The organism is Limnohabitans sp. 2KL-3, from assembly GCF_001269405.1.
Classification (GTDB): domain Bacteria; phylum Pseudomonadota; class Gammaproteobacteria; order Burkholderiales; family Burkholderiaceae_C; genus Limnohabitans_A.
This window is the reverse complement of record NZ_CXON01000006.1, coordinates 115343-211158: the sequence shown is the minus strand read 5'-3', so window position 1 is coordinate 211158 and position 95816 is coordinate 115343. Positions and strand designations below refer to the sequence as shown.

The following is a 95816-nucleotide window of genomic DNA, read 5'->3' as shown; positions in this document are numbered from 1 at the left end:
AGGAGGTTGAGGGCGATGCTGCGCAAGCAGCAAAAGAGCCCGGGGATGGGGAAGAGCCAAGTTGATCACAAACGCTGGCCAAACGAGTACTTCGCGCAGTTGGGGCTGTTCACCATGACGCAGGCCCGAATGCAAGCGAGCCAATCCCGATGAGGAAACCACTGACTGGAGAGCCGTGTGCGGGAAAACTGCACGCACGGTTCGGAGGGAGGGGAGGCCTTGGCCTTTCCTACCCCTATCAAAAAAGCGTTTTTGCAAACTTCATCGGGCGGAACCAACAGTGCGTTCAGTGCTCGGCGTGGGGGCCTCGCGCTGCGGGGCAAAAGTTCCAAAGCATGTGAGATTAGGGAAATCCCCGATCAAATGTCCCATGATGAAGACTTGAATGTCCTATTGACAGGACAATGGGACTGTTTCACGATAGCGCCCCATGAATGCCCATCTGCCTTTGCCCAAATACCACCAGATTTACCTGGTGCTGCGTGAGCAATTGCGCGAAGGGCGTTTTGACGCAGGATTGCCGGGTGAGTTGGCCTTGATGGGTCAGTTTGGTGTGGCGCGTGTCACCGTGCGACGGGCTTTGGCGCAACTGGCCGAAGAGGGTTTGATCCACCGGGAGCCCGGGCGTGGCACTCGGCCCGTGTCTGCTCGTGCGCAAGAGGTTCAGATGCAAGCCTCCACCATGGCCACGGGTCAACAAGCCCGCCTGACGGGTTTGCTGGAAAACCTGGTCACCATGGGCTTGCGAACGCAGGTCAATGTCCTGTCGGTAGAGCGTTTGCGTGCGCCGGTGGATGTGGCCGCTGCCTTGAAACTGCCTGGCACCGCTTGGGTGCAAAAAGCCGAGCGTGTTCGCAGCACCCCCGAAGGCCCGTTGTCGCACATCACCACTTGGGTACCCGATGCGATTTCATCGGGTTTTGGCAAGCGCGAATTGGCGCAAAAACCCATTCTTGTGCTGCTCGAAGAGTCGGGCGTCAAAGTTGGCCGCGCCGAACAAACGATCTCGGCCCGCTTGGCCGACATGGCGCTGGCCCAGCATTTGGATGTTTCTGTCGGATCGGCCTTGCTGGCGGTGCGGCGTTTGATTTATGACGAGGACGACCGTCCCGTCCAATGGCTGCATGGCTTGTACCGACCGGACCGGTACGAATACCAGATGCAGTTATCCCGCGTTGGCAGCATTGACGCCAAGGTGTGGGTAAGCCAAGAGCTGTCCGCCAACTTTCATTGACCTACTTAAAGGATGTTCTCATGACCTCACGTCGCACTTTCATGGGCCAGTCCGCTGCTGCGGCCTCGGCTCTTGCCTTTCCATTGGTAGGCGGGGCTCAGCCCAAGCCCATCAAAGTGGGTGTCCTGCACCCCGTCACTGGTGCCTTGGCCTACTCGGGCCAGCAGTGCCGCATGGGCGCCTTGATGGCGATTGAAGACATCAACAAGGCTGGCGGCATCAAGTCGCTGGGTGGTGCCAAGATCGAAGCCATGCTGGGCGATGCGCAGTCGAGCCCCCAAGCGGGCACGGCTGAGATCGAGAAGATGAACGAAGCGGGTGTGAGCGCCGTGGTCGGCGCCTTTGCATCGGCCATTTGCCTGGCCACCACACAAGCAGCGGCCAAGTACAACCTGCCCCATGTGGTGGATGTCGGCGTGGCCGACCAGATCGTTGAGCGTGGCCTGAAAAACACCTTCCGCTTTGGCCCTGGCTACAAGAAGTGCGCCGAAGTGGCTGTGGCCAGTTTGCACGCCCTGAACACCGCCGCAGGCAAGCCCGCCCGCACTGTGATGATCGTGCACGAAGAGTCTTTGTTCGGCACAGGCACCGCCAACTTGCTGGCCAAAGAGCTGCCCGGCTACGGCTACGAGGTGAAAGAAATCATCAAGCACGCCAACCCCACGCGTGACTTCAACAACATTGCGCTGCGCATCAAGCAGGTCAATCCCGACATCCTGATTCCGGCCAACTACTACAACGAATACGCCTTGCTGGTGCGCACTTTGCAGCAGCAAAAGATCACGCCCAAGGCCATCTACTCGGTGTTGGGCGGCGCGGCGTCGAGCTACAAGTTCGTCAAGGAATTCCCCGATGCGGCCAACGGCATCATCGACTGCAATCACTGGTTCAACCCCAAGGACAAGCGCTCGGCCGAGTTGCGCAAGCGTGTGGAAGCACAGGGCCAGTTCTTCAGCTATGAAGTGTTCATGACCTACACCGCCATGATGCTGCTGGCCGATGCGATTGAGCGCGCCAAGTCGCCCGACCGCGCCGCCATCATTGACGCGCTGGCTTCGAGCAAGTTCCAAAACCACATCATGCCCTACGGCCCCACACAGTTTGTGAATGGCCAGAACATGGGCGCACAGCCTTTGATGACCCAGGTCCACAAAGGTGACATCAAGGTCATCGTGCCGCGCGACTACCGCGAGATTGAGCCTGTTTTCCCGCTCAAGGGCTGAGCTGCGCTGAACTGAAAGACCCCGATGCTGGACTTCAACATCCTGTTTCCTTCGGTGCTCAACGGCATCACCACCGGTGCCGTGTACGCGCTGATCGCGCTGGGCCTCACGCTGATTTATGGCGTGCTGCACATCATCAATTTCGCGCATGGCGCGGCCCTGATGGTGGCGCTGTATGGCGTGTACATGCTGAAGCAACACTTCGGGGTCGATCCCTACATGGCCCTGCCCATCATGGTGCCCGCCATGTTTGTGCTGGGCTATGCGCTGCAACGCGGTGTCATCAACCGTGCCAGCCACGGCAAGGATGAAAACATCCTGCTCGTCACGCTGGGCATCTCCATCGTGCTCGAAAATTTGGCACTTTTGTTCTTCAAGTCCGACACCCGCACCATCGAGACCGCCTACACCTTGACCACGGTCGAGATTGGGCCCGCCTTCATCGCGCTGCCCAAGCTGGTGTCCTTTGCCGGGGCCTTGGTGGTGTCGGCTGTTTTGTTGCTCATTGTGCAAAAGACCGATTTGGGTCGTGCCATTCGCGCTGTCTCCAAAGAAAAGCAAGGCGCACGCTTGATGGGCATCGATGTGGACCATGTGTACGCCATGTGTTTTGGTTTGGGCCTGGCCAGTCTGGGCGCAGCGGCCTGCTTTTTGATGCCGGCTTATTACGTGAACCCGCAAGTGGGCAACGGCTTTGTGCTGGTGGCCTTCACCATTGTGGTGCTGGGCGGCATGGGCAGTTTTGCCGGGGCTTTGCTGGGTGGCTTGCTGATCGGTGTGGTGGAGTCGCTGGGTGGTTTGCTGCTGGGTGAATCGCTCGGTCAGGTGGGCATTTTTGTGATTTTCATTGTGGTGCTCTTGCTCAGACCCCAAGGCTTTTTTGGAGCTAAGGCATGAAAGACTTTCGCAACATTGCACTGTTTGTGCTGTTGGTGGGCATGGTGCCTTTTCTCACCGACTCGGGCGTGATGCTCAACTTTGTCATGACCGCTTTGTACGCCTGCTTGCTCTCGCAAGCCTGGAACGTGCTGGGCGGTTTTGGCGGTCAGTTTTCTTTTGGCCATGCGCTGTTCTTTGGCACGGGCGCTTATGTGCAAGCCATTGCGCAAATGCAGTGGGGCCTGAGCCCCTGGCTGGCCTTGCCACTGGCCATGGTGTTTGCGGCAGGCGTGGGCGCTTTTGTGGGCGCGGCCTCATTCCGTTATGGCCTCAAGGGCTCTTACTTCGCGCTGGTCACGCTGGCTTTTGCCGAGGTTTTCCGCATTTTGGCGACCTCGGTGCCCTTCACGGGTGCCGGTGTGGGCCTGATGCTGCCGCTCAAGGAGTCGACTGCGAACATGCAGTTTGGCAGCCGCGCCGGTTTCATTTGGCTCATGCTGGGCTTGGTCACGTTGGCCCTGTGCATCACCGCCTGGCTGCGACATTCACGTTTTGGGGCCTATTTGCAGGCCGTGCGCGACAACGAAGACGCGGCCCGCGCCATTGGCGTGAACCCCTTCAGTGTCAAGCTGATCGCCACCGTGTTGTCGGGCGGCCTGATGGGCGCAGGCGGTGCGTTTTATGTGCAGGTGTTTCAATACATCGACCCGGGCATCGCCTTTGGCTCACACACCTCGGTCGAAGCCTTGGTGGGCGCGATTGTGGGGGGGCTGGGCACGCTGTGGGGGCCGCTGCTGGGTGCCGTGAGTCTGCACATCCTGGCCGACCTCACACGCAATTTGTTTGGCCAGCTGCCGGGCATCAACATGGTCATTTATGGCGTGGTGCTGATCGTGATCGTGATGTTTTTGCCCCGTGGCATTTCTGGCCTGGGTCTCAAAAAACCCTTGCAATTCTTGCGCGGCAGCAAGACGGATGGAGATAAACCATGAGCACGCTGCTGCAAATCGAGGGCGTGGGCAAGTCCTTTGGCGGCTTGAAGGCCGTGCAAAACGTGAGCCTGTCGGTGACCGAAGGGCGCTTGAGCGCCTTGATTGGTCCCAACGGCGCGGGCAAAACCACTTTGTTTGCCCTCATGTCGGGCTTTTTGACACCCGACACGGGCCGTGTGGTGTTTGCGGGCCAGGACATCACCGGCCAGCCGCCGCACCTGAACGCCCGCATGGGCCTGACGCGCACCTTCCAGATCGTGCAGCCTTTTGCTGCACAAACAGTGCGCGAAAACATCGCGGTGGGTGCGCACCTGCATTTGCCGCGCCGCGCCCAAGCTTTGGAATTTGCCGAATCGGTGGCGAGCCAAGTGGGCTTGACGCCTCAGCTCGACAAACTGGCGAGCGACCTGACGGTGGCGGGGCGTAAACGACTGGAGCTGGCCCGTGCATTGGCCACGCGGCCGCGCTTGCTGCTGCTGGACGAAGTGCTGGCGGGCCTGAACCCACAAGAAATTGCCGAGATGATCCCGGTGGTGCAAGGCATTGCCCAAAGCGGCGTGACAGTGTTGATGATCGAGCACGTCATGCAAGCGGTGATGAGTCTGGCGCAAGAAGTGTGGGTGCTGGCGCAAGGGCAATTGATTGCCCAAGGCACACCCGCTGAGGTGACGAACAACAAAGCCGTGGTCGAGGCTTATCTGGGCCATGGCACGGCCGAGCGTTTGCAAAAGAACGTCGCCAAAACAGTTCAGGAGGCACAGGCATGAGCGCTTTGTTGAATGTGCAGGGCCTCAAATCCGGCTACGGCGTGGTTGAGGTGTTGCGGGGTGTGGACCTGCAGGTCATGCCCGGCGAGTTGGTGGCGCTGCTCGGCAGCAATGGCGCGGGCAAGACCACGCTCAACCTCACGCTCAGCGGCCTGGTGGCCACACGCGCTGGCCAAGTGGGATTTGACGGCCAGAACATCACCGGTTTGCACTCGCGGCAGGTGGTCATGCAGGGTTTGATTCAGGTGCCCGAAGGCCGCAAGGTTTTCCCCAACCTGAGCGTGCACGAGAACTTGGAGCTGGGGGCCTTCACTCGGGGCCGTGAGCGCAAGCAGCAAAACTTGGACAAGGTCTACGACACTTTTCCGCGACTGAAAGAGCGCGTGGCCCAGTTGGCCGGCACTTTGAGCGGCGGCGAGCAACAGATGCTGGCCATTGGCCGGGGCCTGATGGCCGAGCCGCGTTTGCTGATTCTGGACGAGCCCTCGCTGGGTTTGTCGCCGCTGTTGGTGGAAGAGATGTTTGGCCTGATCTCGCAGCTGCGCAGCAGCGGCCTGGCGATCTTGTTGGTGGAGCAAAACGTGGGGCAGTCGCTGGACATCGCTGATCGGGCGTATGTGATGGAAAACGGGCAGATCCGTTTTTCTGGCACTCCGTCTGAGTTGTTGGCCAGCGACACCCTCAGGCAAGCTTATTTGGGCATGTGAGGGTCCTCTGCAGGGCAGGCCAATGCCATGGAGCTGAGCTGTCCCCATGGCACAGCCAGCGTTCGCAGGCCAGCGTTTTCTGACAACCGATTGAATTTTTGACTTGGAGGACTGCCGCATGACATACACCCCGATTTCTCAACGGCCCACAACTTCACGCCGCGCCTTGGTGCTGAGCGCAGCCTTGGCCTGTGCGGCCACCTCCGGTTGGGTGCAAGCCCAAACCCAGCCGCCCATCAAAATTTTGGTGGGTGCCCCCGCTGGCGGCACCACCGACACCATGGCCCGCACGCTGGCCACAGTCTTGGGCACGCAACTGGGCCGCACGGTGGTGGTCGAGAACAAACCTGGCGCGGGCGGCAACCTGGCGGCTGACGCCGTGGCCAAGGCCGCGCCCGATGGCAACACGCTGCTCATGAGCTTTACCAGCCACGCCATCAACGCCTCGCTCTACCCCAGCTTGCCTTTTGACCCGGTGAAAGACTTCACGCCCTTGACCATGGTGTCGACTTCGCCGTCGATTCTGGTGGCGCACCCCAAAGTCGCGGCCAACAATGTCAAGGAATTGATCACGCAGGCCAAGTCCAAGCCCGGACAGCTGAACTTTGCGATTGGCGCATTGGGCTCTTCTCTGCACATGGCCGGTGACGCCTTCAAGATGCAGTCGGGCGTGTACATCGTGAATATCCCCTACCGGGGCACAGCGCCTGCGGTGCAAGACGTGCTGGCTGGACAAGTCGATTTGATGTTCGCCGCCATTGGGAATGTGCAAGCGCACATCAAGGCCGGCAAGCTCAAGGCCTTGGGGGTGACCAGCGCCAAGCGTCTGCCCGCATTTCCCCAAGTCCCCGCCATTGGCGAGAGCTTGCCTGGTTACGAGTCGAGTGCTTGGTTTGGTTTGTTTGGCCCGGGCCGCATGAGCCCCGAGTTGACACGCCGTTTGGCCGATGCCGCCCGCGCAGCCGTTCAGTCGCCCGAGGTCAAGCGCCGCATCGAGCATGAAGGTGCCACGCCCGTGGGCAACAGCCCAGAGGAGTTTGCCCGCTTTGTCGACAGCGAAATCGTGCGTTGGCGGGCGGTGGTGCAGTACGCAGGAGCCAAGCCCGAATGAACACAAGCCCTTTACGGCCACAAACCCTGGCCCAAAAACTCATCGCCCGTGCCGCTGGCCGCAGCCATGTGGCCGTGGGTGAGGTGGTCACCTGCAACGTTGACCTGGCCATGTTCCATGACTCATCCGGCCCGCGCCGTTTGAAGCCCATGCTTGACGAGCTGGGGGCTGAGATTTGGGACAAAAACAAAGTGGTGCTGGTGCTCGACCACTATGTGCCCGCGCAAGACGCGGACGCCCAGCAGATCGTGCAGATCACCCGCGACACGGCCAAACAATGGAAGCTCCCGCATGTGATCGACAGCGAGGGCATTTGCCATGTGGTGCTGCCCGAGCGGGGCCACTTGAAGCCCGGCATGTTTTGTGTGGGCGGCGACTCCCATTCGCCCACAGGCGGTGCTTTTGGCTGCTACATGTTCGGCATCGGTGCGACCGAAATGTTGGGTGTGTGTGTGACGGGCCAAATTTGGGTGCAGGTGCCGCGCACCTTGCGCATGCACTGGTCGGGCCGGCTCCAACATGGCGTGTCGGCCAAAGACATGATGCTGCACATGGTGGGGCGCTTTGGCATGAACGGCGGGCAATACCAGGCGGTGGAGTTTGCCGGGCCTGCGGTGCAGGCACTGTCCATGGCCGAGCGCATGACGCTGTCCAACATGAGTGCCGAGATGGGGGCGCAAGCCGGCTTGATCGCAGCAGACGAGACCACCTTGCAGTACCTGCGCGGCATTGGCGTGGCGCCTGAACATCTGGCGGGGGCCGAGCAGTGGCACACCGACGAAGATGCCGATTTTGAACAGCACAGCTTTGATGCGAGCAGCCTCAGCCCGCAGGTGGCCGCGCCGCACAGCCCCGCCAACACGCGGGATGTGGCCAAGTTTGCCGACGTGATGCCGAACATTGCGTACATCGGTGCCTGCACCGGTGCCAAGCTCGAAGACCTGCGTGCCGCCGCTTCGGTGCTCAAGGGCCAGCGCGTGGCTGCGGGTGTGCAGCTCATGGTGGCACCCGCCAGCGCCCGTGAACAAGCCCAGGCCACACAAGAAGGCGTGATGCAAACCTTGCTGGACGCCGGGGCCACGGTGCTGCCCAACAGCTGCGGCGCATGTGCGGGCTATGGCGCGACTTTCCCCGAAGGCTCTACCGTGATCTCGACCACTGCGCGTAACTTCAAAGGCCGCATGGGCCCGGCCAGCGTGAACGTGTATTTGGCTTCGCCCTACACCGTGGCAGCCTCGGCTTTGCGCGGGCGCATCAGTGATGCACGCGAGGTGCTGGCATGACACAGCGCGCATGTGACAACGCACGGGTGTGGCGGCTCGGTGCCGACGTGGACACCGATGCCCTGGCCCCCGGCGCTTACATGAAGCACGGCCTGGAAGTGATCGGCTGGCATTGCCTGGAGGCGGTGCGCACCGACTTCGCATCCGGTGTGCGCGAGGGCGATGTGATCGTGGCCGGGGCCAATTTTGGCATTGGGTCATCGCGCGAACAGGCTGCCGGTGTGCTGCGGCACCTGGGCCTGGCGGCGGTGATTGCACCGTCTTACAGCGGCCTGTATTTCCGCAACGCCTTCAACCTGGGCCTGCTGCTCTTGACCTGCCCAGACGCTGACAAGATCGAAGAGGGTGAGCGTGTGGGTGTGACGTTTGAGGGCGACACCCCGGTGGTGATTCGCGCCAATGGTCAGCGCTTGGCCTGTGCCCCGATTCCTGAATTTTTGATGGACATGGTCGATGCAGGGGGCTTGCTGCCTCTGCTCAAACAAAGAAAGCCTGCATGAACCCGACTGAACGTGTAATTGAACCGGTGATGGACCCCGTGACATTGGCCGTGCTGCGCGGCCGACTCGAACAGATTGCCGACGAGATGGACGCGACGCTGTACCGCAGCGCCTTCAACCCCATCATTGCCGAGGCGCACGACGCTTGCCACGGCCTGTACGATGCCCTCACCGGAGACACCCTGATCCAGGGCAAGTCGGGCTTGCCCGTGTTTGTGGGGGCCATGGCCTTTGCCGTGCGGGCGGCCATGCGCGTGGCGGCTGAGCGCGGCGGCATGCAACCGGGAGATGTGTGGTTGTTCAACGACCCCTACGAGGGCGGCACCCACGCCAACGACTTCAAGCTGGTCAAGCCCTGCTTTCGCAACGGGCAGCTGTATTGCTTTTTGGCCTCGGCCGCGCATTGGCACGATGTGGGCGGCGCGGTGCCGGGCAACTACAACCCGGCGGCCACCGAGTGCTGGCAAGAAGCGGTGCAGATTCCGCCAGTGCGCATTTTGCGCGGTGGTGTGCTCGATGACGATGTGCTGGCCATCTTGCGGGCCAACACCCGCCTGCCCGACAGCCTGTGGGGTGACCTGAATGGTCAGCTGGCCGCGCTCGAATTGGGCGCTCGCCGTCTGGACGGCTTGCTGGACGAATACGGCGACGCCAAGGTGGCGCAGGCCTTGGTGGAGCTGCGCACCCGCGCCGTGCGCTTGATGCGCTCGCACATTGGCAGTCTGCCCGATGGCCGCTACAGCTTTGAAGACGTGCTGGACAACGATGGCGTGAAAGACGAGCTGTTGACCATCGCACTCGACATGACGGTGGCCGGTGACCGGCTGACGCTGGACTTTTCGCGCACCTCGGCGCAGTGCGCGGGTCCGGTGAACATCTCACGCGCCACAGCGGTGGCCGCTTGTTATGTGGCTTTGAAGCATGTCTTCCCCGACGTGCCCGCCAACGCGGGTGTGCTCGATGCGGTGGACTTTGTGATCCCCGATGGCCTGGTCATCAGCGCTTCGCGCCCGCGTCCGGTGGGTGGCTACACCGAAACCATTTTGCGCATGATCGATGTGATCTTCAGCGCCACGGCCCTGGCCGACCCGCAGCGGGCAGTGGCCCATGCCTACGGCACCATCAACGCCTTGTCGATCGCCGGGCACCGCACCGACGACAAGCGCAAAGGCCAGCGCTGGGTGATGTTCAGCTTCTTTGGTGGCGGGCACGGCGGCCATTCGGATGGCGACGGCTTGTCGCATGGCAATGCGCCCATCTCGACCGCCACCATCCCGCCCATGGAAATTTTGGAAGCGGCCTACCCGGTGCGCTTCACGCAATGGGCCTTGCGCCCCGGCTCGGGCGGCGATGGCCAGCACCGGGGCGGCTTGGGCGCGATTTACGAAATTGAATTGCTTGAAGACAGCGCCGAGGCTTTCATTTTTGGCGAGCGCGGCAAGTCCGCGCCCAAAGGCATTCACGGTGGCCAGCCTGCGCTGCCCAATGTGTTCGAGTATTGCCAAAACGGCGAATGGAAGACGCCACCCATGGTGTCCAAGATGTTGGGCATCCACCTGAAAAAAGGCGACCGCGTGCGCCTGCAAACCCCGGGCGGCGGCGGCTGGGGATCGCCCGCTGAGCGCTCGGCGCAAGACCGTGCCAAAGACAGCGCACTGGGTTACACCAAGGAACAAGCATGAGCGAGGCAGCAGTGAATCAGCCGCATTGGGTGGTGGGTGTGGACGTGGGTGGTACGTTTACCGACCTGTTTGTGCTGGACGAAAAAACCGGCCAGGCCCGCATTGTCAAGGTGCCGTCGACCCGAGGCGAAGAAGCCCGGGGCTTCATGAACGGCATCGCCAAAGTGACCGGCAACACCGGTGCCGATGGCGCCAAAGAGATCGCCACCATCGTGCACGGCACGACAGTGGGCACCAACGCTTTGCTGGAGCGCAAGATCGCCCGCACCGGCATCATCACCACACGCGGGTTCCGCGACGTGCTGGAGATGCGCCGCCGCGACCGCCCGCAAACCTGGGGTCTGCGCGGCAGCTACACCCCGGTGGTGCCGCGTGCTTGGCGACTGGAAGTGGACGAGCGTGTGCTGGCCGATGGCCAGTTGCACACGCCCGTGAATCTGGATCAGGTGCGCGAACAAGCCCGCGCCCTGCTGGCCGAAGGCTGCGAGGCGGTGTGTGTGTTCTTTGTGCACGCCTATGCCAACCCCGGCAACGAACAAGCCGCTGTGGCCGCCGTGCGTGAAATCTGGCCCAACAGCTATGTGACCGCCGCCAGCGAAGTGCTGCCCGAGATCCGTGAGTTCGAGCGCTGCTCCACCGCCACGCTCAATGCCGCCTTGCAGCCCGTGGTGGGCAGCTATTTGCAGCGCTTGGATGGCGACTTGCGTGCCCAAGGCTTTGGCGGTGAACTCTTGATCGTTCAAAGCAATGGCGGCGTGATGTCGCGCCAGACTGCTTGTGATGTGCCGGTACGCACCGCGCTGTCGGGTCCGGCGGCGGGCGTGATGGCCTGCGCCGAAATCGCCCGCGCTTCGGGCTTTGAAAACGTGATCACTGGCGACATCGGTGGCACCTCGTTTGACGTGTCTTTGGTGGCCGGTGGCGAAGCGGCCCTCGCCGCGCAAACCTCGATCGAGTTTGGACTGGTGGTGCGCTCGCCCATGATCCAGATCGAGACCATCGGTGCCGGTGGCGGCTCGATCGCCTCGGTCGATGCGGGTGGCATGCTGCAAGTGGGCCCCGAGTCGGCCGGCAGCATTCCCGGCCCGGCCTGCTATGGGCGTGGCAACACTCGCCCCACGGTGACCGATGCCAATGTGCTGCTGGGCCGCATTGCGGCCGACCGACCTTTGGGCGGCGGTTTGCTGCAAAAGCTCGATTCAGGTTTGTCAGAAACAGCCATTGCCCAGCATGTGGCCGAGCCCTTGGGTTTGACGGCGCTGGCGGCGGCCGAAGCGATTTTGACGGTGGCCAATGCCCGCATGGCGGGCGCGATCCGCGTGGTGTCGATCGAGCGCGGGCACGATCCGCGCCAGTTTGCCTACATGCCTTTTGGCGGCGGCGGCGGTTTGCATGTCTGCGCCATGATGCGCGAGGTGGGCGTGACCACTGGCATCGTGCCGCGTTACCCTGGCGTGACCTCGGCGCTGGGCTGCGTGATGGCCGACATGCGCCACGACGCGGTGCAGACCTTGAACGTGGCCCTGGCCGATGTGGCCTGGCCTGCTTTGCTTGAGCGCGTGGACAGCCTGGCCGAGGCTTGCCAGGTGCGCCTCGATTCCGCCGGCGTGAACTTTGTGCGGGTGGACGAAGTCATCAGCTTTGACATGCTCTACATGGGCCAGACCCACACGCTGCAAGTGCCCGTGAAGCGCGATCAGTTGAATGCGGTGGGTTTGCTGGCCGCATTTGAGTCGGCTTACCAGCACGCCTTTGGCCGCGTGCTGCAAGGCCCGGTGATCCGTGTGATGAACCTGCGTTATGCCCGCATCGGACGGCGTCCCAAGTTCGACTTGGCGGTGCTGGCGCCGCAAGGCGAAGGCCGTACCACCCCGGTGGGCGAGCAGCAGGTGTACCACCAAGGCCATTGGTGGACCGCGCAGCGCTACGAGCGCCTGAGCCTGCCCGTGGGCACCGTGGTGCAAGGCCCGGCAATTTTGGAGCAGCCTGACACGACCGTGTGGTTGGAGCCGGGCTTTGAAGGCCGTGTAGACAAACTGGGCAACCTGTTGGTGGAGCGCACCAGTGCTCAGTTGGGCTGAAGTGTGAAGGAAAGCAGTGGTGGATGAGGTGGAATTTCATTGGGCTTTTGTAGGTCGGTACCTTCAGGTCCGACATGGCTCAATGGGGCTAAGGTTGCATGTCGGGGCTGAGGTTAACGACCTACGAGGTGCTACTGCGCCTGTAGGCCGTTAGCTTTGGTTCCGAAGTTGGTGGGTTTTCACAGACTCCTGTCGGGGCTGAAGCCACCGACCTACGGGCTGATCGGGGGGCCAACATTTCAGGCTTCATCTGGCCGCATCCATGCTGCAGTCCGACAAGGTTTTGGGGGACTTGGACAACACGAGGAGAATGTATGAACTTGAAGAACGCCAAATTGGGCATGGTCATTGTGGACCTGCAAAACGATTTTCTCGCACCCGACGGCGCTTATGCCCGGGGCAACACCCTGAGCGCCGAGGCGGTGAAGCTGCCCGATCGCATGGCACCGGTGGCACGCGCCATCAAAGCCCGTGGCGGCTTGGTCACGGCCAGCCTGTTCACCCTCTGGCCCGATGCGCAGGGCGAGCCTATGATTTCGGCCCACCTCAAAGAGCGCCGCCCGTTTTTGCGCAAGGGCGACTTCGCGCCCGGCAGCCGGGGCCAGGCCAATGTGGACCTGCTCGCGCCGCTGGTCGATGTGTCGGTGTTCAAAGTGGCGTATTCGGCTTTCTTCAACACGCAACTCGACTGGGTGCTCAAAAAATCAGGCATCGACACCTTGGTGGTGTGTGGCATCGTCACCAACGGTGGCGTGGCCAGCACGGTGCGTGATGCCCATGTGCGTGATTACCACGCCATCGTCTTGTCGGACGGTTGCGCCGCCTTCAGCGAAGCCGCGCACCAGGCCGCGTTGGCCGACATGGCTTCGGTGGGTGATGTCATGGACAGCGCCACGTTTTTGAAACAACTGGGCTGACACCATGAACGCGCCGCTGCCGCAAGTTCGCCTGGCTGCTGATTTGCAAGCCGAGGACCACACACCTGTCGTGATCGTGGGCGCTGGCGCTTGTGGCCTCACGGCCGCGCTGGCATTGCACCGCTTGGGTTTGGATTGTGTGGTGCTGGAGCGCGATGCGTTTGCTGCGGGCTCTACCGCTTTGTCGTCGGGTTTTGTGCCTGCGCCTGGCACGCAAGCCCAACAGGCCCAAGGCATCACCGACAGCGTGGACTTGTTCGCATCAGACATTCAAGCTAAGGCCCACGGCCAAGCTGCAACCCACCTGGTGCAAGCCTATGCCCACAACATCGGCCCCGCCATGGACGCGCTGGCCCAACACCACGGCCTGCCCTGGCAGGTGCTGGACAACTTTTTGTACCCCGGCCACAGCGCCCACCGCATGCACGCCGTGCCCGAAAAAACTGGAGCTGGTCTCATGAGCCGCCTGCAAGCGGCGGCCGACGCCGCAGGCGTGGTGGTGCTCACACAAGCGCAAGTGACCGAGCTGTGGGCCGACGACGCACAGCGCATCCACGGTGTGGGTTTTGTCCGGCCCGATGGCCAAACTGAGCGGATCCGATGTGATGCGGTGATCTTGGCCTGCAACGGTTTTGGCGGGGCCACGGCCATGGTGAAAGAGATGCTGCCCGAGATGGCCGAGGCCACCTATGCGGGCCATGTGGGCAACGACGGCAGTGCGATCGCTTGGGGCCAACAACTGGGCGCACGCTTGGCCGACTTGGGCGCGTACCAAGGTCACGGCTCTTGGGCCGTGCCACAAGGGGCTTTGATCTCGTGGGCGCTGATGATGGAAGGCGGTGTGCAAATCAACGCCCAAGGCCAGCGCTTTCACGACGAAACCCAGGGCTACTCGGAGGCGGCGGTGCATGTGCTCGCACAGCCGGGTGGTGTGGCGTGGAATGTGTTTGACGATGCGCTGCTGGCCTTTGCGCAGGACTTTCCGGACTTTGTGGCGGCGCAAGGCGCGGGGGCGGTGCAACACGCCGCTGATGCGGTGGCGTTGGCGCAGCTGATCGGCTGCCCGCCAGACGCTTTGCAAGCCACTTTGAACGCAGTCCAACCCGGCACCGACCCTGCCACGGGCCGCACGTTCAAACGCGCCCTGCAAGCGCCGTTTCACGCCATCAAGGTGACAGGCGCTTTGTTCCACACCCAAGGGGGTTTGGACATCGACGCGCAAATCCGTGTGTTGCGCCAAGACGGCACACCTTTGCCCAATGTGCTGGCCGCAGGCGGCGCAGCGCGGGGTGTGTCGGGCCAAGAAGTCTGGGGTTATTTGTCGGGCAATGGTTTGCTCAGCGCCATCGCGGGTGGGCACATTGCGGCACACACCGCACAACAACTTTTGAAGGATTCGGCACCATGAGTCAGCCGCACAATTTGGCCCAGCGCCTGCAACAAGACCAGGCCTTGCTCGCCCCCGGTGTGTACGACGCACTCACCGCGCTGGTGGCCCAGCAAGCCGGTTTTGAAGCCGTGTACCTGTCGGGTGCATCGATCGCCTACACGCGCCTGGGCCGCTCTGACATTGGCCTGACCACCGCCACCGAAGTGGCGCAGACCCTGGCGCACATCACCGACCGGGTCAGCGTTCCCGTGATCGTGGACGCCGACACCGGCTTTGGCAATGCGCTCAACACCCAGCGCACCGTGCGCGACTTCGAGCGGGCCGGGGCCGCGATGATCCAGATCGAAGACCAGACTTTCCCCAAGCGCTGCGGGCATCTGGACGGAAAGGGCGTGGTGCCGGTGGCCGAGATGCAGGGCAAGCTGCGTGCGGCGCTGGACGCCCGCCACGACCAAAACACCTTAATTTTGGCGCGCACCGACGCGGTGGCCGTGGAAGGCCTGGCCGCCGCGCTGGAGCGGGCCGAGCGTTACCTCGAATGTGGGGTGGATGCGCTCTTCATCGAAGCCCTGCGCTCCGATGAACAGATGAACCGCGCCTGCGCCCAGTTTGCAAACCGTGTGCCGCTCTTGGCCAACATGGTCGAAGGTGGCAAGACGCCGGTGCAAAGCGCGGCCGAGTTGGGCGAGCGTGGTTTCAAGATCGTGATTTTTCCGGGCGGCACGGCGCGGGCGGTGCTGCACACCTTGCAGGGCTACTACGCGAGCTTGCACACCCACCAGACCACGCGGCCCTGGCAGGAACAGATGCTGGACTTTGATGGCCTGAACGCGGTCATTGAAACGCCTCAATTGCTGGCGTTGGGGCAGCGCTACGAAAGCGGTGAAAAGGCATGACGCCCCACATCGTTTTGCGTGGCCTGCAAGTGGGCGACATCGGCTGGGTGGCGCACCGCCAGGGCATGTTGTACGCGCAAGAATACGGCTGGGACGGCACCTTTGAGGCCTTGGTGGCCGAAATCGCCGCGCAGTTCGTGAAGAACTTTGACGCCGAATGGGAGAACGCCTGGATTGCTGAACGCGAAGGCCAGGTGCTGGGCTCCGTGTTTCTGGTCAAGGTGTCCGAGCAAGAGGCCAAGCTGCGCTTGCTGTACGTGGAACCCGACGCGCGTGGCGCGGGCCTGGGTCGGCGCTTGACGCAAGAATGCATCGCCTTTGCACAAGCCAAGGGTTACGAAAAGCTCACCTTGTGGACCAATGACATCCTGCATGCAGCCCGCCGCATTTACCAGGAGGCCGGATTCGTTTTGGTGTCTGAAGAGCCGCACCATTCTTTTGGTGCCGATCTGGTGGGGCAGTACTGGTCGCTGGACCTGCAGGCGGGGTCCAGCAATCTGCCGGATTGAGCTTGAATCCCCCTTTTGCACAGAGTGGGTCTGTCCCATTGAGAATGAAAGCTGGTTTGGGTTTGGCGTCTGTCCCAAGCGTGTCATTTCAAAGTTTGTTCACTGATATAAATAAGCAACCATTGCATACACCAGCCCTTGGGCCTGTGTGACGTGGTGGAGACAAGCCATTGACATGGAGACAAACATGGACAGAAGAAACTTTTTTCAAAACAGTGCCCTGGTCACCACCGGTGCCCTTGCCGGTTGTGCTTTGCCCGGTGTGGCCCAGAACCAGCCGAAAACGCCTTTTTCGGTGCCTGCCACTTACATCCCCATCGAAGGCAGCGACGAGATGTTCCCGGTTCGCCGCATTTATTGCATCGGCCGCAACTACGCCGCCCATGCCCGTGAAATGGGCTCGGACCCCACACGCGAGCCACCGTTCTTTTTTCAAAAACCCACCGACGCCATCCAGTACGTGAAGGCCGGCACGGTGGCCGATCACCCCTATCCGCCGCTGACCAAAAATTACCATTACGAGGCCGAGTTGGTGGCCGTGCTGCACAAGGGCGGGCGCAACATTGCCAGAGACAAGGCGCTGGACCATGTGTATGGCTACACCCTGGGGCTGGACATGACGCGCCGTGATTTGCAGCGCGGCATGGGTGACCAGAAAAAGCCTTGGGAAATCGGCAAGAGTTTTGACAAGTCGGCGCCCATCGGTGCCATCCGCAAACTCGCACAAACCGGCCACATCACCCAAGGCAGCATCTGGCTGAAGGTCAATGGTCAAGTCAAACAAAACGCCAATTTGAACCAGATGATCTGGTCGGTGGCCGAGCAGATCGCGCAGTTGTCCGAAGCCTTTGAGCTGTTCCCGGGCGACATCATTTATTCAGGCACCCCTGAAAACGTCGGGCCGGTGGTGCGCGGAGATGTGATCGAGATGCACGTCGATGGCTTTCCCAACTTGAGCGTGAAGATCGTCTGAAGCTTCAGGTTCGGGCGGGGCACCAGCCCATTTCAAGCCAGTGCGCATAGCCTGGCTTGAAGGGCCAGGCCGTGTGTTGTACCGGGGTGCCTGCAGGCAACACCGGTTCGGTCAGATGGTCCAGCCAGGGGCTGATGGCCCCCAGCTGTTGTAGCCAGGCTTGCCCTTCGGCAGTCTCCATGGCCACCCTGGCCAGGCCCTGGCGCGACACAGGCATCGCGGTGCCCGGCAGGGTGCGACCAGACATGCGGTCATGCACGCTGCCCCAAGCGACATGTTTTAAGGTTTTTTGCAGCGATCGCAAACGGCGGCTGACCGCATCCAGGGGTTCGTGGGTGAACCTCAACTGTCCCAGCAGGTTGTCGAACCAGAAAAAGGCCCCTGGCATGGCCTGGGTGCATTCGCTCAATTGGGCCAAGCCATCGCCCGTGTGCAGGTGCAGGCGCGTGCCTTGTCTTTGCAAGTGCCGACCGTGCCGCCAGCGAAACAAGGGCGCGGCCAAGGGGTCGATGTCCCAGGCGTGAACCTCGTCAAATTGCGCCAGCCAGTCGGTGGGCAACATCCAGCCCGCACTGGCGCCCAATAAAACCAGCTGTTGGCGTGGCATGGTTTGCGCCGTCAACCAGTCGGCGATTTGTGCAGACGCGCTCGCCCAGTGTGCTTGGGATCGCCAAGCGCGCCAGTGCCAATGCCATCCGCCAGTCAGGTTCATGACCGAACTTTAAACCTTGAGCGAGGTGTTTTGTCCTGCATCGGCGGGTTCAAATGATCCGCCCATGACGCCACCAGGCCCAGGCGCAGCCCCAGGACACCAGCAGCATGCCCAGCAAGGCACACAAAGCGGAGATCTCGGTACGCCGGTGCTTTTTGAGCACGATCTTGCTGCTCAGGGATTGGTAAATCTGCAGCAGGTCCTGGCGGTTGTCGGCGCTGAAGTATTCAGCCTTGGTGATCTCGGCGATTTTTTTCAGGCTGGTCTCGTCCAGCTTGACCCGCATTTGCATGCCTTGGGCTTTGAGCACGGTGCCTTGCGCTGTGCCCACACCCACGGTGTAGACACGCACCCCCAGGTCGGCGGCCACCTGCGCCATTTTGATGGGGTCTGGCCCCGCATTGCCTTGGCCATCGCTGAGCAAAACGATGGCTGCTGCGGTGTTGGAGCCGGGGGGCACTTTGGGCAGGCTGATTGGCCGTAGGGGCGCGGTGCCCGATGCTGGGCCGGTTGGGGCCGGTTTGGGTCCACCCAGAGGTGTACCCGTCGAGGCTGGCGGCGTGGTTTCGCCGTCGATCAGACCACGCACGTCCAAGCCTGAGCCGGGCAGCATGGCATGGAGCGCAATCACGATGCCGCTGCCCAGGGCAGAGCCCGGCTGCAGACTGAGTTGGTCGATGGCCTGGATGACCAGATCGCGCTGGTCGGTGGGGGCTTGCACCAAGGCCGCTGCACCCGCCACGCTGACCACGCCCAACTTGACTTGGCCAGGTTGCCCCAGCACAAAGCTTTTGGCTGCCGCCTGAGCCGCTTCGATGCGGCTGGGTTGAACATCGCCGGCCCGCATGCTGCCCGAGCTGTCGATGGCCAGCATCACGGTGTCTATGCGGCTGGGCAAGAGCAAGATGGCCTGGGGCCTGGCGATCGCCACCAGCAAGCCACCCAGACCCAGCAGCACCAGCAGCGCCGGAGCGTGTCGCGTGAAGCGGATGTTGGTCGCACCGGTGTTCATATTGGCCGAGGGCCATGCCCGCTGCACGCCACGGCGCTGCCAAGCGATGTACACGCCCAGCCACAGCGGCAAGGTGGCCAGCAGCCACAGCAGGCTCGGCCAGACGAACTGAATCGAATGCCATTCAAGCATGAACACCTCCAGCTTGAACGGGCCGCTGGCTGCCCAAAGGGGCTGCACGGCCACCGGTGCTCAACTGGCTGGCGCGTTTGCGCAGTTGTGCAAAACGCAGCAAGGCCTGGTCGAGAGCTTCGTCGGTGTTCAGCTCCAGGCAGTCCACACCGGCTTGGCTCAGGCTGCTCAGCAAAGCCGCTTCACGCTCCTGCGCATGTTGTGCAAAACGCTGTCGGAAAGCCGCATCGTTGCCATCCACCAGCAGCTGCTCACCCGACTCCGCGTCTTGCACCAGCAGCATGCCGGTGTTGTCGGGCCAGGCCATCTCCAGCGGGTCGCGCAGACGCACGGCCACCACTTCATGACGCCGGGCCAACTGGGCCAGCGGTTTTTCCCAGCCGGGTGGGCTGATGAAGTCGGACACCACAAACACCGCCGAGCGGCGTTTGAGCACCGACTGAGCCTGCATCAACCATGGCCCCAGCGCGCTGGTCTGCACGGCCTGGGCTTGGCTTGGGTTTTGGTTTTGGTTTTGGTTTTGACCCGCCTGCAGCATCTGGTGAACGATGTGCAGCAGATGCCGCCTGCCAGAGCGTGCGGGCACCACGCTGTGGGCTCGGTCTTGCCCGGTGAACAGCATCAGGCCCACGTGGTTGCCGTGTTGTGACAGCAGCTTGGACAGCACGGTCACGATGCTGCAGGCCAATTGGCGCTTGCTGGTCGGGCCCGAGCCAAACGCCACCGAGGCCGACAAGTCGACCACAAACCAAGCGGCGATTTCGCGGTCTTCCTGGTGTTCGCGCACATACGGTGTTTGCATGCGGGCGGTCACGTTCCAGTCGATGTGGCGCACGTCGTCGTGCGCTTGGTATTCGCGCAGATCGGCCAGCACCAGGCCGCTGCCGCGAAACAGGCTTCGGTAGTCGCCTTGCAGCTGGCCGTCGAGCCGTTTGAGTACGGTCCATTCCAGCCTTTGCAGCCATTGCGCTGCATTGGGCCATGGCGTGTTTGCGCTAGGTGTGTCAGACACCACAGCCTGGGGCTGGCCGCTGTCAGCGGCCGCCGTGGCCTCAGTTCGCTTCTTGCGCAGCCAGCTGAACATGGCGGTCCAGGGGGTGACTCGGTGCGGGCACGGCCTGCAGGATTTTCAGGATCAGCGCATCGGCCGTCATGCCGTCGGACAAGGCTTCGTACGACAGCACCAGGCGGTGGCGCAGCACGTCGGGCACCAGGTCGATCAGGTCTTGCGGCAGGGCGTAGGGGCGACCGCGCAAGAAGGCCAGCGCACGGGCCCCTTCGATCAGGGAAATGGTGGCGCGGGGGCTGGCACCAAAGGTCAAATAGGGCGCCAGTTCGGGCAAGCCACAGCGCACGGGGTCGCGCGTGGCGGCCACCAGTTTCACGGCGTACTGCACCAGGGCCGGGTCGACATAGCCTTGGCGGCACTGTGCTTGCAGCGCCATGAGTTGTGCGGTGTCGGCTACGGCTGCTGCGGTGGCGGGCATGCCGGTCACGCGCTGCACGATCACGAACTCTTCTTCCTCGGTGGGGTAGCCCACCAGCACCTTCATCATGAAGCGGTCCACCTGCGCTTCGGGCAAGGGGTAGGTGCCCTCGGTTTCGATCGGGTTTTGTGTGGCCATCACCAAAAAGGGGCGGGGCACCGCATGGGTTTCGCCCGCAATCGTCACTTGCCGCTCTTGCATGACTTCGAGCAGGGCGCTTTGCACTTTGGCGGGTGCACGGTTGATTTCGTCGGCCAGCAACAAGTTGGCAAACACCGGCCCCAGCACGGTGCTGAACTCGCTTGTTTTGGGGTTGAAGATGCGGGTGCCCACCAAGTCGGCGGGCAGCAGGTCGGGCGTGAACTGGATGCGCTTGAAGCTGCCACTCACAGTTTTGGCGAGCGTGTTCACGGTGAGTGTTTTGGCCAACCCTGGCACGCCTTCAATCAGCAAGTGGCCTTGCGCGAGGATGGCCACCAAAATGCGTTCGAGGAAGGCGTCTTGCCCCACCACCACGCGTTTGACTTCGTAGAGCACGCGTTCCATCAGCGCGGCGTTAGGGGCGTTGACGCCAGCGCTTTGGGGCGTCTGGCCCTGGTTCCATGCCAATTCAGAGGGGTTCATGCACAAAGCCTTTCAAGATTGCTGGGGTCATCAAAATTCAAAACGGCGACACGCCCATGCCACCGCCCGCGCTTTCAATGGTGGCGGCAAACACGATGCCAATGAAGGTGCGGGCCGAGGTGGGATTGAGGATGGCGGTCACGATGCCCACCACCTCGCCGGCCATGTTGATGAGCGGCCCGCCCGAGTTGCCGGGGTTGGCAGCGGCATCGGCCTGGATCAGGCCGCGCATCATGGTTTTACCCTCGGAGCCGAAGGACCTGTTCAGGCCCGAGACCACACCGGCCGAGACGGAGGGACCAATGCCAAAGGGAAAGCCCACGGCCACCACTTCGTCACCGGGTTGCAGGTTCTGGCTGCTGCCCAGCGTGGCGGGCTGCAGGTCATCGGGCAGGCGCTTGGCCTTGATCACGGCCAGATCGTTTTCGGGTTGCACGCCGATCACCAGCGCTTCCGATTCCGTGCCATCGGCAAAAGTGACCTGGATGCGTTTGGCGCCTTGCACCACATGCAAGTTGGTCAGGATGACGCCTTCTTCCGAGATGACCACACCCGAGCCCACACCCGTGTTTTGCATCTCGCCTTTGGGGTTTTTCTTGTCTTCGTCCTGGGTGTGCACACGCACCACGGAGGGTGCAATCAACTGCGCGGCACGGGCGGCCCGCGATGGCAGCTCTTGGGTGTTCAGGGTGTGCAGCACCGCCGCGTTGATGTCGTCTTGGGTCAGCCGCTGCGGCGCACCCACCTGCCGGGTCAGGGCCCAAGTCAGCGTGGCGCTGAGCAAGGCGCACAGCAACAAAGTGGTCCAAAGCGGAAGACGCTGCAAGCGCTGATGGATGTGGCTGGCGCTGCGGGAAGCCGAGGGTGCTGAAGGGGTGACGACCGCCGCTACTTCTGTTGCAGGCAGTTGGTGAGTCCCTTGTGCTGAAGGCTTTCGGCTGTAGAGTGCGGCGCGTTTCATCGTTGTGGGGGCCTTCGGTGATACAGTGACCTGACTTCATTGCACGCCACACAACATGCACTTTATCTGGCCCGAGCTGCTTTGGCTATTGCTGTTGATCCCCCTGTTGGTGGTGGGGTACATCCGGGCTTTGCGCCGCAAACGCACCGAGGTGGTGCGTTACTCCAGTTTGAACTTGATTCGACCTGCATTGGGTCCCGGACACCGCATCCGCAGACACATTCCCCCTGCTTTGCTGTTGTGTGCCTTGACGCTGGTGCTGCTGGGCACGGCCAGGCCCAGTGCGCGCATCACCTTGCCAGCGGACTACCTGACTTTGGTGCTGGCGATGGACGTGTCGCGCAGCATGCTGGCCGAAGACGTGCCGCCCAGCCGAATCGTTGCGGCCCAGCAGGCGGCCAAATCTTTTCTTCAGGAACTGCCCGGTCATGTGCGTGTGGCTGTGGTGTCTTTTGCGGGCAATGCGCAGCTGGTGCAGGGCGTGACGGACCAGAAAGAAGCTTTGCTGGCCGCGATTGATGGCTTTCAGTTGCAGCGCGGCACGGCCACCGGCAGCGGCTTGCTGGTCGCCCTGAACACCTTGCTGCCCGAATCGGCCATTGATTTGGAGTCGGTGTTGTACGGTGCAGAGTTCAAGTCGGGCAGCCTGACCGCGCAAGGCGGTGGCTCGGCTGGGCGTTCGCTGGACCAGCGTTCTGCGCCTGCAGCTTCTGAGTCTCCCAAGTCGGTGCCAGTGGGCTCGTACACGGCCGGAGCCGTGATCTTGTTGTCCGATGGCCGCCGCACCACCGGGCCTGATCCGGTCGAGGTGGCCAAGTGGGCTGCCTCCAAAGGTGTGCGTGTCTACACCGTGGCCTTTGGTACACCGAATGGCTTCATTCCGGGCTTCGAAGGCTTTTCTTTTTACGCCAAGGTCGATGAAGAAGCTTTGCAAAAGGTGGCCGAGACCACAGGTGCGGAGTTTTTCAGGGCGACCAACGCCAATGACTTGGCCATGATTTACCAGCACTTGTCGTCCAAGTTCACCTTGGAGCGTCGAGATACCGAAATCAGCGCCCTGATGGCGGCGCTGGCGGGTGTGTTCGTGTTGCTGGCCATGGGCTTGTCCATGCGCTGGTTCCGCCACTGAGGGGAGCGTTCAAACCCCCGCACGGGGACACTGTTGTGCCCTGCGCCGCGTGGGGTGAATCGCCGAAGTTCAGCCTTGATTGAGCCGTTCGTTTTGCGGAAACATGAACTTCTTGGCGTCCGCGTCCATCTCGGTCTTGAATGTGTATTTCGTCTTGAAGGCCTCGGCACGCTGAGCCGCCGGGCGGGCGTTGACCAAATCGAGCAGGCGTTTGATGTGGGGGTATTGCGTCCAAGTGGCGTCGCCCGTGCCCAGCACATAAGGCAGCATGCGGGCCCAGCCCCACAGGGCCATGTCCACCACGCTGTAGTGTTCGCCCAGCATGTAGGTGTTGTGCGACAAATGTTTTTCCAAAACCGTCCAGTGGCGGTGGGCTTCAAAGTCGTAGCGGTTCAGGGCGTACTCTTTGGGCTCGGGGGCGGCATGTCGAAAGTGCACCGACTGGCCAGAAAACGGGCCAATGCCACTGGCGATGAAGAGCAGCCAGGACAGTGCCGCGCCACGCTCTTTGGCTTGAGCGATCGCTGGCATAAACTTTTGTTCGCGGTCGGCCAGGTACAGCAAGATGGCGTTGCTGTCGAAGACGGTCACGTCCCCATCGGTGATGGCGGGCACTTTGGCATTGGGGTTGACGGCCAAAAAGGCGGATACAAATTGCTCGCCCTTGCGCGTGTCCACCGGCACGGCTTCAAAAGGCAGGCCCAGCTCTTCGAGCAGCAGGGCGATCTTCATGGGGTTGGGTGCGGCGTTGAAGAAAAATTTCAGCATGAGAGCATTCCATTCAAAGGGGGTGAAGGTCAAAGAGCGTGATGGTTAAAGGCGTGAGGGTTAAAGGTTAGAGCAGCCCAGCATCCAATGCCCACGTCCCCAACCCGTTCAAGTGTCGCCCAGACCCGACCTGGCTGGGGCCGCTTGCCAGTCATGTGTGTGACTCAGGGGGGCGTGCTTTGTTGTTACGTTCGCCGCTTGCTCACAGCCAGGCTGTTGTTCAAGACCGCCGAACAGACGCTTGTCCTCTTGCCAATGAATTTCATCTTTTTTCTCAGGAACCCTTCATGACCGAACGATTGGCCCAGATCCGCTATGACGATTTGCCCGCCGAGGTGAAGCCTTTGGCCGACGACATCCTCAAGGTCTCCAGTGCCGCGCTGGGCGGACCCTACAACGCCTTGTTGCGCAGCCCGGACATGGCCCGGCGTGCCTTTGATTTTCTGGATTACCTGCGCTTCAAGACCTCGGTCAACAAACGCCTCAATGAATTCGCCATCCTGATTCAGGCGCGCATTTCGAATGCGCAATATGAGTGGTGGGCACACGAAATCATTGCCCGCAAAGCAGGCTTGTCTGATGCGGTGATGCGTGACTTGCAGCTGTGCCAACGGCCGACCAGCATGCAAGACGACGAGCGCCTGGTGTATGACTTCTGCATTCAACTGTCTCTCAACCACCGCGTGCCCGATGCGCTTTGGCACGAGGCTGTGACCCAAATGGGCGAGCAGGCGGTGGTGGACCTCACGGTCTTGTCGGGCACCTATGTGATGGTGTCCATGCTGCTGAACGCCACGCAAGTGGGCATTCCCGGCGGCGGTGCTGAACCCTTGCAGGTGTTGAGCCCTCTGGAGATTCGCCAGCGTTTGTTGGCCTGATCGGTCACACTGCGGCGTTCACAAAAGGAGACACCCATGACCATTCGTTTCATCCGCACGGGCTTGGCCATGCTGCTTGCAGCCAGCGCTTTGCAAGCCTGGGCACAAGACTTTCCCAACCGTGCCATCACCATGGTGATGCCTTATGCCGCGGGCGGCCCGGGCGACACCATCACGCGTGTGTTTGCGGGGGCCATGCAAAAGCATTTGGGTCAGCAAATCGTGGTGGACAACACCGCAGGCGCTTCGGGCTCGATCGGCACCGCCAAGGTGGCCCGTGCCAAAGCCGACGGCTACACCTTGCTGATGATCCACGTCAGCCATGCGACCAACCAGGCCATGTACAAAAGCCTGCCTTACCACCCGGTGGATGACTTTGAGCCGATTGGCCGGGCCACCAGTGGCCCCATGGTGATCGTGGCACGCAACGATTTCCCGGCTAAAAACCTCAACGAGTTTGTGGCCTACCTCAAAGCCAATGCGGCCAAGGTCAGTCTTGCGCATGCGGGTGTCGGATCGGCCTCGCACCTTTGTGGCTTGATGATGATGAACGCCTTGAACGTCAAGCTCAATGAGATTCCCTACAAGGGTACAGGTCCGGCCTTGACCGATTTGATGGGCGGTCAGGTGGACCTTTTGTGTGACCAGACTTCGGGCACCGTGCCTTCGGTCAAGACGGGCAAGATCAAGGCCTATGCCTCGGCGGGCAAGACCCGCCTGCCGCAACTGCCCGAAGTTCCCGCCATTTCAGATGCGGGTGTAGAAGGTTTTGACATCAACATTTCCTTTGGGCTGTATGCGCCAAAAGGCACGCCCAAACCTGTGCTGGATCAGTTGACGGGGGCTTTGCAAAAATCGGTGAGTGATCCCGAGGTGCGCCAGCGTTTGGAGGCCATGGGCATCTCTGCGGTGTCTGCTGACTTGGCCCGTCCCGAGGCCTTGCGTGCGCACCTGAAAAACGAAATCGACACGCTGGGTGGTTTGTTGATCAAGGCGGGTGTGAAAGCCAACTGAGCGCATGCGATGGTGTTGAGGCCATGAGGTGTCCCTCTCGCCTGTACGGGAGATGAATTGATGAAAAATTGGTGGCCTTTGCTGTTGACCCTGGTGATCCAGGCCATGGTGGCCATGGCCTTGCTCACCTTGCCAGTGATGGCACCGGTGGTGGCGGAGGCCATGCAAGTCTCTCCGGCTTTGGTGGGTTTGTATGTGTCAGTGACCTATGCCGGGGCCATGGTGTCCACCTTGATGGGGGGCGCCACGGTGGCCCGTCTGGGGGCCATCCGAGTCAGCCAATGGGGGTTGATCTTGTGCGCCTTGGGTTTGTTGCTGTGCGCTGTGCCTTGGTTTCCGGCCATGGTGCTGGGGGCGGTGTTGATTGGTTTGGGTTACGGCCCGATCACCCCGGCCAGTTCCCATTTGCTGGCGCGGACCACGCCCAAAGACCGCATGTCGCTGGTGTTTTCGCTCAAGCAAACAGGCGTGCCCTTGGGCAGCATGTTGGCCGGTGCCATCGTCCCGCCTTTGCTGCTGGTCATGAACTGGCAGGCCAGCTTGGTCGCTGTGGCGGTGGTGTGTGTGCTCTGCGCTTGGGTGTCACAAGCTTTGCGCACCGAGCTGGACGGTGACCGTCGGCCAGAGACGCTGGTGCAATGGCGCAGCCTGATCCAGCCCATCCGGCTGGTGTTGGCGCACCGCGCTTTGCTCACCATGGCGTCTTGTTCGTTCATGTTTTCCATGGTTCAGCTGTCGCTGACCACTTACCTGGTGACCTTTTTGCACGATGACCTGTCTTATGGTTTGGTTGCAGCGGGCCTGGCTTTGTCGGCCACACAAATCGGGGGCATTGGTGGGCGCATTGCCTGGGGGTATGTGGCCGACCGATGGTTGGGCGCACGTCGCATGCTGCTGCTGTTGGCCAGCATGATGGCCTTGGGGGCTTTGGCCTCGGCCTTTTTGACGCCAGAAACACCGCAAAGTGTTGTGATTGGCATTTTGGTGGCCTTTGGTGCATCGGCCATTGGCTGGAACGGCGTGTACTTGGCTGAGGTGGCGCGTCGTGCACCCGCTGGCATGGCCAGCATGGCCACAGGCGGCACCTTGGCCTTCACGTTTTTGGGTGTGGTGGTGGGGCCACCGATGTTTGGGGCCTTGTCGGGCTTGTTTGGCACCTACCGGGCCGGTTTTGTCGGCCTGATGGTCATGGCCAGCGTCAGCGGCACGGTACTCTATTGGAGCCAACGCCAGCGTTGAGCATGGGCTTTCAGGCCGCCAGCAATATCTGGTCGATCCAAGCTTGAATGGCGGGACCGTCCATGCCGTGTGCCAGACCCAGCAGCATGACGATGCGCACTTTGTGCGGTGGCAAGGGGCCTGCCGTCAAAATCCCGTACTGCGCGTCGGCGTACACGCTGGCCCGCGTCACGCTGCCGGTGATGAATCGGGCGCAACGGGCCACCAGCACGCCTTGGGCGGGCAGTGATTGGATGAAGGCGCGGTAAGCCGTGGGCGTGTTGGCGTTGCCCAGACCTGCGTGCACAATGCCCTGCGCCCCGGCGGCCACAAAGGCCCGCATCGCGGTCTCGTCCACCCCTGCATAGGCCACGGCGATGTCCACCCTTGGCCAGCTGGCGGGGGTTTGCCAAGCCACCGTGGGGGCCCGTGCGGCGGCGCGAAACCACTGCACTGCTTGGTCGGCCACCTCGCCCACGGCACCGGCCAGAGGGCTGTCAAAGGCTTCTACGCTGCTCACATGGCGTTTGCCCACCCACAGGCCCGAGTGAATCCGGCCGTTCATCACCACCAGCGTGCCCCTGCCCTGTGCACCAGGGCAGGCGGCCACACTGCAAGCGTCCAGCAAATTGGCTGGACCATCGGCCGAGTAGGCGGTGGCCGGGCGCATGGCCCCCACCACCACGATGGGTTTGTGCGTGTCCACGCTCAGGTGCAAAAAGGTCGCGGTTTCTTCCAGCGTGTCGGTGCCGTGTGTGACGACAATGCCCACCACATCGGGGTTGTGCACGGCTTTCATCACAGCGGCATGCAGGTCCAGCCAGTGCTCGGGGCGCACGTCGTAGCTGGCCAATTGCATGGGTTGAGTGACCTCGATGTCGTAACGCTGACGCAGCTCGGGCACGGTGTCGACCACAGCGGCCAGGCTCAGGCTGGCGGGTTGGTAGTCGGTGCTGACCGAGGCAGCGCTGGCCGCGCCTGCGATGGTGCCGCCCGTGCCGATCAGGGCCAAACGGGGTTTTGTCATGGTTCAAGTCTCCGAAAAAATCATGTTCACGCAGCCCAGTGGGCCGTAATCGGCGCTGGCACTGTCGCCGGGCGCCAGTTCGAGCGGCACCATGCAGGTGCCGGTGGTCACCACCTGACCTTTTTGCAGCGTGATGCCCAAGTCTGACAGCTGGTTGGCCAGCCAGGTCAGAGCAATGCGCGGGTCGCCCAGCACGTTGCCGCCTGTGCCGTCACGGGTGTACTTGAGCGTGCTGCCGTGTTGGACCCGGGCGTGCACCGGGTAGGTGCTCAAGTCCAGGTCGCGCCAGAGATCGGGCGCGGCCGGGCCCAGCACAAAGTGGCGTGCGCAGGCGTTGTCGGCCAGCAGTTGCGCTTCGCCCGCTGCAGTAAAAGGGTCCAGGCGCGAGTCGGGCACTTCAAGGGCGGGGTGCAAAGTGGCCACGGCGGCCATGACTTGTTGCTGGGTGTAGGGTGCGGCTTGTGGCGGCAGGTCTTGCGCCATGGCAAAGGCAAATTCCGGCTCGGCCACCCGCATGCGGTTGCCCACAGACGGCACGGTGGCCCCGTTGTCAAACACCTGACCCGACAACAGCCGCCCGGCCATGGGGCCACTCACGTTGATGTGGGCTTGCCCGTTCGCACTGGTGGCTGCGATTTTCCAGCCTAGCACGCTGCGCCCGGAAACGAGAGGCAGCTGGGCTTGGGCGGCGTAGCCTTGTTGAGCATTCACAGGACGACAGTTCATGGGCAGGGTGATCAACACTTGATCAGATTGCCAATGTTGCCAAATGATTTGAGCGGCTTGCGTGGCCGCTTGATGCTCGGTTTGTGCGGGTTGCTTGGCTTGAATACTCATCTGTCAATTGTTGCGCGAAGTGGCACGAAAACGCGAAAAAATTTGTGTATAATTTTGGGTTTGACGGCAACGTTAAAAAAATTTAGGTGATATAGCTCAGTTGGTTAGAGCGCAGCATTCATAATGCTGATGTCGGTGGTTCAAATCCACCTATCACCACCAAATACAAAACCCGCAGTTTCACGACTGCGGGTTTTTTGTTTTGTGGGCCCCATTCGCTTGTGGCCAAGCCCCCAGCCCTGTCAGACCTTCGTCCCTCGGTTATGGTCAGGGGATGAACAATCAATCCTGGATGCATGGTTTGAAGCTGGGTGCTCGCCAGTTGTGGCGCGATTTGCGGGCGGGAGAGTTGCGCCTGTTGATGGTGTCGGTGGCCTTGGCGGTTGCTGCCTTGACAGCGGTGGGTTTTCTGGCTGATCGGATGCAGTCGGGCTTGTGGCGCGATGCGCGTCAGCTGTTGGGGGGCGATGCGGTGGTGGTGAGCGACCAGCGCACGCCCGATGCCTTTGTGCAAAAGGCCCGTGATGCCGGTTTGCAGAGCAACACCAATGTGAGTTTTCCGACCATGGCGCGGGCCATGAACGCGCCGGACGGTGCTGCGCCACCCGCGACCCGTTTGGTGGCCCTCAAAGCGGTGGAGCCGGGTTATCCCTTGCGCGGCCGTCTGGAAATCGCAGGTCAAAACGCGGCCAGCATCCCGCCCGAGGGCGAAGTCTGGGTCGATGCGGCCTTGCTCGAAGCCTTGAATGTGCAAGTCGGCCAGATGCTGGGCTTGGGTGAGCGCAGTTTGCGCATTGGCGCCACCATCACGCGAGAGCCCGACCGGGGCGCGGGTTTCATGGCTTTTGCACCACGCGTGATGATGAACATGGCCGATTTGGCCTCTACCGGTTTGGTGCAGCCGGCCAGTCGCGTGAGCTGGCGCATGGCCGTGGCGGGCAGCGATGCGGCCGTGGGCCAGTTTTTGCCCTGGGCGAAGGCAGAGGTCGACAAGCCCGAGGTGCGCGGCGTGAAAGTCGAGTCGCTGGACAGCGGTCGCCCCGAGATGCGCCAGACCCTGGATCGCGCCTCCCAATTTTTGAACCTGGTGGCCTTGTTGGCCGCCTTGCTGTGCGCTGTGGCGGTGGCCTTGGCGGCCCGAAGCTTTGCTGAGCGGCAGTTGGATGCCTGTGCTTTGCTGCGAGTTTTGGGGCAAAGCCAGCGCACACTCACATTGAGTTATGGCTTGGAATTTCTGGGTGCTGGCCTGGTGGCCAGTGTGCTGGGGGTGTTGGCCGGTTATGGCGTGCACTTGGGTTTTGTGCAGTTGCTGGCCGGTCTGGTCGATGCCAACTTGCCCGGTGCCACGCTGCAGCCCGCGCTGATGGGGCTGGCCATGGGCTTGACGCTGCTGGTGGCTTTTGGCCTGCCGCCCGTGTTGCAGCTGGCCAAGGTGCCACCGCTGCGCGTGATCCGTCGCGACCTGGGCAGCGTGCAGGTGCGCTCGGGCCTGGTGCTGGTGATGGGTTTGCTGGGCTTTGCCGCGACCTTGCTCATGGTCAGCCGCAACCTGACGCTGGGTCTCATCACGGTGGGTGGTTTTGCCGTGGCGCTCTTGGTGTTTGCCGCATTGGCGGCGGCGGCTTTGTTTTTGCTGCGCCGGGTGGTGCCCGACGAGTCGGCCCCGCGCTGGCTGCGCTTGGCCACGCGGCAGGTGGCGGCGCGGCCGGTGTTTGCGGTGGTGCAGGTCAGTGCTTTGTCGGTGGGTTTGCTGGCGCTGGCTTTGCTGGTCTTGCTGCGCACCGACCTGATCGCGAGCTGGCGTCAGGCGACACCGGTGAATGCCCCCGACCGCTTTGTCATCAACGTGCAACCTGAGCAAGCCCAGGACTTTTTGGCGCACCTCCAAAAGGCGGGCGTGCAGTCGCCCGATTGGTTTCCGATGATCCGGGGGCGGTTGGTGGCCATCAATGGTCGTGTCATCGGCCCCGATGACCTGATGGCCGACCGGGGCAAACGCTTGTTGGACCGTGAAATCAACCTTTCGCACAGTGCCGTTTTACCGGACCACAACCCCTTGGTGGCCGGGCGCTGGCAGCCCGAGGAGGCTGACGGCGTGAGTGTGGAAGAGGGCATCGCCCAAGCGCTGGGTCTGAAATTGGGTGACCGCCTGGGCTTTGACATTGCCGGTCAGCCGCACGAGGCACGGGTCACCTCTTTGCGCAAGGTGGATTGGGCGTCGATGCGGGCGAATTTCTTCATGCTGTTTCCAGTCTCGAAAATGCCCGACTTGCCCATGACCTACATGGCCGCTTTCCGCTCACCCGAGGGCGTGCCCGGTTTTGAAAATGCCATGGTCAACGCTTTCCCCAACATCACCAGTGTGGACATGCGCAGCACATTGGCGCAGGTGCAGCGGGTCATGGACCAGGTGATCCGGGCCGTGGAATTCTTGTTTGCCTTCACCTTGGCTGCAGGCCTGATGGTGTTGCTGGCCGCCGTGGGCGCAAGCCGCCAGGCGCGTGAGCGCGAATACGCCATCATGCGGGCGCTGGGTGCGGGCCGCAGCCTGCTGGCGCAGGTTCAGCGCACCGAGCTGCTGGGCATTGGCTGGCTGGCGGGCTTCATGGCCAGTGCCATGGCCCTGGTGGTGGGCTGGGCTTTGGCCCGTTATGCCTTCGAATTCGCCTGGCAGCCGCCTTTGTGGGCCCCTTTGGCTGGAGGCCTTGCCGGGGCCTTGTTGGCCTGGGGCGCGGGCAGTTTGAGCCTGGCCGGGGTGTTGCGCCAGCCGGTGGTGCAGACTTTGCGGCAAGCCGGGCAGTGATCTTTCCGGGTCAGGGCCCTTCGCAACACGTCACAATCCACCGCTATGAACATCGACGAAAAGCCCCCGTTTGACACGCCCTTTGATTGGATCGGTGGCGAAGCCGCTGTGCGTGCACTGTCTGACCGGTTTTATGACCTGATGGACATGGAGCCCGGCTACAAGGCACTGCGCGATGCGCACGGCAGCAGCTTGGACGGTGCCCGCGACAAGCTGTTTTGGTTTTTGTGTGGCTGGCTGGGCGGGCCCGAGCATTACACCGAGCGCTTTGGCCACCCGCGTTTGCGCATGCGGCACATGCCGTTCTCGATTGGTGTGCTCGAGCGCGACCAGTGGCTCGCTTGCATGGACCAGGCCATGAGCGAGTTGGACGTCGACCCGGTGCTGCGTGAGCGCTTGGGGGCCAGTTTTTTCAAAACCGCCGATTGGATGCGCAACCGGGGCGTTTGACGCCCATTTGAACTGCTGTGCCATCCGCCCCACTTGTCCACTTTCACCATCACGGTGTGCCGAGCACGCCCAAAAACGCCCTGCTAGAAGCGACCATGAAAATCACTGCACTGCAAGACCTGAAACAGGTGCGCCAACAGCTGGCCCATGCCCACGCACAAGCCCAGGCTTTGGCTGCGGCGCAAGCCTTGGCCACCCAACAGCGCGAGGCTGAAAAAAACCTGTTTGTACGTGCTGTGGGCAGCGTTCAGCGTCTGCCAACACCCAGCATGGTGAGTTTGGAAAAACCGGGACCTGCTCCCATTGCACACCAACGCCAGCTGGACAACGAAGCGGTGTTGCGCGATTGTCTGAGCGACGAATTTGATGCGAGCACCTTGCTTGACACCGATGACGCCTTGAGCTTTCGCCGCCCAGGCGTGGGCCGAGATGTGATCCACAAGCTGCGCAAAGGGGAATGGTCCATCCAGCGGGAAATTGACCTCCATGGTTTGCGCAGCGATGAAGCTCGTTTGGCCTTGTCCGAATTCATTCGCTTGGCGCACCGCCAGGGCATGCGTTGCCTGCGTGTGGTGCACGGCAAAGGCTTGGGGTCTCCCGGTAAAACACCTGTGCTCAAATCGAAAGTCCACAGCTGGCTGGTGCAAAAAAACCAAGTCATGGCGTTTGTTCAGGCCAAACCGGCCGAAGGCGGAGCCGGGGCGCTGGTGGTCTTGCTCAAGCCCGCAGGTTGAGCGCAAGCCCCAGACTGAAGGGGCAGCCGAACTGACGCCAGTCAATGCGGTGTTTGCGCCTGCTCACAAGTCACCTGAACACGTTGGCGCTGGCCGTTTTCATCCTGTCGCATGGCGCTCAGGCAGCCACCCCAGACGCAACCGGTGTCCAATGCCCAAATGTCGCTGCGTTCTTGCCAGCCCAAGGTCGACCAGTGACCAAATGCGATGGTGATGTCGTTGGTGCGCCGACCCGGTACATCAAACCAGGGCATGAAACCCTCAGGAGCCTTTGCTGCACTGTCTTTGGTGGCAAATTCCATGGCCCCCTGGGCTGAACAAAAGCGCAGCCGCGTCAAGGCATTCACCACCACGCGCCAGCGAGCCAGTCCTGTCAGATCCTCGGACCATGTGTTGGGCTCGTTGCCGTACATATGGGCCAAAAAATAAGTCAAATCGGGTCCGCGCAACACGGACTGCACCTCGTCTGCCAAAGACAATGTTTGCGCCAAGGTCCAGTCCGGCAAAACTCCGGCATGAACCGACAGCACCTCGTGTGACCACAGTGCCAGCTGTTGTTGGCGGAGCCAGTGGATCAAAACATCCCGGTCGGGTGAGTTCATCAACTCATCCAGCGTATCGAGTCGCTTGGTTCGACTGAAGCCAAATGCCACAGCCAAGGCATGCAAATCATGGTTGCCCAACACACACTGGACACTGCCTTGCAAGGCCATCAAACGCCGCAAAACGCCAGCTGAGTCTGGCCCCCTGTTGACCAAATCGCCCAAAACAATCAATTGGTCACGGCTTGGTGAAAAATCCACTTCTTCTAACAAACGGCCTAAAGGCGCATTGCAGCCTTGAATGTCACCTGCCCAGTAAACAGCCATGGCGTGCCTTTGCTTGAAAAAAGAGGAATGAAGTCTTGGTTGTCATGAAGCCATTTTGTAAAACATGGTGACCCCACGGAGCTCGAACAGACACGCCGTGTAAAACCATGACATTGGAAATTGGAGGAGATTTCAAGAAGTAAAAGATTAAGGTTGTGACATTTATAGCGTAATCAAAAAACGATCCCGACCTTGTTTTAAAAAGCTCAATTTTTGCTGTATATTCGCAGATTATTTCACTGAGAAACCATCATGACCCAATCATACAAAGAGTTATTGCAACAACGTGAAGCCCTCGAGCAAGCCATTGCCCAAGCTCGCCAAAATGAGATTTCTAGCGCCGTTACCAAAATCCGTGAACTGGTCAGTGAGTATGAATTGACGGCACAGGACGTGTTTCCTGGCCGTACCACCAAATCACAAGCGGTCAAGTCCACCAGCAAAGTGGCCGCCAAATACCGCGATCCCGCAACAGGTCAAACTTGGACAGGTCGCGGCAAAGCCCCCAAGTGGATTGAAGGCAAAGACCGTACGCCCTACGTCATTGCTTGAATTGATCGAGGTGGTTTGGGTTTTTTAAACCAAGCCATAATTGACAGAATTATTAATTTTGTTCGAATCAAACGCAGCCATTTTGATCGTGGCTGCATCAGATGCAAGCCAGCGGGCTCATTCAAAAGAATGAGCCCGTTTCTTTATAGTGGTGCTGAAGATCCAAAACGCCGATCCCGGGTTTTGAACCACTCAATGGCCTTGTCCAGTTGATCGGTTGTAAAGTCTGGCCAAAGCGCCTCACTGAAAAACATTTCGGCATAAGCTGCTTGCCAAAGCATGAAGTTGCTGATCCGGGATTCTCCACCGGTGCGAATCAACAGATCGACTTCGGGGGCATTTTCAGTGGACAGAAATCGAGACAAGGCCTCTTCGGTCAAAAGGTCCATTGATGCTTCTGGATTTGCCAAACGCCAAGCTTTAACCGCTTGGATCATGTCCCATCGGCCCCCATAGTTGGCGCAAACATTCAAGGTTATTGCTGTGTTGCCTGCAGTCTTTTCTTGAGCCATGGCAATCAGTTCCTGCAAGGGTGTCGAAAACCTGTCGGTATCTCCAAGCACTTTCAGGCGCACACCATTGGTGTTCATGTTGTTGATTTCATTTTTCAAGTAGGTCATGAATAAATTCATGAGACTGCTGACTTCATCTTCTGGTCGTTTCCAGTTTTCGGTGCTGAAAGCAAACAAGCTCAGTTGAGGAATGCCGATTTCTGCGCATGCTTTAACGATGTCTCGCACGCGTTTGGCGCCTGCAGCGTGGCCCAATGCGGCAGGCATGAAACGTTTTTTGGCCCAGCGTCTGTTGCCATCCATGATGATGGCAATGTGCTGCGGCAGTGTGTTGGTTTTTTGGAGGGACAAGGGCTCGTTCAATGGTGGGGATTGATATTGGATTTTAGTAGCATCGGCAAATCCAACGGACTGCGCTTTGGAGCATCATTGTGCCGCCTGTCTGTGCCTGTGGCTAATTTTGAAGCGGAGTCTTGGAATATGAAAACTAAAAAGTTGAAATTTTTTGGGTTTTCTTTCATTCTTCTTTTGGCCACTGGCTGGGGACTCTTTTTGTTGACGCCGGATCGGTCTGTCCAAAAGTAGTCAGAGCGATGGGCAAAGCCGCCATCGGAATTTGTTGAGTTCTAAGGTATGCAGCTGCACATCAGGGCTGAGGGGCCTGTTAATGATCCCATGCCTTTGCTCATGCTGCAGGGCACATCCGACAGTTTGCACACATGGCAAGGTTGGGCTGAACGTTTGCGTTTGAAGCATCGCCGCGCCGAGTGGTGTTGAGCAGTGTGCGAAGTGTGTAGGGTGAGTCAGGCCGAGTGAGCGAAGAGCTCATGGATCGCTTTTTTGAATTGGTTTTGCGCAAGGGCAAGCGTGCCGCTTTGCCGCAACGCATGCTGCAAGTTAGCCATGGCACCCGTGCGCAGGAGATCCCCAAAATCCGTCAATCAACCTTGATTTTGTGGGGAGGGCGGGGTCAACTGATTCCTGCAAGCAATGCCTGCTTTTTTCACCGCGATATTGTGAACAGTGAAATTCAGGTGTTGGATCAATGGGGCCATGTACCCCAGGAGGAGGATCCACAAGCCAGTCTTGCGACAGCCAGTGATTGTTTGTCAAGACAAGGCCTGTGCAGCGACTGGTGGTATGGTGAACGCAGTGCCATACCCTGGTTGCACATTTGACCCACAAAGGCCACTGATGCAACCCCTTTAGGGCACCGAGACAAAAAATGATGGCCCTTCAATGTCGTTCAAGGAGTATCCATGAACTCACAAATCCAAGAATTTTTGGACCGTATTCAACAACTGGAAGCGGCCATTGAACAAGAGGCAAAAAGTCGACGTCAACAGTGGAAGGCGGACTTTGAAGAGCACAAAGTGCGCTTTGAAGAGGAAGTATTGGCTCAGCAAAAGCGCTTCAAAGAGGGCTTGTTTGCCTATGTATTGACCGCAGAGTGGCGTCATGTCTTGTGCGTGCCATTCATTTACCCCGTGTTGTTACCGATGCTGCTGATGGATGTCTTTGTCACGGTCTATCAGTGGATTTGCTTTCCCTTGTGTGGGATTCCCCGTGTCAAGAGATCGGCATATTTTGTCTATGACCGAAATCATTTGGCTTATTTGAATTGGCTCGAAAAGATCAATTGCGCCTACTGTTCTTATGGCAATGGACTGATCGCCTATTGCCGGGAAGTCGTTGGTTTGACCGAAAAATACTGGTGCCCCATCAAACACGCTCGCCGCAGAATGCAGGCGCATGCTCACTACCATGGATTTTCCGATTACGGTGACGCTGAAAATTACCGCGCCGAGTTGGCTCGCCTCAGAGGCGAGCTTTTGAAGATGCGGCAAGAAGCTTGGGATGGCCATTCTTGACTTCAAATGTCTGAAGCAGAGCCAAGGCCTTGTCACTTGCCCGACACCCTTGTTGCCTTGATTTACCTAAAGTCATCGACATGAAAAAATTTGAGACTTTGGCCGAATTGGCCGATTGTGTGGGTCAAGATGTGGCGGCGACTGAATGGGTGGAGATCACTCAAGAGCAAGTCAATCAGTTCGCTCAGGCCACGGGTGATCATCAATGGATCCATGTGGATGTCGAACGGGCCAAACAGGGACCGTTTGGGGCACCCATTGCACATGGTTTTTTGACCCTGTCCTTGTTGTCTCAGTTTTTCGACAAGACCATCGTGGTGTCTTCGGCACGCATGGGCGTGAACTACGGGCTGAACAAGGTCCGCTTCATGGCCCCTGTGCCGGTCGGCAGTCGCTTGCGGGCCCATTTGCATTTGCATTCAGCCACACCCATTGAAGGCAATGGCTTGCAATTGCAATGGAATGTGACCGTAGAGCGTGAGGGCATCGACAAGCCGGTTTGCGCTGCCGAGTCCTTGGTTCGCATTTACGCCTGACCAGGCCTTCTCAGCCGGGTCATGCACTGGCCCCACCAAAACCGTTTTGCCGCCAGGCTTCAAAGACGGTCACAGCCACGGCATTGGACAAGTTCAAGCTACGTTGCCCCGTCAGCATGGGCAACTTGATTCGTTGATGGGGTGAAAATTGCTCGCGAAGCTCGGGAGCGAGACCTCGTGTTTCCGAGCCAAAGACCAGCCAGTCACCTGGCGCAAAATTGACCCCATGCGCGGCACGGCTGCCGCGCGTGGTCAGAGCAAACATGCGTTCGACCGCAGGCTGTTCCTTGCGCAAAAAAGAGGTCCAGTCGGCATGGCGGCGCAATTCGGCGTACTCGTGGTAATCAAGACCTGCTCGGCGCATGTGTTTGTCGTCCATCGAAAACCCCAGGGGTTCGATCAGATGCAGTGTGCAGCCGGTGTTGGCTGCCAAGCGGATGACATTGCCGGTGTTTGGGGGGATTTCGGGCTCAACCAAGACAATATGAAACATGGCAGCTATTGTGCCTGTATCAAGACTCAACGGCTGCCTCGGTTCGTGCCAAGACCAAGGCGCTGACTTGGGCTGCACCCGCTTGAAGTAGCACCCGTGCTGCGGTATTGAGTGAGGCGCCTGTGGTCATGACATCGTCGATCAAGACAACGTTTTTGTTGCGCAGCACAGAGGCTCGCAGGGGATCAACCGCAAACGCACCCACCAAGTTGGCCAATCGTTCTGTCCGGGGTAAGGTCCGCTGCGAAAGCGTGTCGCGCGTGCGCAGCAGCAAGTGGGCATCGGCTTTACCGGCGTCAAGCTGACGTGCCAAAAGCCAAGCTTGGTTGTAGCCGCGTTCGGCCAAACGTTGCTTTGAGAGGGGGATGGGCAAAATCCAGTGGGCTGCGTCCAATGCGTCATCGGCACCAGGCGCACTGAGCATCAGGGTGGCCAAAGGCCGGTCCCAGCCTGCTTGGTGCTGAAATTTGAAGCGAGAAATCAGATCCACCCAAGGCCATTCGTAGCTGGTGGCGGCGAGACAAAGCGTCAAGGGCGGTGGGTTGCGCAGACAGAGCTGACAAAGAGGATGAGGGTGAACCAATGGCAAGGCACAGCTGAGGCAGCGGTGCCGAGGCTGCGCAAAGCGGCTGATGCACATCTCGCACAAAGACGCTTGGGGCCAGCGATGACAGATGGCACAACAACTGGGCAGGGCCTGCCATAGGCGACTTGGTTTGAACCTTTCAACCATTGCACGGACATGTGGATACCGTATGAACCTCATGAAATCAATATACTTCCCCGAGCCCCTGATCACAAGTGGACATTGTTGTTCTGTGCTTGAGGTCTTTTATTTACCTTGTCATGGCCATGTCTGCACCTGAATGCCCCCCCTCGTTGGACCCCATTGCCGCTGCCCGATGGTCTGCGCACTCTGCGGCGCTTTTGTCGCCTTGGTTGCACGAAGAGGTGGCCTCTCGCATGCAAGAGAGATTGGCGTTCATCAAGCTTCAGCCGACGCAATGGGTCCATTGGGGGCCTTTGCAGGGCGGGTTGCAGTCGCATGAGGCTTTGCAAAGGCGCTACCCCAAAGCGCAAGCTTGGGTCAGCAGCGAGCAGCCCCAGCAAAGTTGGGTGGCCCAACAAGTCCTGCAAGGCAAATGGTGGCACGCCAAACGATGGTTTGGACCCCGCCTGAAGCACGGCTTGCCGCCAGACGGCCAGGCGAACATGTTGTGGGCCAACATGCAATTGCACACTTCAGCACAGCCACAAAACCTGCTGAAAGCATGGCACAGAGCTTTGGCTGTGGATGGTTTTTTGATGTTTTCTTGTTTGGGCCCGGATACTTTGCGTGAGTTGCGACATGTTTACGCCCAGCATGGGTGGCCAGAACCTGCCCATGAGTTCACCGATATGCACGATTGGGGGGACATGCTGGTGGAGGCGGGTTTTGCTGAGCCGGTGATGGACATGGAGCGCATGACTTTGAGCTATGAAAGCCCGCAGCGCATGCTGGCCGAATTGCGCAGTTGGGGGCGAAATCTGAATGTTCAGCGGTTTCAAGGTTTGAGGGGACGGCGCTGGCGGGATCAACTGAATCAAGCGTTGATGATGCTGGCACGTCCTGAGGAAGGCGGCCGCTTGACGCTGACATTTGAAATTGTGTACGGGCATGCCCTCAAGCCATCGCCCCGCATTCCCGTCCATTCGCACGCGGTCATCGACCTTGAGCAGATGCAGCAAATGCTGCGCAACAGGCCACGGATACCGGACAAAGTTTGAGTTGAATCAAAACACCCTTTGTTCTCGGGTAAAATCCGCCCGTTTCAGAGGCATTTTCAGCCTTTCAGCGTGTTAGTTTATTGAAAGTTGACGCGTGTCAAATCCAACGTATCAGTTTGCTCAAGAGACGGGACATGCCATTCATTGGCAGCTTCGGCGCAATTGCTCGGTAACACCGGCCCAGCTCGGTTGGTTTTACTTGTCTTTGTGTGTCTTTTCTCTCGGAATTGGTTTGTTTTTTTGGTATTTGGGTGCAACGCTGGTTTTAGCGTTTGCGGGTTTTGAGATTGCGGTGGTCGGCGTGGCTTTTTTGATCTATGCACGGCACGCCACTGATGGTGAAAAAATTTTGATCCAAGGTGGCCAATTGGTGGTCGAGTGTGAATCTGCTGGCCGTCTTGAGCGGGCAGAATTTGAGCGTCAATGGGTAAGGGTAGAACCCAAATCCGGTGACCACAGCTTGATCGAGTTGTCGGGCCAAGGTCGATCCATCGAGGTGGGGCGTTTTGTACGGCCCGAGTTGCGTCAGGTTTTGGCGCGAGAAATCAGAAAGGCATTGCGCTCTGCGTGATGCTTCGCGGCAAATGGGATAAAACCCGGTTTGTCAGAGGTGTGAGTTCAACAGTGTCTTGGAAGTTAGTGAGAACCATGAAGAATATTTCCAACCAATTGGCTTCGCTGCTATCCCGCGCGGGCATTTTTGCAGGCGCGTGGGCAGCCACTGCGGCTTATGCGGTCAACGATCTGCCGGGCGGCCCAGCTGTCAATCAGCTCAACTTTGCCCCTGCAGCAACCAAAATTGCCGAAGAGCAGCATTGGCTGCATTGGTTCATGTTGATCATTTGCACAGTGATCTTCATTGCTGTGTTTGCGGTGATGTTTTATTCCATTTGGAAGCACCGCAAGTCTGTTGGCCACAAGCCCGCTACCTTCACAGAATCCATCACGGTGGAAGTGATCTGGACTGCCGTGCCTTTCCTGATTGTGATTTTGATGGCGCTGCCCGCAACAAAAGTGCTGGTGGCTCAAAAGGACACCACCAACGCTGATCTGACCATCAAGGCCACTGGCTACCAGTGGAAGTGGGGTTACGACTACATCAAAGGCGAGGGCGAGGGCCTGAGTTACATCTCCACACTGGATTCGTCGCAGCGAGCCATGTCCGATGCTGGTAAGCCCGAAGGCGACGATTACCTGCTCAAAGTAGACAATCCTCTGGTGGTTCCTGTGGGACAAAAAGTGCGTGTGATCACCACTGCCAACGACGTGATTCACGCGTTTGCAGTCCCCGCATTCGGTATCAAGCAAGACGCCATTCCTGGTTTTGTTCGGGACACTTGGTTCCGTGCTGAAAAAACCGGCGATTTTTATGGTCAGTGCCAAGAACTGTGCGGCAAAGAGCACGCTTACATGCCCATTCATGTGAAGGTTTTGTCTGCTGCTGACTACGCCGCTTGGGTGGATACTGAGAAGAAAAAACAAGCCGCCAAAGCAGATGATCCTGCCAAGGTCTGGGCCTTGGACGATTTGTCCAAGCGTGGTGAAAAAGTCTATGCTGCCAATTGTGCGGCTTGCCATCAAGCCAACGGCAAAGGTGCAGGCGCGATCAAGGCGATCGACGGTTCTGCGGTCGTGCTTGACGCTGACAAATCCAAGCAAATCGCAGTGATGTTGAACGGTCAGAACAATGGCGCCATGCCCGCATGGAAACAGTTGTCTGATACCGAAATCGCTGCTGTGATTACCTACACCAAAAACAACTGGTCAAACAAGACCGGGCAAATCGTGCAACCGGCTGAAGTTTTGGCCGCTCGCAAATAAGCCGTACCGTATTCAAATCAAAGGAAATCAAGATGAGTGCCGTTCTAGACCATCACGATCACGCCCATGACGACCACGGTCAGGCGCCTGCGGGCTGGCGTCGTTGGGTGTATGCCACCAACCACAAAGACATTGGTACTTTGTACCTGTTGTTCAGTTTTGCCATGCTCATGATTGGTGGCGTGCTTGCGCTGGGCATCCGTGCCGAGCTGTTCCAGCCTGGCCTGCAAATCGTGAATCCTGAGTTGTTCAACCAGTTCACGACCATGCACGGCATCATCATGGTGTTTGGCGCGATCATGCCGGCCTTTGTGGGCTTTGCGAACTGGATGCTGCCTTTGCAAATTGGTGCCTCTGACATGGCCTTTGCCCGCATGAACAACTTCAGCTTCTGGCTGATGATCCCTGCTGGTGCCATGTTGGTCGGTTCGTTCTTCATGCCCGGTGGCGCACCAGCTGCGGGTTGGACCTTGTACGCACCTTTGACCCTGCAAATGGGTCCATCGATGGACGCTGGTATTTTTGCCATGCACATCCTGGGTGCCTCGTCCATCATGGGTTCGATCAACATCATCGTGACCATCTTGAACATGCGCGCTCCTGGCATGACCTTGATGAAGATGCCCATGTTCGCTTGGACATGGTTGATCACCGCTTACTTGTTGATTGCTGTGATGCCCGTGTTGGCTGGCGCGATCACCATGACATTGACAGACCGCCATTTCGGCACCAGCTTCTTCAACCCCGCGGGTGGTGGTGACCCAGTCATGTACCAGCACATTTTCTGGTTCTTTGGTCACCCTGAGGTGTACATCATGATCTTGCCGGCCTTCGGCATCATCAGCCAGATCGTGCCTGCTTTTGCTCGCAAGAAGTTGTTCGGCTATGCCTCCATGGTGTATGCCACTTCGTCCATCGCTATTTTGTCGTTCATCGTGTGGGCTCACCACATGTTCACGACCGGTATGCCTGTGACTGGCCAGTTGTTCTTCATGTACGCCACAATGTTGATCGCTGTGCCGACCGCTGTGAAAATTTTCAACTGGATCGCGACCATGTGGCGTGGCTCCATGACGTTTGAAACCCCGATGTTGTTCTCTGTGGGCTTCATCTTCGTGTTCACCATGGGTGGTTTCACCGGTCTGATCCTGGCGATGGCTCCTATCGACATCCAGTTGCAAGACACTTATTACGTGGTTGCTCACTTCCACTATGTGTTGGTGGCGGGCTCCTTGTTTGCTTTGTTTGCAGGCTTTTACTACTGGGCTCCCAAGTGGACTGGTGTGATGTACAGCGAGACACGCGGCAAAATCCACTTCTGGTGGTCCCTGATCTCGTTCAACGTGACCTTCTTCCCGATGCACTTTTTGGGTCTGGCCGGTATGCCACGTCGTTACGCTGACTACCCCATGCAGTTCACCGACTTCAACATGATCGCCTCGGTGGGTGCCTTCTTCTTTGGTTTTGCTCAGGTGTATTTCTTCGTGTTTGTTGTGCTGCCCGGCATGATGGGCAAGGGCGAAAAGGCCCCACAAAAGCCTTGGGAAGCCGCCGAAGGCCTGGAATGGGAAGTGCCATCGCCCGCACCATTCCACACCTTTGAAAACCCACCCAAGCTGGACGCTACAGCAACCCGCGTGATTGGTTGATGGACATGGCCATGACACCTGAACAAAGAAAAAGCAACGTGCGCCTGGGCTTGATCCTGGCTTCGGTTGCGTGCGCTGTGTTGATTGGTTTTGTGGCCAAGTTGTTGCTCTTGAATTCCTGAAAGACCCAAGATGAACCTGCGTGGTGAAAATCTGAAGATGGTGGGCAAGCTGGCGGTGGTGACCGCAGGCATGTTCTGCTTTGGATACGCGTTGGTGCCCATCTACAAGGCCATTTGTGAAATGACAGGCATCAACATCCTGTCCATTTCTGAAACGCAAATTCCCGGCAATGCCAAAGCAGGCAAAGCGGCTGAGGTTTTGCGAAACAGCCAGGTCGACACCACGCGCACCATCACCGTCGAATTTGATGCCAACGTGCGTGGTCCTTGGGAATTCAAGCCTGAAAAGCGTTCCATGCAGGTTCACCCCGGTGAACTGAGCACCGTGATGTATGAGTTTCAGAATGTGCAAAACCGCCGAATGGCGGCTCAAGCCATTCCGAGCTACGCACCTCGTCAAGCCGCCAATCACTTCAACAAGCTCGAGTGTTTCTGTTTCAACCAGTACACCCTGGAGCCCGGTGAAAAGAAGTCTTGGCCCGTTGCCTTTGTGATCGACCCCAAGTTGTCCAAAGATGTGACGACCATCACGCTGTCCTACACCTTCTTTGAGGTCGGTGGCAAGACACCTGCAGCACCGACAGCGCCGTTGGCAGCTGCAGTGCAGACCTTGCCGGTCAAGACAGGATGGGGTTCATGACCACGCCTGTTCGCAAAACTTCTTGGCTGCGCACCATTCAGGCCGTGTTGTGGTCATTTGTCGGGCTTCGCAAGAATTCCGAGTACCAGCAAGACATTGAAAAGCTCAACCCATTCCACATCATTGGTGTGGCCATCGGTGTGGCATTGTTGTTTGTTCTGGGGCTGATTGCCCTGGTCAATTGGGTGGTGGTCCAGCCCACTGGCCTTTAACCCACAAAGTTTGATTTCGAATAAGAGAGAGCAGGAGTTCCTATGAGTTCAGCAGCACACGGCAGCACGCCTTACTACTTTGTACCGCACGAATCGCGTCACCCCGTGATGGCTGCGATCGGCTTGTTCTTCCTGATTCTGGGAGCAGGTCAGTGGATCAACGGTGCCGATTGGGGCATGTATTGCCTGTTCTTTGGCATGGCTTGGTGGTTGATTGTTTTGTACCAATGGTTCTCTGAAGCTGTGCACGAGAGTGAAGGCGGCATGTATGGCCACAAGATTGATCTGTCTTACCGTTGGAGCATGACTTGGTTCATCTTCTCCGAAGTCATGTTCTTCGGTGCATTTTTCACGGCACTGTGGTGGGCTCGTTCGCACTCTGTGCCTGCTTTGGGCAGCCTTGAGAATGCCTTGCTTTGGCCAGACTTTAAGGCCGCTTGGCCGAGCTTGGTGGCTGGTGCGACCACTTCACCCGCCGGGATCATCGAACCCTTCCAGACCATGGGCCCGTTTTGGTTGCCCACGATCAACACCGCATTGTTGTTGACTTCAGGTGTCACTTTGACGGTGGCGCACCATGCATTGCAGGTGGGTGATCGCAGCAAAACCATCAAGTTCATGTGGATGACTGTATTGCTGGGCGTGATTTTCCTGTTTGTTCAGGGCTACGAATATGCACACGCTTGGGGCGATCTGAACCTGAAACTGTCGTCTGGTATTTATGGCTCGACTTTTTACATGTTGACTGGTTTCCATGGCTTCCACGTCTTAGTGGGTATGTTGATGCTCTTGTTTATCACCTTGCGCTTGCAAAAAGGCCACTTCACCAAAGACCGTCATTTTGGTTTTGAAGGTGCAGCTTGGTATTGGCACTTTGTTGACGTGGTCTGGCTGGGCTTGTACATCTTGGTTTACTGGATGTAAAACCGCCATGGCCCCATAAAAAAAGCGCCCTAGGGCGCTTTTTTATTGATGGAAAGGCTGAAAGCTTTTGAATCGATGGTGCCGGTGACGCAAGCCAAAGTGGATCAAATGGTGTGGATCGTTCAAGCGCCCGGTGGAATACCTGTGGGCTGAATCCAGCCCATCTTCCATGAAACCAGAACGCAGATGAAGAGGACAATCGAGAATCCGACGCGAAAGGCGAGGGCAGTGGCCATATTGCCCTTTTTAGGGGATTGACCTTCGACAGGTGGGGCGCTGCCCCGCATCATGTAAAACAAAGCCGAGCCCAAGCTCAACACAATGCCGATGAAGGCGATGACAACCAGTATTTTCATGAGCACATTATCTTATGACTGACAAGACCCCCAATTGGCAAAGATGGCTGCTATTGGGGGTGGCCGCTTTGGGTGTGCTGATCACGTTTTCTCTGGGGCTTTGGCAAATGGGGCGAGCCGCTGAAAAAACAGCTTTGCAAAATGCCAAGCAACAGCAATCAGACCAAGTGGTTCTGGATGGCCGCAGTTTGGGCACAGGCGAAGAAGAAGCCTCCCAGCGACAAGGATTGATTCATCGGCGAATGGCACTCAAAGGCCATTGGTTGCCTGAACATACGGTGTTTTTGGACAACCGGCAGATGAATGCCAAACCCGGATTTTTTGCATTGACTCCCTTGAAATTGGACGGCTCTGGTGCAGTGGTGTTGGTGCAGCGGGGTTGGGCACAAAGGTCGTTCAACGACCGAGCGGCTTTGCCTGTGCTGCAAACGCCAGGAGGTTTGGTGGAGGTACAGGGACATTTGGCCCCATGGCCTTCAAGGCTCTATGACTTTGGCGCCATCGAGACAGGGCCAATACGGCAAAATCTCGACTTGACTGCTTACAGGCAAGCAACAGGTTTGCCCGTGCTCGAAGTGACTTTGTTGCAATCCGGCCCGGCCTCAGAAGGCTTGTTGCGCGAATGGCCCGTGGTGGCCAGTGGTGTTGAAAAGCACCATGGATACGCTTTTCAATGGTTTGGCCTCAGTGGCCTGATCGCTTTACTTTATGTCTGGTTCCAAATTGTCCAACCCCGCCGCCAAAAACGACCTGTCTGACAGCCCACTGGCCATGACCGTGCATGACATGCCCCATTCGAGCGAGGTGGTGCAGGCTGATGCCCAACGCACCCGTATGGGGCGATGGAAAATGATCGCCATGTTGCTGATTTGCGCATCGCCGGTCATTGCCTCCTATTTCACCTACTACGTGATTCGCCCCGAGGGGCGTCGTGTCTATGGCGAGTTGATTCAGCCGCAAAAAGACATGCCTCAAGTCTCAGCCAAAAACCTGCAAGGAGAGTCGGTGACCTTGGCGAGTTTGAAGGGTCAGTGGTTGCTGGTGAACGTGGGGCCTGCTGCGTGTGCCGAGCGTTGTCAGGAAAATCTGTATTTTCAGCGCCAGTTGCGTGAAATTTTGGGTCGTGAAAAAGACCGTTTGGACCGCGTGTGGCTCATCACCGACGACGCGCCCGTGGCCCAAACCTTGCTGCCAGCGCTCAATATGGCACATGTGCTGCGCCTTGATCTGGCCACCGTGCAAAGCTGGATGCAACCAGCCGCTGGACAACAGTTACAAGACCATTTGTATGTGATCGACCCCATGGGCAACTTCATGATGCGTTTTCCGGCGAACATGGACGTGCCCAGCGCCTCCAAAGCCAAACGAGACCTTGAACGCTTGCTCAAGGCCTCTTCGTCTTGGGACCAGGCGGGGCGCTGAAGCATGACCGAAGTTGACCTGTACAACCTGGCCCCTGTGCTTGAGCTGATGGCGGTGGGCCTGGCGGTGGCAGCTTTGCCCTTGGGCTGGTGGTTGTGGAGACAGCGCAGCGCCACCCCCTCTGGTCGGCTCAAGGCATTGACCTTGATCACTTTGTTCCTGACCTTTGATTTGGTGCTGTTCGGTGCCTTCACCCGGTTGACCGATTCCGGCTTGGGTTGCCCGGATTGGCCGGGTTGTTACGGCAGTGCCACGCCCATGGGTGCCAAAGTCGAGATCACCGCTGCTCAGACCGCCATGCCCACAGGGCCAGTGACACACGGCAAAGCCTGGATTGAGATGGTGCACCGCTACTTGGCCACAGGTGTGGGTGTGCTGATCTTGACGCTTGCCAGCATGACCTGGTGGCTGCGCCGCCGAAGCGAAACGGTCAGCCCATGGTGGCCCACCTTCACCTTGGTGTGGGTCTGTTTGCAAGGTGCTTTTGGCGCACTCACGGTGACCATGAAGCTCTTTCCAGCCATTGTCACCTTGCACCTGATGTTTGGTATTGGTTTGCTGGCATTGCTGATGGCCCAGGCCGTGCGCTACGACGGTGCCAACAAACGGCCTTTGCCTGCGGGTTTGCGCACGGGCTTGTGGTTGGGGGTTGGCGTGCTGTGGCTGCAAATCGCCTTGGGTGGTTGGGTCAGCACCAATTACGCGGTGCTGGCCTGTCCTGATTTTCCGACCTGCCATGGCCAGTGGGTGCCTGAGATGAACTGGCAAGGCTTCAGTGTTTGGCGCGAGTTGGGCCATACCCCTGCAGGTGACTTGTTGCCCTTCAGTGCCTTGTCGTCGATTCACTTTGTGCACCGTTCGGCCGCTTGGCTGGTGTTGGCTGTGTTGGTGTGGTTGGGTTGGCGCTTGCGCCAGCAACCGGGCTTGGTGTCTGCTGGACAATGGTTGTTGGGTTTGTCAGCCCTTCAATTCATCACAGGCCTGAGCAACGTGGTGCTGGGTTGGCCATTGTTGGCCGCCGTGATGCACACGGGAGGCGCCGCCGCCATGGTGGTCACCTTGACCTGGGCCTTGAGCATCAGTCGCGCCGATAATCCACAGTCTTCCTCCAATTTCAAAAAGTCTGTCCCATGACCGCCGCCACCGCCCCTTTGCCTACTTCTGCATGGCGTCAGTACTACGCATTGACCAAGCCGCGTGTGGTGCAGTTGATTGTTTTTTGTGCCTTGATCGGCATGGTTTTGGCGGTGCCCGGCGTGCCCAGTTTGGCCGAGTTGATGCTCGGTTTGTGGGCCTGTGTCGGCATCTGGTTGGTCGCAGGGGCAGCCGCGGCTTTCAACTGCCTGGTTGAAAAAACCATCGATTCCAAAATGAAGCGCACGTCTTGGCGCCCCACTGCCAAAGGGGAGCTGAGTGACCGTCAGGCCTTGCTGTTTTCAGCCGTCTTGTGTGCTTTGGGTTCGGCCGTGCTCTATGTTTTGGTCAATCCTTTGACCATGTGGCTCACCTTTGCCACCTTTGTGGGTTACGCCATCATTTACACCGTGATCCTCAAGCCGCTGACGCCGCAAAACATCGTGATCGGTGGCGCCAGTGGGGCCATGCCACCGGTGCTGGGCTGGGCGGCCATGACCGGACAGGTCGGGCCTGAGGCCTTGATCCTGTTTTTGATCATCTTCTTGTGGACGCCCCCCCACTTTTGGGCCTTGGCACTGTACCGCGTGGAGGATTACCGCAAGTCGGGTCTGCCCATGTTGCCCGTGACGCACGGCAACGAATTCACGCGCTTGCAAATCTTGCTCTACACCATTGTGCTCATGGCCTCTTGCCTGATGCCCTTTGTGTACGGCATGAGTTCATGGCTTTACTTGGTCGCAGCGGTGGTGCTGAGCATCGGTTTCATCGGCTATGCGGTGGCGCTGTACCGCGCCTACTCAGACGAGTTGGCCCGCAAGACATTCCGTTTTTCCTTGATCCACTTGAGCGCTTTGTTTGCCGCGTTGCTGCTGGACCATTACATTTTTTAAGGCCTGAACATGACGCGCAGAGTTTTTGCAAAAGCCGCTTTGGCCATGGGCGTGGCCGCAGCCCTTGTGGGTTTGGTCGCTTGTGGCCAAGACAAACCCGCTTTTCGGGGTGTGGACATCACCGGAGCCGATTACGCCCAAGGCTTTGAGCTGAGCGACCAAAACGGCCAGGTGCGCAGGCTCAAGGATTTTGCGGGCAAAGCGGTGGTGGTGTTTTTTGGCTACACCCAATGCCCCGATGTGTGCCCTACCGCTTTGCAGGAAATGGCGCAAGCCAAACAACTTTTGGGGGCTGACGCGGATAAATTGCAAGGCGTCTTCATCACCGTCGATCCGGAGCGCGATACACCCGAGTTGCTCAAGGCCTACATGGCCAACTTTGGCTCAGACTTTGTGGGCCTGCACCCTACGGCTGAACAACTGCCCAAAGTGACCAAAGACTTCAAGATCTATTTCAAAAAGGTAGAGGGCAAAACCCCCACGAGCTACACCATGGACCACTCGGCGGGCAGCTTCACCTTTGACCCACAAGGGCGAATTCGGCTTTACAACCGCCATGCCAGCGGGGCTGAGTCCTTGGCGGCCGATGTGAAAATTTTGCTGAGCGGCAAATAAAGTTTCGGTATCAATCACTCAGCTCAAGAAAAAGATGCCTGAAAGGCATGCCATTTTTTGGGAAATAGGGGCAGGGGGATGTGGCCCCCTTGCCACGTCTCAGTTCACTTCGATTTTCTGGCTCCGGATGATGTCGCCGAGCGCTTTCGTGTCGGATTGAATCCGGTTGCGCAAACCCTCGGGCGAAGAGCCCACCACCTGCCAGCCTTGCTGGAACAAACGCGCACGCATCTCGGGCGCACGCACGATCTCGCTGACCACGGCCGACAGCTTGCTGGCCACAGCCGCTGGCATCGAGGCGGGGGCGGCCACCGCGTTCCAGATCTCCAGCTGGTAATCCTTCACACCGATCTCTGACAGGCTGGGCACCTCGGCGGCCACGGGGCTGCGTCCGGTGCTCGAAGCCCCAATGGCCCGGAGTTTGCCGCCGCGCACTTGCGCTGCCGACAGGGCAGGCGGCAGCAAAGCCAATTGCACTTGCCCACCGAGCATGGCGGTGATGATCTGCGGGTTGCCGGGGTAGGGCACATGCACAGGGGCAATACCGGCTTTGGTCTTGAGCAACTCCATGCCCAGGTGCGCCACCGTGCCGACACCGGGCGAGGCATAACTGAGCTTGTCGCCCGCTTTTTGGGCTTGGCTCAACCATTCGGCTGCGGTTTGGCCAGGTGCCACTCCGGGTCCTGACGCGGGAACAGTCAGCACCAAAGGGGCTTTGCCAATCAGGCTGATGGGTGCCAGGTCTTTGAGCGGGTCGTAAGGCACCTTGGGGTTCAGGATGCGGGCAATCGTCATGTTGCCGTTGATCATCAGGCCCAGGGTGTGGCCGTCGGTTGATTTGGCCACGAAGTCAGCCGCGATGTTGCCGCCGGCACCCACTTTGTTCTCGACGATCACGTTTTGGCCCAAGGCTTTGGCCAGTGGTTCGGCCAAGGCGCGTGCCGTCAGGTCGGGGCTGGAGCCGGCGGGAAAGCCGACCACCAAGCGCACGGTTTGGCTGGGCCAAGTGGCTGTTGATGCAGTGGAAGAGGGAGTGGCCCATGAAGGTGTCAGTCCCAGAGCCAAAGCAGCGCCAAGGGCTTGGGCCAGATGGCGGCGAGAAAAAACAGTGGGGGTGCGAGCGGTCATGGCGTAGCCTTTCAAAACAAAACTGCCGTGACTTTAGCGCACAGCAGGCGAAAAAATACCCGGTCGAAGCCGGGTATTGAAGTCAAAGCAGGCGACAGGCCCTGAGTTCAAGCGAACTCGACCAGCGCCTTTTTCATCTTCTTCATGGCCGCGACTTCGATCTGACGGATGCGCTCAGCGCTCACACCGTACTCGTCGGCCAGGTCGTGCAGCGTCATGCCGCCCGAGCCGTTGTCGTTCACTTTGAGCCAGCGCTCTTCCACGATGCGGCGGCTTCGCTCGTCCAGCACGCTCAAAGCACTGGCCAAGCCATCGCTGGCCATCACATCGCGCTGGTGCGCTTCGATCATGGCGGTGGGCTCGTGGTTCACATCGGCCAGGTAGGCAATGGGGCCAAAGGCCTGCTCACCGTCGTCCGATGGGGCCGGATCCAGCAGCACATCGCCGCCGGACATGCGCATTTCCATCTCGCGCACTTCTTCGCGCTTGACGTTCAGGCTGTTGGCCATCGCGTCGACCTGGTCGGGCGTCAGGGTGTCGCGGTGCGTGCCTTCGTCGGCGTCGGCTTTGTAGCCTTGCTTCATCGAGCGCAAGTTGAAAAAGAGCTTGCGCTGGGCCTTGGTGGTGGCCATTTTGACCATGCGCCAGTTTTTCAGGATGTACTCATGAATTTCGGCCTTGATCCAATGCAGCGCATAGCTGACCAGGCGCACGCCTTGCTCGGGGTCGAATCGCTTGACCGCCTTCATCAGGCCCACATTGCCTTCCTGGATCAGGTCGCCATGGGGCAGGCCATAACCCAAGTATTGGCGAGACACCGAGACGACCAAACGCAGATGCGAGAGCACCAGCTTGCGGGCGGCTTCCAAGTCGTCGTTGGCTTTGAGTTGGCGGGCGGCTTCTTGCTCTTCCTCGAGGGTGAGCATGGGCATGCGGTTGACCGCAGAGATGTAGGCGTCCAAGTGGCCGAGCGAGGGCACGACCGCCCAAGGATTGCTCAGCGCGATGGCTGTGGCGGGGGAACCAGTTTGAATGTTCATACCAGAACTCCTTTCAGAATACCCCAATGTTAGCACTCTCTGGTGAGGAGTGCTAAAGGGCGGCCTCAGCTTGGCTGTGGGCATGGGGTTTCCCCCTATTTTGTGAGTGAAGAGGGGGGGTGTCTGTGCGCTGGTGAACGGCGAAATACCGGGGTGTTCAGCTCAGCAGGGCTTGGGCAAACTCACGGGCGTTGAAGGTTTCCAGGTCTTCCAGTTTTTCCCCTACCCCAATGAAGTAGACCGGAATCGGCTTTTCGCGGGCAATGGCGCACAGCACGCCGCCCTTGGCGGTGCCGTCGAGCTTGGTCACGATCAGGCCCGTGAGGCCCAATGTGTCGTCAAAGGCTTTGACTTGGGCCAAGGCGTTTTGCCCAGTGTTGCCATCGATCACCAGCAGCACCTCGTGCGGGGCGGTGCCGTCGGCTTTTTGCACCACGCGCTTGATTTTTTTCAGCTCTTCCATTAAATGGGTTTGTGTTGGCAAGCGGCCTGCGGTGTCGACCAAGACCACGTCGCGGCCACGGGCGCGGCCAGCGCTCACCGCGTCAAAGCTCACGGCCGCCGGGTCACCGCCTTGTTGGCTGACGATCTCCACCGTGTTGCGGGTGGCCCAAACCGCCAGCTGCTCTTTGGCGGCGGCGCGGAAGGTGTCGGCTGCGGCCAGCAGCACGCTCAGGCCTTCGTCGGCCAAGTGCTTGGTCAGTTTGCCAATCGAGGTGGTTTTGCCCGCGCCGTTGACGCCCGCCACCATGATCACGGTGGGGTGGTGGTCGCCAATGCTCAGGGGTTTTTGCAGAGGCGTCAGCAAGTCGGTGATGGCATCGGCCAGCAGCGTTTTGACTTGTGATGGGTCAGTCGCCTTGGCTTCTTTCACGCGGCGCTTGAGGTCTTGCAGCAAATGTTCTGTGGCCTTGACCCCCGTGTCGGCCACCAGCAACGCGGTTTCCAGCTCTTCGTACAGTTCGTCGTCGATGCGCGTGCCGGTGAAGACGGTGGTGATGCTGGAGCCGGTCTTGCGCAGACCGGCTTTGAGGCGGTCCAGCCAGCCTTGGCGGGCGGCAGGGGCGGCAGGTGTTGCAGCAGACGGGTCCGGGGGCTGTGTGGGTGTGCTGGCGGGCGATGGTGACTTGCTGGCGACGGGTGCTGAAACTTGGGGTTCAACGGCCGCTGGAGCTGATGGGACCTCAGCGGGTGGGGATTTTTTTTTGAAGAAGCTGAACATGGCGTGGATTTCAAGGATCATGCATTCTATGAAACCGAACTTTCTTTTGGGTCTTTCTTTGACAACAGCCTTGCTCAGCAGCAGCCTGAGCGCCATGGCGCAGGCACCGCAAGCACCAGCAAACAGCCCGCCGCCGCGAGAACAGGCTGCCCCAAGCCAGGTCCAGACTTTCACCTTGGCCAATGGCATGACACTGTGGGTCAAACCCGACCGCCGCGCCCCCACGGCGGTGCACATGGTCTGGCTGCGCGTGGGCTCCATGGACGAGGTGGATGGCACCAGCGGTGTGGCCCATGTGCTGGAGCACATGCTGTTCAAAGGCACGCCCACTTTGGCTGTGGGGGAGTTCTCGCGCCGTGTGGCCGCTTTGGGCGGACGCGAAAACGCCTTCACCGCCAAGGATTACACCGGCTATTACCAGCAAATTCCATCCAGCCAGCTTGAAGCCGTGATGCGTCTGGAGTCGGACCGCTTTGCCAACAACCAGTGGCCCGATGCCGAATTTGCCAAAGAGCTGGAGGTGGTGAAAGAAGAGCGCCGCTTGCGCACCGACGACAACCCCCGCGCCCAATTGCACGAAATGCTCTCGGCCACGGCCTTGTCGGCCTCGCCCTACCGCCGCCCCATCGTTGGCTGGATGAGCGACCTGGAGGCCATGACGGCGCAAGACGCCCGCGATTTTTACCGCAAGTGGTACACCCCTGCCAATGCGGCCGTGGTGGTGGCGGGCGATGTGGACCCGCTGCAAGTCAAGGCACTGGCTGAGAAGTATTACGGCAGCATCCCGATCCGCGCCGTGCCCGATCGCAAACCCCGGGAAGAGCCCGCGCAGCAAGGCTTGCGCCGCTTCGAATTCAAAGCCCCGGCCGAGCAGTCGTATGTGGCCTTGGCTTTCAAAGTGCCGCGCTTGGTGAGCCTCGCGGCCTCGCCCGAACATGACGATGCCCTCGCCTTGACGGTGCTGGCCGCTGTGCTCGATGGCTACAGCGGCGCGCGTCTGGACCGCGCCCTGACCCAAGGTGAAAACCGCCTGGCCGACAGCGCGGGGGCTTACAACGGACTCATGGGGCGTGGGCCGCAGTTCTTTTACCTGGAAGGTGTGCCCGCCAAAGGCCAAACGCCGCAAGCGCTGGAAGCGGCCTTGCGGGCCCAGGTGCAACGCGTGGCTACCGAGGGCGTGAACGAGGCCGAGCTGCAGCGCGTCAAAACCCAATGGGTGGCCAGCGAAATTTACAAGCTCGATTCGGTGTTTAACCAAGCGCGTGAGTTGGGCGTGGCCTGGACACTGGGTTTGCCGCCAGACTACGGGGCGCAGCTGATCGCCCGGCTGAGGCAGGTCACGCCTGCCCAGGTGCAGGCCGTGGCGCAAAAGTATTTTGGTGACGACAGCCTCACTGTGGCCACCTTGTTGCCCCAGCCTATGTCGGGCCAGCCCCGGGCGCGTCGCGCCCTGCCCGGTGCCCGCCATTAAAGCGCTTCATGAAAGTTTCAAACCCCATGTTCCTCATCCCTTCCTTGAACGCCCTGGCTTGGCGGCGCACGGCCTTGACGCTGGCCTGTTGGGCCGCGGCCAGCTGGGCGCACGCTTCCTTGCCCATCCAGCACTGGACCCAGCCCAGCGGTGCACGGGTGTACCTGGTCGAGAGCCAGGCCATCCCCATGGTCGATGTGCAGATCGACATCGACGCGGGCAGCCGCCGTGACCCGGCGGCGCAGGCTGGCCTGGCCTCGGTCATGGCCGGGCAAATGGCCAACGGCACCCGTGCCGAGCCGCAAGTGCAAGGGAAGGGCCAAGGCCCTTACCCCCAGGCCCTGGACGAAAACCAGATCGGTGAGGCCTGGGCCGATTTGGGTGCCAGCTTTGGTGCCAGTGCAAGCGGTGACCGCATGAGCTTTGGCCTGCGCAGCCTGAGCTACCCCGATTTGCTGGACAAAGCCGTGGCACTGGCGGCCCGGCAAATGGCGCACCCGGCTTTTCCCGAGGCCATGTGGCTGCGTGACCGCGAACGCATCAGCGCCTCCATCCGGGAATCACTCACCAAGCCCGGCACGGTGGTGCAGCAACGCTTTGCACAAGCCGTGTATGGCACGCACCCCTATGGTTTTCGGGCCACCCCCGAGAGCTTGTCGCGCATCGGTGTGCAAGATCTGAAAAACCTGCACGCCCAGGCCCTGCGCGCTTGCCGCGCCACGGTGAGTGTGGTGGGCACTTTGACCCGCGCCCAAGCCGATGCCTTGGTGCAGCGCCTGCTGGCGCAGTGGCCCCGTGAGTCAGGCTGCGCCAGCTTGCCGCCCGTGCCCGAAGTGGCCCCTTTGGCCGCTGCGGAAAACCTGAACTTGCCTTTTGACTCGGCCCAGGCCCATGTGTTGATTGGCCAGCCCGGCTACAAACGCACCGACCCCGACTTCTTTGCCCTGCTGGTGGGCAACCACATTTTGGGCGGGGGTGGTTTTGTTTCGCGCCTGACCGAGCAGGTGCGCGAAAAACGTGGCCTGAGCTACAGCGTCTACAGCGGTTTTGCCCCAGGCCAGCACGCCGGAGCCTTCACCGTGGGCCTGCAAACCCGCCCCGACCAGGCCAAGCAAGCCGTGGCAGTGGCCCAAGAGGTGGTGCAAGGCTTTGTGCGCCAGGGCCCGACCGAGGCCGAGCTGACAGCGGCCAAATCCAACCTGGTGGGCGGCTTTGCCCTGCGCATCGACAGCAACCGCAAGCTGCTGGACAACGTGGCCAACATCGCCTGGAACCGGCTGCCGCTGGACTACCTGAACACCTGGACGCGGCAGATCGAGCGCGTCAGCGCCGCCGATGTGCAACGCGCCATGGCCCGGGTGCTGCAGCCCGAGCGCATGGTCACGGTGGTGGTGGGCGCTGCGCCCTGAAAGGTCTGCAGGTGGCCAACATGCAGGGCATTGCCCCTGTAGGAGCGACGCCCTCGTCGCGAAAACCTTCACAGACCACGACCTATCGCCCCGAGGGCGGGGCTCCTACAAAATGCAGGGCATCTCCCTGTAGGAGCGACGCCCCCGTCGCGATCGCCCCTCGCAGACCACCTCCCATCGCCCCGAGGGCGGGGCTCCTACAAAAAGATCATCGCCCCGAGGGCGGAGCTCCCACAATCACAACATGCGTTCAGCCGCATGGCCTGTCGGAAGGCAGCATCAAGGCAAGCCTATCGCGTGAGTTGATCTGATGCCCAACCGCGCTCAAGCCCGCCCCAAAGCCAGCTGCATGCTTTCCTTGACCTCTTCCATCACCACATAGCTGTGTGACTCGGCGGGCACCGGGATGTTTTTGAGCAACTTGCCCAGCAAGCTGCGGTAGTCGCTCATGCCCTTCAGGCGTGCCTTGATCAGGTAGTCAAAACTGCCCGACACCAGGTGGCACTCCATCACCTCGGGCAGGGCCTGCATGGCCGCACGCACTTTCTCGAACACCTCGTCCGATTTGCTGGACAGGCGAATCTCCACAAACACCAGCAGCGTGCGCCCCAGCGCCTGAGGGTGCAGGTGCGCGTGGTAACCGGTGATCACGCCTTCGCGCTCCATGCGGCGCACCCGCTCGGTGCAGGGTGAGGCCGACAGGCCCACCCGTTCGGCCAGCTCGGTCATGCTCAGGCGGCCCTGGGCTTGCAGGGCGTCCAGGATTTTCAGGTCGATGCGGTCGAGTTCGGTCATTTCACTGCGCAGCCTTCATGGGGGATGGGGTGGATGGTGTCTTTCACTGTCCGGGGCTTGATTTTCAATGAAATTCACTGACAAGTGGTTCCTAGAATCCATTTCATTGCAAAAATTAGAGGTCAGGTCCATGAAAGTCCTTGTTTTGGGTTCGGGTGTCATTGGCACCACCACCGCCTATTTTCTGGCCCGCGCCGGGGCCGAGGTCACGGTGATCGACCGCCAAAGTGGCCCCGCCATGGAGACCAGCTTTGCCAACGCCGGGCAGGTCTCGCCGGGTTACTCCACGCCGTGGGCGGCCCCCGGCATTCCTTTGAAGGCGATCAAGTGGTTGTTTCAAAAACATGCCCCTTTGAGCCTGCGTCCGGACGGCAGCCTGTTCCAATTGCGCTGGTTGATGAGCATGCTGGCCCAGTGCAATGGGGCCGACTACGCCACCAACAAAGAACGCATGATGCGCCTGTCCAACTACAGCCGCGATGTGCTGCGCCAGCTGCGGGCCGACACGGGGCTGAGCTATGAAGAACGCCAAGGCGGCACCTTGCAGTTGTTTCGCACCCAGGCCCAGCTCGATGCCGCGCACAAAGACATTGCGGTGTTGCGCGACTGCGGCGTGCCTTTTGAGTTGCTCAGCCGAGAACAGTTGGCCGGTGTGGAGCCGGGCCTGGCCGACGCTTTGCCGCGCCTGGCCGGTGGCTTGCGTTTGCCCGACGACGAAACCGGCGACTGCCACCTGTTCAGCACCCGCCTGGCGGCCATGGCCGAGGCCGCCGGTGTGCGCTTTGAGTGGGGGCAGGACATCGCTGCGCTGGACGTGCAAGGCGGCCGTGTGCAAGGGGCGTGGGTGCAAGCAGCTTCTGGGCCGGAGAAGGGTCAGCCCCTGCGCCATGTGGCCGCCGACCGTGTGGTGCTGGCGCTGGGCGTGCAGTCAAGGGCGCTGCTGCAACCCTTGGGCATGGACTTGCCGGTTTACCCGGTCAAAGGCTATTCGCTCACCTTGCCCTTGATCGATGCGGCGCGGGCACCCGTCTCGACGGTGCTGGATGAGAGCTACAAAGTGGCCATCACCCGTTTTGATCAGCGCATCCGCGTGGGCGGCATGGCGGGCTTGGTGGGCTACGACCTGTCGCTCGATGAGCGCCGCCGTCAAACGCTGGAGATGGTGGTGCAAGACCTGTTTCCGGGAGGCGATGTATCCAAGGCGCAATTTTGGACGGGCCTGCGACCCATGACGCCGGACAGCACCCCGGTGGTGGGGGTTTGCCCGGTGCAAGGGCTGTTTTTGAACACCGGGCACGGCACCCTGGGCTGGACCATGGCCTGCGGCAGTGGGCAATTGGTGACCGATTTGGTCATGGGCCACGAGCCTGCCATTGAGCACCATGACTTGGCTTGGCAACGCTACAACCCAAGCACTCGCCGTGCGACGAAACACGGCGTTACAACTGGGGTGACTGGCGCGTCATCAGGACTGGCGCAGGGGGCGTTGTAGTTGCAAGTTCAACAAAGTGTTGGACTGAAAACCTGATGAAAGAGTTTTGATCATGAACAAGCTGCTCGCCACCCTCGTTGCCGGTTTCTTTGCTGCCGCTGCCTTTGCCCAAGCGCCCGCCTTGCCTGCGACAGCCGTCACAGCACCCGCTGTAGCCGCGACCGCAGCCAAAGCTTCAACAGCTGCCGCAGCACCCGCTGCACCCGCTGCAGCCGCGACTGCAGCCAAAGATGCCAAAGCTGATTTGAAGGCCGATGTGAAAGCCGATGTGAAGGCCACTGCAAAAGACAAGGCAGAGAGTCAAGCCAAAGCCAAAGCCGAAAAGAAAGCGGCCAAAGCCGCCGCCAAGGCACAAGCCAAGGCGGATGCCAAAGTGGCTGCTGTCAAGTGATGACACGGGACCCGCGTTCACGCGGAGTCCCTGACCTTGTTGAAAAAAAACCAGCGTGATGCTGGTTTTTTTTCGTCTGGCTTTGTTGTGAGCCACAGGTGTCCAGCAGTGACGCTGGAAGCTGCGCTGTTTCTCGTCCATGTCCAGGTCAGATCGCGTTCGCAGTGGGCAGCGGCCTTTACACTTGTGCACCATGCCCTCATCGAAAACATCACGCTCATCGACCCATGCCGCAGCTTCCAAACCTGCAGCCCGAAAACCTGTCCCCAAAACCCCCAAAGGCCCGCCTTCGCACGAGATCCGCATCATCGGCGGGCAGTGGCGGCGCACTCGCCTGAAGGTGATCGACAAACCCGGCCTGCGCCCCACGCCCGACCGTGTGCGCGAAACCCTGTTCAACTGGCTGGGTCAGGACCTGAGCGGCTGGCGCTGCGTGGACGCGTTTGCGGGCACGGGCGTTCTGGGCCTGGAGGCTGCATCGCGCGGCGCGGCCGATGTGCTGATGGTCGAGCAAGACGCCGTGCTGGTGCGCGATTTACAAGACAACGCCACCCGCCTCAAAGCCAGCATGGTCAGTGTGCAGCGCGGCGACGCGGTGAGCACTTTGGGCCGGTTGCCTGCGGGCAGTGTGGACCTGGTGTTCATTGACCCGCCTTTTGACGGCCCCTGGTTTGAGCCAGCCCTGAAAGCCGCCACCCGGGCTGTGCCCGTGGGCGGCTGGATTTATTTGGAAGCGCCTGTGGCTTGGCCCACAGAGACATTGACAGCCTTGGGCCTACAGTGCGAACGCCACCTCAAAGCAGGCGCGGTGCACGCCCATTTGTTGCAACGGGTCAGCCCTGAAACTGCACCCACCTCGATTGCCACCCCTGCTGAAGGAGACACGCCATGAGCCGATCTGCCAATACCGCTGTGACCGCTGTTTATTCCGGCACCTTTGACCCGCTCACCCTGGGCCATGAAGACGCGATCCGCCGCGCTGCCCAAATGTTTGACGAGGTCATCATTGCCGTGGCTGTGGCACACCACAAAAAAACCCTGTTCAGTCTGGACGAGCGCGTGGCCCTGGCGCAAGCGGCTTTGGCCGACTGCCCGAACGTGAAGGCGCTGCCGTTTGACGGCCTGATCGTTGAGTTTGTGCGTTCGCAAAACGCTCAGGTCATCGTGCGCGGCCTGCGCTCGGTGACCGACTACGACTACGAAACGCAAATGTCCGGCATGAACCGCCACCTGGCCCCGGAAGTGGACACCGTGTTTTTGCACACCAGCGCCCATGTGCAGCACATCAGCAGCACTTTGGTGCGCGAAATTGCCAAGCTGGGTGGCGATGTATCCGGCCTGGTGTCCGCGCCTGTGCTGAACGCCTTGCAGGGCAAAGTGGCCACCAAGCATTGAGACACCCTCTGTGGGAGCCCACCCCGTGGGCGATAGGCGTGGGACGTGCCCCGAAGATTTCCCCCACAGGGGTTGGCCCCTACAAAATGCAGGCATACCCCTTGTGGGAGCGGCGCCCCCGCCGCGATAGAGCCTCGCAGACCACCACCCCCATCGCACCGAGGGCGGTGCTCCTACAAATTCACAGCTCCGCGCCTTCGACCAAAAAGCGCACCCGCTTTTGGCCTTGCCACTCGTCGGCGTCCAGGCGGTAGGCCAGTTTGACCCGTGAGGGCAAAGGCTCGGTCCGGCCAAACCAGATGCCGTCCACCGGCTGGCCTTGGTGCTTCATCTTGAGCGACAGGTGTTTCTCGCCCACCAAGCGCTGCGACACGATCTCGATCTCTTCGCAAAAAACCGGTGGTGCAAAGCCCTGGCCCCAGACCTCGTGGTGCAGCATGTCCACCAAATCCACCCTGCGGTATTCGGCGGGCAGGGGGCCGTCGGTTTCCAGGCGGCGTTGCAGCGTAGCGGCGTCCAGCCATTCCATGGCGACTTGGTTGAGCGTTTCCTCAAACACATCGAGGTGTTCTTCGGCCACGGTGCAACCCGCCGCCATGGCGTGACCGCCAAAACGCAGCAGCACGCCCGGGGCGCGTTTGGCCACCAGGTCGAGTGCATCGCGCAGATGAAAACCCGCAATGGAGCGGCCCGATCCCTTGAGCTCGTGCTCTTTGCCCGGGGCGCTGCTGGCCGCAAACACAAAGGTGGGGCGGTGCAATTTGTCCTTGATGCGCGAGGCCACGATGCCCACCACGCCTTCGTGAAAATCCGGGTCGAACACACAAATCGCCGGTGGCGGCTCGTCGCCTTCGTCAAACAGCGACTCTGCCATCTCCATGGCCATCTCGCGCATGTCACCCTCGATCACGCGGCGTTCGCGGTTGATCGCGTCCAGCTGTTTGGCCAGCTCGTCGGCGCGGCCTGCGTCGTCGGTCAGCAGGCACTCGATGCCGAGCGTCATGTCGGCCAAGCGGCCTGCCGCGTTGATGCGCGGCCCCAGGGCAAAACCAAAATCAAACGTGGTGGCCTTGGCCGTTTCGCGGCCCGCTGCGCGCATGAGCGCCGACATGCCGGGCGGCAGTGCGCCTGCACGAACGCGGCGCAGGCCTTGCGCCACCAGGCGGCGGTTGTTGGCGTCGAGCTTGACCACGTCGGCCACGGTGCCCAAGGCCACCAGCGGCAGCAGCGCGTCCAGACGCGGCTGGTTGCTCGCATCAAACACGCCGCGCTGGCGCAACTCGGCCCGAAGGGCCAGCAGCACGTAAAACATGACGCCCACACCCGCGATGGATTTGCTGGTGAAGCTGCAGCCGGGCTGGTTGGGGTTGACGATCACTTCGGCCGTGGGCAGTTCGCTGCCCGGCAGATGGTGGTCGGTCACCAGCACCTGCAGGCCCAGGGCTTGCGCTGCCTGCACGCCCGCCACGCTGGCAATGCCGTTGTCCACGGTGATCAACACATCGGCGCCTTGCGCGTGCACCCGCTCGGCAATCGGCGGCGTCAGGCCGTAGCCGTCGACTACCCGGTCGGGCACCAGGTAGCTCACATTGTGTGCACCCAGCATGCGCAGGCCGCGCACACCCACGGCGCAGGCGGTCGCGCCGTCGCAGTCGTAATCGGCCACGATGCACAGGCGCTTGTTTTGCGCCATGGCGTCGGCCAGCAGCTGGGCGGCTGCTTGCGTGCCCAGCATGCCGGCCGGGGGCAGCAGCAGGTTCAGCGCGTCGTCGAGTTCGTCTTTGGACTGCACGCCACGGGCGGCATACAGGCGGGCCAGCAGGGGGTGGATGCCCGCTTGTTCCAGCGCCCAGGCGCTGCGGGGGGGCACATCTCGGGTGAGCAAATTCATGGGGTGATCAGAGGGTGATGAGGGCTTGAAGAGCCGCTGCAGGGGAAGGTTTGTTGAACAGCCGGGTGATTTTTTGGTGCCACGCGGCCGGTGCGGCAGTGTAGGTGTGCGCCGCGTGTTCGCTGCAAAGGCTGAGCTGGCCTTGGCCTGTCGCTTTCAGGTGTTGAAACAGGTCGGCCACGGCCGTGGCATCGAGCTGCTGCCAAGCTTGCCGCCAAGCCTGCACATCGCCATGCAAAGCGCTGGAGCGCAGGGCGTCTGACACGGTCGCTGTCTCGGTCATGGGCGGCGCAGCGGAAGGTGTGACCGCAGGCAGCGTGCCCGCGCCATGCAGCCAAAAGGCGTTCACCGTGTGCTGCCTGCGGGCGTCGCGAGCGTCGTTCACCGGGTGGTTGTACAGCAGCATCTGCATCTCGCTTTGCAGGCGCTGCAGGGGCCGGGCAGTGGGGTGCTGGGGCATCCAGTCTTTCACGTTTTGGCCGATCACCCGGTCGAGCGAGGCGGTGGGCAGGTCGGCCAGCAGTGCGCCTTGGGCGTGCCAGCGCAAGGTGCTGTGCCAGGTCACTTGCAGGCCGTCTTCTTGCAAGAAGGGCTGCATGGCTTGCAAAAGCTGCTGCGATTCTTCGTCGCTCAAGCGCAAATGCGCGGGGTTGGCCATCACCACCTGGTCCATGCCGACTTGCCAGTGGCAGGGCGTCATCCAGGCTTGGGGCGCGGCACTGGCTTGGCCCTGTTGCGCCTGGTGCCAAGCGGCCCAGGGCAGGGTGGGGGCGTCAGGTGCCCAGCCCAGGGCCTGGGCTTGCAGGCGTTCGTGCGGCAGGTGCAGCGGTGTGGCTTCGGAGTCTTGCAGCACCTGCTGGCGCTGCAGCAGGCTCAGCAGGGTTTGCAAATGGGGCAGCTGCCAACCGGCCCAGACTTCGGGGCCGGTGAAGGCGTGGCTGGCCGCATAGGGAATGATCAGGTGCATGGGGCCTGATTGTCGCAGGCCCCATGAAAGGAAGTTGGGTCGGTTCAGCGTGCAGCGCCCAACGCCCACCCTCAGCGTTTCAAAGCAGCGGCTTCGGCAGCGCAGTCAGTGCGATTCGATTTCAGACCTTTGGCCCGGGCGGCGGCGATCTCGGCTTTGGCCAGTTGGGCTTGGGCCTGGAACACCGGGTCGGCTTGCAGGCGGGCCACGGCGGCAGCGCCCACCACGCGTCCGGCTTCCAGGTCGCTTTGCCAGTGCACGCCACACACCATGCGGCTGTCGCCAAAGGCGTGGCCGCGTTGCACCAAGGCGTTGGCTTTGTCGGGGGCGAGCCCAGCCAAGATCAAGCCCCAGGCCCAGCCCAAAGCGGCGTGGCCGGAGGGGTAAGCGCCGTCTTTGGACAGGTGCGCTTCTTCCTTGGGCGAGCAGGTGGTTTCACCCAGCTCGGCAAAGGGGCGCTTGCGGTTGTAGTGGTCTTTGGCCCTGTAGGTGGCAAAGCCCGCGTCCACCAGGCTGCGGCGCAGCAGCATGTTCAGGTGGGGCGTGGCCTCTTGCGAGATGGGGATGTCCAGCGCACACGAGAACACCCCGGCGGCTTCGGGAAACTTCAGGTTCACGTCCTTGAAGGCGTATTCCCAGCGCGGTGTATTGCGCAGGGCGCGGGTTTGCTGGTGCTGCTGCAGGTCGGCCGCCTGGCGGGCCGAGCCGGGGGCGGGTGGGGGTGGCACCAAGGCCAGGCTGTCGGGCAGTTCCTTGCGGTCGATGTAGCCGTTCAGGTAGCCCGAGCCCTTGCGGAACTCACCCACCACTTCGGGTGAGGTCGGGGGCACTGGGGCTTGTGTCGGGGCGGTTTGGCAGGCGCTGAGCGCCAGCCCGGCGGTGATGCCAAGACAAAGGGTGCGGGCGGTGTGCTTGAAATTCATGAAATGTGTCTTTGAGTGAGGTTCCATGGGGGCATGAAGACGTGCATCAAGCCGGTCGATGGAGGGCCATGCCTCCAAACGAGGTGGGGCAAGTTTTGAAGAAAAGTCTTGGCCAAATCGTCACTGGCGTGACTTTTTGCGTGAAAACACCGAGATCGCTGTGTTCAGGCCCCACAACCCTTGGCCCCCGCTGGCGCTGGCCAGGGCAGGGTGCCCTTGGCAAACGATGTTGTTCAAATCGGCGGGTTCACAAGGGTTCCAGTCGCCAGAGTTACTGAGGCTATGGTTGACCCTAATGGTCTGTGCAGGCATTGGGTATAAATTTTGATGAGGCGGGTGCCAGTCGGTCCCGGCTGTACAAATCAAAAGGAGACACCCATGTTCAATCGCTCGCGTCGTACTTTGGTGGCCAGTGCTGTTGCTGGTCTGGCTTGTTTGGCAGCCGCTGTGCCTGCAGCTGCGCAAAACTACCCCGCACGCCCCATCACCATGATCGTGCCCTGGGGGGCCGGTGGTGGTACCGATGCGGTGGCCCGCATCGTGGCCAGCTTGCTCGAAAAAGACCTCGGTCAACCCGTGACCGTCGTCAACCGCACGGGCGGCAGCGGTGTGGTGGGCCATGCGGCCATTGCCTCGGCCCCCGCTGACGGCTACACCATCGGTCTGGCCACGGTCGAAATTGGCATGATGCATTGGCAGGGCCTGACACAGCTGACAGGCGCTTCTTACACCCCCATCGGTCTGGTCAATGCCGACCCGGCTGGCATTCAGGTGCGTGCCGATTCGCCTTACAAAAACGTGAACGATTTGCTCGCCGCCATCAAGGCCAACCCCGGCAAGTTCAAAGCCTCGGGCACAGGCCAGGGCGGCATCTGGCATTTGGCCATTGCCGGTTTGTTGCTGGACCAGAAAATCGACCCTGCTGCACTGCCTTGGGTGCCCAGCAACGGCGCAGCGCCTGGCTTGCAAGACATGGTGGCCGGTGGCGTGGAAGTGGCACCAGTGTCCCTGCCTGAAGCGCGTTCGCTGATCGATGCGGGCAAGGTCAAGAGCTTGGCCATCATGGATGCCAAACCTTCGACGCTGTACCCCAATGTGCCCACCCTGAAGTCCGCCACTGGCAGCAACTGGACCATGGCGGCGTGGCGCGGTGTGCTCGCGCCCAAGGGTTTGCCTGCACCGGTACAAGCCAAATTGGCCGAGGCCGTGCGCAAGGCCGTGGCCAGCAAAGAGTACAACGACTTCATGACCAGCCGTGGCCTGGGTGTGATTTATGGCGGACCGGATGAGATGGCCAAGTTCATGGCCAAGTCCGATGCCGAAATGGGCGTGACCATGAAGGCTGTGGGTCTGGTCAAGTAAGACTGCCCATGAAAATCAACGACGCTTTTTGGGGCGTCTTGCTCATGGCCTTGGGCGCTGCGGTGCTCTGGGCTGTGCGCGGCTACCCCAATATCCCCGGTCAGCCGGTTGGGCCGGCTTTGTTCCCGGGCTTGATTGCCATCGGCCTGTGTGCGGGCGGCGCTTTGCTGGTCTGGCAAGGCTGGCGTGATCGCGCGAATGGACCATGGCTGGAGTGGGAAGACTGGCTGCGTTCGCCGCGGCACACCAAGGCGCTGGTCGCCCTGCTGGGTTCGGTGGTCTTTTACATCGTGCTGTCTGATGAGCTGGGATTTTTCATCACCTCATTTTTGATGCTGGTGACCTTGTTCAGATCCTTGCAAGTGGCTTGGGGACGATCGGTCTTTTGGGCGGTGGTGGCTACTTTGGTGGTTCACTTTGCCTTTTACAAGTTGCTTCGTGTCCCTTTGCCTTGGGGCATCTTGACGCCGCTGGCCTGGTAAGGCGACTTTCACCACTTTCAACCCTAATGACTTTGTCGGTCTGAGGAGTCTTATCCCATGTGGACAGCCATTGGCCAAGCTTTTTCGATGGTGTTCGAGCCCTACACCTTGATGGTGATGGTGCTTGCTTCTCTTTATGGCCTTTTCGTTGGCGCAGTGCCGGGACTGACCGCTACCATGGCCACGGCGTTGCTGGTGCCGGTCACCTTTTTTATGCCGCCCATTCCGGCGGTGGCGGCCATGGTCACCGCCACGGCGATGGCCATCTTTTCAGGTGACATCCCGGGTTGTTTGCTGCGAATTCCGGGCACGCCCGCATCGGCGGCCTACACCGACGAAGCATTTGCCATGACGCGCAAGGGGCAAGCCGAGAAAGCGCTGGGCGCAGGCCTGGTGTTCTCTGCGGTGGGGGGCTTGTTTGGCACGGTGGTGCTGATCGTTGCTGCGCCTGCCTTGGCCGACTTTGCGCTGAACTTCAGTTCCTTCGAATACTTTTGGTTGGTGCTGTTGGGCCTGACTTGCGCGGTCTTCATCTCCACCGGTTCGCCGGTCAAGGGCCTGATGATGTTGTTCCTGGGCTTGTTGGTGGCGTGTGTGGGCTTGGGCAACCCGGCCGGTTTCCCGCGCTTTACCTTTGGCAACACCGAAATGTCGGGCGGCATCGGCATGATCGCCATGATGATCGGCATGTTCGCCATCTCCGAAATCATCCGCTACGTGGTGGACACCAGCCCCCCGGCCGAGTTGGTGGTGGAAGAAGTCGGCGGTGTGCTGAAAGGGCAATGGGCGCTGGCCAAAAAATACCCCAAACAAATTTTGCGAGGCAGCGTTCTGGGCACGGCCGTGGGCGCTTTGCCCGGTGCCGGGGCCGACATCGCCGCCTGGATGTCCTATGCCATGAGCAAGAAATTTTCCAAGGAGCCTGAAAAATTTGGCACCGGGCATGTGGAAGGCATTGTGGAGTCGGGCTCGGCCAACAACAGTGCCTTGGCCGGTGCGTGGATTCCGGCCTTGGTGTTTGGCATTCCGGGCGACTCAATCACGGCCATTGTGATCGGTGTGCTGTACATGAAGAACATGAATCCCGGTCCGACCTTGTTCACCACCAACCCGCAAAACATTTATGCGGTGTTTTTGCTGTTCATTGTGGCCAACCTGATCATGATTCCCCTGGGTATTTTGTGCATCAAGGTGGCCAAACGCATCCTCAAGGTGCCGCGTGAAATTCTGATGCCGATGATCTTGCTGTTTTGTGTGGTGGGCACTTTTGCCATCAACAACTCGGTGTTTCAGGTGGGGGTGATGCTGGTCGCAGGCATCCTGGCTTATCTGCTGGAGGCCAATAAATTTCCGGTGGCTCCGGCGATTTTGGGCGTGGTGCTGGGCGGCATGCTGGAAGAAAACTTCATCACCTCAATGATCAAGTCCAATGGCGACTTGACCGCTTTTGTTGCCCGACCCATCGCACTGGGTTTGGCCATTCTCACCGCTTCGGTGTGGTTTGCACCCCTGCTCTTTCGCATGCTGCGAAAACCTGCCCCTGCGGCTTGATGCGAGGGGTCTGGACTCGCAGTGTTGGCGCTGTCTCTCTTTGTAGGAGCGGCGCCCCCGCCGCGATAGCGCTTCGTGGACCTCTACACTTCGCCCCGATGGTGAGATGCCTGCACAGTCACGCAGGGCTTTGACCCACACGGTCCTTCGCTTCAAACCGCTGAGGGCACAGCGATTTTGAACTTCTCGGCCCAAGGCACCAGCATGGGCATGATGTTCGGGTAAAGCGCCACGCCTTGGCTGACGCTGTCGGCCTTGAGTTTCAGGCCGCGTTCACCTGGCGTGCGCACCCAGCGGTCGGGCTGTGCGGGCCGCGAAGCATGGCATTGGCGTGAGACCTCGTCCATTTGCGTGTTGAAGGCGCTTTGGCCTGCAAAAGCGCGGGGGTCGATGATTTGCAAAAACACCGTGGCCCCCCAGCCCTCTGGCGCATCGGCGCGGCCGTGGCCGGCCAGGCCACCCGTCAGCGCTTCGACCATCCAGCTCAGGCCATAGCCTTTGTGGCCCGAGTCCATGCCCCCGAGCGGCAAGATCGTGCCCTTGGGTTCATTGAACAGCACAGCCGGGTCGCGGCTGGGCTGGCCGTGGCCATCCATCACCCACTCGGCAGGCAGCAAACCGCCTTCTTTGTGCAGGCGGTTGGTCATGCCGTTGGTGGTGGACGAAGTGGACACATCGATCAGCACCGGCAAGCCCGATGTGGGAATGCCCACCGACATGGGGTTGGGCGTGAACACCGGGTCCAGCCCGCCAAAGGGGGCGATGCTGGCAGCGTTCGGGTCGGAGCAATGCAGCAGCATCATGAAGCCCTGATCCGTCACGCGCTGGTGGTAGGCGGCCAGGCAGGCAATGTGGTGGCTGCGCCGAATGACCACGGTGCAAGTGCCTTGTGTGCGTGCGCGTTGAGTGGCCAAGTCGATGGCTTGCAGCACCAGCCAAGGGCCAGGCAGGCGCTGGCCATCCCAGGTCACAGCAGCTGGGTGGTCCGACACCACCAGGGGCTGACCGTCTTTGCGCATCTTGCCCGCTTCCAGCTCGGCCAGATAAGGCGCCAGCAAGGCCAGGCCATGGGTGGTGTGGCCCAGCAAGTCACCTTCCAGCAAGACGTCAGCCACGGCCTGTGCCTTGTCGGGCGGCAAGCCTGCGGTTTGCAATAGTTGGTCGGCAAAAGCCAAAAGGTCAGCAGCAGCGTAGTTCATGGGCTTCATCATAAAAACAAGCCTGCCAAGTCCTGTCACGCTGCGGACTCGCTACGAAATCCGAGTTCTAAAACCACCAAGCCACGGCATAAGGAATCAGCATGGCCCCCGCGATGCCATGCAGCCCCATGCCCAGGCTGGCATAAGCCCCGGCCTCGGCGTTCACGCTGAAAGCGCGTGAGGTGCCAATGCCGTGCGCGGCCACGCCCAGGGCAAAGCCGCGTTGCCACCAGGCCGTGACGCACAGGGCGTCCAGCACATAGCGGCCCAGCACCGCGCCCAAGATGCCGGTGCTGACGGCAAAAATGGCCGTCAGGGTGGGCGAGGCTTGCACGCGTTCGGCAATGCCCATCGCAATCGGCGCGGTGACCGATTTGGCCACCAAGCCGCGCACCAGCGCTTCGTCCACCCCCAGCCAACGCGCCATGCCCACCGCCGTCAGCACCGAGGTGATGCCGCCCGCCATGAGCGACAGCAGCAACACCCCCATGCGCCCCTTGAGCGAGGCAAAACCTTTGTAGATCGGAATGGCCAGCGACACCGTGGCCGTGCCCAGCAAAAAGTGCACAAACTGCGCGCCTTCAAAGTACTGGGCATAGGGCATGTCGATCACGCTGATGCCGATGCACACCACAACCACCGCAATCAACACCGGGTTGGCCAGCGGGTTGCGCTGGCTGCGCTCGTACACGGTCAGGCCCAGCAGGTAAGCGCTGAGCGTGAGCACCAAAGCCAGCAGCGGGCTGCCCGAGAGGTAGACCCAAATGTCGGAGATGGGCGGCAGGGTGTTGTTCATGGCGCGCTGTCCTTTTTGGCGAACAGTTTGAGAACCAACGCGGTGACCGCCACCGTGGCCACCACGCTCAGCACCAGCGCCGCCGTGATGGCCCAGGCGTTGGCCTGCAGAACCGGCAAATACAGCACCACGCCCACCGATGCGGGAATGAACAACAGCCCCAGGTGCTGCAAGATGCCGCTGCCCACCAGGTCCATGGACGCAGGCACATGGCCGCGCAGGGCCAAAAATGCCAGCAGCAAAACCAGGCCCAGCACGGGCCCAGGGATGAAGGGCAGGGCGAATTTGGACAGCAGCTCGCCCAGCGCCTGAAAGAGGAAGAGTTGAACGAGGCCTTGGATCACGGCGTCGGGTTGGAGACGAATTTAACCGGTTGGTACTGTGGTTCGGTGTGTTCACACGCAGGGGCTTTGGCGCAGGGCATCTGGCACAGGTCCCGGTCGCTGACCGGGCAGGCGCGGTTGAAGGTGACCACATGGTCCACCTCGGCCCTGATACCAATCCATTCGCCCAGCTTGTGGTCATGGTGGCTGGGCACATGGGCCATCAGCTGTTCGCCGCTGGCCAGGCGCAGGGTGTACAAAAACTCCGAACCCCGAAAGGCTTTGCGCAAAATTTGCGCCTTCACTGGCGCATCGTCGTCGTGCACGATGTCGTCCGCTCGCAGCAATACATCGCACTCGCCCCCTTCAAAGGCGCAGGGCAGGGGGCATTCGGCCACATCACGCAGCTCGCCCACCGGGGTGCTGACCAAAATGTGCCCGTCCACCTCGCGCAGTGTGGCGGGCGTGAAAACGCCATGCCCAATGAAGTCGGCCACAAAGCGGGTGGCCGGGCGGTGGTACAGGCTGTAGGCATCGTCCCACTGGTGCAGCTGGCCTTCGTTCATCACGCCAATCACGTCGCCAATCGCAAACGCTTCGAGTTGGTCGTGGGTGACCAGCAGCGCGGTGGCCTTGGCGGCTTTGAGGATGTTGCGCACTTCGTGCGCCAGGCGCTCGCGCAGGTCAATGTCCAGGTTGGAAAACGGCTCATCCAGCAGCAGCAGGTCGGGCTTGGGGGCCAACGCACGGGCCAGGGCCACGCGTTGTTGTTGCCCGCCTGACAATTCATGCGGAAAACGTTTTTCTGCACCATCGAGCCCAACAAGTTGCAGCACTTCAGCCACGCGTGCTTGGCGTTCGGATTTGGGCACATGGCTCAGGCCAAAGCCCACATTGCGACCCACGTCCATGTGCGGAAACAGGGCGTAGTCCTGAAACACCATGCCGATGCGGCGGCGCTCGGCCGGTTCGGTGTGGTCTTTTTCACTCACCACTCGATTGGACAGCAAAATTTGTCCACCCGAGACAGGCTCTAAACCCGCCACCGCGCGAAGCAAAGTGGTTTTGCCGCAGCCCGAGGGCCCGATCATCACCCCGATGTCACCCGAGCGCAGCCCCAAGTTCACCCCCCTGACGGCGGGTGTGGTGCTGCCTGGGTATTGAATGTCGAGTTGGCGCAGTTCTAAAAACATGGATTCGATTGTAGGCAGGTTGCAAAAGGCGTGGGTCTTGCAGGCACGGTCTTCGTCCCCCAGCGCACCGGGCGCTTGCGGCCGAGTGGGGTTGAGCCAACGCAGACCGCTTTTACAATAGCCGAATATGTTCTTGACCTTGGCCCGCCGTTTATCGGGTCTCCCCTCCTTGTTTTTTGCACTGCTGGCGTTGAGCTTGGCCTGGCCCGTTTTGGCTGTGCTCGGCTCGTGGCTGCAGTGGAGCGGCGAGAGCGCCAGCATCTTGCGCGAGATGGCCGCCACCGTGCTGCCCGATTACGCGCTGACCACCCTGGGCCTGTGCCTGATGGTGGCGGTGGGTGTGACGGTGCTGGGCCTGGCCACGGCGGCGTTGGTCACCTTGTTTGACTTTCCGGGTCGTGGTGTTTTTGAGTGGTTGCTGCTTTTGCCGCTGGCCATGCCGGCCTATGTGGTGGCGTACGCCTACACCGACTTTTTGCAGTTCAGCGGGCCGCTGCAGGTGGCCCTGCGCGAGGCGCTGGGTTTACAAGGCCGTTTGTGGCCCGATGTGCGCAGCGTCTGGGGCGCGGCGCTGGTGTTCACTTTGTCGCTTTACCCTTATGTGTATTTGCTGGCCCGCACCGCTTTGGTCGAGCGGGCCTCGGGTTTGATGGAAGCGGCCCGCCTGCTGGGGGCCCCTTTGTCACGTCGCATCCGTGAAATTGCTTTGCCCTTGGCCCGTCCGGCAGTGGCGGCCGGTGTGGCGCTGGCGCTCATGGAAACCTTGGCCGACTTTGGTGTGTCCAGCTACTTTGGCATCCAGACCTTCACGGCGGGCATCTACAAGGCCTGGCTGTCCATGGACAACCGCATTGCCGCCGCGCAGCTGGCCACGGTGTTGCTGGCGGTGGTGGTGGTTTTGTTGCAGCTGGAGCAACGCGCCCAAAAACGCATGCGCTTTAACCAAGGGCGTGGCTCGCGTCAGGGCTCGGCCGAGGCGCAGCCGATGCAGTTGCACGGCACGCGCCGCGTGCTGGCATGGACGGTGTGCAGCTTACCCGTGCTGCTGGGTTTTGTGTTGCCGGTGCTCATCATGCTGCGGGCTTTTGTGGGCGAGACGACCGAGATGCCTTGGGAGCGCTTTGGCCAGTGGGCCTGGACCAGCTTGCGTCTGGGTGCGGTCACGGCGGCGTTGGCCGTGGGCGTGGCGCTGGCGCTGGCTTTCAGTGTGCGCACACGGGCTGACCGCATCAGCCAGGGGGCCATTCAGTTGGTGGGTCTGGGTTATGCCATTCCTGGGGCGGTGGTGGTGGTGGGCTTGCTCTTGCCCGTGGGCTGGATTCAACAAACCTGGCCTGCCTCGTCGGCAGGGGCTTGGATCACGGCCACATCTTTGGGCTTGGTGTGGGCTTACTTGGTGCGCTTTTGTGCGGTGGCTTTGCAGTCGGTGCAAAGCGGCTATGCCCGCATTCCGGCCAGTCTGGACGACTCGGCCCGCATGCTGGGCGTGACCGGCTGGGGCCTGATGCGCCGGGTGCATGCACCGCTGCTTCAGCGCACCACCATCGCCGCTGCCTTGCTGGTGTTTGTGGACGTGATGAAAGAGCTGCCCGCCACAATGGTGTTGCGGCCCTTCAACAGCGACACCTTGGCGGTGGTGGCCTACCAACTGGCACGCGATGAGCGCCTGGGCGAAGCGGCCTTGCCCTCGCTGGCGCTGGTGCTGGTGGGGCTGATTCCGGTGATTTTGCTCAGCCGGACTTTGCGCCAAACCCGCTGAAGGCTTGCCAAAGACCCGCCTGTTTGTGGCCCAGAGTCCAAACCACACCGTGGCCCCACAAGGCTTTGAGGTGCTGCCGGACACCCTTTGATCAAGGCAGCTTCCCATCAGGCGGGGCTGGGCTGTGCTTGTACAAGGACTGCTCCTCGATGATTTGCCGGATGATGGCCCGGGCATGGTCTTCGGTGATGTTGTATTCGGTGCGCAGGTGCTCAATGGTCCGCTTTTCTTGCTCATCCAGGTGCCCGTCTTTGAGCACTTCCTCGACCTCGGTGGTGAACTCGATTTCTTGGGTGCGCACCCGTGAAACAAAAGCCGATGCCACGATACCGGTGAGCAAGGCCACGGTGAACACCCCCGACAAGGCGGTGAACGACCCGATGACCTTGCCCCAGGCCGACAAGGGGGTCACATCGCCATAACCCACGGTGGTGATGGTGATGATGGACCACCACATGGCCTGTGGAATGGTGCCAAACTGCTCGGCTTGCAAGTCGTGTTCGGCAAAGTGCATCAGGCATGCGGTAAAAAGGATGGTGATGGCCAGCAGATAAAGGGCCGAGATGAAGGCCCCTCTTTCGGCATAGATGGATGCCATCAAATCTTCCAAGGCCGTGGAGTAATGCGACAGCTTCAAAATGCGCATGACCCGCATCACGCGCAAAAAGCGCAAGTCCAGGCCCGGCACCAAGGCCTGTAAAAAGAAAGGCAAGACGGCCAGCAAATCGACCAGTCCGTGAAAACTCAGCACATACCCGATGCGGCGGCGGCGGACACTGTGATGGGCGTGTTGTCGTTCTGCTGCCGTCCAGATCCTCAGCAGGTATTCCACAGAGAAAAAAAGCACCGACAGCGCATCAAAAATAGCCAAAGCCCGGCCATACCGCGCTTCGATGGACGGCACCGATTCCAGCACCACTGCCACCACATTGCCCAGCACGATCAAGGTCAACACCCACGAAAACAGCCAGGCTGCTTGGCGGTGTTCGTGGCTCTGGTTTTCCAGAATTTGAAAAAGACGTCGCCGCAGCGAGGCAGGTGAATTCATGGTCAGACCTCCAGTGTCGCAGTCCATCAGTTTGCATCCCAGTGCAAGACTGGCGCAGGGTATTTGCAGGCAGACGAACGGTGCTTTCCTGTGTTTACTTGATTCAAATCAATCAATATAAGCTGTAACTTAAGAAAATTAACCAATACGACAATTTTCACAAAAAGGATAAATATGTTCAAACGAACCTGGCTGTTGGGGGCCATGGCTGCCGGGTGGTTGCTGACGCCTACGCTGGGCCAAGCGCAGTTTGTGGCCAACGATGCCCGTCTGCTGGCTTCGGGCTGTTTTCAGTGCCACGGCACCAACGGCAAAAGTGGCGCTTTCGACGCTTTGGCAGGTGATGGCAAGTTGGACATGCTCAACAAGCTCAACGACATGCGCAAAAAATCAGCAGGCTCCAGCATCATGGTGCCTCACGCGCGTGGCTACACCTCTGAGCAATTGAACATGATTGCCGATTACTTTTCAAAACAAAAATAAGGTGCACCCATGACCTCCCCATTTGAATTTTCTTTGTCTCGTCGTCATCTTCTGGCCAGCTTGGGCGCTGGAGCTGTGTGTGCCACCACATTCCCTGCGTTTGGTTTGACCGCACCCGTTCAAAAAATTGTGGTCATCGGTGGCGGCATGGCCGGTGCGACGGTTGCCAAATACCTGCGCTTGTGGAGCAACAAGGCCGTCGAGGTCACCATCGTTGAGCCCTCAACGACCTATGTGTCGAACATCATGAGCAATTTGGTGGTGACGGGTCAGTACGCACCCGCCTTGCTCAATTACAACTGGAGCAACCTGATCAAAAACCACGGCATCAAACTGGTCAAGGGTTCGGTCAGTCAGGTGACGGCCAATGGCTCAGGCTGGAGCGTGAGTGTCACCGGTGTGGCTGCTCCCTTGCTGTGCGATCGCGTGGTGGTGGCACCGGGCATCAGTTTTGACCCGGTGCTGGACAATATTGCTCAGCCTGTGGCTGTTTTGCACGCATGGCAGGCCGGCCCACAAACCACGCAGTTGCGCGATTTGCTGGCGGCATTGCCGCCCACAGGCACTTTGGTCATGACCATCCCGCCAGCACCCTATCGCTGCCCCCCTGGCCCTTATGAGAGGGCTTGTGTGATCGCCGATTATTTGAAGCGCAACAAGCCGGGTGCCCGCATTGTTGTGCTGGACGCCAACCCCGATGTCATGGCCGAGCCTGCCAACTTCAAAAACGCTTTCAGCACTCTGTATGGCGCTAATCTGGTTTACTTGCCCGGTCGAAAAGTCAAATATGTCACCTCAGGCATCAGTCCTTACAGTGGAAAAGTGACAGTAGACATTGTCGGAACCGGTTTTGTGGAAGAGTATTCGGGTGACTTGCTCAACATCATTCCGACGCAAAGAGCCGGCGCGATTGCACAAGCACTGGGGCTTTGCGACAGCACGGGTTTTGCCCCCGTGAACGGGGTCTCATTTGAAAGCACCTTGCGCCCGGGCATTCACGTCATTGGGGATGCCGCGAAAACATCGCTGCCCAAAGCCGGTCACGTTGGCAACCAGGGAGCCAAAATCTGCGCCGATGCGATATTGCGCATCTTGTCCAACCAAGCACCCTACGCAACGCCCACCGCCAATTCGGCCTGCTACTCACCCCTGAGCAGCACCGTGGCCTCTTGGCTCACGGCCGTTTACCAATATGAACAACAGCCTGACAGCAGCTGGAAATACGTGGCCAGGGACCACATCAGCACCACGACCGGCCCTACAGAAGCGGCCAGCGCCAGCACAGGCAATTTCACCAAAATGAACACTTGGTACAAAACCCTGATGACCGAAACCTATTCTTGAGGGTTGGTGTTTCGTCAAACCGCCATGGGGTGGCGGTTTGGTGGGATTCAAACGCCCATAAAAAAACACCCAGCACGCGAGCACTGGGTGTTTTTAGTTTGTGAGTGGTGGGACCAGCGGGGGTCGAACCCACGACAAACGGATTAAAAGTCCGCTGCTCTACCAACTGAGCTATGGTCCCACATCAAGCCCTCTATTATAGTATGCCTTTAAGCCAAAACTGAGGCCTTGAACGTTTTTTACTTGGCTTGGCCTGTCTGGCGGTGCTGAGTTGGCTTGAGGGCACCCCAATCCACACCCTTGCGCCTGATTTTTGGACAAGCAACATGCTCAATTTTTGTGCAATGCCCATGTGGCATGGGTTTGTGTTGCTTTGATGACCGTGGCGCAGGTCAACAGCCATGCGGGCAGGGGCGTCGCCCGGGGCCAATGGGCTGGCCTTAGTTCGATCTGTGCATAAGCAAAGAACAAATCAATGGTTGGTCTTTTGACAAAAAAGGTCACAATCCTTCGATTTCTCAGTCTGACTGAAAACCGTCCACATCGATAGAAAATACAAGCATGGCCAAAACTACAAAAGACCAAGCATTGACCGAATCGGAAGAGGTGTTTGAAAAAGCTGCCGAAGTGTTTCGCGTCATGTCCGCGCCCATGCGCCTGCGCATCATCAGCTCACTGTGCAATGGCGAAAAAAACGTTGGGGAATTGCTCACCGAAATCGACACCACCCAGCCCAATATGTCGCAACACCTGAACACACTCTACCAAGCCGGTGTGCTGGGCAAGCGTCGAGAAGGGGTACAAATTTACTACCGCATCATCAATGACCGGGTGGTCACGTTGTGCCGTGCTGTGTGTGTGCAAATCGCCAGCGAAGCCGATTGAAAGAACAGCGTCAGTTTCGAGCCGGGTTTTCACGGGCTCGCATTGGATCATGATCCGGCTAATATTCATCTATAAGGAGTCACGAATGAAGCGTCATCTGTTGCTGGTTACCGGTTTACTGGCCTGCACCCTGTCTTGGGCCGAAATCAAAGTGGTTTATCACCTGAGTGAGGGCATCCCCCAAGCTTCGCGTGCCATAGGCAACATCCGAAATCACTTGGCCGCAGACCCAAGTGCCAAAATCGTGGTGGTCACCCATGGTTTGGGCATCGACTTTTTGCTCAACGGCGCCACCAACCAGATGGACCAGCCTTTTGCCGGGGGTGTTGCTGACCTGGTCAATAAAGGCGTGGAGTTCCGTGTGTGCAACAACACCTTGGTGTCGCGCAAAATCTCGGCCGACAAGCTACTGATGGAAGCCAAAGTGGTGCCCTCAGGTGTGGCCGAAGTGGCCAAGCTGCAGGCCAATGAGAAATTTGTCTATCTGCGCCCCTGATGGGCATTGAGGCGTTCGTTCGCCCCGTCTGTTTTTTTCGAGGAAAACCCATGAAGATTCAACACGCTTTGACAGCGGCTGCACTGGTCGCCCTGTCTGGCCTGGCCCAAGCCCAGGTCGATCCGCTGCAGGTGCGCAGCTGGGCCGCTTCTTGTTCTGCTTGCCACGGCACCGATGGCCGTGCACAGCCGGGCATGATTTCATTGGCCGGTGTGCCCAAAGAAGTCACCATTCAGAAAATGCTGGACTACAAAGCCGGTCGCGTGCCTGCTGCCACCATCATGCACCAGCTGGCCAAGGGCTATTCCGACGAGCAAATCGCCGCCATCGCTGGCTACTTTGCCGCCCAGAAGAACTAAGGAAAAACTGCCATGCAACGTCGTCATTTTTTGCAGACTGGCTCCGCTTTGGGCGCCATGGGACTGGTTTCGGGCTGTGCCACCGTGGGCGGCAGCAGCGGCCCCAAGGTGGTGGTCATTGGTGGTGGCTACTCCGGTGCCACAGCCGCCAAATACCTGCGCATGTGGTCTGAGCACAAAATCCAGGTCACCCTGGTCGAACCCAGCGAAGCCTTCATCTCTTGCCCCATCTCCAACTTGGTGATCGGTGGCAGCAAGACCATCGCCGACATCACCACCCCTTATGACAACCTGACCAAACGCCACGGTGTCAAGGTCATCAAGGACCGTGTCAACACCATCGATTCAGACAAGCGCATTGTCAAATTGGCTGGCGGCACTGAGCTGGCCTATGACCGGCTGATCGTTTCGCCCGGCGTGGATTTCATGTGGGAGAGCTTGCCCGGCATGAACAAGGCAGGGGCCAAAGACAAAGTCATGCACGCTTGGAAGGCTGGCGCACAAACCGTGACCCTGCGCAAGCAACTCGAAGCCATGCCCGATGGCGGCGTTTTCGCCATGTCCATTCCGCTGGCCCCCTACCGCTGCCCACCCGGCCCTTACGAGCGTGCTTGCCAGGTGGCTGAATACTTCAGCAAGGCCAAGCCCAAGAGCAAGGTGCTGATTCTGGACGCCAACGACGACGTCACCTCCAAAGGCCCCTTGTTCAAAAAAGCTTGGGCTGAGCGTTACAAAGGCATCGTGGAGTACCGTGGCAAACACAACGTGACCGACGTTGATGCGGCCACCAACACCTTGAAGTTCGAGTTCAACGACGACATCAAGGCCAGCGTGTTGAACGTGATCCCCAATATGCGTGCCGGTGACATTGCCGTCAACGCCGGTCTGGCCACGGCCAACAAGCGCTGGTGCGAAGTGGACTTCCTCACCTTCGAATCCAAGGCCGCCAAAAACGTGCACGTCTTGGGTGACTCGATTCAGATTGCGCCTGGCATGCCCAAGTCCGGCCACATGGCCAACCAACACGGCAAAACCTGTGCAGCAGCAGTCATCGCCTTGTTGATGGGCAAACAAGTCAACCCTATGCCCATCTACAACAACACCTGCTACAGCTTCGTCAGCAGCAAAGACGTGGTCCATGTGGCCAGCGTCCACCGCTATGACGCTGAAAAGAAAACCATGCTCACCGTGCCCGGCTCGGGGGGGGTGTCCAGTGCTGCCAATGAGCTCGAAGGGGTGTATGCCCTGGCTTGGGCGCAAAACATCTGGGCTGACACACTGGCTTGATGCGATCTTGAAGAAACGCCGCCGTCCAAAGACGCGCGGCGTTTTTTTTCGACCATTTTCCGGAGTGTGGCTTTCTTGATCTGAGCGATGTTGACGTGGATCGTGCACACACACCATGGCGGCAAATTGTCGCCCTTGTAAATGGCCGCTGTGGCCGAATCCCTGAGCGGCAAATAAGCGCATCGCCAACAGGGCTGGCGTTTACAAAACGCAGCACATCCTTTTGGGTGCGTTTGCTTTGTGCCCATGGCGTGGTGGTCTTGGCCGATTGGTCACAATAGCGGCCTATGTCTTTTTTCAAAAACATCCCCTACGAGCTGGTGCTGGGCTGGCGCTACACGCGTGCAGGCCGCGCCACCCGGCGAAACGGCTTCATTTCCTTCATCTCGGGGGTGTCCATGATGGGCATTGGCCTGGGGGTGGCGGCGCTCATCATTGTGCTGAGCGTGATGAACGGCTTTCAAAAAGAGGTGCGCGACCGCATGCTGGGCGTGGTCTCGCACATCGAGGTCTATGCCGCTGACGGTGCGGCCGTGGCCGATTTGCCCGCCTTGCTAGCCCGCCTGAAGGCCAACCCGCAGGTGCTGGGCGCTGCGCCCTTCATCACCGCGCAGGCCTTGCTGGCCCGGGGTGAGGACATGAAAGGCGTGTTGGTGCGAGGCATCGACCCGGCGCTGGAGCCCGAGGTCAGTGATTTGTCGAACGACACCCAAGTCGGGGTGTTGCAAAGGCTCAAATCCGGCGAGTTCAATTTGGTGCTTGGGCGCGATTTGTCCTACAACCTGGGCCTGCAAAGCGGCGACCCGGTGACGCTGGTGTCACCGTCTGGTCAGGTGACCCCTGCGGGGGTGGTGCCGCGCATGAAGCAAATGGGCGTGCTGGGCACTTTCTCTTCGGGGCACTACGAATACGACTCGGCGCTGGCGCTGATGCACGTTGAAGACGCGGCCCGCATGTTCCGGCTGGAAGGCCCCAGCGGTGTGCGCCTGAAATTGCGCGATTTGCACCAAGCGAGAGACGTGGCGCGAGAGCTGCAACTGGACTTGGGTCCCGGCTTTTTTGTGCGCGACTGGACGCAACAAAACAAAACCTGGTTTGCCGCCGTTCAGGTCGAAAAACGCATGATGTTCATCATCCTCACGCTCATCGTGGCGGTGGCGGCTTTCAATTTGGTCAGCACTTTGGTGATGACGGTGACCGACAAACGCGCCGACATTGCGATCTTGCGCACCCTGGGGGCCAGCCCGCGCAGCATCATGGGTATTTTTGTGGTGCAGGGGGCCACGGTGGGCGTGATCGGCACGATGAGTGGCTTGGCGCTGGGTCTTTTGGTGGCCTTCAACATCGATGTGATCGTGCCCGCGCTGGAGACACTGTTCAACGCCAGCTTTTTGCCACGCGACATTTACCTGATCAGCCGCATGCCCAGCGAGCCTCTGGCCAGCGACATCCTGCCTGTGGCCATCATTTCTTTGGTCTTGGCTTTTGTGGCCACGCTCTACCCCAGCTGGCGTGCCAGCCAAGTCAACCCGGCGGAGGCGCTGCGCTATGAATGACACGAAAAACCTGGTGGTGCTGCAGGCCCAAGGCCTGACCAAGCGCTTCACCGAAGGGCGCTTGGACGTGACCGTGCTGCAAGGCGTGGACCTGGCTGTGCACGCGGGCGAGACACTGGCGATTGTGGGTGCTTCGGGCTCGGGCAAGAGCACCTTGCTGCATTTGCTCGGCGGGCTGGATGCCCCCACCCAGGGCTCGGTGCAATTGAAGGGCCAGTTGCTGTCGGCCTTGAGTGCCGCCGAGCAAGGCCAGTGGCGCAACCGTTATTTGGGCTTTGTGTACCAGTTTCACCATTTGCTGCCCGAGTTCAGTGCCTTGGACAACGTGGCCATGCCGCTGTGGATTCGCCGCCAAGACCGCGCCGAAGCCGCAGCCGTGGCCACGGGCTGGTTGCAGCGTGTGGGTCTGGGCGAGCGCCTGCACCACAGGCCTTCGGAATTGTCGGGCGGCGAGCGCCAGCGTGTGGCGCTTGCCCGCGCTTTGGTGAACGACCCGGCCTGCGTGCTGGCCGATGAGCCCACGGGCAACCTGGACCGCGAAACCGCCGACGGCGTGTTTGCGCTCATGCTTCAGTTGGCCCGCGAGCGCGGCACCGCCTTTGTGGTGGTCACGCACGACCAAGCCTTGGCAGCGCGTTGCGACCGGCAATTGCATTTGGTCAAGGGCGTGTTGCAAGCGCCTGTTTGAAACATTCAAGCCCGAATGTGGATCGACACGCACTGTCACCTGGACGCGTCCGAGTTTGATGCCGACCGCGATGCGGTGCGCGAGGCCGCCCGCCAAGTGGGTGTGACGCGCTGTGTGATCCCGGCGGTGCACGCGGGTCACTGGCCCGAAGTGACGCAATTGGCCGAGCGGCATGGCGACGCTTATGCCTTGGGCATCCACCCTTTGTATGTCCCGCAAGCGCAAGAAGCCGATCTGCTGGCGCTGGACCACGCATTGACCGAGCGTCGCGATGACCCGCGCCTGGTGGCTGTGGGCGAGATCGGGCTGGACTTTTTTGTGCCCGAACTGTGCACGCCCGACATGCGCGAGCGGCAATGGTTTTTTTACACCGCGCAACTGAAGCTGGCCCAAAAGCATGGCCTGCCGGTCATCCTGCATGTACGGCGCTCGGCCGACCTCTTGCTCAAAGGCTTGCGCCAGTGCTGCATCACCTCAGGCATTGCGCACGCCTTCAACGGCAGCAGCCAACAGGCGCAGACTTTTGTGGACATGGGCTTTGCGCTGGGCTTTGGCGGCACATTGACCTATGAGCGCTCCTTGCAGTTGCGCCGCCTGGCCTGCGAGCTGCCCCTGAGCGCCTTGGTGCTGGAGACCGACGCGCCCGACATCCCGCCGCAGTGGCTCTACCAAACCGCTGAGCAGCGGGCGCTGGGCGCAGCTCAGGGTCGCAACAGCCCGGCCGAGCTGCCCCGCATCGCGCAGGTGCTGGCCGGGTTGCGGGGGGTGTCGCTGGCCGATTTGGCGGCCGCAAGCACCCATAACGCACAGCGGGTTTTGCCCAAACTGGTACCCGCATGACCAAGGCTGTCATGACCAAGGCCTTGCCAGAGTCTTTGGCCAGTCCCCGTTTGCAGGGTTTACCACCGATAGTGGGGCCGGGCACCCGCGTGCTGGTCTTGGGCAGCTTCCCCAGCGTCAAGTCTTTGCAGTTGCAGCAGTATTACGCCCATCCACAAAACCATTTTTGGCGCATCGTTCAAGCCATGTGGCCCGATGCACCTTGGCCCACCAACAAGGACTACGCCCGCCGTTGCCAGTGTTTGCAGGCACTGGGCGTGGGGGTGTGGGATGTGTATGCCGAGTGTGAGCGTGAGGGCAGCCTGGACAGCGCCATTCGCCATGCACAGCTGAACGATTTTCCGGCCTTGTTGCAGCGCTGCCCGCACCTGAGCGTCATCGCCCACAACGGCGGTGAGAGTTTTCGTCACGCGAAAGCGGTCGAAAAATCACTGGCACAAGCGGGTTGGGCCGGGCAAGTCTCGGTCCATCGCCTACCATCGACCAGTCCAGCGAATGCGTCCTGGACATTTGATCAAAAACTCACCGCCTGGCGGGCGGTGCTGAACCCATGACCCGAAAAAAATCCTCTGCTTCCCTCGTGGAACTGCCCGAAGTCAACTTTTCTGAAGACGGCGAAATTCGTTACCTGCACCTGGGCACCGAGTGGATTCAGGGCTCGATGTTTCTGGACCGGCCCTTTGACATTGAGCTGGAATATGTGCAGCGCATGTTTGGCTGGCTCTTGTTCATGCCTGCGGCCGAAGTCAAGGGCGCACACGCCATGCAGCTGGGTTTGGGGGCGGGCACCATCACCAAGTTTTGCTACAAAAAACTCAAGATGACCTGCACGGCGGTGGAGTTGAATCCGGGCGTGCTGCACGCCTGCCGAGGCTGGTTTCGTTTGCCGCCCGATGATGAGCGTTTGAAGGTGGTGCTGGCCGATGCGGCCGAGGAAATTCAGAAGGACGAGTGGCGCGGCACCGTGGATGCGCTGCAAGTGGACTTGTACGACGAAGAGGCCGCCGCCCCGGTGCTGGACACGCCCGATTTTTACCGCAACTGCCGTGAGTTGTTGACACTGCAAGGCTGCATGACGGTGAACTTGTTTGGCCGCTCGTCAAGCTATGCCGAGAGCGTGGAAAAGATTTGCGCCGCTTTTGGCGAAGATGCAGTGTGGGCTTTCAAGCCCACACGAGAGGGCAACGCCATCGTGTTGGCGCAACGCACCGCCAGCCGTCCATCGCGCGATGCTTTGCTGGCAGCGGCCAGCCAGATCGAGGCCCAATGGGGGTGGCCTGCCGTCAAGTGGCTCAAAGTATTCAAACCCTTGGTGAAATAACTTTTTCTCGAAACTTACGGGTCAAAACAGGGCTTTGGCATCCGGGTTAACCATGGTTTCGTCACCCCGGGGACATAGGTGTAACCCACATCACAAAAGACGCAATGTTCACGCAGAATCTGCTCAACTCAAAACAGAGGAGATATCTTGTGAACATCATCAAAAGTCAAAAAGACTTTTTCGCTGGGCTGTTCTACACCGTAGCAGGTGCAGCCTTTGCCATTGGCGCGACCAATTACAACGTGGGCACCGGCGCCCGCATGGGGCCGGGTTACTTTCCCTTGTTGCTCGGTGTTTTGTTGGCAGTGATCGGTGCCTTTGTCATGTTCAAAGCGCTGACCGTCGAGACCCAAGACGGTGAAAAGATTGGTGCTTGGGCTTGGAAGCCTTTGTTCTTCATCATCGCCGGCAACTTGTTGTTTGGCATTTTGCTGGGGGGCTTGCCCAGCATCGGTGTGCCCGCCATGGGTTTGATCGTGGCCATCTTTGGCACCACCTTGGTGGTCAGCTTGGCGGGTGACACATTCAAGCTCAAAGAGGTCTTGATTTTGGCCACCATCCTGTCCATTGGCAGTTATTGCGCTTTTGTGCTGCTTCTCAAGTTGCAGTTTCCGGTCTGGCCCACCTTCATCACCGGTTGAGGAGAAATAATTCATGGAACTGTTTGACAACTTGGCTCTCGGTTTTGGGGTGGCGTTCACCTTTCAAAACCTGATTTACGCGTTCATCGGCTGTTTGCTGGGCACCTTGATTGGGGTCTTGCCAGGTGTGGGTCCTGTGGCCACCATCGCCATGCTTTTGCCCGCCACCTATGCACTGCCCCCTGTGGCTGCGCTGATCATGTTGGCCGGTATTTACTACGGTGCCCAATACGGCGGCTCCACCACCGCGATTTTGGTCAACTTACCCGGCGAAGCCTCGTCGGTGGTGACCATGATTGACGGCTACCAAATGGCCCGCAAAGGCCGCGCCGGTCCCGCTTTGGCGGCCGCTGGTTTGGGCTCGTTTTTTGCTGGTTGCGTGGGCACCTTGATTTTGGCCGCCTTCGCAGGCCCCTTGACCGAAGTCGCTTTCAAATTCGGCCCTGCCGAGTATTTCTCGCTCATGGTGCTGGGTTTGATTGGTGCTGTGGTGTTGGCATCAGGCTCCCTCATCAAAGCGGTCGGCATGATCGTGTTGGGTCTGTTGATGGGCCTGATCGGCACCGACGTGAACTCGGGTGTGGCCCGTTTCAGCTTTGACATCCCTGAGTTGACCGACGGCGTGGGCTTCATCGTGATCGCCATGGGCGTGTTCGGCTACGGCGAGATCATCTCCAACCTGTCCAAGCCCGAAGAAGACCGCGAGGTTTTCACGGCCAAAGTGACCGGCTTGATGCCCAGCGCTGAAGACTTCAAAAACATGGTGCCTGCCGTGTTGCGTGGCACGGCCTTGGGTTCTGCTTTGGGCATCTTGCCCGGTGGTGGTGCCTTGTTGGCAGCTTTTGCGGCCTACACCATCGAGAAGAAAACCAAGCTTCGTCCAGGTGAAGTGCCTTTCGGTCAAGGCAACATCCGTGGTGTCGCATCGCCCGAGTCGGCCAACAACTCGGCCTCGCAAACTTCCTTCATTCCTTTGCTGACATTGGGCATTCCGCCCAACGCCGTGATGGCTTTGATGGTGGGCGCGATGACCATCCACAACATCCAGCCTGGTCCTCAGGTGATGACCAGCAACCCCGAGTTGTTCTGGGGCTTGATTGCCTCGATGTGGATCGGCAACGCGATGCTCATCATCTTGAACCTGCCTTTGATCGGCATCTGGATCAAGTTGCTGTCGGTGCCTTACCGCTGGTTGTTCCCGGCCATTGTGTTGTTCTGCGCGATTGGCGTGTATTCGACCAACAACAACACCTGGGACATCTGGATGGTGGCTGGCTTTGGTGTGGTGGGCTACACCTTCATCAAACTGGGCATGGAACCAGCACCCCTGTTGCTGGGCTTCATCCTGGGGCCCATGATGGAAGAAAACCTGCGCCGCGCCATGCTCTTGTCGCGTGGTGACTGGAGTGTGTTTGTCACGCGCCCCTTGTCGGCAGGCTTGCTGGCTGCGGCTTTGCTGCTCTTGATCATCGTGGCATTGCCCTCGATCAAGTCCAAGCGTGAAGAGGCTTTTGTTGAAGAGTAAGGCTTTGACTTGACGCACTGACAACGGCCTCTTCGGAGGCCGTTGTCGTTGGTGCATACGCAAAGTCCAGACAGGGATGGGGTTCACTGTGGTCTTGTCGCTTGAGTGCGGCAGACCTGACCACCGTCTGAGAAAATAATGCTCTGCAGGCAAGTTTTCAGTGTGTTCACAACAGGAAGGTTTCCGTGAAAAAAAGAAATTGGCTCAAATGTCTGTGTGTTTCGGCATTGACCTTGGCAACTTGGAGCGTGGCCCAAGCCCAAAGTTACCCCACCAAACCGGTGCGTTTGTTGGTGCCCTTTCCGGCAGGTGGTGCGACCGATTTGTTTGCCCGCACCTTGTCGCAAAAAATCAGCGAAAAATTGGGTCAATCTTTGGTGGTTGAAAACCGCCCCGGCGCTGGCGGCACTTTGGGCTCTGACTTGGCGGCCAAGGCCAACCCCGATGGCTACACGCTGCTGCTGTCGACCTCCAGCACGCACTCGATCGGCCCCAACCTGAACCCGCGCATGCCTTATGACGCGGTGCGTGACTTCACCCCCATTGTCCATTTGGGCAACGCGCCCAGCATCATGCTAGTGCCCAACAACTCGCCCGCCAAAACCGTCAAGGAATGGGTCGAGTACGCCAAGAAAAACCCCGGCCGCCTCAACTACGCCTCGAGTGGTAACGGCACCATCGTGCAGTTGTCGGCCGAGCTGTTCAAGGCCCAGGCCGATGTGTTTGTGGTGCACATCCCCTACAAGGGCACGGCACTGGCCATTCCCGATCTGATTTCCGGCAAAGTGGACGTGCTGTTTGACAGCCTGCCCACCGGCATGCCGCATGTGCGCGACGGCCGCTTGCGTGCTTTGGGCGTGACCACCCTCAAGCCCACAGCGCTTGCACCGGGCATCCCCGCCATTGCCGATGTGTTGCCCGGCTACGAATCCAACACCTGGTTTGGTTTCTTTGGCCCTAAAAACCTGCCCGCCGAGGTCGTTACCCGCATCAACACGGCGGCCAACCAGGTGCTCAAAGACCCTGAAGTGATGGACAAGCTTTTGCGCTTTGGCATTGAGCCCGTAGGCGGCACGCCCGCCCAGTTCACTACCATGCTGGCCAGCGAGTCGGCCAAGTGGAAAAAGATCATCACCGACCGCAAGATCACCTTGGAATGACATGAACTTCGATTACCAATTTCCTTACACCAGCACCCGCTTGCCGCTGTTTGCGCGCAATGTGGTCTCCACCTCTCACCCCTTGGCCGCACAGGCCGGCTTGCGCATGATGCTCAAGGGCGGCAACGCAGTCGACGCAGCCATTGCCGCTGCCGCCGTCATCACCCTGACCGAGCCGGTGAGCTGTGGCCTGGGCTCTGACGCGTTTGCCATTTTGTGGGACGGCAAAGAGCTGCACGGCCTCAACTCGTCCGGCCCCGCGCCCGCCACCTGGACGCCCGAATACTTTCACCGCAAATACGGTGCCGAGACCAAAACACCACCCAAGCGCGGCTTTGACTCGGTCACCGTGCCCGGTGCCGTGGCCGGTTGGGTGGCCCTGAGCGACCGCTTTGGCAAACTGCCTTTTGCAGACCTGATGGAGCCCGCCATCGAGGTGGCCGAGCGTGGTTATTTGATCCCGGTGGTGGTGCAGCAAAAGTGGGCCGCCGCCACGCCCGAGCTGCAGTCACAGCCCGGCTTTGCACAAAGCTTTTTGCCTTGGGGTCGTGCGCCGCAAGTGGGTGAGTTGTTCCAGTTCAAGAATGCAGCCCGTGGCCTCAAAGCCATCGCCGCCACCAAGGGCCAAGCGCTGTATGGCGGCGAGATCGCTGAAGCCATTGAAAAGTTTGCCAAAGAAAACGGCGGCAGCATCACCGCCAAAGACCTGGCCGACTTCAAACCCGAATGGGTCAAGCCCATGGCGCAAGACTACCGGGGTTACACCCTGCACGAGATCCCGCCCAACGGCCAAGGCATTGCGGCCTTGATCGCACTCGGCATCCTGTCCAACTTCGACATGGCCAGCCACAAGGTGGACAGTGCTGATTCGCAGCACCTGCAGATCGAGGCGATGAAGCTCGCCTTTGCCGATACCTACCGCTACGTGGCCGACCCGCGTTTCATGGAGTTGCCACCCGAGCAAATGCTGGACCCGGCTTATCTGGCCAGCCGCGCCAAGCTGATCGACATGAACAAGGCGCAAAATTTCAAGGCGGGCAACCCGGTCAAGGGCGGCACGATTTACCTCACGGCCGCCGATGAAAACGGCATGATGATCAGCTTCATCCAGAGCAACTACATGGGCTTTGGTTCCGGTGTGGTGGAGCCGACATACGGCATCAGCTTGCAAAACCGGGGCCACGGCTTCAGCACCGACCTGCAGGGCCAAAACCCCGCCAACCTGGTGTTGCCGGGCAAACGGCCTTTCCAGACCATCATCCCGGCCTTTGTCACTAAAGATGGCCAGCCGGTCATGAGCTACGGCGTGATGGGTGGCAATATGCAGCCGCAAGGCCACATGCAAACTCTGGTGCGCATGCTCGACTACGGCCAAAACCCGCAAGCGGCGTGTGACGCACCGCGCTGGCGCTACAACTCGGGCTTGAACATCAACGTCGAAGCGGCCATGAATGGCCAGACGGTGCAAGAGCTGATCGCACGCGGCCACCAGTTGGACGTCATCAGCGACTCGTATCAAGACTTCGGTGCAGGCCAGTTCATTTGGCGCATGGGTGACCCCGCAGTGCAGGGCTACCAAGCCGCCAGCGACCCGCGCCGCGACGGCCAGGCCGTGGGCTTTTGATGTCGGGCTTGCCCGCCCCTTCGCTCACCTCGGGCTTGCTGCTGGCTGCGGCAGGCTCCATCGCTTTCAGCGGCAAGGCCATCATCGTCAAACTGGCCTATCGCCACGGTGTCGATGCCGTCAGCTTGCTCATGCTGCGCATGTTGTTTGCGCTGCCCATGTTTTTGTTGATGGCGTGGTGGGCCGGGCGGGGCAAGGCACCGTTGACGCGTGCCGACTGGCTGGGTGTGATAGGGCTGGGCTTTTGCGGCTACTACCTGTCGAGTTTTCTGGACTTTTTGGGCTTGGCTTACATCAGTGCCTCGCTGGAAAGACTGATCCTTTACCTCAACCCCACACTGGTCTTGGTACTGGGTTGGTTTTTGTTCAAAAAACGCATCACACCCCGCCAAGGCGTGGCCATGGCCATCAGTTATTCGGGGGTGTTGTTGGTGTTCGGGCACGAGCTCAGCTTGCAAGGCCCCGATGCCGCTTTGGGGGCGGTGTTGGTGTTTTTGAGCGCCGTCAGCTACGCGATTTACCTCACTTACAGCGGCGAGTTGGTGAAACGCTTGGGTTCTTTGCGCCTGGCCGGTTGGGCCACGTCGGTCGCTTGCGTGTTTTGCCTCTTGCAATACGCCTTGCTCAAACCCTTGGTCTGGGCTGACACCCCCGAGCCTGTGCTTTGGCTGTCCTTGCTCAATGCCGTGGCCTGCACGGCCTTGCCGGTCTTGATCGTCATGATGGCCATTGAGCGCATTGGGCCAGCCTTGACCTCCCAGATCGGCATGATTGGCCCCATGTCCACCCTGATCATGGGGGTGTGGATTTTGGGCGAACCCTTCAATGCCTGGATCATTGCGGGCACGGCCCTGGTTTTAGGGGGCGTATTTTGGGTCACGCGGCCAGCAGGCCGCACCGTTTAAGCCGGTCAACAGACCGCACAACATCATCAACTTCAGGAGATCAACATGGATTTGGGCATTGCAGGCAAATGGGCTTTGGTGGGTGGCGCAAGCAAGGGCTTGGGCTGGGGTTGCGCACGGGCCTTGGCCCTGGAAGGCGTGAACGTGGTCATGGTGGCACGCGGCGCCGAGGTGCTGAACAAGGCCGTTGAAGACTTGCGTACCGAGACCGGTGGCCAAGTGCAACTGATCGGCGTGGCGGTGGACATCACCACCGAAGCCGGACGCGAAGCCATCTGGAACGTGGCAGGCGGCCCCGGCAAAGACTACGACATCGTGGTGACCAACGCGGGCGGCCCACCGCCCGGGGATTTTCGCGACTGGAACCGCGAAGCCTGGATCAAGGCCATCGACGGCAACATGCTCACCCCCATCGAACTCATCAAAGCCACCGTGGACCGCATGGCCGCACGCGGCTTTGGCCGTATCGTCAACATCACCAGCAGCGCCGTCAAAGCGCCCATCGACGTGCTGGGCCTGTCCAACGGCGCACGCAGCGGCCTGACCGGCTTTGTGGCGGGCGCATCGCGCAGCGCCATCGCGGCCAAAGGCGTGACCATCAACAACCTGCTGCCCGGCAAATTTGACACCGACCGCATCCGCTCGACCTTGCCCGCCATGGCGCAAAAGCAAGGCAAAACCGTGGAAGAAATGCGTGCCATTCAGCAAGCGCAAATCCCGGCCGGGCGCTACGGCAACCCACAAGAGTTTGGTGCCATCTGCGCCTTCTTGTGCAGCCAGCATGCGGCTTACATGACGGGTCAGAACGTGTTGGCCGATGGGGGGTCTTACGCGGGGACGTATTGATGCCGTTCAGTGGACTGCTTTGAAGCGCTGCCATCGCTGACAGGCGATGGCAGCAGCTTTATCGCTGGATTGCAGGGTCACGCAGAGTTGAGGTCGTGGGTCGCGGGGCTTCTTTAGGCTGACAGCGGACATCACAGTTGTTCGACTGATTTTTTGCATCCGCCATAAGCAGTCACTGGCCAAGCAGTGCATCCAGGGACCGGTCTACAACCCACAGCCGTCACAGCTCAAAGGGCACTTGAAATGACCCCGGAGTATGACTGCTTGTGGCCTGGTCCCCACCCAAAGTTCGAGCGTCACATCGAATCCAGATGTTCCTTGATCCTGGCAAGCAGTTGGTCAAATTCCGGCTGACCTCGGTAATAAAGTGCAGATGATTGACGGTATTCCCGAGCGAAGAGGTCTCGCTGCACAGGATCATTCAGTGTGAATGCGGGATTTCTGGCAATGACCAACTCATCACCGGACCGGAAGCGCTGAACCTTGCGTTCTTGGTAGGCGGTCGTCTGCATGAACGCTTGCACCTCCTGAAGCCCAAGAAGGCAGTACACGTCGTAATAGTGCCGAAGGAAATTGGCGGGGAAGGCCTTGGCTTCGGCAAGCCGCCTGTACTTGGTCGAGATGGTCTGGAGTTTCTCAACGAAGGTGTGCGTGGGCGCGTAACAAGGGACATTCACAGCGCGGTTGTCCAAGACCTGAATATCTCGATCCCGGGCAAACTCCAAAGCCCACGAAGAAATGGTCACAGCGCGATTGGGCGCCGTGTCATCAAAGCCCAGCTCCAGCAAGATGCCATCTTTCACGCCGGACAAGGTGGTCGTGCGCGGGTAATAGTTCAGGCGAATGCCGGCACTGCGCATCTTGTCATCATCAAAAAAGGTGTCCCGCTCGACGCTGTCGACGCCAGGAATGCGGATGCGTTTGGCCAGCTCGTCGTAAAAGGCCAGCCGCGATGCGATGTGTGCCGGCTTGTCCTGGTTGCGACCGGTTTTCACGTCCAAGTCAGCTGGTGGCTCGATGCGGATGTCAATGTCTTCCGAAAACCGATGAATCACCCCAAAGCCTTTGGATAAGGACGTGCCACCTTTGAGCTCGAACACAAAACCCTGAGCCTGAAGGCCCCACAGGCCATGCATGATCCAGTAGTCTTTTTCGACCAGCATGGGATCAAGTCCCCGGTCGTTGGCGACGACCGCAAGCAATTGGTCGAAGTCGCGCCGGTCGTGGAGAAATTCAAGCACCCATCCACTCCCGAAAGCGTTTGCGTGTGGCCATGTTGCCGTAGTTTTTGACAGCCTCCTGCAAGCGCTTGAGATCAAAGGAGGACAACTTGCTGCGGGCCTGGCTGAGCACCACATCGCGGTCTTCGGCCAGTTCGTTCAGGTTGTTGAGCAAATCCACGTAGAGGAACTCCCGGCTCAGCTTTTTGGGAAAGCGTGGCTTCACCCGGAAGTCGAACTGTCGATTGCCCAGTTGGAAGACGCCATGGCGCTTGTGGTTGTAGACCAGCGTGCAGTTGTAGAGTTGGGTGGTGCCCAGACCCACTGCGTTGTAAGCCGAAGGCGAGAACACCAGAAATTCCTTGTCCCGCAGAAAGCCTTTCACCACCTGATCGTCGGCAGGCGGGAGTGGACCAAAGCTGGATTGTTTGGGTGCGTGGTAAAGCCCTTGGGCCAGTTTTTGAAGCTTACCGATGGCCACCAGTTCGTGCAGATGCCGATCAATGGCATTGCTCAGAAAAGCCAAATCCTCGCGCCGGTAGACGTGGCCGGGGCGCAAGCCATCCGCCAGGTGAGCCGTGGCGCCCTTCAAAGACGGGGTGTGCAGTAAGGCAGCGGCAGTCATGAATGTCTCTTCATTGAAGTTTCATGCATTTTACTGATTTTGCCTATCATGTCGGCAGTGCCCTGCGGACCGGACATGGGTCTTGATCGAGATGGTCGCGCGTGAAAGTCCGCTCTCCGACTCGGCTTTTAGTTGGGAATAAAAAATGGGCGGCAGCACTTGCTCCAAACGAGTCTTTCGTCAAATCTCTGTCCGTGCTCGCAGCAAAAATCAATGGTTGAAATTTCTGCTTCAGCGGGGTCAAAACCGCTCGTCTTATTTCCTTGAAGACACCCAAATCCCGCCAATGATCAGCGCAAACGCCAGCCCGTGGAAGAGCTGGGGCAACTCGCCCAAAAAGGCGGCTGAGAAGATGGCCGCAAACAGCGGGGTGAGGTTGGCAAAAAAGCCCGCCACTGCAGGGCCTGCCTGCTGGATGCCCAGGCCCCAGCAGCGGTAGGCCAGCACGGCCGGGCCCACGGCCACAAAGGCCAGCGCACTGACGAGCGGCCAGCCCCAAGTGATGTGCGCATCGGTCAGGCCCCATTCCATGCCCGCAAACAGGCCCGACCAGGCCAGGCCAAACACCACCTGTGCGAGCAAGAATGCCGCCCAGTCGTTTCGGATGGCTTCGGGCTCGTCTTTGCGGCTGAGCAGCCAGCTGTACCAAGACCAGCAGGCCGTGGCCAGCAAAATGAACAGGTCACCGATCACCAAGCGCACCGCCATGAGCTGGGTCCAGTCGCCGCGCGACAAGACCACCAGCACGCCCACAATAGACAACACCGCGCCGTAGATTTGGGCGCGGCGCACCGGGGCCTGAAAAAACAGTGCCCCGATGGCCAGCATCCACACCGGGCTGCTGGCGGCCACCAGGGTCACATTCAATGGGGTGGAGGTTTGCAGGGCCAGGTATTGCAGCGCGTTGTAGCAGCCCACACCCAACAAACTGAGCAGCGCAAAACGACGCCAGTGCTGCCACAGGCCACTGTTGCGCTTCAAGACCCAGGCCGCCAAAGGCAGCAAAATGAACAAGGCCACAGCCCAGCGCAAAAAGTTGAGTGTGATGGGCGGCACCAGATCGCTGACCAGGCGGCCCACCACTGCGTTGCCTGCCCACAGCAAAGGCGGCACGGTCAGCAGCAAGGCGGTCAGGGGCGAGAGTTTTTGAGACATGAGTCACTGTATCGGCACTCGGGTTTTCCCGCTGTCGCCAAACTGTCCCCCAACTGCCCCTGTTTTCGGCTCGGGCTCATGTTTCGTGGCAAAGTGTTCAGTTTGAAATCACCATTCCAACAGGAGAACACCATGAGCCTTGCAGTCCAGATCGACCAGAACGGCGGTCCCGAAGTCATGAAACTGGTCGATGTGACCGTGGGCGAACCCGGCCCTGGCGAGATCCGCATCCGCCACAAAGCCATCGGCCTGAACTTCATTGACGTTTACCAGCGCGGTGGTTTGTATCCGCTGCCCATGCCCCTCAAATTGGGCATGGAAGGCTCGGGCGTGGTCGAAGCCGTGGGCGAGGGCGTGACGCACTTGCAAGTGGGCGACCGCGCGGCCTATGCCAGCCAGCCGCCCGGCAGCTACTGCGAAGTGCGTGTGATGCCTGCCAAGTGCGTGTGCAAGCTGCCCGATGCGATCTCGTTCGAGACGGGCGCGGCCATGATGCTCAAGGGTCTGACGGCGCAGTATTTGCTCAAGCGCACGCTGCCCCAGGGTGGCCTGAAAGCCGGTGACTTTGTGCTGTTCCACGCCGCAGCCGGTGGTGTTGGCCTGATCGCCTGCCAGTGGGCCAAGGCCTTGGGTCTGCGCCTGATCGGCACTGCGGGCAGTGACGCGAAGTGCGCACTGGCTTTGGCCAACGGCGCGGAGTTCTGCATCAACTATTCGACCGAAGATTTCCAGGCCAAGGTCAAAGAGATCACGGGCGGCAAGGGCGTGAAGGTGGTTTACGACTCTGTGGGCAAGGACACCTGGGACAAGTCGCTCGACTGCTTGGCCCCCTTCGGTTTGATGGCCAGCTTTGGCAATGCCTCAGGCCCTGTGGCCCCGTTTGCGCCGGGCATCCTCGGCCCCAAGGGCTCGATTTATGTGACACGCCAGACCTTGTTCAGCCACATCACCACCCGCGAAAATACGCAGGAAATGGCCGATGATTTGTTCGAAGCCGTGACCAGCGGTAAGGTCAAGATCCACATTGACCAGACCTTCCCGCTGGCGCAAATTCAGGATGCCCACATCGCCCTGGAAGCCCGCAAAACCACGGGTTGCACCATCATCACTTTGTGAGGCTGTTGGGGGGCGGCGTGTGGTGATGCTCTGTGGGGGCGGCGCCTGATGGGCGCGGCACCCGGTGGGCGCGGCACCCGGTGGGCGCGGCATCTGATGTGATCTGCACCCTGTAGGAGCGACGCCCTCGTCGCGATAGCCCCTTTGTGATCCACGAGTCATCGCCCTGGGGGCGGGGCTCCTGCAAAAGTCAATGGGCGCTCAATTGAGCGCCCATTTCTTGTGGTTATCACCCTGCCCCAGCGGCAGGGTGGTCATCAGACCGATCAGGCCGCCAGCTTGGCCTTGGGTGCGATGGTCTCGAGCGCATCACTCAAGATCTGCAGGGTGCGGGGCACTTGGTGCCATTTGTCCAGGCCAAACAAGCCCATGCGGAAGGTGCGGAAGTCCGCAGGTTCGTCGCACTGCAAGGGCACACCCGCAGCGGTTTGCAGGCCCAAGGCCAAGAACTTCTTGCTGCTTTGGATGTCCGGATCGGTGGTGTAGCTCACCACCACGCCGGGCGCTTCGAAACCGGGCGCGGCCACACTGGGGAAACCGTGCTCCAGAAGCATTGAGCGCACTTGACGACCCAGTGCCATTTGTTCTTCACGCACCTTGGCAAAACCATAGGCTTCGGTTTCCAACATGGCTTCTTGCAGGCGTTGCAGCGCATCGGTGGGCAAGGTGGTGTGGTACATGTGGGCACCACTTTCGTAGGTCTCCATCACTTGCAACCATTTTTTCAGGTCCATGGCAAAGGTGGTGCTGGTCGTGCTGTCGATGGCTTGGCGGGCACGTTCGCTCAGCATGACCATGGCACAGCAGGGCGAGCTGCTCCAGCCCTTTTGTGGTGCGCTGATCAGCAAGTCCACACCCGTGGCTTTCATGTCGACCCACATGGCACCCGAGGCAATGCAGTCCAGCACAAACAAACCGCCCACCGCGTGCACAGCGTCGGACACAGCCTTGAGGTAATCGTCGGGCAGCATCATGCCAGCGGCGGTCTCCACATGCGGCGCGAACACCAAAGCGGGTTTTTCAGCGGCAATGGCGGCTTTGACTTCTTCGATGGGGGCAGGCGCCCAAGCTGCTTGTGAGCCCGCAGCGATGCGGCGAGCCTTGAGCACGCTGTGGCTCTTGGGAATCTGGCCCATGTCAAAAATCTGCGTCCAGCGGAAGCTGAACCAGCCGTTGCGGATCACCATGACGTGCTGGTTGGTCGCGAACTGGCGGGCCACCGACTCCATGCCGAAAGTGCCACTGCCGGGCACCAGCGCGACCGAGTGGGCACCGTACACGGTTTTGAGCATGCGTGAGATGTCGGTCATCACGCCGCCAAAGCGCTTGGACATGTGGTTCAGGGCGCGGTCGGTGTAGACCACTGAAAATTCAAGCAGACCATCGGGGTCAATGTGGGGCAGCAATCCGGGCATGGGAGTCTCCGTTTTTCAATCAGGTCAAATAGCTTAACCGAGTTCAGCGTCCGCGCCGCACGCGCAGGATTTCGTCCAGGATCAGCAGTGCGGCGCCCACGCTGATGCCAGCGTCAGCGACGTTGAATGCCGGAAAGTGCCAAACGCCCCAGTAAAAGTCTAAAAAATCGACCACGTAGCCATGCAGCAGGCGGTCGATCACGTTGCCAATCGCCCCCCCCAGAATGAGCGAAATGGCCAGGCTGAAGAGCTTTTGGCCGGGGTGGGCACGCAGCATCCAGACCATGAAGATGGCCGCAGCCACACCGATGCCCGTGAAAAACCAGCGCTGCCAACCACCAGCACCCGCCAGAAACGAGAATGCCGCGCCGTGGTTGTGCACCCGCACCAAGTTAAAAAACGAGGTGATGGGCGTGCTGTCTCCCAGCTGAAAAACGCCCAGCACCAACACCTTGGTGAACTGGTCGAGCACCAACACCAGCAAGGCGATGCCCAGCCAAAGGGCCATGCCTGAGCGGTTGCCCGAACCGCTTTTGCTGAATTTTTTGGAACTGGCCATGGACTTGCCTTGTCTGGGTTGTGCGTGAAGGTCAGGCAACGTGGCGTGTTTCGCCAGCGCCATGCAGGTTGCTCACGCAGCGCCCGCAAATGGTGGGGTGAGCCGCGTCTTGGCCCACGTCGTCCGCGTAGTGCCAGCAGCGTTCGCACTTGGTGGCTTGGCTGGCCGTGACCTGCACCGCCAGCGCCTCGCCCGCTTGCAAAGTGACTTTGGACGTGATGAAAACAAACTTGATGTCAGCGCCCAGGCTGGCCAACAGGGCGTGGTCTGCCGCAGGGGCGGTCAGCGTGATCTCGGCTTGCAGCGACGCGCCCACTTGGCCTGCGGTGCGCAGGTTTTCGATGTCCTTGTTGGCCAGGTCGCGGATTTCGCGGATGCGGGCCCACTTGGCGAGCAGCTGCTCATCGGCCGCGCCAAAGTCGCCGAAGGTTTCCAGGAAGATGGATTCGGAGGTGCCGAAAGTCTTCCAAGCTTCTTCGGCCGTGAAGGACAGGAAAGGTGCCATCCAGCGCAGCATGCCGTGGGTGATGCGCCACAAAGCGGTTTGGGCACTGCGGCGTGCCAGGCTCTTGGGGGCGGTGGTGTACAGGCGGTCCTTGAGCACGTCCAGA

Annotated in this window: 99 protein-coding genes and 2 tRNA genes (1 of these 101 cut by a window edge); 69 read left to right on the top strand and 32 right to left on the bottom strand. The window is 60.0% G+C overall.

Going from position 1 to position 95816, the window contains the following annotated elements; genetic code table 11:
- Positions 1–430: 430 nt before the first annotated feature.
- The 16 genes from AMM41_RS10865 (at position 431) to AMM41_RS10790 (ending at position 17144) form a co-directional block, all read left to right on the top strand.
- The gene (locus AMM41_RS10865; RefSeq protein ID WP_194944734.1) at positions 431–1234 is read left to right on the top strand and encodes a GntR family transcriptional regulator; all 804 of its coding nucleotides are present in this window, start codon (positions 431–433) and stop codon (positions 1232–1234) included.
- 20 nt (positions 1235–1254) lie between these two features.
- Positions 1255–2457 carry an ABC transporter substrate-binding protein gene (locus AMM41_RS10860; protein ID WP_089957503.1) on the top strand — a complete coding sequence of 401 codons (1203 nt, stop codon included), beginning with the start codon at positions 1255–1257 and terminating at the stop codon, positions 2455–2457.
- Positions 2458–2481: 24 nt separating this feature from the next.
- Positions 2482–3354, top strand: coding sequence for a branched-chain amino acid ABC transporter permease (locus AMM41_RS10855; protein WP_089957501.1), 873 nt, complete (start codon positions 2482–2484; stop codon positions 3352–3354).
- Positions 3351–4328 carry a branched-chain amino acid ABC transporter permease gene (locus AMM41_RS10850; protein WP_089957498.1) on the top strand — a complete coding sequence of 326 codons (978 nt, stop codon included), beginning with the start codon at positions 3351–3353 and terminating at the stop codon, positions 4326–4328. The genes AMM41_RS10855 and AMM41_RS10850 overlap by 4 nt, the downstream gene beginning before the upstream one ends.
- Complete coding sequence (locus AMM41_RS10845; RefSeq protein WP_089957496.1) at positions 4325–5095, top strand: ABC transporter ATP-binding protein; 771 nt, start codon at positions 4325–4327, stop codon at positions 5093–5095. The genes AMM41_RS10850 and AMM41_RS10845 overlap by 4 nt, the downstream gene beginning before the upstream one ends.
- The gene (locus AMM41_RS10840; protein ID WP_089957493.1) at positions 5092–5802 is read left to right on the top strand and encodes an ABC transporter ATP-binding protein; all 711 of its coding nucleotides are present in this window, start codon (positions 5092–5094) and stop codon (positions 5800–5802) included. Before AMM41_RS10845 ends, AMM41_RS10840 begins: the two co-directional genes overlap by 4 nt.
- A 118-nt stretch (positions 5803–5920) precedes the next feature.
- Complete coding sequence (locus AMM41_RS10835) at positions 5921–6913, top strand: Bug family tripartite tricarboxylate transporter substrate binding protein (protein WP_089957490.1); 993 nt, start codon at positions 5921–5923, stop codon at positions 6911–6913.
- Positions 6910–8196 carry a 3-isopropylmalate dehydratase large subunit gene (locus tag AMM41_RS10830; protein ID WP_089957488.1) on the top strand — a complete coding sequence of 429 codons (1287 nt, stop codon included), beginning with the start codon at positions 6910–6912 and terminating at the stop codon, positions 8194–8196. The genes AMM41_RS10835 and AMM41_RS10830 overlap by 4 nt, the downstream gene beginning before the upstream one ends.
- On the top strand, positions 8193–8696 hold the full coding sequence (locus tag AMM41_RS10825) for a LeuD/DmdB family oxidoreductase small subunit (RefSeq protein ID WP_089957485.1): 504 nt from the start codon (positions 8193–8195) through the stop codon (positions 8694–8696). Before AMM41_RS10830 ends, AMM41_RS10825 begins: the two co-directional genes overlap by 4 nt.
- On the top strand, positions 8693–10378 hold the full coding sequence (locus tag AMM41_RS10820) for a hydantoinase B/oxoprolinase family protein (RefSeq protein WP_228769231.1): 1686 nt from the start codon (positions 8693–8695) through the stop codon (positions 10376–10378). The genes AMM41_RS10825 and AMM41_RS10820 overlap by 4 nt, the downstream gene beginning before the upstream one ends.
- Entirely contained in the window at positions 10375–12459 is a 2085-nt protein-coding gene (locus AMM41_RS10815; protein ID WP_089957482.1) for a hydantoinase/oxoprolinase family protein, read from the top strand. The genes AMM41_RS10820 and AMM41_RS10815 overlap by 4 nt, the downstream gene beginning before the upstream one ends.
- Positions 12460–12773: 314 nt before the next feature.
- Positions 12774–13376 (top strand): cysteine hydrolase family protein, encoded by a 603-nt coding sequence (locus AMM41_RS10810; RefSeq protein WP_089957479.1) that lies wholly within the window; start codon positions 12774–12776, stop codon positions 13374–13376.
- Between the two features lie 4 nt (positions 13377–13380).
- Positions 13381–14784 carry an FAD-dependent oxidoreductase gene (locus AMM41_RS10805; protein WP_089957476.1) on the top strand — a complete coding sequence of 468 codons (1404 nt, stop codon included), beginning with the start codon at positions 13381–13383 and terminating at the stop codon, positions 14782–14784.
- Positions 14781–15662: an isocitrate lyase/PEP mutase family protein gene (locus AMM41_RS10800; protein ID WP_089957473.1), complete on the top strand. Its 882-nt coding sequence runs from the start codon at positions 14781–14783 to the stop codon at positions 15660–15662. Before AMM41_RS10805 ends, AMM41_RS10800 begins: the two co-directional genes overlap by 4 nt.
- Entirely contained in the window at positions 15659–16171 is a 513-nt protein-coding gene (locus tag AMM41_RS10795) for a GNAT family N-acetyltransferase (RefSeq protein WP_089957471.1), read from the top strand. Before AMM41_RS10800 ends, AMM41_RS10795 begins: the two co-directional genes overlap by 4 nt.
- Positions 16172–16358: 187 nt before the next feature.
- Positions 16359–17144, top strand: coding sequence for a fumarylacetoacetate hydrolase family protein (locus AMM41_RS10790; RefSeq protein WP_228769230.1), 786 nt, complete (start codon positions 16359–16361; stop codon positions 17142–17144).
- 4 nt (positions 17145–17148) lie between these two features.
- On the opposite strand, the gene AMM41_RS10785 is transcribed toward AMM41_RS10790, so the two are convergent.
- The 5 genes from AMM41_RS10785 to AMM41_RS10765 form a co-directional block, all read right to left on the bottom strand.
- Positions 17149–17856 (bottom strand): hypothetical protein, encoded by a 708-nt coding sequence (locus tag AMM41_RS10785; RefSeq protein WP_089957466.1) that lies wholly within the window; start codon positions 17854–17856, stop codon positions 17149–17151.
- Between the two features lie 49 nt (positions 17857–17905).
- Positions 17906–19000 (bottom strand): VWA domain-containing protein, encoded by a 1095-nt coding sequence (locus tag AMM41_RS10780; RefSeq protein WP_089957463.1) that lies wholly within the window; start codon positions 18998–19000, stop codon positions 17906–17908.
- On the bottom strand, positions 18993–20084 hold the full coding sequence (locus tag AMM41_RS10775; protein WP_089957460.1) for a DUF58 domain-containing protein: 1092 nt from the start codon (positions 20082–20084) through the stop codon (positions 18993–18995). The genes AMM41_RS10780 and AMM41_RS10775 overlap by 8 nt, the downstream gene beginning before the upstream one ends.
- Entirely contained in the window at positions 20053–21033 is a 981-nt protein-coding gene (locus AMM41_RS10770; RefSeq protein WP_089957564.1) for an AAA family ATPase, read from the bottom strand. The genes AMM41_RS10775 and AMM41_RS10770 overlap by 32 nt, the downstream gene beginning before the upstream one ends.
- A gap of 115 nt (positions 21034–21148) precedes the next feature.
- The gene (locus AMM41_RS10765) at positions 21149–22072 is read right to left on the bottom strand and encodes a S1C family serine protease (protein ID WP_089957458.1); all 924 of its coding nucleotides are present in this window, start codon (positions 22070–22072) and stop codon (positions 21149–21151) included.
- A 55-nt stretch (positions 22073–22127) separates the two neighbouring features.
- Here AMM41_RS10765 and AMM41_RS10760 point away from each other — a divergent pair, with 55 nt between their 5' ends.
- Positions 22128–23201 carry a VWA domain-containing protein gene (locus AMM41_RS10760; RefSeq protein WP_089957455.1) on the top strand — a complete coding sequence of 358 codons (1074 nt, stop codon included), beginning with the start codon at positions 22128–22130 and terminating at the stop codon, positions 23199–23201.
- A gap of 69 nt (positions 23202–23270) precedes the next feature.
- Here the strand turns inward: AMM41_RS10760 and AMM41_RS10755 are convergent, their stop codons facing one another.
- On the bottom strand, positions 23271–23969 hold the full coding sequence (locus AMM41_RS10755) for a glutathione S-transferase family protein (protein WP_089957453.1): 699 nt from the start codon (positions 23967–23969) through the stop codon (positions 23271–23273).
- A gap of 287 nt (positions 23970–24256) precedes the next feature.
- On the opposite strand from AMM41_RS10755, the gene AMM41_RS10750 reads away from it, so the two are divergent.
- The 3 genes from AMM41_RS10750 to AMM41_RS10740 are packed head-to-tail and all read left to right on the top strand — an operon-like array spanning position 24257 to position 27100.
- On the top strand, positions 24257–24847 hold the full coding sequence (locus AMM41_RS10750; protein ID WP_089957450.1) for a carboxymuconolactone decarboxylase family protein: 591 nt from the start codon (positions 24257–24259) through the stop codon (positions 24845–24847).
- Between the two features lie 36 nt (positions 24848–24883).
- Complete coding sequence (locus tag AMM41_RS10745; RefSeq protein ID WP_228769229.1) at positions 24884–25861, top strand: tripartite tricarboxylate transporter substrate-binding protein; 978 nt, start codon at positions 24884–24886, stop codon at positions 25859–25861.
- A 60-nt stretch (positions 25862–25921) separates the two neighbouring features.
- Positions 25922–27100 carry an MFS transporter gene (locus AMM41_RS10740; RefSeq protein WP_089957447.1) on the top strand — a complete coding sequence of 393 codons (1179 nt, stop codon included), beginning with the start codon at positions 25922–25924 and terminating at the stop codon, positions 27098–27100.
- Between the two features lie 10 nt (positions 27101–27110).
- On the opposite strand, the gene AMM41_RS10735 is transcribed toward AMM41_RS10740, so the two are convergent.
- Positions 27111–28106, bottom strand: a complete 996-nt coding sequence (locus AMM41_RS10735) for an asparaginase (RefSeq protein WP_089957444.1) — start codon at positions 28104–28106, stop codon at positions 27111–27113.
- Positions 28107–28109: 3 nt separating this feature from the next.
- Positions 28110–28943 (bottom strand): 2-keto-4-pentenoate hydratase, encoded by an 834-nt coding sequence (locus tag AMM41_RS10730; RefSeq protein ID WP_089957441.1) that lies wholly within the window; start codon positions 28941–28943, stop codon positions 28110–28112.
- Positions 28944–29028: 85 nt separating this feature from the next.
- On the opposite strand from AMM41_RS10730, the gene AMM41_RS10725 reads away from it, so the two are divergent.
- From AMM41_RS10725 to AMM41_RS10710, 4 genes are all read left to right on the top strand, one after another.
- A tRNA-Met gene (locus AMM41_RS10725) sits at positions 29029–29105 on the top strand.
- A gap of 112 nt (positions 29106–29217) precedes the next feature.
- Positions 29218–31746: an ABC transporter permease gene (locus AMM41_RS10720; RefSeq protein WP_089957438.1), complete on the top strand. Its 2529-nt coding sequence runs from the start codon at positions 29218–29220 to the stop codon at positions 31744–31746.
- Between the two features lie 45 nt (positions 31747–31791).
- Complete coding sequence (locus tag AMM41_RS10715; protein WP_089957435.1) at positions 31792–32196, top strand: group II truncated hemoglobin; 405 nt, start codon at positions 31792–31794, stop codon at positions 32194–32196.
- 95 nt (positions 32197–32291) lie between these two features.
- A complete protein-coding gene (locus tag AMM41_RS10710; protein WP_089957557.1) occupies positions 32292–32930 on the top strand; it encodes a Smr/MutS family protein in 639 nt (212 codons plus the stop codon).
- 41 nt (positions 32931–32971) lie between these two features.
- Here AMM41_RS10710 and AMM41_RS10705 read toward each other — a convergent pair whose 3' ends face one another.
- The gene (locus AMM41_RS10705) at positions 32972–33799 is read right to left on the bottom strand and encodes a symmetrical bis(5'-nucleosyl)-tetraphosphatase (RefSeq protein WP_089957432.1); all 828 of its coding nucleotides are present in this window, start codon (positions 33797–33799) and stop codon (positions 32972–32974) included.
- Between the two features lie 252 nt (positions 33800–34051).
- Here AMM41_RS10705 and AMM41_RS10700 point away from each other — a divergent pair, with 252 nt between their 5' ends.
- Positions 34052–34351 (top strand): H-NS histone family protein, encoded by a 300-nt coding sequence (locus AMM41_RS10700; protein WP_089957430.1) that lies wholly within the window; start codon positions 34052–34054, stop codon positions 34349–34351.
- A 143-nt stretch (positions 34352–34494) separates the two neighbouring features.
- On the opposite strand, the gene uppS is transcribed toward AMM41_RS10700, so the two are convergent.
- Complete coding sequence (gene uppS, locus AMM41_RS10695) at positions 34495–35226, bottom strand: polyprenyl diphosphate synthase (RefSeq protein ID WP_255350441.1); 732 nt, start codon at positions 35224–35226, stop codon at positions 34495–34497.
- A 464-nt stretch (positions 35227–35690) separates the two neighbouring features.
- Here uppS and AMM41_RS10690 point away from each other — a divergent pair, with 464 nt between their 5' ends.
- The 3 genes from AMM41_RS10690 to AMM41_RS10680 all read left to right on the top strand — a co-directional run bounded on the left by AMM41_RS10690 (position 35691) and on the right by AMM41_RS10680 (position 37270).
- Positions 35691–36041: an alpha/beta fold hydrolase gene (locus AMM41_RS10690; RefSeq protein ID WP_089957427.1), complete on the top strand. Its 351-nt coding sequence runs from the start codon at positions 35691–35693 to the stop codon at positions 36039–36041.
- An 81-nt stretch (positions 36042–36122) separates the two neighbouring features.
- Positions 36123–36734, top strand: a complete 612-nt coding sequence (locus AMM41_RS10685) for a hypothetical protein (protein WP_089957424.1) — start codon at positions 36123–36125, stop codon at positions 36732–36734.
- An 80-nt stretch (positions 36735–36814) separates the two neighbouring features.
- Positions 36815–37270, top strand: a complete 456-nt coding sequence (locus tag AMM41_RS10680) for a MaoC family dehydratase (protein ID WP_089957421.1) — start codon at positions 36815–36817, stop codon at positions 37268–37270.
- Positions 37271–37289: 19 nt separating this feature from the next.
- On the opposite strand, the gene trmL is transcribed toward AMM41_RS10680, so the two are convergent.
- Positions 37290–37763 (bottom strand): tRNA (uridine(34)/cytosine(34)/5-carboxymethylaminomethyluridine(34)-2'-O)-methyltransferase TrmL, encoded by a 474-nt coding sequence (gene trmL / locus AMM41_RS10675; protein ID WP_089957416.1) that lies wholly within the window; start codon positions 37761–37763, stop codon positions 37290–37292.
- A gap of 19 nt (positions 37764–37782) precedes the next feature.
- Complete coding sequence (locus AMM41_RS10670) at positions 37783–38295, bottom strand: ComF family protein (RefSeq protein WP_368664970.1); 513 nt, start codon at positions 38293–38295, stop codon at positions 37783–37785.
- Positions 38296–38615: 320 nt separating this feature from the next.
- Between AMM41_RS10670 and AMM41_RS10665 the strand changes: the two genes are divergently transcribed.
- From AMM41_RS10665 to AMM41_RS10635, 8 genes are all read left to right on the top strand, one after another.
- Positions 38616–39530 (top strand): class I SAM-dependent methyltransferase, encoded by a 915-nt coding sequence (locus AMM41_RS10665; RefSeq protein WP_089957550.1) that lies wholly within the window; start codon positions 38616–38618, stop codon positions 39528–39530.
- Positions 39531–39624: 94 nt separating this feature from the next.
- Complete coding sequence (locus AMM41_RS10660) at positions 39625–40101, top strand: DUF2244 domain-containing protein (RefSeq protein WP_089957410.1); 477 nt, start codon at positions 39625–39627, stop codon at positions 40099–40101.
- Between the two features lie 77 nt (positions 40102–40178).
- The gene (gene coxB / locus AMM41_RS10655; protein ID WP_089957409.1) at positions 40179–41351 is read left to right on the top strand and encodes a cytochrome c oxidase subunit II; all 1173 of its coding nucleotides are present in this window, start codon (positions 40179–40181) and stop codon (positions 41349–41351) included.
- A gap of 32 nt (positions 41352–41383) precedes the next feature.
- Positions 41384–43000 (top strand): cytochrome c oxidase subunit I, encoded by a 1617-nt coding sequence (ctaD, locus tag AMM41_RS10650; RefSeq protein WP_089957407.1) that lies wholly within the window; start codon positions 41384–41386, stop codon positions 42998–43000.
- Positions 43001–43011: 11 nt separating this feature from the next.
- Positions 43012–43122 (top strand): cytochrome oxidase small assembly protein, encoded by a 111-nt coding sequence (locus AMM41_RS22260; RefSeq protein ID WP_228769228.1) that lies wholly within the window; start codon positions 43012–43014, stop codon positions 43120–43122.
- A gap of 10 nt (positions 43123–43132) precedes the next feature.
- Positions 43133–43762, top strand: a complete 630-nt coding sequence (locus AMM41_RS10645) for a cytochrome c oxidase assembly protein (protein ID WP_089957404.1) — start codon at positions 43133–43135, stop codon at positions 43760–43762.
- On the top strand, positions 43759–43974 hold the full coding sequence (locus tag AMM41_RS10640; RefSeq protein WP_089957402.1) for a DUF2970 domain-containing protein: 216 nt from the start codon (positions 43759–43761) through the stop codon (positions 43972–43974). Before AMM41_RS10645 ends, AMM41_RS10640 begins: the two co-directional genes overlap by 4 nt.
- A 42-nt stretch (positions 43975–44016) precedes the next feature.
- Positions 44017–44898 carry a cytochrome c oxidase subunit 3 gene (locus AMM41_RS10635; protein ID WP_089957399.1) on the top strand — a complete coding sequence of 294 codons (882 nt, stop codon included), beginning with the start codon at positions 44017–44019 and terminating at the stop codon, positions 44896–44898.
- Between the two features lie 122 nt (positions 44899–45020).
- Here AMM41_RS10635 and AMM41_RS10630 read toward each other — a convergent pair whose 3' ends face one another.
- Positions 45021–45254, bottom strand: coding sequence for a twin transmembrane helix small protein (locus tag AMM41_RS10630; protein WP_089957397.1), 234 nt, complete (start codon positions 45252–45254; stop codon positions 45021–45023).
- 14 nt (positions 45255–45268) lie between these two features.
- Here AMM41_RS10630 and AMM41_RS10625 point away from each other — a divergent pair, with 14 nt between their 5' ends.
- The 5 genes from AMM41_RS10625 to AMM41_RS10605 are packed head-to-tail and all read left to right on the top strand — an operon-like array spanning position 45269 to position 49318.
- Positions 45269–46012: an SURF1 family protein gene (locus tag AMM41_RS10625; protein WP_089957394.1), complete on the top strand. Its 744-nt coding sequence runs from the start codon at positions 45269–45271 to the stop codon at positions 46010–46012.
- Positions 45963–46676, top strand: a complete 714-nt coding sequence (locus tag AMM41_RS10620; protein WP_089957393.1) for an SCO family protein — start codon at positions 45963–45965, stop codon at positions 46674–46676. The genes AMM41_RS10625 and AMM41_RS10620 overlap by 50 nt, the downstream gene beginning before the upstream one ends.
- A gap of 3 nt (positions 46677–46679) precedes the next feature.
- On the top strand, positions 46680–47810 hold the full coding sequence (locus AMM41_RS10615) for a COX15/CtaA family protein (RefSeq protein ID WP_089957390.1): 1131 nt from the start codon (positions 46680–46682) through the stop codon (positions 47808–47810).
- Positions 47807–48703, top strand: a complete 897-nt coding sequence (cyoE, locus tag AMM41_RS10610) for a heme o synthase (RefSeq protein WP_089957389.1) — start codon at positions 47807–47809, stop codon at positions 48701–48703. Before AMM41_RS10615 ends, cyoE begins: the two co-directional genes overlap by 4 nt.
- A gap of 9 nt (positions 48704–48712) precedes the next feature.
- Positions 48713–49318 carry an SCO family protein gene (locus AMM41_RS10605; protein ID WP_194944733.1) on the top strand — a complete coding sequence of 202 codons (606 nt, stop codon included), beginning with the start codon at positions 48713–48715 and terminating at the stop codon, positions 49316–49318.
- 99 nt (positions 49319–49417) lie between these two features.
- Here AMM41_RS10605 and AMM41_RS10600 read toward each other — a convergent pair whose 3' ends face one another.
- The 3 genes from AMM41_RS10600 to ftsY all read right to left on the bottom strand — a co-directional run bounded on the left by AMM41_RS10600 (position 49418) and on the right by ftsY (position 52708).
- On the bottom strand, positions 49418–50446 hold the full coding sequence (locus AMM41_RS10600) for a Bug family tripartite tricarboxylate transporter substrate binding protein (RefSeq protein WP_089957384.1): 1029 nt from the start codon (positions 50444–50446) through the stop codon (positions 49418–49420).
- Between the two features lie 107 nt (positions 50447–50553).
- Positions 50554–51486 carry an RNA polymerase sigma factor RpoH gene (gene rpoH, locus AMM41_RS10595; protein WP_089957382.1) on the bottom strand — a complete coding sequence of 311 codons (933 nt, stop codon included), beginning with the start codon at positions 51484–51486 and terminating at the stop codon, positions 50554–50556.
- A gap of 157 nt (positions 51487–51643) precedes the next feature.
- Positions 51644–52708 (bottom strand): signal recognition particle-docking protein FtsY, encoded by a 1065-nt coding sequence (gene ftsY / locus AMM41_RS10590; RefSeq protein WP_089957547.1) that lies wholly within the window; start codon positions 52706–52708, stop codon positions 51644–51646.
- 28 nt (positions 52709–52736) lie between these two features.
- On the opposite strand from ftsY, the gene AMM41_RS10585 reads away from it, so the two are divergent.
- Both AMM41_RS10585 and AMM41_RS10580 read left to right on the top strand, forming a co-directional pair.
- Positions 52737–54179: a M16 family metallopeptidase gene (locus tag AMM41_RS10585; protein WP_089957380.1), complete on the top strand. Its 1443-nt coding sequence runs from the start codon at positions 52737–52739 to the stop codon at positions 54177–54179.
- Between the two features lie 26 nt (positions 54180–54205).
- Positions 54206–55588 carry a M16 family metallopeptidase gene (locus AMM41_RS10580; protein ID WP_228769227.1) on the top strand — a complete coding sequence of 461 codons (1383 nt, stop codon included), beginning with the start codon at positions 54206–54208 and terminating at the stop codon, positions 55586–55588.
- 324 nt (positions 55589–55912) lie between these two features.
- Here AMM41_RS10580 and AMM41_RS10575 read toward each other — a convergent pair whose 3' ends face one another.
- Entirely contained in the window at positions 55913–56383 is a 471-nt protein-coding gene (locus AMM41_RS10575) for a winged helix-turn-helix transcriptional regulator (protein ID WP_089957374.1), read from the bottom strand.
- Positions 56384–56513: 130 nt separating this feature from the next.
- Here AMM41_RS10575 and AMM41_RS10570 point away from each other — a divergent pair, with 130 nt between their 5' ends.
- The 4 genes from AMM41_RS10570 (at position 56514) to coaD (ending at position 59661) form a co-directional block, all read left to right on the top strand.
- A complete protein-coding gene (locus AMM41_RS10570) occupies positions 56514–57875 on the top strand; it encodes a D-amino acid dehydrogenase (protein ID WP_089957372.1) in 1362 nt (453 codons plus the stop codon).
- Between the two features lie 52 nt (positions 57876–57927).
- Positions 57928–58266: a hypothetical protein gene (locus AMM41_RS10565; protein WP_089957369.1), complete on the top strand. Its 339-nt coding sequence runs from the start codon at positions 57928–57930 to the stop codon at positions 58264–58266.
- Positions 58267–58459: 193 nt separating this feature from the next.
- Positions 58460–59158 carry a 16S rRNA (guanine(966)-N(2))-methyltransferase RsmD gene (gene rsmD / locus AMM41_RS10560; RefSeq protein WP_089957368.1) on the top strand — a complete coding sequence of 233 codons (699 nt, stop codon included), beginning with the start codon at positions 58460–58462 and terminating at the stop codon, positions 59156–59158.
- Positions 59155–59661 carry a pantetheine-phosphate adenylyltransferase gene (gene coaD / locus AMM41_RS10555; protein ID WP_089957364.1) on the top strand — a complete coding sequence of 169 codons (507 nt, stop codon included), beginning with the start codon at positions 59155–59157 and terminating at the stop codon, positions 59659–59661. The genes rsmD and coaD overlap by 4 nt, the downstream gene beginning before the upstream one ends.
- Before the next feature lie 181 nt (positions 59662–59842).
- Here coaD and recJ read toward each other — a convergent pair whose 3' ends face one another.
- The 3 genes from recJ to AMM41_RS10540 all read right to left on the bottom strand — a co-directional run bounded on the left by recJ (position 59843) and on the right by AMM41_RS10540 (position 63442).
- On the bottom strand, positions 59843–61552 hold the full coding sequence (recJ, locus tag AMM41_RS10550; protein ID WP_089957359.1) for a single-stranded-DNA-specific exonuclease RecJ: 1710 nt from the start codon (positions 61550–61552) through the stop codon (positions 59843–59845).
- Between the two features lie 7 nt (positions 61553–61559).
- Positions 61560–62519 carry a hypothetical protein gene (locus AMM41_RS10545; RefSeq protein ID WP_089957356.1) on the bottom strand — a complete coding sequence of 320 codons (960 nt, stop codon included), beginning with the start codon at positions 62517–62519 and terminating at the stop codon, positions 61560–61562.
- A gap of 71 nt (positions 62520–62590) precedes the next feature.
- Positions 62591–63442, bottom strand: a complete 852-nt coding sequence (locus AMM41_RS10540) for an acid phosphatase (RefSeq protein WP_089957353.1) — start codon at positions 63440–63442, stop codon at positions 62591–62593.
- A gap of 378 nt (positions 63443–63820) precedes the next feature.
- Between AMM41_RS10540 and AMM41_RS10535 the strand changes: the two genes are divergently transcribed.
- The 3 genes from AMM41_RS10535 to AMM41_RS10525 are packed head-to-tail and all read left to right on the top strand — an operon-like array spanning position 63821 to position 66837.
- Positions 63821–64804: a tripartite tricarboxylate transporter substrate binding protein gene (locus tag AMM41_RS10535; protein WP_089957350.1), complete on the top strand. Its 984-nt coding sequence runs from the start codon at positions 63821–63823 to the stop codon at positions 64802–64804.
- 8 nt (positions 64805–64812) lie between these two features.
- Entirely contained in the window at positions 64813–65286 is a 474-nt protein-coding gene (locus tag AMM41_RS10530) for a tripartite tricarboxylate transporter TctB family protein (RefSeq protein ID WP_089957346.1), read from the top strand.
- 57 nt (positions 65287–65343) lie between these two features.
- Positions 65344–66837 carry a tripartite tricarboxylate transporter permease gene (locus tag AMM41_RS10525; RefSeq protein WP_089957342.1) on the top strand — a complete coding sequence of 498 codons (1494 nt, stop codon included), beginning with the start codon at positions 65344–65346 and terminating at the stop codon, positions 66835–66837.
- Positions 66838–66989: 152 nt separating this feature from the next.
- Here the strand turns inward: AMM41_RS10525 and AMM41_RS10520 are convergent, their stop codons facing one another.
- The 4 genes from AMM41_RS10520 to AMM41_RS10505 all read right to left on the bottom strand — a co-directional run bounded on the left by AMM41_RS10520 (position 66990) and on the right by AMM41_RS10505 (position 70348).
- Positions 66990–68036: an Ldh family oxidoreductase gene (locus AMM41_RS10520; RefSeq protein WP_089957544.1), complete on the bottom strand. Its 1047-nt coding sequence runs from the start codon at positions 68034–68036 to the stop codon at positions 66990–66992.
- Between the two features lie 67 nt (positions 68037–68103).
- Positions 68104–68832, bottom strand: coding sequence for an LrgB family protein (locus tag AMM41_RS10515; RefSeq protein ID WP_089957339.1), 729 nt, complete (start codon positions 68830–68832; stop codon positions 68104–68106).
- Positions 68829–69176 (bottom strand): CidA/LrgA family protein, encoded by a 348-nt coding sequence (locus AMM41_RS10510; RefSeq protein WP_089957336.1) that lies wholly within the window; start codon positions 69174–69176, stop codon positions 68829–68831. The genes AMM41_RS10515 and AMM41_RS10510 overlap by 4 nt, the downstream gene beginning before the upstream one ends.
- Positions 69173–70348: an ABC transporter ATP-binding protein gene (locus AMM41_RS10505; protein ID WP_089957333.1), complete on the bottom strand. Its 1176-nt coding sequence runs from the start codon at positions 70346–70348 to the stop codon at positions 69173–69175. Before AMM41_RS10505 ends, AMM41_RS10510 begins: the two co-directional genes overlap by 4 nt.
- Positions 70349–70475: 127 nt before the next feature.
- On the opposite strand from AMM41_RS10505, the gene AMM41_RS10500 reads away from it, so the two are divergent.
- Positions 70476–72107 carry an ABC transporter permease gene (locus AMM41_RS10500; RefSeq protein ID WP_089957331.1) on the top strand — a complete coding sequence of 544 codons (1632 nt, stop codon included), beginning with the start codon at positions 70476–70478 and terminating at the stop codon, positions 72105–72107.
- A 91-nt stretch (positions 72108–72198) separates the two neighbouring features.
- Here AMM41_RS10500 and AMM41_RS10495 read toward each other — a convergent pair whose 3' ends face one another.
- Positions 72199–73155 carry an ion transporter gene (locus tag AMM41_RS10495; protein ID WP_089957541.1) on the bottom strand — a complete coding sequence of 319 codons (957 nt, stop codon included), beginning with the start codon at positions 73153–73155 and terminating at the stop codon, positions 72199–72201.
- A 174-nt stretch (positions 73156–73329) separates the two neighbouring features.
- On the opposite strand from AMM41_RS10495, the gene AMM41_RS10490 reads away from it, so the two are divergent.
- Together AMM41_RS10490 and AMM41_RS10485 are read left to right on the top strand one after the other, a co-directional pair.
- Positions 73330–73638: a hypothetical protein gene (locus AMM41_RS10490; protein WP_089957328.1), complete on the top strand. Its 309-nt coding sequence runs from the start codon at positions 73330–73332 to the stop codon at positions 73636–73638.
- A 9-nt stretch (positions 73639–73647) separates the two neighbouring features.
- Entirely contained in the window at positions 73648–74982 is a 1335-nt protein-coding gene (locus tag AMM41_RS10485) for an FAD-dependent oxidoreductase (protein ID WP_089957325.1), read from the top strand.
- 105 nt (positions 74983–75087) lie between these two features.
- Here AMM41_RS10485 and AMM41_RS10480 read toward each other — a convergent pair.
- A tRNA-Lys gene (locus AMM41_RS10480) sits at positions 75088–75163 on the bottom strand.
- 380 nt (positions 75164–75543) lie between these two features.
- Here AMM41_RS10480 and AMM41_RS10475 point away from each other — a divergent pair.
- The 15 genes from AMM41_RS10475 to AMM41_RS10405 all read left to right on the top strand — a co-directional run bounded on the left by AMM41_RS10475 (position 75544) and on the right by AMM41_RS10405 (position 89115).
- Positions 75544–75867, top strand: a complete 324-nt coding sequence (locus tag AMM41_RS10475; protein ID WP_089957321.1) for an ArsR/SmtB family transcription factor — start codon at positions 75544–75546, stop codon at positions 75865–75867.
- Between the two features lie 85 nt (positions 75868–75952).
- Positions 75953–76363, top strand: coding sequence for a DsrE family protein (locus AMM41_RS10470; protein WP_089957318.1), 411 nt, complete (start codon positions 75953–75955; stop codon positions 76361–76363).
- Between the two features lie 50 nt (positions 76364–76413).
- Positions 76414–76722 carry a c-type cytochrome gene (locus AMM41_RS10465; RefSeq protein WP_089957315.1) on the top strand — a complete coding sequence of 103 codons (309 nt, stop codon included), beginning with the start codon at positions 76414–76416 and terminating at the stop codon, positions 76720–76722.
- A gap of 12 nt (positions 76723–76734) precedes the next feature.
- A complete protein-coding gene (locus tag AMM41_RS10460; RefSeq protein ID WP_089957313.1) occupies positions 76735–78009 on the top strand; it encodes an FCSD flavin-binding domain-containing protein in 1275 nt (424 codons plus the stop codon).
- 287 nt (positions 78010–78296) lie between these two features.
- Positions 78297–79565, top strand: a complete 1269-nt coding sequence (locus tag AMM41_RS10455; protein ID WP_089957310.1) for a lipoprotein-releasing ABC transporter permease subunit — start codon at positions 78297–78299, stop codon at positions 79563–79565.
- Positions 79558–80253, top strand: coding sequence for a lipoprotein-releasing ABC transporter ATP-binding protein LolD (gene lolD, locus AMM41_RS10450; protein ID WP_089957308.1), 696 nt, complete (start codon positions 79558–79560; stop codon positions 80251–80253). Before AMM41_RS10455 ends, lolD begins: the two co-directional genes overlap by 8 nt.
- 15 nt (positions 80254–80268) lie before the next feature.
- Positions 80269–81093: a TatD family hydrolase gene (locus tag AMM41_RS10445; RefSeq protein ID WP_089957306.1), complete on the top strand. Its 825-nt coding sequence runs from the start codon at positions 80269–80271 to the stop codon at positions 81091–81093.
- Entirely contained in the window at positions 81090–81647 is a 558-nt protein-coding gene (locus AMM41_RS10440) for a DNA-deoxyinosine glycosylase (RefSeq protein WP_228769226.1), read from the top strand. The genes AMM41_RS10445 and AMM41_RS10440 overlap by 4 nt, the downstream gene beginning before the upstream one ends.
- Entirely contained in the window at positions 81644–82414 is a 771-nt protein-coding gene (locus AMM41_RS10435; protein ID WP_089957305.1) for a class I SAM-dependent methyltransferase, read from the top strand. The genes AMM41_RS10440 and AMM41_RS10435 overlap by 4 nt, the downstream gene beginning before the upstream one ends.
- A gap of 149 nt (positions 82415–82563) precedes the next feature.
- Positions 82564–83055 (top strand): tripartite tricarboxylate transporter TctB family protein, encoded by a 492-nt coding sequence (locus AMM41_RS10430; RefSeq protein WP_228769225.1) that lies wholly within the window; start codon positions 82564–82566, stop codon positions 83053–83055.
- Between the two features lie 13 nt (positions 83056–83068).
- Positions 83069–84580 (top strand): tripartite tricarboxylate transporter permease, encoded by a 1512-nt coding sequence (locus AMM41_RS10425; RefSeq protein WP_089957301.1) that lies wholly within the window; start codon positions 83069–83071, stop codon positions 84578–84580.
- Positions 84581–84765: 185 nt separating this feature from the next.
- A complete protein-coding gene (locus tag AMM41_RS10420; protein ID WP_089957298.1) occupies positions 84766–85740 on the top strand; it encodes a Bug family tripartite tricarboxylate transporter substrate binding protein in 975 nt (324 codons plus the stop codon).
- Position 85741: 1 nt separating this feature from the next.
- Positions 85742–87364 carry a gamma-glutamyltransferase family protein gene (locus AMM41_RS10415; protein ID WP_089957296.1) on the top strand — a complete coding sequence of 541 codons (1623 nt, stop codon included), beginning with the start codon at positions 85742–85744 and terminating at the stop codon, positions 87362–87364.
- Positions 87364–88269, top strand: a complete 906-nt coding sequence (locus AMM41_RS10410; protein ID WP_089957294.1) for a DMT family transporter — start codon at positions 87364–87366, stop codon at positions 88267–88269. The genes AMM41_RS10415 and AMM41_RS10410 overlap by 1 nt, the downstream gene beginning before the upstream one ends.
- Before the next feature lie 45 nt (positions 88270–88314).
- Positions 88315–89115 carry an SDR family oxidoreductase gene (locus tag AMM41_RS10405; RefSeq protein ID WP_089957292.1) on the top strand — a complete coding sequence of 267 codons (801 nt, stop codon included), beginning with the start codon at positions 88315–88317 and terminating at the stop codon, positions 89113–89115.
- A gap of 296 nt (positions 89116–89411) precedes the next feature.
- On the opposite strand, the gene AMM41_RS10400 is transcribed toward AMM41_RS10405, so the two are convergent.
- The 3 genes from AMM41_RS10400 to AMM41_RS10390 all read right to left on the bottom strand — a co-directional run bounded on the left by AMM41_RS10400 (position 89412) and on the right by AMM41_RS10390 (position 92115).
- A complete protein-coding gene (locus AMM41_RS10400; protein ID WP_089957290.1) occupies positions 89412–90356 on the bottom strand; it encodes a nucleotidyl transferase AbiEii/AbiGii toxin family protein in 945 nt (314 codons plus the stop codon).
- Positions 90349–90960 (bottom strand): hypothetical protein, encoded by a 612-nt coding sequence (locus AMM41_RS10395; RefSeq protein ID WP_228769224.1) that lies wholly within the window; start codon positions 90958–90960, stop codon positions 90349–90351. Before AMM41_RS10395 ends, AMM41_RS10400 begins: the two co-directional genes overlap by 8 nt.
- Before the next feature lie 255 nt (positions 90961–91215).
- Positions 91216–92115, bottom strand: coding sequence for a DMT family transporter (locus tag AMM41_RS10390; RefSeq protein ID WP_089957288.1), 900 nt, complete (start codon positions 92113–92115; stop codon positions 91216–91218).
- 132 nt (positions 92116–92247) lie between these two features.
- On the opposite strand from AMM41_RS10390, the gene AMM41_RS10385 reads away from it, so the two are divergent.
- Positions 92248–93231, top strand: a complete 984-nt coding sequence (locus AMM41_RS10385; RefSeq protein ID WP_089957532.1) for a quinone oxidoreductase family protein — start codon at positions 92248–92250, stop codon at positions 93229–93231.
- Between the two features lie 266 nt (positions 93232–93497).
- Here the strand turns inward: AMM41_RS10385 and AMM41_RS10380 are convergent, their stop codons facing one another.
- The 3 genes in view from AMM41_RS10380 to ileS are tightly spaced (at most 43 nt apart) and all read right to left on the bottom strand, a layout consistent with a single transcriptional unit that may run on beyond the window.
- Positions 93498–94646 carry an aminotransferase class V-fold PLP-dependent enzyme gene (locus tag AMM41_RS10380; RefSeq protein ID WP_089957284.1) on the bottom strand — a complete coding sequence of 383 codons (1149 nt, stop codon included), beginning with the start codon at positions 94644–94646 and terminating at the stop codon, positions 93498–93500.
- 43 nt (positions 94647–94689) lie between these two features.
- Positions 94690–95205, bottom strand: a complete 516-nt coding sequence (lspA, locus tag AMM41_RS10375; protein ID WP_089957529.1) for a signal peptidase II — start codon at positions 95203–95205, stop codon at positions 94690–94692.
- Positions 95206–95236: 31 nt separating this feature from the next.
- On the bottom strand, positions 95237–95816 hold the end of the coding sequence (gene ileS, locus AMM41_RS10370) for an isoleucine--tRNA ligase (protein WP_089957281.1). Its footprint extends 2276 nt past the window's final position; 580 of the gene's 2856 nt are visible here — the last part of the coding sequence; the start codon falls outside the window, past its right edge; it ends in the stop codon at positions 95237–95239.

Excerpts from the sequence above, each read along its gene's own strand:
- AMM41_RS10505 (WP_089957333.1), bottom strand. The coding sequence starts at position 70,348 with ATGTTTTTAGAACTGCGCCAACTCGACATTCAATACCCAGGCAGCACC.
- AMM41_RS10390 (WP_089957288.1), bottom strand. The coding sequence starts at position 92,115 with ATGTCTCAAAAACTCTCGCCCCTGACCGCCTTGCTGCTGACCGTGCCG.
- AMM41_RS10785 (WP_089957466.1), bottom strand. The coding sequence starts at position 17,856 with ATGAACCTGACTGGCGGATGGCATTGGCACTGGCGCGCTTGGCGATCC.
- AMM41_RS10415 (WP_089957296.1), top strand. The coding sequence starts at position 85,742 with ATGAACTTCGATTACCAATTTCCTTACACCAGCACCCGCTTGCCGCTG.
- AMM41_RS10410 (WP_089957294.1), top strand. The coding sequence starts at position 87,364 with ATGTCGGGCTTGCCCGCCCCTTCGCTCACCTCGGGCTTGCTGCTGGCT.
- AMM41_RS10460 (WP_089957313.1), top strand. The coding sequence starts at position 76,735 with ATGCAACGTCGTCATTTTTTGCAGACTGGCTCCGCTTTGGGCGCCATG.
- AMM41_RS10640 (WP_089957402.1), top strand. The coding sequence starts at position 43,759 with ATGACCACGCCTGTTCGCAAAACTTCTTGGCTGCGCACCATTCAGGCC.
- AMM41_RS10635 (WP_089957399.1), top strand. The coding sequence starts at position 44,017 with ATGAGTTCAGCAGCACACGGCAGCACGCCTTACTACTTTGTACCGCAC.
- AMM41_RS10580 (WP_228769227.1), top strand. The coding sequence starts at position 54,206 with ATGTTCCTCATCCCTTCCTTGAACGCCCTGGCTTGGCGGCGCACGGCC.
- AMM41_RS10515 (WP_089957339.1), bottom strand. The coding sequence starts at position 68,832 with ATGAACAACACCCTGCCGCCCATCTCCGACATTTGGGTCTACCTCTCG.
- AMM41_RS10470 (WP_089957318.1), top strand. The coding sequence starts at position 75,953 with ATGAAGCGTCATCTGTTGCTGGTTACCGGTTTACTGGCCTGCACCCTG.
- coaD (WP_089957364.1), top strand. The coding sequence starts at position 59,155 with ATGAGCCGATCTGCCAATACCGCTGTGACCGCTGTTTATTCCGGCACC.
- AMM41_RS10740 (WP_089957447.1), top strand. The coding sequence starts at position 25,922 with ATGAAAAATTGGTGGCCTTTGCTGTTGACCCTGGTGATCCAGGCCATG.
- AMM41_RS10630 (WP_089957397.1), bottom strand. The coding sequence starts at position 45,254 with ATGAAAATACTGGTTGTCATCGCCTTCATCGGCATTGTGTTGAGCTTG.
- AMM41_RS10605 (WP_194944733.1), top strand. The coding sequence starts at position 48,713 with ATGACGCGCAGAGTTTTTGCAAAAGCCGCTTTGGCCATGGGCGTGGCC.
- AMM41_RS10440 (WP_228769226.1), top strand. The coding sequence starts at position 81,090 with ATGACCAAGGCTGTCATGACCAAGGCCTTGCCAGAGTCTTTGGCCAGT.
- AMM41_RS10540 (WP_089957353.1), bottom strand. The coding sequence starts at position 63,442 with ATGAATTTCAAGCACACCGCCCGCACCCTTTGTCTTGGCATCACCGCC.
- AMM41_RS10810 (WP_089957479.1), top strand. The coding sequence starts at position 12,774 with ATGAACTTGAAGAACGCCAAATTGGGCATGGTCATTGTGGACCTGCAA.
- AMM41_RS10850 (WP_089957498.1), top strand. The coding sequence starts at position 3,351 with ATGAAAGACTTTCGCAACATTGCACTGTTTGTGCTGTTGGTGGGCATG.
- AMM41_RS10665 (WP_089957550.1), top strand. The coding sequence starts at position 38,616 with ATGTCTGCACCTGAATGCCCCCCCTCGTTGGACCCCATTGCCGCTGCC.
- cyoE (WP_089957389.1), top strand. The coding sequence starts at position 47,807 with ATGACCGCCGCCACCGCCCCTTTGCCTACTTCTGCATGGCGTCAGTAC.
- AMM41_RS10795 (WP_089957471.1), top strand. The coding sequence starts at position 15,659 with ATGACGCCCCACATCGTTTTGCGTGGCCTGCAAGTGGGCGACATCGGC.
- AMM41_RS10600 (WP_089957384.1), bottom strand. The coding sequence starts at position 50,446 with ATGACCGCTCGCACCCCCACTGTTTTTTCTCGCCGCCATCTGGCCCAA.
- AMM41_RS10535 (WP_089957350.1), top strand. The coding sequence starts at position 63,821 with ATGTTCAATCGCTCGCGTCGTACTTTGGTGGCCAGTGCTGTTGCTGGT.
- AMM41_RS10395 (WP_228769224.1), bottom strand. The coding sequence starts at position 90,960 with ATGACTGCCGCTGCCTTACTGCACACCCCGTCTTTGAAGGGCGCCACG.
- AMM41_RS10530 (WP_089957346.1), top strand. The coding sequence starts at position 64,813 with ATGAAAATCAACGACGCTTTTTGGGGCGTCTTGCTCATGGCCTTGGGC.
- AMM41_RS10685 (WP_089957424.1), top strand. The coding sequence starts at position 36,123 with ATGAACTCACAAATCCAAGAATTTTTGGACCGTATTCAACAACTGGAA.
- AMM41_RS10855 (WP_089957501.1), top strand. The coding sequence starts at position 2,482 with ATGCTGGACTTCAACATCCTGTTTCCTTCGGTGCTCAACGGCATCACC.
- AMM41_RS10760 (WP_089957455.1), top strand. The coding sequence starts at position 22,128 with ATGCACTTTATCTGGCCCGAGCTGCTTTGGCTATTGCTGTTGATCCCC.
- AMM41_RS10405 (WP_089957292.1), top strand. The coding sequence starts at position 88,315 with ATGGATTTGGGCATTGCAGGCAAATGGGCTTTGGTGGGTGGCGCAAGC.
- AMM41_RS10475 (WP_089957321.1), top strand. The coding sequence starts at position 75,544 with ATGGCCAAAACTACAAAAGACCAAGCATTGACCGAATCGGAAGAGGTG.
- coxB (WP_089957409.1), top strand. The coding sequence starts at position 40,179 with ATGAAGAATATTTCCAACCAATTGGCTTCGCTGCTATCCCGCGCGGGC.
- AMM41_RS10380 (WP_089957284.1), bottom strand. The coding sequence starts at position 94,646 with ATGCCCGGATTGCTGCCCCACATTGACCCCGATGGTCTGCTTGAATTT.
- AMM41_RS10445 (WP_089957306.1), top strand. The coding sequence starts at position 80,269 with ATGTGGATCGACACGCACTGTCACCTGGACGCGTCCGAGTTTGATGCC.
- AMM41_RS10770 (WP_089957564.1), bottom strand. The coding sequence starts at position 21,033 with ATGGAACGCGTGCTCTACGAAGTCAAACGCGTGGTGGTGGGGCAAGAC.
- AMM41_RS10705 (WP_089957432.1), bottom strand. The coding sequence starts at position 33,799 with ATGGCTGTTTACTGGGCAGGTGACATTCAAGGCTGCAATGCGCCTTTA.
- AMM41_RS22260 (WP_228769228.1), top strand. The coding sequence starts at position 43,012 with ATGACACCTGAACAAAGAAAAAGCAACGTGCGCCTGGGCTTGATCCTG.
- AMM41_RS10840 (WP_089957493.1), top strand. The coding sequence starts at position 5,092 with ATGAGCGCTTTGTTGAATGTGCAGGGCCTCAAATCCGGCTACGGCGTG.
- rpoH (WP_089957382.1), bottom strand. The coding sequence starts at position 51,486 with ATGAACATTCAAACTGGTTCCCCCGCCACAGCCATCGCGCTGAGCAAT.
- AMM41_RS10500 (WP_089957331.1), top strand. The coding sequence starts at position 70,476 with ATGTTCTTGACCTTGGCCCGCCGTTTATCGGGTCTCCCCTCCTTGTTT.
- AMM41_RS10710 (WP_089957557.1), top strand. The coding sequence starts at position 32,292 with ATGAAAATCACTGCACTGCAAGACCTGAAACAGGTGCGCCAACAGCTG.
- lolD (WP_089957308.1), top strand. The coding sequence starts at position 79,558 with ATGAATGACACGAAAAACCTGGTGGTGCTGCAGGCCCAAGGCCTGACC.
- trmL (WP_089957416.1), bottom strand. The coding sequence starts at position 37,763 with ATGTTTCATATTGTCTTGGTTGAGCCCGAAATCCCCCCAAACACCGGC.
- AMM41_RS10570 (WP_089957372.1), top strand. The coding sequence starts at position 56,514 with ATGAAAGTCCTTGTTTTGGGTTCGGGTGTCATTGGCACCACCACCGCC.
- AMM41_RS10455 (WP_089957310.1), top strand. The coding sequence starts at position 78,297 with ATGTCTTTTTTCAAAAACATCCCCTACGAGCTGGTGCTGGGCTGGCGC.
- AMM41_RS10565 (WP_089957369.1), top strand. The coding sequence starts at position 57,928 with ATGAACAAGCTGCTCGCCACCCTCGTTGCCGGTTTCTTTGCTGCCGCT.
- AMM41_RS10735 (WP_089957444.1), bottom strand. The coding sequence starts at position 28,106 with ATGACAAAACCCCGTTTGGCCCTGATCGGCACGGGCGGCACCATCGCA.
- AMM41_RS10465 (WP_089957315.1), top strand. The coding sequence starts at position 76,414 with ATGAAGATTCAACACGCTTTGACAGCGGCTGCACTGGTCGCCCTGTCT.
- AMM41_RS10715 (WP_089957435.1), top strand. The coding sequence starts at position 31,792 with ATGAACATCGACGAAAAGCCCCCGTTTGACACGCCCTTTGATTGGATC.
- AMM41_RS10750 (WP_089957450.1), top strand. The coding sequence starts at position 24,257 with ATGACCGAACGATTGGCCCAGATCCGCTATGACGATTTGCCCGCCGAG.
- AMM41_RS10790 (WP_228769230.1), top strand. The coding sequence starts at position 16,359 with ATGGACAGAAGAAACTTTTTTCAAAACAGTGCCCTGGTCACCACCGGT.
- AMM41_RS10835 (WP_089957490.1), top strand. The coding sequence starts at position 5,921 with ATGACATACACCCCGATTTCTCAACGGCCCACAACTTCACGCCGCGCC.
- rsmD (WP_089957368.1), top strand. The coding sequence starts at position 58,460 with ATGCCCTCATCGAAAACATCACGCTCATCGACCCATGCCGCAGCTTCC.
- AMM41_RS10700 (WP_089957430.1), top strand. The coding sequence starts at position 34,052 with ATGACCCAATCATACAAAGAGTTATTGCAACAACGTGAAGCCCTCGAG.
- AMM41_RS10425 (WP_089957301.1), top strand. The coding sequence starts at position 83,069 with ATGGAACTGTTTGACAACTTGGCTCTCGGTTTTGGGGTGGCGTTCACC.
- AMM41_RS10690 (WP_089957427.1), top strand. The coding sequence starts at position 35,691 with ATGGATCGCTTTTTTGAATTGGTTTTGCGCAAGGGCAAGCGTGCCGCT.
- AMM41_RS10385 (WP_089957532.1), top strand. The coding sequence starts at position 92,248 with ATGAGCCTTGCAGTCCAGATCGACCAGAACGGCGGTCCCGAAGTCATG.
- AMM41_RS10625 (WP_089957394.1), top strand. The coding sequence starts at position 45,269 with ATGACTGACAAGACCCCCAATTGGCAAAGATGGCTGCTATTGGGGGTG.
- AMM41_RS10435 (WP_089957305.1), top strand. The coding sequence starts at position 81,644 with ATGACCCGAAAAAAATCCTCTGCTTCCCTCGTGGAACTGCCCGAAGTC.
- ctaD (WP_089957407.1), top strand. The coding sequence starts at position 41,384 with ATGAGTGCCGTTCTAGACCATCACGATCACGCCCATGACGACCACGGT.
- AMM41_RS10585 (WP_089957380.1), top strand. The coding sequence starts at position 52,737 with ATGAAACCGAACTTTCTTTTGGGTCTTTCTTTGACAACAGCCTTGCTC.
- AMM41_RS10775 (WP_089957460.1), bottom strand. The coding sequence starts at position 20,084 with ATGTTCAGCTGGCTGCGCAAGAAGCGAACTGAGGCCACGGCGGCCGCT.
- AMM41_RS10680 (WP_089957421.1), top strand. The coding sequence starts at position 36,815 with ATGAAAAAATTTGAGACTTTGGCCGAATTGGCCGATTGTGTGGGTCAA.
- AMM41_RS10730 (WP_089957441.1), bottom strand. The coding sequence starts at position 28,943 with ATGAGTATTCAAGCCAAGCAACCCGCACAAACCGAGCATCAAGCGGCC.
- AMM41_RS10745 (WP_228769229.1), top strand. The coding sequence starts at position 24,884 with ATGACCATTCGTTTCATCCGCACGGGCTTGGCCATGCTGCTTGCAGCC.
- AMM41_RS10755 (WP_089957453.1), bottom strand. The coding sequence starts at position 23,969 with ATGCTGAAATTTTTCTTCAACGCCGCACCCAACCCCATGAAGATCGCC.
- lspA (WP_089957529.1), bottom strand. The coding sequence starts at position 95,205 with ATGGCCAGTTCCAAAAAATTCAGCAAAAGCGGTTCGGGCAACCGCTCA.
- AMM41_RS10820 (WP_228769231.1), top strand. The coding sequence starts at position 8,693 with ATGAACCCGACTGAACGTGTAATTGAACCGGTGATGGACCCCGTGACA.
- AMM41_RS10490 (WP_089957328.1), top strand. The coding sequence starts at position 73,330 with ATGTTCAAACGAACCTGGCTGTTGGGGGCCATGGCTGCCGGGTGGTTG.
- recJ (WP_089957359.1), bottom strand. The coding sequence starts at position 61,552 with ATGAATTTGCTCACCCGAGATGTGCCCCCCCGCAGCGCCTGGGCGCTG.
- AMM41_RS10780 (WP_089957463.1), bottom strand. The coding sequence starts at position 19,000 with ATGCTTGAATGGCATTCGATTCAGTTCGTCTGGCCGAGCCTGCTGTGG.
- AMM41_RS10805 (WP_089957476.1), top strand. The coding sequence starts at position 13,381 with ATGAACGCGCCGCTGCCGCAAGTTCGCCTGGCTGCTGATTTGCAAGCC.
- AMM41_RS10645 (WP_089957404.1), top strand. The coding sequence starts at position 43,133 with ATGAACCTGCGTGGTGAAAATCTGAAGATGGTGGGCAAGCTGGCGGTG.
- AMM41_RS10765 (WP_089957458.1), bottom strand. The coding sequence starts at position 22,072 with ATGAAACGCGCCGCACTCTACAGCCGAAAGCCTTCAGCACAAGGGACT.
- AMM41_RS10520 (WP_089957544.1), bottom strand. The coding sequence starts at position 68,036 with ATGAACTACGCTGCTGCTGACCTTTTGGCTTTTGCCGACCAACTATTG.
- AMM41_RS10815 (WP_089957482.1), top strand. The coding sequence starts at position 10,375 with ATGAGCGAGGCAGCAGTGAATCAGCCGCATTGGGTGGTGGGTGTGGAC.
- AMM41_RS10575 (WP_089957374.1), bottom strand. The coding sequence starts at position 56,383 with ATGACCGAACTCGACCGCATCGACCTGAAAATCCTGGACGCCCTGCAA.
- AMM41_RS10865 (WP_194944734.1), top strand. The coding sequence starts at position 431 with ATGAATGCCCATCTGCCTTTGCCCAAATACCACCAGATTTACCTGGTG.
- ftsY (WP_089957547.1), bottom strand. The coding sequence starts at position 52,708 with ATGTTCAGCTTCTTCAAAAAAAAATCCCCACCCGCTGAGGTCCCATCA.
- AMM41_RS10860 (WP_089957503.1), top strand. The coding sequence starts at position 1,255 with ATGACCTCACGTCGCACTTTCATGGGCCAGTCCGCTGCTGCGGCCTCG.
- AMM41_RS10800 (WP_089957473.1), top strand. The coding sequence starts at position 14,781 with ATGAGTCAGCCGCACAATTTGGCCCAGCGCCTGCAACAAGACCAGGCC.
- AMM41_RS10485 (WP_089957325.1), top strand. The coding sequence starts at position 73,648 with ATGACCTCCCCATTTGAATTTTCTTTGTCTCGTCGTCATCTTCTGGCC.
- AMM41_RS10825 (WP_089957485.1), top strand. The coding sequence starts at position 8,193 with ATGACACAGCGCGCATGTGACAACGCACGGGTGTGGCGGCTCGGTGCC.
- AMM41_RS10525 (WP_089957342.1), top strand. The coding sequence starts at position 65,344 with ATGTGGACAGCCATTGGCCAAGCTTTTTCGATGGTGTTCGAGCCCTAC.
- AMM41_RS10845 (WP_089957496.1), top strand. The coding sequence starts at position 4,325 with ATGAGCACGCTGCTGCAAATCGAGGGCGTGGGCAAGTCCTTTGGCGGC.
- AMM41_RS10545 (WP_089957356.1), bottom strand. The coding sequence starts at position 62,519 with ATGCACCTGATCATTCCCTATGCGGCCAGCCACGCCTTCACCGGCCCC.
- AMM41_RS10620 (WP_089957393.1), top strand. The coding sequence starts at position 45,963 with ATGTCTGGTTCCAAATTGTCCAACCCCGCCGCCAAAAACGACCTGTCT.
- AMM41_RS10495 (WP_089957541.1), bottom strand. The coding sequence starts at position 73,155 with ATGAATTCACCTGCCTCGCTGCGGCGACGTCTTTTTCAAATTCTGGAA.
- AMM41_RS10615 (WP_089957390.1), top strand. The coding sequence starts at position 46,680 with ATGACCGAAGTTGACCTGTACAACCTGGCCCCTGTGCTTGAGCTGATG.
- AMM41_RS10830 (WP_089957488.1), top strand. The coding sequence starts at position 6,910 with ATGAACACAAGCCCTTTACGGCCACAAACCCTGGCCCAAAAACTCATC.
- AMM41_RS10720 (WP_089957438.1), top strand. The coding sequence starts at position 29,218 with ATGAACAATCAATCCTGGATGCATGGTTTGAAGCTGGGTGCTCGCCAG.